The organism is Kitasatospora sp. NPDC127035, assembly GCF_042726075.1.
Lineage (GTDB): Bacteria > Actinomycetota > Actinomycetes > Streptomycetales > Streptomycetaceae > Kitasatospora.
Map to the genome: position 1 here is coordinate 22,258 of NZ_JBHXDN010000027.1, position 88,570 is coordinate 110,827.

The window sequence follows — 88,570 nt, forward strand, 5'->3', positions numbered from 1 at the left end:
GGGGGGGGGGGGGGGGGGGGGGGGGGGGGGGGGGGGGGGGGGGGGGGGGGGCCGGCCCGGGCCCCCGCCCCGGGCCCCCGCCGGCCTCAGCCGATGACGGCGGTCTCGCGCCAGAGGTCGAGCAGCGACCGGTCCCCGGAACGGGCCACGCGCCCGGCATCGGCGGGCAGCCGGTTCCAGAGCAGCAGGTAGAGGTCACGGGCCGGGCCGGTGAGCGTCAGGTCGGCGGCCGGGGCGTCGTCGGCGAGTTCGACGGTCAGCGGTTCCCGGCTGACGGTCAGCAGCCAGGAGCCCGGCCCTTCGCCCCCGTCGCCGTCGGTCGCACGGACCAGTACCGTCCTGGGCCGGTCGCTCCGCACCCGACCGCGGCTGAGCGTCATGAACCCGCGCAGCAGCTCGTCGATCCCGTCCCGCGCGAGGGCCGGGCCGACCGCCGGGCCCTCGGTCCCGGCCGCGGCGTCCGCGTCGAAGCGGTGCACGGCGGTCTCGTGCGCCTGGCGGCGGGCCCAGAAGGCCAGCGGGCCGGTCGTCGGCAGGACGGTCCAGCAGTCCAGGTCGGCCGGGGCGGCGGCGAGCGTCGTCACCAGGGCGGAGTGGCCGGCCCGGAACCAGTCGACCAGCTCGGCGTCGTCCGGCTCCGGGCCCCAGGCGGCGCGTTCGCCGTCGGCGTCCATCCGGCTCCGGTGCCCGTCGCGGACGGTCGCCGTCGCCCAGCGGTGCACCTGGCCGGTGTGCAGCAGCAGATCGCGCAGCCGCCAGTCCGGACAGGTGGGGACGGGCGCGGAGAGGTCGGTGCCGGCGGCGGCGTCCGCGAGCAGGGTGCCCTCGCGGTGCAGCGCTTCGAGGTGTTCGGTGATCTCCATGGTCGGGGAGTCTCGCAGTACTGGCGGCTTTCGGACACGGCCGCCGGGACGGTCGGCCGGATTGGGCGGTCCGTCGGCGGCTTCCGGTGGGTGCCGGTGGGTGCCGGGGGACCGCGACCGGGCCGCACGGGTGCACCCTCGCGGCCGTCCTGCGGTGGCCGTGTGACCTTGGCCGCCTCGACGCCGGGGGCGTCGTACGGACCGGTAACGTGAGCGCATGCCGATCACGCGTTCCCTGTACACCGCGGCCCGGGCCGTCGGCCGGCGAGCCGCGGGCCGCGCCGTCCACCGGGGCTGGCAGTGGGTCCAGCGGGCCGGCGCGGTGTCCACCGAGAGCCCCGGGCCGTACCGGTTCGGCGAGCTGGGCGCCGGGACCAAGCTGACGTTCCCGCTCGGGGCCGTGTTCAACGAGCAGTGGATCACCATCGGCCCGTTCTCGATCATCGGTGAGCGGGTCACGATCAGTGCCGGCTTCCTGCCGGGGCTCGACCTCGGACCCGAGCCGATCGTCCGGATCGGCGGCGGCTGCGTGATCGGCCGGGACAGCCACATCGTCGGCCACGAGTCGATCGTGCTCGGCGACGACGTCTGGACCGGTCCGGGCGTCTACATATCCGACCAGGCGCACGAGTACCGGTCCACCGACCTGCCGATCGGCAAGCAGTGGCCGCGCAACGAGCCGGTCGAGATCGGTTCGGGCAGCTGGATCGGCACCGGCGCGGTGATCCTCCCCGGTGCCCGGTTGGGCCGCAACGTCGTCGTCGCGGCCGGCTCGGTGGTGCGGGGTGAGGTGCCGGACCACACGGTGGTGGCGGGTGCCCCGGCGAAGGTCGTCCGCCGCTGGACGGAGGCGGAGGGGTGGGAACCGCCGTTCCGCAGCGAGCCTCCCCGACCGCTGCCCGACGACGTGACCGCCGCGCAGCTGCGGGCGCTGGCGGGGTGGGACCTGCGGCTGCCCGGTGAGTCGGAGGGCTGAGACCGGGGGTGGGGGAAGGCGGCGGCCGGGAGCCGTGTCAGGTCGGTTCCTGGGCAGGCTCCGAGCGGCCTGAGTGATCCGAGCGACGAAGGAGGCCCGGAGGGGCCTGGCGGCCCTGGCGGCCCTGGTGGTCCTTGGGGTCCTTCGGGTCCGGGACGCTCGGGAGGTCGCCGCGGCCCGGTGGGCCGGTCGGAACGGCGCGGTGGCCGGTGTCGCGTTCCGCGTCGCGGGCGGCGATGGCGGCGGTGATGCGCGGCAGGTGGGCGGGCCGGGCCGGGTCCAGGCCGGTGAGGACGGCGATCCTGCGCAGCCGGTAGTCGACGGTGTTCGGGTGCAGATGGAGCACCTGTGCGGTGTGACGGCGGTTCAGGCCGCCGGACAGGTGGACGCGCAGGGTGGCGAGCAGTTCCCCGCCGTCCTCCAGCGGTGCGAGCAGCGCGGCGAGTCGGCCGCGGGCGTGGCTGGGCCGGCAGAGCTGGTACTCCAGCAGGAGGTCGTCCAGCCGGTGCAGCCCGGGCGGTCGGCCGACGGTCCGGGCCACCTGGAGCACCTCGTCGGCGAGTGCCGCCGCCGCAGGCACCCCGTCAGGCCCGGCGGCCGACCCGCCGGCCCGGACGGTGACGCCCGCCGCGCGTGCGGTGCGGTCCACCGTGTCGGCGAGCCGCTGCCAGACGGCCTCCGGTACGGCGTTCGGCGCTTGCTCCAACGGGACCAGGACCACCCCGCCGGTGACCGAGAGCGCCGACAGCGCCGACTGCCGGGTGGCGTGGTCGAGTTCGGTGCGCAGCCGGCGCAGTTTGCGGTGGCCGGCCACGGCCCGGTCGACGTCGGGAGACCGCTCGTCCGGATGGTCGGCGACGGCCAGGCAGAGCACGGCGTACGCGGACGGGAGGCGGAGGCCGGCGCGTCTCGCGGCCTCCACGGCGGGCGCGCCGTCCAGCAGTGCGGTGAGCAGGGCGTGCCGGGCGGTCTGCCGTTCGTCGGGGCCGGTGCGCCGCTCGTCCAGGTAGCCCGCCCCGGCCGCGGCGGTGGCCTGGCGGAGCTGGTCGAGCAGCAGCCGGTTGAGGACCAGCAGGTCGGCCGCGTCGCCGTCGCGGGCGTGCCGGGCGACCAGTTCCCAGCAGACCTCCAGGCCGAGGTGGTGGGCGAGCAGGACGGCGTCGAGCGGTACCCCCTCCTCGGCCCGCCGCGCCGCGGCCTCCCGGACGGCGGCGAACTCCGTTGCGGGGGCGGGAAGTCCGGTCCGGACGGCCTGGGCGAGCGCGCGGATCCGGCGCTCGGTGACCTGGACCAGTTCGCCGGTGACCTGCTCGCGGGGCAGCCGGCGGTAGGCCGGCACCCGGTCGAGCAGCGCGGCGACGACGGTCTCGACCAACTCCGGAACGGCGCCGAGCAGGCGCTGGTCGGCGGGGACGCCGCCGATCGCGGGGATCCGCCAATCGGTGGTGCGGGCGGGTGAATTGTGACCGGTCACAGGGATCACCGTCCAGGTCTGGGGGACACCCAAGGGCCAGGTCGGAGGGGCGACCGCATGATGGAGCCACTCGGGTTACCTGTTGGTAACAAACTTCCGCCGTGGAGGCAACAGTTGAGAACCCCACTTCTCCGCTTCGCCGCAAGACCGGTACACCGCAGGATCCTCGGTCCACTCGGCTCGGCCCTGCTGGCGGGCGTGCTGCTCGCCGGCGGGACGGCCGGGGCGGCTCGGGCGGCGGACGCGACCCCCACCGCGCCCGCCGCCGTCGCCTCCGCCGACCTCGCCCCGGCCGGTGAACTCCCGCCGGACGGCGACCCGGTGGCCTCGCCGCCCGGTGCCAACGACTGGAACTGCCGGCCGGGCGCGGCGCACCCGAACCCGGTCGTCCTGGTGCACGGCACCTTCGCGAACCGGTACGAGAACTGGCTCGCACTCTCGCCCCTGCTGAAGAGCAAGGGGTACTGCGTCTTCGCCCTCGACTACGGGTTGATCCCCGGCGTCACCTCGTCCGGCAGCGGGCTGCTGCTGCCGATCGGCGGACTCGGCCCGGTCGCGGAGTCGGCGGCCCAGCTCGGCCGCTTCGTCGACCTGGTGCGCGGTGCCACCGGCGCGGCGAAGGTCGACGTCGTGGGCCACTCGCAGGGCGGCATGCTGCCGAACTACTACCTGAAGTTCCTCGGGGGCGCGGCGAAGGTCGACAAGGTGATCGGGCTGGCGCCCTCCAACCACGGGACGACGCTCTCCGGGATCGCCAACCTGGCCCCGTACCTCCCCCGGGTCGCCGAGCTGATCTACACCGTCTGCGCCGCCTGCCGGGACCAGGTGGTGGGCTCGGACTTCAACCGGACCATGGCCTCGAAGCCGGACACCGTGCCGGGTGTCCGCTACACCGTGATCGCGACCGTGTACGACGAGGTCGTCACGCCGTACCGGACCCAGTTCCTGACCGGGCCGAACGTGAACAACGTGGTTCTGCAGGACCGTTGCCCGGTCTCCCCGGCCGAGCACGTGGCGATCGCCTTCTCGCCGACGGCGCTGCACCTGGTGACCAACGCCCTCGATCCGGGGCGCGCCACACCGGTGATCTGCGGCTGAGGCCCACGGAGGAGCGGTGGCCGGCGCGGTGGCCACCGACGCTGCGCAGGACGTCGGACCGGCCGACTTCCTGCGCAGCGGTGTGTCCGGGCTAGGCGGCGGACGGCCCGGCGGTGCGGAAGGTGACCACGGCGGTCACGCCCTCGGGTCGCAGGTCGTACGGACCGGCGGGTCCGAGGAGCGCGGCGTCGTAGCGGGTGAGGAGGGTGGAGCCGGCGGTCGCGGTGCCGGACAGGCAGACCAGCAGGACGGTGGCGCCGGCCGGGACGTCCACCGTGCGGGGCGCGTCCGCGAGCAGCAGGTCGGCGGTGACCCGGCCGCGCCGGGTCATCACGTTGAAGTCGACCAGCGGGCCGCCGAGCAGCCGGCAGTCGGTGGCCGCGTCGCCGGAGAAGGCGAACGGACGGAACGGGGCGTCGACGACGTGCTCGGCGCCGTCGACGGTCAGGGCCATGCCCTCGCCCTCGACGAGGGTGATCACCCGGTCGATGCCCGGGAAGGCGGAGAACGGACCGGCCGACGCGACGTCGGCGAGGCTGACCCGCCACCCGAACTCGTCCAGCCCGGAGCCTGCGGGGTGCCCGGCGACCTCCCTGGTCACCCCGCCGCCGTTCCGCCACGCCGTGGCGGGGCGCTCGGTGGCGTGCAGGAGCTGGACCGGTCCGTTGCTGCTCGTCATGGCGCGATCCTCGCACGGTGGGGGAGGGGCGGGACCCCGGGGGCGGTCCGCCGGGAGGCGGGCCCGGGCGCCGTCGGCCGCGGTGTCCACGCCGTCGTCGGCTCCGGGCCGGGCCGGGTGCGGGCGGGGGCGTGCGGGCGGGGGTGACGGGGCGGGCGGGTCAGCGGCGGCGGGCGGTGAGGGGGAGGACGGCCGCGACGGTGGCGGCGACCGCGACGCTGGTCAGGGCGACCGGGAGGCTGGTCGCGTCGGCCAGGAACCCGATGACGGGCGGGCCGACGAGCATGCCGCCGTAGCCGAGGGTGGACGCGAACGCCACCCCCTTCGGGCCGCCCTCGGCGCCGGCCCGGGCGATGGCGAGCGGGAATATGTTGGCCAGGCCGAGCCCGACCAGGACGAAGCCGGCTAGGGCGAGCGGCGCCGCCGGGGCGAGTGCGGCCAGCAGCATCCCGGCCGCCGCCGTGAGCCCGCCGAGGAACATCAGCCGGGTCTGGCCGAGCCGGACGGAGAGCCAGGTGCCGCCGACCCGGCCGGTCGTCATGGCGAGTGCGTAGGCCGCGTAGCCGGCTGCGGCCAGTCCGGCGCTCGCGTGGACGTCGTCGGTGAGGTGGAGGGTGGTCCAGTCGGCGACGGCGCCCTCGCCGTACGCGGTGCAGAGCGCGGTGAGGCCGAGCAGGAGGATGAGCAGCCGGGCGTGCGTCGGGTTGCCGTCGTTCCCGGCCCCGCTCCCGGTGCCGGTGCCGGTGCCGGTGCCGGTGGGAACGGTGAGGGGAGCTGCGGCGACGGGCGGCGCCGTGCGTGCGGCCGGGCTGCGGAGCAGCGCGACACCCGCGACCGCGGTGACGACCAGGCCCAGCAGACCACCGAGCGCGAGCGACCAGCCGGCGGTGATCGAACCGGCGAGCAGGCCGCCGGCGCCCGCGCCGAGCAGGCCGCCGAGGCTGTACCCGGCGTGGAAGCTGGGCATGACGGGGCGGCGGAGTTCGGCGACGATCTCGACGGCGGCGCTGTTCATGGCCACGTTGGCACCGCCGTAGCCGGCACCGAAGAGCAGCAGGACGCCGCCGAGCGTGGCCACCGAGTGGGTGTGGGCGGGCAGCGGGACGGCCAGGGCGAGCAGGGCGAGCGAGGCGACGGTGACCGGGCGCGAGCCGTAGCGCAGGCAGAGCCGCCCGACGATCGGCATGGTGGCGACGGCCCCGGCGGACACGCAGAGCAGGGCGAGTCCGAGGGCGCTGTGGGAGGCGTTGACCTGGCTGCGGACGTCCGGAATGCGGACGACCCAGGCGGCGAAGAGGAACCCGTCGACCGCGAAGAAGGCGGTGAGCGCGATCCGGGCGGTGCTCCAGAGGGCGCGGGCGGAGGGGTCGGCGGCGGCGGGGTCGTGGCCGGAGCTGTGGGGTTCGGACGCTTTGCTGCGAGACTGGACGGACGGCCGGTCGGCGGGGGCGGGGGGACGGATTTTGTTTCGGAGCGGCACAAAGTAACAATAGGCGCGTGCAGCTCACACCTTCAAGTCCCAAGCCCGGCTCCGGGGCCGACTCCGACGCGCAGCGCGACGCCCACCGCCGCGCGGCCCCCGACCGTGGACGGACGCTGCTCGGCCCGGCGCTCTCGCTCATCCACACCGGTCAGACCCCGACCCGCTCGGCGCTCACCCGCGCGCTGGACGTCACCCGGGCCACGGCCGGAGCCGTCACCGCCGAACTGGAGTCGCTCGGCCTGATCACGGTCGACTCCCGCCCGGCCGGCGGAGGACGGGGGCGCCCCTCGCACCGGCTCGCCATCGATCCCGCGGGCCCGGTGGTGGTCGCCGGACAGATCCACGCGGACGGGCTGAGCGTCACGCTGGCCGGACTCGGCGGGCTGCTCGACCCGCCGGTCCACCTCCCGCTGCCCGCCGCCACCGACCCGGTCCGGCTGCTGCGCGCGGTCGCCCAGGCGGGCGCCGAACTCGCCCGCGAGACCGACCGGCGCTGCCTCGGTGCCGCGCTCGCGCTGCCCAATCCGGTCACCGAACCGGACGGCACCGCGCTCGCCGCCCTGCACTTCGCCTGGCCCAGCGGCACCCCGGTCGCCGACCTGTACGACGTCGAGGTGGGCCGTGCCGACCACGGCCCGCGCGCGCTCGATCCGCTGCCCACCGCGATCGCCAACGACGCGAACCTCGCCGCCCTCGCCGAGTACCGGCACGGCGCCGGGCGGGGGGCCCGGCACCTGCTGCTGGTCACCTCCGGCCACCGGGGCGTCGGTGGCGCACTGGTCATCGACGGCCGGCTGCACACCGGCAGCGCCGGCCTCGCCTTGGAGGTCGGCCACCTCACCGTCGACCCGCAGGGGCGCCCCTGCCAGTGCGGCAACCGGGGCTGCCTCAACTCGGAGACCGACCCGGACGCGCTCTTCGCCGCCGCCGGGCTCACCCCCGACCGCGACCGCCCGCCGCTCGACCAGGCGCGCGAACTCTGCCGGCGCGCCGCCGACGACGAGCGCGCGCGGGCGGCCGTCGAGCACGTCATCGACCGGCTCGGTCTCGGGCTGGCCGGCGTCGCCAACATCCTCAACCCCGACCGGGTGGTGCTCAGCGGGCTCCACCGCGACCTCCTGGAGGCCGCGCCCGAGCGGCTGCGCGCGGTCGTCGCCGAGCGCAGCCTCTGGGGGCGCAGCGGGCGGGTGCCGATCGTCGGCGCCGAGCTCGCGCACAGCGCGCTGGCGGGGGCGGCCGAGCTGGGGTGGCTGCCGTACCTGGCGGACCCGCAGTCGGTGGTCCCGGGCTGAACGGGCTGAACGGGCAGGGCCGGGTGGTCCGGACGGGTCGGAACGGGAGGGCGGGACAGGCCGGGTCGGCCGGGCCGAACGGGCCGGGCCCGTTCGGCGTGGGGCGGGTGGGGCGCCCGGGGCGATAAGCGGAAGCTGGGGCTTCACATACGGTCACTTATCGTGACTCTCGTACACTCGTAGTGAGCATTCGAGGGGGACTTCGAAGGACTCGATCCACCCGCACGAGGAGAGTGGCCATGGGTACCCAGCCGATCGTCGAACCGGATCGCGCACCGAAGGCGGAGCCGGTCGTCGGGCCGGTCGTCGAGCCGACCGTCGACGTCGACCGTTCCGACGCGGAGTACCGGTCGTGGCTCAAGGAGGCGGTGCGCAAGGTCCAGGCGGACGCCAACCGCTCCGCCGACACCCACCTCCTCCGCTTCCCGCTCCCCGCCGAGTGGGGGATCGACCTCTACCTCAAGGACGAGTCCACCCACCCCACCGGCTCGCTCAAGCACCGGCTGGCCCGCTCGCTCTTCCTCTACGGGCTCTGCAACGGGTGGATCCGCCCCGGCAAGCCGGTGATCGAGGCCTCCAGCGGTTCCACCGCCGTCTCCGAGGCGTACTTCGCGCAGCTCGTCGGGGTGCCCTTCGTCGCGGTGATGGCCAAGTCCACCAGCCAGGCCAAGATCGACCTGATCGAGTTCCACGGCGGGGAGTGTCACCTGGTCGACCGCTCGGACGAGGTCTACGAGGCCTCCGCGCGGCTCGCCGAGGAGACCGGCGGCCACTACATGGACCAGTTCACCTACGCCGAGCGGGCCACCGACTGGCGCGGCAACAACAACATCGCCGAGTCGATCTTCGCCCAGCTGCGGCTGGAACCGCACCCCGAACCGGCCTGGATCGTCGCCACCGCCGGTACCGGCGGCACGTCGGCGACCATCGCCCGGTACGTCCACTACATGCAGTTCGACACCAGGATCTGCGTGGCCGACCCGGAGAACTCCTGCTTCTTCGACGGCTGGGTCCGACACGATCCGGACGCGGTCTGCGGAAGCGGCTCGCGGATCGAGGGGATAGGGCGCCCCCGGATGGAGCCGAGCTTCGTGCCCGGGGCGATCGACCGGATGATGAAGGTCCCGGACGCCGCCTCGATCGCCGCCGTGCGGGTGCTGGACGGCGTGCTCGGCCGGAAGGCGGGCGCGTCCACCGGGACCGGGCTGTGGAGCGCGCTGAGGATCGTCGCCGAGATGCGGGCGGCGGGGGAGCGCGGCAGCGTGGTCACCCTGATCTGCGACCCGGGCGACCGCTACCTCGACAAGTACTACGCGGACGAGTGGCTTGCCGGCGAGCGCATCGACATCGCCCCGCACCGGGCCGCGTTGGAGTCGTTCCTGGCCGGCGGCGCCTGGACGGGCTGAGGGCCGCGCCCCGGGCCGGGCCGCGCGCCCTGGATCAGACGGTGCGCCGGTGATCAGGCGGTGCGCCGGCGCTCGGTGAGGAACAGCGCGCCGGTCAGCGCGAACGTGCCGAGCGGCACCGGCTGACCATCCGGACCGCACGCGCCCTCGTCGAGGCCGAGGGCTGGGAGGCGGTGACGGTCAGCCGGCCCCGCGCAGGGAGGCCGTCGCGGCCCTGGCCGGCCCGGTCACGGAGGTCGCCGGCGCCCGGGACCCGGAGACCTTCACCGAAGTGGTCCGGACCGTCCTGACCGCCCGTCCGTCACCGCCCGTCCGTCACCGCCCGTCCGTCACCGCCCGTCCGTCACCGCCCGGCCGTGGGCAGGTCGTCGGGGACGAGAAGCTGGAGTTCCTCCGTCGACGGGTCGGCGAGCTGCGCGACGCGCATGGCGTGGCGCTCGACCATGGTCTCGAAGACCTGACGGGCGGTGCGGCCGTTGCCGAAGTTGGGGCCGCGTTCGATGGCCGCGAAGTGGTCGAGGAGGGCGCTCGCGGTGTCCTCCGTGAGGGCGTACTCGTGCTCGGCGCACTGGGCGCGGGCGATCTGGAGCAGCTCGTCCGCCGAGTAGTCGGGGAAGCTGACGGTCCGTGAGAAGCGGGACGAGACGCCGGGGTTGGCGGAGAGGAAGCGTTCCATCTCGCTCGTGTAGCCGGCCACGATGACCACCACTTCGTCCCGGTGGTCCTCCATCAGCTTCACCAGGGTGTCGATCGCCTCCCGGCCGAAGTCGCGGGCGCCGTCCTCGGGGGCCAGCGCGTAGGCCTCGTCGATGAAGAGGACTCCGCCGCGGGCCCGGTCGAAGGCGGCGGCGGTGCGGATCGCGGTGGAGCCGATGTGTTCGCCGACCAGGTCGACCCGGGCCACCTCGACCAGGTGACCGCGCTGCAGCACGCCGAGCGAGGCCAGGATCTCGCCGTAGAGCCGGGCCACCGTGGTCTTGCCGGTGCCGGGGGCTCCGGTGAAGGCGAGGTGGCGGCGGAGCGACGGCGCCTTCAGCCCGGCCTGCTGCCGTCTCCGGCCGACCGAGATCAGGTCGATCAGCGTCCGCACCTCCTGCTTGACCGTCGCCAGGCCCACCAGGCCGTCGAGTTCGGCGAGCGCCTCGTCGGCGGGGCGGCAGTCGGGGATCGGGCCGATCGCCGAGGAGGCCGGCAGGGCGGACGCCAACGGTACTGCGGCGGCCGTCAGTTGGGCGCTCCGCGGGGCCGGTACGTCGAGGGCCGTCGTGGGCGCCGCGACCACGTCGTCCGAGGTGCAGCCGTCCACCACCGGTCCCGGTTCGGAGAACTCGAAGCCGGCGCGTTCGTTCTGCTCGGCCCGGCACCTGGTCAGCACGGTGCGGCAGCCGTCGATGATGTGGAAGCCGAACCCCTTGCCGTGCGACACCCGGCAGTCCTCGAAGGTGCCCCGGCCCTGGGCCGAGACGTAGACGCCGGCGTCCGAGCCGGCCCGGACGGTGCAGTCGCGCAGCACCGGGTCGGCGCCCTTGGTGACGATCACGCCGGTCGCCACGTCGGAGATCTCGCAGCCGGTCATCAGACCCCCGCTGCCGTGGTCGCGGAACCAGAGCCCGGTGCCCGCCTCCTGGACCCGGCAGCCGGTGAGGTTGACCGTCGCACCGCCGCTGACCGAGACCGCCGAGCTGCGGATCCGGCTGAAGGAGCAGCCCTCGGCGACGGCGGCGGAGTCGCGGTCCAGCACGAAGAGCGCGTCCGGCAGGTCGTGCAGCGCGCAGTCGGTGAGCGTGAGCCGGGCACCGTCGCTCACCCAGAGGGCCGGGTACTCGCCGGTCGAACCGTGGATCTTGCACGACTCGGCGGTCGCCTCGGTGCCCTGGTCCCAGACCGAGAGCGCCCCGCGCCCGAAGTCGCGCACGGTGGAGTGCACGAGGCTCAGCCGGGCCCGGCCGCGCAGGTCGGCGCCGTTCTCGGGCAGGGTGTGCACCCGGCAGCCGGTCAGCACCAGCTCGGCCTCGCCGTCCAGGGTGAGCCCGTTGCCGGTGACCCGGTGGATGTCGCAGTCGACCAGCCGCCCGCCCGCCTGCGCCTCGGCCTGGACGCCGCTGCCCCGGATCTCGTAGATCTCGCAGCCGGTCAGCTCGGCCGCGCTGCCCGGGTCGGAGAGCAGGACGCCGGCGCCGGAGGCGTGGTGCACCCGGCACCGCTCCAGGGCGGCGGTGGCGCCGCCGAGCACGGCCAGCCCGGCCTGGCCCGCGGCGGACACCTCGCAGTCCTCGAAGGCGGCCGCGGTCCCCTCGCCGCGCAGCCGGAGGCCGAGCCCGGCCGGGTTGGCCACCACGCAGCTCTTCAGGGTCGGTCGGGCGCCCCCGGTGACCTCCACCCCGGCCGCCGACCGGGTCTCCACCCGGCAGCCGGTGAACGAGGGCGTGGCTGCCGGCCCGGTCACCAGCACCGCCGGGACGGAGCTGTCGCTGCCCTCGATCACCAGGTCGCGGACGGTCGCCGCAGCGGTGACGGTCAGCGGCACCCCGCCCGGCGGGTCGATCCGGACGGTGCCGGCGCCCTGGGCGGGGACGATCGTGACCGGCTTGTCCAGCACCACGTTCTCCCGGAACGTGCCCGGTCGCACGGTCACGGTGTCGCCCGGCTCGGCGGCGGCCAGGGCCTCCGCGAGCGTGTCGTACTCGCCGGCGCGGCGCCGCCAGCGGGATGCGCTGTCCTGAGTGACCCGGACCCTGTGCTCAGCCATGACGGTCTGTCGTCCCACCTTCATCGAGCCGGCGATCTACGGACCGGACGCGCGCGGATGCGACTCACCTTCGTGCGACGCAGACGGGAGCGGTGCACGCGGGTGTGCGGCCGTCCGCCCACCGTAGCGCGCCCGGGCGGATGCTCCCGCCCGCCCGCCGCCGCACGGCCCGGGGACCGTCGCGGGTTCACCACATGCTTCAACGAGCGCGCACACTTGCGGTTCCGGGACGCGGGTACGGGTGTCGGCCCGCCCGGCCGGGCGGGCGGCGCGGGTGCCGTGCGCCGCGAAGGGGAGTCGGCGCCGACGCCCGCGGCGGAGGGGGCGCGGGGGTCAGACCCGCTGGTCGGCCGGCCAGTGCGCGCCGTCCTCCAGCACCTCGACCTCGTCGCCGAGCCGGAGCGTACCGAGTACGTCGCCCGCCACGCCGGCCGGTCGCTCGGGGATCAGGTTCTGCCCGAACGCGGCCTTCTTCAGCAGCCGGTGGTGCCGGGCCAGGGTGCGCAGCGGCTCGGGGCCGCGCCGGTCGCCGCTCTCCTGGTCGGTGGTGGTGATCACGCACCGCCCGCACGGCTTGACCACCCGGAAGGTCAGCGCGCCGATCCGGATCCGGCGCCAGCCGTCCTCGGCCCACGGCTCGCCGCCGGAGACGATCACGTTGGGGCGGAACCGCTCCATCGGCAGTTCCTCGTGGCCCTCCGGGTGCTCGGCGGCGATCAGCGCGTTGAGCTCGGCCAGCGAGGTGGTGGTGGTGAGCAGCAGCGGGAAGCCGTCGGCCATCGAGACGGTGTCGCCGGGCGCGGAGAACGTCGGGTCGACCGGCCGGACCCGGGGGTCGTCCAGGTGCACCAGCCGGTAGTCGCCCACGTGCTCGGCGATCCACAGCTGGGCCTCCTTGGCGGCCTCGGCGGCGCGGAACCGGGTGCCCCAGACCTCCACGTCGGCGAGCGGGTCCCCGTCCGCGACGGCGGGGGCGGGGATCTCGGCGCGGCTGCCGCCGGCGACGGTCAGGACGAGCGTGCCGTCGGCGAGGAGCCCGGTGCGGACCTGGCCGAGAGCGGCGTCCTCGCGCTGGCTGACGAACCGGCCGGTGGCGTCGGTGAGCATCCAGCGCCGGTCGCCGGACAGGCCCCACGGTTCGACCCGGGCGCTGTCCGGGCTCAGTCGGTACATCGACTTGACGGGGTAGACGTGGAGTCCGGTGAGCTGCATTCCCCCATCCTGCCAGCACGGCCCGGGGCGGCGGCGGCCCCGTCGGGGGCTCGCCCGCGGCACTCCGAGCGGCTCCTCGGCCGGGCGGCCCCGCGCCGCCGGGCGACCTCTGCCCGGCGTCTCGCCGACGCCCGGTCCGGCCCGGTCCGGCCCGCGCCCGGTCTGCACCCGATCGGCGGGGGATCCGGCGCGCGGACTCCCGGGCGCGCGGGTCCGCGAACGCGCACGGACCGCCCGGTACGCCGGTGGGGCGGCGTTCCGGGCGGTCCGTGGATGACCCGTTTCTCCGTACGCCCGACGCCTTGGCCACGCCGGGTGGTGCTCAGGTGGTGCGGGTGCGGGCCGGGTGGGGTCCGGCCCGGGTGAGCTCAGCGGCTCCGGATGGGTTCAGTAGCCCTGCCCCTGCTGCTGGTAGCCGCCCTGCTGGAACTGGGCGGGCTCCCCGTAGGGGGCCGGGCGCTGCGGCTGCATCGGACGGACCGGTGCGACCGGGGTGACGGCCGGGCGGAGCTGCGCGCCGCCGAAGGACTGGTCGCCGTTGCCGTTGAAACCGGACCCGTTGAAGCCCTGGCCGGTGTAGCCCTGGCCGCCCGGAGTCGGTCCGCCGCCGAAGCCCTGCGGGCCGCCGAAGGACGGCGCCCCGCCCTGCGGCTGGCCGGCCTGGTGCTGCGGGCCGCCGGGGCCGCCGGCCGGCTGCGCACCGAAGGTCTGCTGGCCGTGGCCGCCGACGAAGGTGTTCTGGCCGCCGAAGCTCTGGCCGCCGGACGGCTGGTACCCACCGGTGGTCGCCTGGGAGAAGCCGGGTGCGGGAGCCTGCGGCCGCTGGCCGGGCAGGTACGGCTGGGGGCCGCCGTAACCGGGGACGGGCGGCTGGGGCGCGGCGGCGTACGCGGGCGCCGACTGCGCCGGGATGTACGTGGTCGCGGGGCCGCTGGCGGGTGCGCTGCTCGGGCCGGGGCCCAGGGCGAGGCGGGCCGGCGGCAGCGCGGGGAGGTTGCTGCCGGGGCTGTCGTACCCGGTGCCGTACCGGTTCTCGTAGGAAGGGGCGGTGAGGCCGGATCCGTAACCGGACGAGAGGGCCGGCGGCAGGGCGGCCGGCACGTTGATGGGCGCGATCTGCGGGACACCGCGCTCTGCGACGAGGCTGTCGTAGATGGGCGTGCCGGAGGAGAAGGACGGAGGGGGGTAGCCGACTCCGTCGTAGGAGCGGGGCGAGGTCATGGGGCATACGGTAAGCCCACAATGAGCCTGCTGAGGAGAGCGGGAGGCCGAGCAGTTCGAGTGTTTACACAAGCTTCGCCCGAACAAAAGTTTCGAAAGTGTGAAGAACGGACATTCTGGCGGCCGGTTTCGGCCACTCCCGGGAAAGCGTGCGGGGTCGAACGGTGGCCGGACGGTGTCGCCGAAGGGCCGTGCGGTGACCGGCCGGTAGCCGGGTCGGGACCGGTCGAAGAAAGTTCTGCGGGCAGGTTGTGCGCCGGCGCTTTCGAGCCCCCGCCGACGGCGCGACGGGGGCTCGTGAATGTTTCGGGGATAAAGTCCCGGTGAGCCCTCCCGGGAGCCCGGCGAGGCCTCCCGGGGCCGACCCGTCACCGGCCCCGTGGCCGAATCCGCCACCGGCCCCGGACACCGGCCCCGATGCCGGGGTCGGTGCTGGTCAGCGAGGTTGCGCCGGCTCCGGGACCAGCCCACGGGACCGGTCTCCGGGACCGGCTACGGCGCCGCCTGGGGGGCGGGCTGGTGCGCGGACTGGTGGACCGCCTGGGCGGGGAAGCCCGGCCGGCCGGCCACCTCGGAGGTGCAGAAGGAACAGCGCACCGCCGCCACCGGGATCCTGCTCAGGCACTCGGGGCAGTCCGCCTTGGGTGCCGGCGCCGCCTTGTCCCCGTCGAGCCGCGCCTGCAGGCGGCCGACCGGCACCACCACGACGAAGTAGATCACCGCCGCGACCAGTACGAAGCCGATCGCCGCGTTGACGAAGACGCCGTACGGGAACCGGGTGCCGGCCACGTCGAAGGTCTTCTGGGTGAAGTCGCCGACGGCGCCGGTCGCGACCCCGATCAACGGGGTGAGGAACGCCGTGACGAACCCGGTGACCACGGCCGTGAAGGCCGCGCCGATCACGATGCCGACCGCGAGGTCGACGACGTTTCCGCGCAGCAGGAAGCTGCGGAATCCCTTGAGCACCGGGTACTCCAAATCCGTACGGGAGAGGGTGAGATGGGACCGCGGGCCCCGGCCGGACATCCTGCCGACCGGGTGGCCCCGCGGTCCAGCCGCGTTCACCCGATGTGCGTAACCGGCCGCGGCCGGGTCAGGCTGCGCGCAGGCGCTCCGCGTACGGCTGGATCCGGGCCACGGCCTCGGCGACCCGGCGGACGGTGGGCGCGTCCATCTGGGACCACAGCGGTACGGTCAGCACCGAGTCGGCGAGCCGGTCGGTGAGCGGCAGCGCGTCGGCCTGGCCGAGGTGGGCGTAGGCGCGCTGGCGCTGGACCGGCGGGTGGAAGTAGCGGCGCGAGTCGATGCCCTCGGCCCGCAGCACGTCGGCGAGCCGGCGGGCGGTGAGGCCGAACTCGGCGGAGTCCAGGATGAGCGTGAGGTCCTTGAAGGTGGAGATGTCGCCGTCCTCCGGCAGGGCCAGCCGCAGCCCGGGCAGGCCGGCCGTCACGGCGGCGAACTCGCCCACCAGTGTGCCCCGGTGGGCCACCCGATCGGGCAGTCCGGCCAGCCAGTTGAGGCCGACGGCGGCGTGCAGCTCGCTCATCCGGGCGTTGAGGCCGGGGAACAGGGTGTCGTAGTCGCCCGGGTTGCCGTAGTCGCGGGCGGTGCGCAGCCGCCGGGCGAGGCCGGCGTCGTGGGTGGCGACCAGGCCGCCCTCGCCGGCCACCGCGACCTTGGTCGGGCTCATCGAGAACACCTCGGCGTAGCCGAAGTTGCCGATCGGCACGCCCTTGCGGCGGCTGCCGAAGCCGTGCGCCGAGTCGTACACCAGCGGGACCCCGGCGGCGTCGGCGACCTCCTGGAGCCGTTCGACCTGGCAGGGAGTGCCGTAGACGTGGGTCGCCATCAGCGCGGCCGGGCGGTCGGCGGCGGCCAGCCGGGCGGCGGCGTCCTCCGGGTCGAGGGTGATGTCCGACTCGCGGGCCTCGGCGAACACCGGGGTGCCGCCGGCCCAGTGGGCGGCGTGCGCGGTGGCGGAGAAGGTGAAGCCCGGCATGACCACGGGTCGGCCGCCGTCGACCCCGGCGGCCTGCAGCACCAGCATCAGGCCGGCGGTGCAGTTGGAGACCGCCACCACGTGCGGGACCTCCAGCAATCCGGCGGCGGTCTCCTCCAGTTCGGCGACGGTCCGGCCGTTGGTGAGCTGCCCGCTGTCCAGCACGGTGCCGAGCCGTTCCAGCAGCGCGGCGCGGTCGGGGACCTGGACCCGGGTGAGCGGCAGCCCGGCCGGGAAGGCGGGGGTGCCGCCGAGGGCGGCGGGCAGGGCAAGGGTGTCAGTGGTCATGGTGCGGGTGATCCCCCCTGGGACGGTGACTGCCCGGCGACGGCGACTGCTGCCGTCCGGACCGCTCGAACGGTTCGAACGGTGGGTGCGGTTCGTGCGGTCCGGCCGGTCCGGTGAGCGAGGCCGGTCCGGTGAGTGGGGCGGGCGGCGGCGTCGGCGGAGCGGACGTCCGCCGGGTGCCCCACTGGCCCGGCGCGACCCGCCACACCGGTGGCGGCCGGCGCTTCCTCACGGCCCCGCGCGTCGGCGCGGCGGCCGGGACGACCAGCAGGGCCAGCGCCATCGGCAGCACCTGGACGCGCTCCCGGGACAGGATGCCCATGTTGTTGATGGTCGAGAAGGCCCAGCAGAACAGCAGCGTGTACACGACGGCGAACGCCACGTACGAGCGCTGCACGAACAGCCGCGGGATCCGGCTCAGCCGCGGCCAGGCCCGGACGAACATGACCAGCAGGGCGAAGCACTCGACCGACTGGACCAGGTTCTGGATGTTGGACGCCTCGAACGGGAAGGGCCGGAACAGCACGCTGACCACGGCGACCGGCAGCCCCGCGGGGTTGAGACCGAACTCGGGCGAGGCGTCCTCGGGCGCGCTCGCGTTGATCATCGAGTTGCCCTGGCTGGTGCGCCGGGACGTCTCCGAGAGCACCTGGTTGACGGCGTCGCCGCCGGTGCCGTCGGTACCGAAGAAGGTGGAGACCTGCTGCAGCATCAGGACCGCCATCGCGCCCAGCACCACGGCGGTCAGGATGGTCCGCAACGGCCCCAGCGCGGTCACCTGGCGCGGTCGCCGGCGCAGCACGTACGCGACCATCAGCCCGGCTCCGGCGAGGGCCGTGACGTGTGGGCGGACCATCGCGGTGCCCAGCGAGCCGAGCACGATGCAGGCGAGGGCGCCGAACCGGCGGTCCAGCAGGCGCGCGGTGCCGTACGTGGTGAGGCCCAGGCAGAACATCATCCAGGCGTCCTTGCCGATGCTCGACGGCCAGAACAGCAGGGAGGGCAGGAAGAACACGAGCTTCGCGTACCTGCGGGTGTCCGCCTCGGGGAAGGCGATCTGCAGGGCCCGCCAGAACAGCAGCAGGCCCCAGAACCCGATCCAGGAGAAGACCAGGAAGCCGCCGATCAGCGACGGCCCGGTGATCGCGTAGACCACGCCGGTGACGATGATGATGAAGCCGGTGCCGGCCACCTTCATGCCCAGGTCGTAGTGGACGCCGGTGAGCAGGTCGGCCTGGTCGAGGTAGGCGGCGAGCTCGATGCCCTCCTGGTGGTACATCTTGGCGTCGGCGGCGCCGCCGTACAGCACGAAGGCCATCAGATAGCGGGGGAAGGCGCAGAGCAGCTTGGCGGTCATGGCCAGGAGCAGCAGCCGGAAGATGTTCCGTTCGGGATTGGCGGAGGCGACCCGGGCCAGGAGCGGCGTGCCGACGGCCATCAGCGCCGGCAGGACCAGCAGCGCGCCCCAGGTGTCGTACGAGGTGTGCGCCGAGGCCAGGACGAAGACCGTGACGTAGCCGGTGACCAGGGCTGCCGCGAGGGCGGACGGCCAGGGGACGCGGGTCAGGGCCGCTCGCGGGAGCCCGGGCCGGGGCCGGCCGCCCCGGGCGGGTGGTCGGGCGGCGCCGTGCGGGGAGGCCCTGGGCGGCGCGGACGTCCCTGACGCCCCCGGCGGACCGGGCATCAGAACACCTCCAGGTCACCGAGACCGAACCGCCAGTCCGCCAGCGTGAGCGGGGTGGGTCCGGTCGGGGTGCGGGCGGCCAGGGTCATACCGGTCCGGGGGGCGTGCAGGTAGCCGGCCCGCAGTGCGGCGCCGGCGGCTTCGGTGCCGGGGGAGAGGTGGGTGGCGACGTGGTCGCAGCCGGACTCGCGGGCGGCGGCGCGCAGCAGCCGGGCGGCGCTGTCCCGGTCACCGGGGCGGACCACCACGTCGGAGAGGGTGAACTCGGCCAGCGGTCCGCGCCGTCGGGGGCGGCCGAAGGCCAGCCCGGTGAGCTCGGCGCCGCGGTGGCAGGTGAGGACCCGGTAGTCCAGGCCGGGGGCCTCGCCGTAGCGCCAGCGCAGGAACTCCGGGGTGCGTCGGACGGCCAGGCGGTGGTCGGCGGCGTCGGCGGCGGCCCGTTCGCGGAGCAGTTCGGCCACGGGACCCGCCGCCCCGCCGCCCGCGGGGTCGGCGAACCAGTCGGCCGCGGTGGGCAGTCGGCAGGTCGGGCCGACGGGTCGGTCCGCCGCCCGACCGGCCGGGCGGCGGACCAGCGCAGCGCGTGCGCCGCGGGCGAAGGCGGCCGGCCGGACGGCCCGAACCGCGATCGGCACCCGGCCCAGCTCCTGCCAGCCCATCGTGCGGTAGCCGGGGAGGCTGTTGCCGTTGGGTGTGTTGAAGACCAGCTCGGTCTCGTCGGCGACCTGGTCGAGCAGGTCCGTGGTGAGCCGGCGGAAGATGCCCCGGCCCTGGAAGTCCGGGTGGGTGGCGGTGTCCACCGGGCGGACCGCGGCCACAGTGCGGCCGTCCCCCCGGTGCCACTGCCAGCGCAGGAAGAGCCGGACGCCGACGATCCGCCCGTCGGCGGTCTCGGCGAGCAGCCCGGGGCTCGCGCCGAACGGGTTGCGCCGGTGCTTCCAGGTGAAGAACTCCGCGGTGCGGGTGCCGGTCGGACCGCCCGCGAGGGACGCGGTCAGCAGGTCGAGCACGGCGGGGAGGTCGGACTCGGCGAGCGGGCGGAAGGCCGGCTCGGCGCGGGCGGGCAGGGCGCTCACGTCCGGACTCGCTCTCCCATCGGTGGTCGGGGGCACGGGCAGATTCGGTACTCCGGCGGGGGACGGGGGAGGTCAGCGCAGCAGGACCCGCGCGTACACCGCCTCCACGGCCCGCTGCGCGCCGGCCACGTCGAACCGCTTCGACCGTTCGCGCGCGGCCGCGCCGAGCCGGGTGCGCAGCTCGGGGTCGTCGGCGAGCCGGGCGAGGGCGTCGGCCAGGGCGGAGGGGTCGCCGGGCGGCACGAGGAACCCCTGGTCGCCGTCGTCCAGCACCTCGGGCATGCCGCCGACCCGGGTGACCACGGCCGGCAGACCGCTCGTCATGGCCTCCATCAGGGCGACCGGCAAACCCTCCTGGCGCGAACTCAGGGTGAACGCGTCGAAGGCGGGGAGCAGTTCGGGCACGTCGGCGCGCGATCCGGTGAAGAGGACGGCGTCCGTCAGGCCGAGTTCGGCGGCGAGGGCGCGGAGCCGGGCCTCCAGCGGCCCGGCGCCGATCAGCACCAGCCGGGCGTCCGGGCGGCGGCGGCGCAGCGCGGCGTGCGCGGCGAGCAGGGCGGCCTGGTCCTTCTTCGGGGTCAGGTTGCCGACCGTGCCGACCACGAACGCGTCGTCCGGGAGCCCGAGTCCGGCGCGGGCGGCGGCGCGGGCGGCCGGCCCCTCGGGGGCACCGGCGAGGTCCGGTCCGTGGTGCACCACGGTCACCCAGTCGCCGGGGCGGCGCCGGTCCGCCGGGATGGTCCGCTCGACGGCGTGCGAGACGGCGATCACCGCGTCGTTGCGCCGGTAGGTGAGGGCATTGGCCCAGCGGGTGGCCGTGCGGTAGCGGTCCCAGACGTTGTGCTCGGTGTGCACCAGGCGTGGCGCCGGCGCGACCGTGGGGGAGAGCAGCCGGGCGGCGGCGGCCGGGACGGGCATGTGGGTGTGGACCAGGCCGTATCGGCGGTCGGCGATCAGCCGGCGCAGCCGCAGCGGCCAGCGCGGGTCGGCCCGGCCGGGCGTGCCCGGGACGCCGCCGAGGCAGTGCACCGGGACGCCGGCCTCGGTGAGCGCCGGGGCGAGCGCGTCCTTCCACGGCAGGACGTAGGCGACCTCGATCCGGTAGCGCGAACGGTCGGCGTGGCGGGCGCAGTTGAGCAGCAGTTGTTCGGCGCCGCCGCGTCCGAGGCCCTTGGCCAGCCAGAGCACCCGGGTGGGCTCGTCCGTCGGGCCGTGCGCCGGCGCGTTCACCGCTCCTCCGCCTCGCGCAGCAGGGCCGGCTCGCCGTGGTCGCCGCCGCGGCCGCCGCCGTGGTCGCTTCCCGGGGCGCCGCTCCGTGGGCCGCGCCCGTTGACGCCGCGGCCGAGGCCGGGGCGGCCGGTGTGACCGTTGCCGTCGGGGCCGTCCGTGCCGCGGGCGCCGGTCCCCGGGCCGCGCTCCGGCGCGTGACCCGGCGTGTGGCCTGGCCCGTGACCCGGCGCGTTGCCGGGGCCGTGCGGGGAGTCGGGCGTCGACTCGTGCTCCGGTCCGGGTCCGCCGCCCGGGCCGGGCGCGCGTCGGGCCCAGCTCGGTGCGGCCCGCCCGTCCCCGCGTCCGCCCCCGCGCTCTCCCGACCGTTCACCGGGCCGCGCGCCGTGCCGCTCGGCCACCGGCCCGGCCGCCCGCGGCACCGCGGTCGGCTGCCCGCCCCGTCCGGCCGGCACGCCGGCACCGCCCCCGGTGCCGCGCCGCCGCCGTCCGGACGGCCGGCCGGACGTGCCGAGCAGCGCCACCCCGGCCACGGGGACACCGGTTCGGGAGAGCAACTCGGCCACCCGGTCGGCCTGTTCGGGTGTGACGTTGCCGCTCCGCACGGTGACCAGCACCGCGTCCGCGTGCTGCACCAGGTCGTACGCGTCGTTGGCGTGCAGCAGCGGGGAGGTGTCGACGAGGATGACGTCCGCGTGCCGGCGGGCCCGGCGCAGCACCTCGGCGGCGCGCAGCACCAGCGCGGCCGGGTACGCCGTGGTGTTCCCGCCGGTGATCAGCGAGACCCCTTCGACGTTGGTCGGCCGGATCAGGTCGTCCAGTTCGCCCAGCCGTTCGCCGCTGAGCAGCTGGGCCATGCCCGGTCCGTCGCCGACCCCGAGGTGGGCGTGCAGCTGGGGGTTGCGGAAGTCGCAGTCCAGGACCAGGACTCCGCGGCCGGTCTCGGCGAGGGCGGCGGCCAGGTTGGCGGTCGTGATGGTCCGGCCGTCGAGGCTGCTGCCGGAGGTGACCAGCACCACCGGCGCGGGCTCGGCGAGCCGCCGCGAGACGGTCTCCGCAGGATCCCGGTCGTCGCCGCCCGTCGGGCGGGCGAGGGAGTCGGGGCCGGTGAGCAGCAGGGTGGAGCGCAGGGAGCGGTAGGCCTCGGCGGCCGGGTCGGAGGGCCGGGCGCGGACCAGCGGTTCGCGCAGCCTCCGCAGGCGGCGGGAGAGTTGCGGCACCTCGCCGATCACCGGCAGGTTGAACGCCTCCTCGACGGCGTTGCGGGTGCGGAGCCTGGTGTCCATCCGGCTGAGCATCAGTGCGGCGACCACGCCGAGCGCGAGCCCGAGCGCCACCGCGAGGCCGAGCCGCACGCCCCGGCTGGGGGAGGAGAGCACGTTGCTCGCCCCCTGCCGGGCGTCGATGCTGCCCCACTGCTGGATGGCGTCGGTCTGGGCGGCGTTCTGCAGTTTGCTGATCGAGGTGAGGGTGGTGGTCAGCGAGGTGTTGGCGGCGGTCAGCTTGGGCTGGAGCTTGGGCTGGTCGGCGGCCGAGGACCGGGTGTACTGCTGCTGGATCTCGTTCAGCTGCCGCTGCTGCTCGTCCGCCTGCGCCTGGAGCTTCTTGATGGTCTCGGAGGAGCTGCGGGCCGACTCGTCGCTGTAGCCCTTGATGATCGCGGCCGAGTAGGCGGTGGCCAGGTCGGAGCAGGACTGCCGGGTCGGCCCGGTGGTGGCGATGGTCAGCATCTGGGCGCTGTCCGCGGTGACCGTCCGGCGGGCGATCACCGCGGCGGCGTCCGTGATGCCGAGCTGTCTGGCGGTGGCCGTGGCGACGTCGGCCCCCTGGGCGTAGGAGAGCACCTGGTCGGCCCGCACGGTGTCGCCGGCCCCCGCGACCGGCGTGATGGCGACCTTGCACTTCCATCTGGCGTTGTCCACCGCGTCGCCGGCGGGGGCCAGGAGCCAGCCGACGACGAGTGCGGCGAGCGTGCAACCGGCGAGCAGCCGCCAGTACCGCCGCAGGACGGTGAAGTGGTTTGCCGGTTCCACCGGTTGGATCCCCTCGCGTTCATGGTGCGGTGGTGCTGTTCAGCGCCCGTCCGGCTCCCGCAGGGGAGTACGGAGGGTGGGGGTACTGCCGGCACTGCCCGGGCCGCCGGAACGGACGGCTCCCGGCACGGTGGAATCCCTCGGACGATGTCGCAACCCGCCCCCCTGACGACTCGCGGACGGCGTCCCGACGACGCGCTCCCCGCAGACGCGGCCCGGCCCGGCGGTGTACCGACACCCACTGACCGCCGTCCCCGCCGGTCCCCCCGGCGATGCTTCCCGAGCCGCGACGTGCGGCGCAACCGCTTTGGCGATACTGGTCCGGGAGACCTTGTACAACGGGCCGCGACCGCCCGGATCCGGACAGACCGTACTCGGCCGGTCCGCCCGTCCCGAGCCTCCGGGCGAGCCGTCCGTCACCCGCAGGGCGGTCGGAGCGGTCCGGGCGGCCCGGCCCCCGGGCCGGGCCGGACCGCCTTCAGACCGTGCGCAGCCGCAGCGAGCGCTCGTAGAACCCGACCATCTGGGCCGACACCTGCTGCAGCGTGAACGAGGTCAGGAACCGCGCCCGCGCAGCCTTCGCCCGCACCCGCGCCGCGGCCCGGTCCTCCAGCGTGTCGATCAGCGCCTCCGCCAGCGCGGCGGGCCGCTCCGGCGCCACCAACCGCGCGTAGTCCTCCGAGCCGACGGTCTCGCGCAGCGCCGGGACGTCGGAGGCGACCAGCGGCACCCCGACACCCATCGCCTCCATCGCCGCGCTGCCCAGGCCCTCCCAGCGCGACGGCACCGCCAACGCGTCGGCCGCCGCCATCAGGTCGAACACGTCGTCCCGCGGCCCCAGGAACCGCACGCCGCGCGTCGCCCCGGCCAGTGCCAGCAGCCGGTCCGTCTCGCCGCCCTCGCTGCCGGCCAGCAGCAGCACCGCCTCCGGCTCCGAGCGCAGCACCGCGGGCCACGCCTCCAGCAGCACGTCCAGACCCTTCTGGTACTGCTGGCGGGCCGCGGCCAGCACCACCGGCACGTCCTGCGGCAGCTCCAGCGACGAACGCACCGCGGCCCGCCGGTCCGGCGTCACGATGCCCAGCCGCTCCGGGTCGCGCCCGCGCGGCACCACGTCGATCCGCTGCGACGGCACCCGCAGCCGGCGCGCCATCGCCCCGGCCACGTACCGGGTCAGCGCGTGGAACCGCCGGGTGCCCTGCGCGGTCGCCGCGTCCACCGCCTGGGCGGCCCGCACCTTCCACGGGCTCAGCCCGCGCGCGTTGCGGTGCTCGGGCCCGTACGCCGCGTTGACCAGGCTGGTCACCACCGGCGTGCGGGCGGTCAGCGCGGCGGCCCGGCCGAGCACGTCCGACTCGTACAGGGTGGTGTGCAGCAGATCGGGGCGGCGCTCGCGGACCAGCCGGTGCAGCGCGGCGACGGTCTGGCTCCGGGAGGGCCGCCCGACCCCGAAGACGTCGGCCCCGGCCGCGGTCAGCTCCGGCTGGAAGCCGCCGGTCGAGTCCTTGAGGTACGCGATGTCGAGGCGGACCCCGGCCCGCACCAACTGGGGTGCCATTGCCACCAGGCCCTGCTCGGCCCCACCGACCCGGCTCACGCTGTCGATCACATAGAGCACATGCACAGGCCAACCCCCGCCCTCCTGGGCGCGCCCGGTCTCCCGTGCCGGGACGACGCCCTGACTGCCGCTCAGCATCGCAGGTCGCGACCGGTACCCGCCAGCGATTCGGTCAGGACGGCCGCCCGCGGTCGGCCGCGGCCACCCGGGGGAGAGGGCGGCGCCACCGGCAGGGGGCGGCCGAAGGCGCCGGGCGGGGCGCGCGGATCCCCCACCGGGCGCACCACGGCGCCCGACCGGCGCCCGCCGGGAGTATCCGCGCCGAACAGCGGACCACCGCCGGGTTGCGCGAAGGGGTCGTCCCGCGCGGGGCCCTGTGCCAAGGTCTTTCCCATGCCCGAAGCGACACCGGTCAGGACGGCCGGAACCCGCCCCCGCATCCTGCACCTCATCACCGACCCTCGCCGCCGCGGTGCGCAGAACCTCGCCCGCGACCTCCACCGCGAACTCCGCCGCCGTGGCCAGGCCTCCGCGCTGCGCGCCCTCGCCCCGCACCCCGACGCCCACCCCGACGCCGCCGACACGCGGGCCACCGCCGTGCTCGGCCCCGGCCGGCTGCACCCCCGCACCCTCACCGCCCTGCGCGCCGCCGCCCGCACCGCGGACCTCGTCGTCGCACACGGCTCCTCCACCCTCCCCGCCTGCGCCCTCGCCCTGGCCGGTACCCGCACCCCCTTCGTCTACGTCTCCATCGGCGACCCCCGGCACTGGACGGCCGGTCCGGTGCGCCGGCTGCGCACCGGCGCCCTGCTGCACCGGGCCGCGGCCGTCACCGCGCTCGCCGACGAGGCCCGGGAGGTGCTGGTGGAACGGTTCGGGCTGTCCGCCGCGAGCGTGCGCACCATCCCCAACGCCCGGGCGGCCGACCGCTACCCGCCCGCCGACGGCGAGGCCGACCGGCGCGCGGCCCGGCAGTCCCTCGGCCTGCCGCCGGACGGCCTGCTGGTCGCCTGGCTCGGCGCGATCTCCCGGGAGAAGCGGCTGGACGTCGCCCTCGACGCCCTCGACCGGCTCCCCGACGTCCGCCTCGCCGTGGCCGGGGACGGCCCGCAGCGCGCCGCCCTGGAACGGCACCCGGCCGCCGCCCGGGCCCACTTCCTGGGGACCCTCCCGGATCCGGCTCCGCTCTACCGGGCCGCCGACGCCGTCCTGCTGTCGAGCGACAGCGAGGGCGTGCCCGGGGTGCTGATCGAGGCCGCGCTGGCCGGGCTGCCCGCCGTCGCCACCGACGTCGGCTGGGTCCGCTCGGTCGTCCGGGACGGTGCCACCGGCTCGCTGGTCGCCCCGGGCGACCCGGTCGCCCTGGCCGAGGCGCTGGCCAAGGTGCTGGCGGGCGACCGCGCCGGGCTCGGCGCCGCCGCCCGCGTCCACGCGCTGGCCCACTGCGAGCTGGACGTGGTCGCGGACGCCTGGCAGGAGCTCTTCACCGACGTGTGCGGACACGAAGGACGCGGCTGACGCGTCCCGGTACGCCGGGCCGGGTGCGCCGATCGGGCGAATCCCGGCCCGACGCACCGGGGCGACTGGCCGATGACGTTCCGTCACCGTCACACTGCCCCGTGTGAAGTCGATCCTGAGAACCACTCTGCTGCTCGCCGTCGCCACCGGGATCGCCGCGTGCCCCGTGCAGGCCGGCGCCGTCTCCCACCAGCCGCCCCGCGAGGGCGCCCAGTTCGTCCGTCTCGACCAGCCGCAGCCGGTGCGCGAGAGCGCCCGCACCGAGGCGGTCGAGTTCTTCTGGTACGACTGCGGTCACTCCCAGCAGCTCGAACAGCCTCTCCAGGCCTGGGTCGAGAAGCACCGGTCCGACGTCGACCTGCGCCGGGTGCCGGCCATCTGGCAGGGCAGTCGTGAGGAGGGTGCGCAGCGCGGTCACGCGCGCCTGTACTACACGCTGGAGCGGCTCGGCCTGGTCGAGCGGCTGCAGTCCTCCGCGTTCCGCGCGATCCACTCCGACGAGCAGGACCTCACCACCGAGGACCTCACCACCGACTGGGCCGCGCGCCAGGGCGTCGACGCGCAGCGGTTCCGCGAGGTGTACCGCTCGGAGGACGTCCAGCGGGCCGTGGACGAGGCCGTCGCGCTGTTCGTCCGGTACGGCATCAACGAGCTGCCCACCGTCGTGGTGCAGGGCGAGTACCGGACCTCCCCGACCAACGCCGGCGGCGTCGAGGCGATGCCGGGCATCCTCGACCACCTCGTCGCGCAGGACCAGCAGCGCCACCCCCGCACGATCCGGTTCTGACCCCGGCGTTGCCTCCCGAACCCCCGGGCGGGTCGGCCGATTTCGGCCGACCCGCCCTTTTCGGCCGCCCCCCGGGCCGCGATCCGATCACGTTCACCGAACCGACCCCCGTCGACCACACTCTGTGCCACAGTGGGGGCCGGGCCGCACCGGAGCGGTGTCAAGCACCGCCCTGACGAGCCCACTTCTCGATACCGCCGGTACCGGAGAGGGCAGATGTCCGTGGGGGGACAACGCACACAGCTCGTCGACGGGCCGGCCGGCCGGGCCGCGGACACCGAGGCGCACCCGCAGGCCGCCGAGGGGCCGCCGCCCGAACTGGTCTTCAAGCGCCGGCTCCGCCCGGCCCGGGTGGCCCGCGAGCTGTGGGGGGCCCGTGAGCTGGTCCGCGCGCTGGCCGAACGCGACCTGCGGGCCCGCTACAAGCAGGCGGTGCTCGGCTTCGCCTGGGCGGTGCTCACCCCGCTCGCGCTCTGCGCCATCTTCACGCTGGTCTTCCGCCGGGCCGTCGACGTCGACACCGAGGGCGCCGCGTACCCGCTGTTCGCCTACGTCGGCCTGATCGTCTGGCAGTTCTTCAGCAACACGATGAACCAGGGCGCGCTGAGCCTGGCCAACAACCTCAGCCTGCTGAACAAGGTGTACTGCCCGCGCGAGGTCTTCCCGCTCGCCACCATGCTGGTGGCCGGCGTCGACATGCTGATCGGCACCGCCGTCCTGGGGCTGCTCTTCCTGGTGTTCTGGACCGCGCCCGCGGCCACCCTCTTCTGGGTCCTGCCGCTGCTGCTCGTCCAGTTCGCCTTCACCTACGGCGTGGCGCTGGTCCTCTCGGTGGCCGTGGTCTACCTGCGCGACGTCCGGCACCTGCTGCCGATCATCACGCAGATGGGAGTGTTCGCCACCCCGGTCGCCTACCCGCTGGCGCAGATCCCGGAGCGACTCCAGGAGATCTACGTCGGCCTCAACCCGCTCGGTGCCGTGATCGAGGGCTACCGCAACGCCCTGCTGTACGGTCGGGCGCCGGACGCCACGCTGACCTCGATCGCCTCGGTCTCCTCGGTGGTGTTCCTGGTCGGCGGCTACCTGCTGTTCAAGAAGCTGGAGACGGGGATCGCCGATGTCGCCTAGCCCGACCGCCGCCGCCCGTGACCTCCCGCCGGGCACCATCCGCACCGCCCAGGTGTGGAAGCGCTTCAAGGCGGACCAGCAGCGGATGCTGCTGCGGGACAAGGTCGACTCCATGGCCCGCCGGCTGCGCGGGGAGAAGGGCGAGGACTGGCGCTGGGCGCTGCGCGACATCTCGATGCACATCGAGCCGGGCGACTCGGTCGGGCTGATCGGTTCCAACGGCTCGGGCAAGTCCACCCTGCTCAAGATGCTGACCCGGGTGATGTACCCGTACGGCGGGGTGATCGACGTGCGCGGGCGGATCGGCGCCCTGATCGAGATCCGGGCCGGCATCCACCCCGACCTGACGGGTCGGGAGAACATCTACCTGTTCGGCGCGCTGCTCGGCCTGCGGCGGCGGGAGGTGGCCACCCGGTTCGACGACATCGTCGAGTTCGCCCGGCTCGGGGGCGCCATCGACCGGCAGGTGAAGTTCTACTCCTCCGGCATGCAGATGCGCCTCGGCTTCGCCGTCGCCGCCTACCTGGAACCCCATGTCCTGCTGGTGGACGAGGTGCTGGCGGTCGGTGACGCGGTGTTCCAGCAGCGCTGCCTGGACCGCATGCGCGAGGTCGCCGAGCAGGGCACCACCATCGTCTTCGTCTCGCACGACCTGCCGGCGGTGGAGTCGATCTGCCGGCGCGGCATCTGGCTGGAGCAGGGCTCGATCCGGGTGGACGCCGGGATCAAGGAGGCGATGGCGGGCTACCGCGACTCGATCGAGGCGCAGTCCGAGGCCGGCGGCCGGACCGGGGAGCCGCTCCGACTGCTCGAGCACGGGGTGCGCGGCGAGGGCCGCGAGAGCCTCACCACCGACGAGCCGATGACCGTCGAGCTCACGCTGGGCGGCGACTACCGCGGCGACGCGACCCTGCACCTGGGCGTCAGCGAGGGCACCTCCAGCCCGATCTTCCAGATCAGCCACGAGATCCGGCTCACCGGCGGCGACCACCCGGTCTCCTGCGTGATACCCCGGCTGCCGCTGCCGCGCGGCCGGTACACGCTCTGGGCCGGCGTCTACAGCATCGGCAGGACCGACGGCGGGACGCTGATGAGCTGGCACTCGGTCGGCCAGTTCGACGTCTTCGGGCCGATGCTGGACTCGCCCCCGCGCGCCGTGGTCCTGGCCGCGCCGGTGTTCGTCCCGCACCGCTGGGAGGAGTGACGCGTGCGACCGGTCCGGGTGCTCGTCCACCTCAACAACCTGGCCCTGGGCGGTGCCCAGCTCAACGCGGTCGACATCGCCCGCACCCTGCGTGAACGGGGCCACGAGCCGGTGCTCTTCGCCCAGGGAGTGGCCGGCCCGGCGCCGCTGGTCGACATCGCCGCCGGGCACGGCCTGGACGTGGTCGTCGCCGGCGGGCCCGACACCCCGCACGCCGAGGTCCGCCGACGGCTCGGCCGGCTCGCCGCCGAGCACGGCAGCCAGCTGCTGCACGCCTGGGAGGTCCGGGCGGCCCGCAACGCGTACTTCGGGCCCGGCCGTTACGGCCGGCTGCCGGTGGTCACCACCTTCTACGGCATCCGGATGCTGCGGGGCCTGCCCCGGCACCAGCCGCTGGTGCTCGGCCTGGGCGCGCTGATGGGCGACGGCCGGGCCTTCGGCCACCGGGACGTCAGCCTGATCGAGCCGCCGGTCGACACCGTGACCGATGCGCCCGGTGCGGCGGACGGCGCCGCCTTCCGGCGTGAACACGGCATCCGGCAGGACGAGTTGCTGCTGGTCGTCGTCACCCGCCTGGTGCCCGCGCTGGAGAAGGACGCCGGCGCCGAACTCACCGTCGACGCCGTCCGGCTGCTGGACGACCCCCGGGTCCGGCTGGCCGTGGTGGGGGCCGGGCCGAGCCTGGAGCGGCTGCGCGCCCGCGCGGCCGAGGCCAACGAGGCGCTCGGCCGTGAAGCCGTCCTGGTCCCGGGCCAGTTGGCCGATCCCCGGCCGGCCTACCAGGCCGGGGACGTCGTCCTCGGGATGGGCGGTTCGGCGCTGCGCGGCCTGGCCTTCGGCAAGCCGGTGGTGGTGCACGGCGCGGCGGGCTACACCGCCGTGCACGAGCCGGGGCCGCTGGTCGAACCGCACGCCTCCCGCTGCATGTACGGCTTCGGTGACGGCTCGCGGGAGCCCGCCGCGCTGGCCGGGCAGCTGCGCGGGTTGCTCGACGACCCGGTCCGCCGGGCCGAACTCGGCGACTGGGGGCGGGAGTGGGTGGTCGGCCGGTTCTCGCTGGAGAGCGTCACCACCGCCTTCGAGGAGCTCTACGGGCGGGTGCTGGCGCGCCCCGGCGGTGCGGTCGGCTGGCTGAAGGACCTTGAGCAGATGGCCCGGTTCGAGTTCGCCAAGCCGGCCGGGCTCAGGCTGCTGCGCCGGTGACGGGGGGAACGGTGCGGCGGGGCGGCGGCGGGACGGCGGTGACGGGGGCGGTAGCGGAGGTGGAGGTGGGGCGGGGGTAGCCGTCCGGAGTGCGGGCAGGCATTTACCTAACTGGTTCAGCGGTGTTTAATGGTTAGCATGAGCGAGCTGACGATCCCGCACATCCACCACCGCCACGTCGACGTCGACGGTCTGCGCGTCTTCTACCGGGAGACCGGACCGGCCGACGCCCCCGTCCTCCTGCTGCTGCACGGCTTCCCGTCCGCCTCGCACCAGTTCCGCCGGCTGTTCGACGCGCTCGGCACCCGCTACCGGCTGATCGCCCCCGACTACCCGGGCTTCGGTCACAGCGAAAGCCCCGCCCCCGGCGCGTTCGACTACCGCTTCGACACCCTGGCCGACGTGGTCGAGGGCTTCTGCCGGACCCTCGGCCTCGACCGGTTCGCGCTCTACGTCTTCGACTTCGGCGCCCCGGTCGGCCTCCGGCTCGCCACCCGGCACCCCGAGTGGGTCACCGGCCTGGTCGTCCAGAACGGCAACGCCTACGAAGAGGGACTCTCCGACCAGGCGCGGGAGTTCATCGCCAACCGGCCCGGCGTCGAAGGGGCCGCCGAACGCGCCCGCGCCATTCTCACCCTGGAGATCACCCGCGCCCAGTACGAGGGCGGCACCGGTGACCCGGAGCTGGTCGCCCCCGACGGCTGGACGCTCGACCAGCACGCCCTCGACCTGCCCGGCCGCAAGGACATCCAGGTCGAACTCGCCCTCGACTACCACTCCAACGTCGCGCTCTACCCCGTCTGGCAGGAGTGGCTGCGCACGCACCGCCCGCCCACGCTGATCGTCTGGGGCCGCAACGACCTGTTCTTCACCGAGCCCGGCGCCCGCGCCTACCTGCGCGACCTGCCCGACGCCGAACTGCACGTCCTGGACACCGGGCACTTCGCGCTGGAGGAGAAGCTTCCGGAGATCGCCCCGCTGATCGACGACTTCCTCGCCCGTACCCAGAAGTAGCCGGAGGGGGTGCGGGCGGCCCGGGAGCCGCGCGTCGGGAGCCGGCCACCTGGATCCGGCCGCACCACCCCGCCCGCCGCACGACCCCTGCCGCCGCACCACCCCTGCCGCCGCACCCCGGACCCGGACCCGTGGCAGCCCGCCCGGGCGTCCGCGGGGACCGCTCAGCCCCGGCGCAGCAGCAGCGTCACGAAGCCGAGCGTCCCCCGGTAGCCGTGCAGCCACTCGGCGCGGTGCAGGTCGGCCGCGGCCCGGGCGGCCTCCGCGTCCGGATGGTCCGCATGGTCCAGCGCCCACTCGGCCAGCGCGCCCGTCCAGGAGAACTCGTAGTCGTCCCACTCCTGGCGGCTGCTCACGTACCCGAACACCGGTGTCCAGCCGTCCGCCGTCACCCGGTCGACGGTGGTCCCCAGGTCCGCGTAGTCGTCCCGGTCCGCACCCAGCCCGTCCAGCGCGGGCCGGTCCGGCTCACGCTCCCAGAACCCCTCGCCGACCAGCACCCGGCCGCCCGGCGCCAGGTGTTCCCGGGCGGCGTCCAGCGTCGGCAGCAGCCCGCCGAACGCATGCGTGGCACCGACGTTCAGCACCAGGTCGAACCCCGCGGGATCGGTGAACTCCCGGGCGTCCAGGTGGTGCAGGCCGAGCCGCCGCTGCACGCCGAGCGCCTCCGCCGTCTGCCGGGCGCGGGTCAGCGCCGCCGCGTCCAGATCCACCCCGACCGCCTCCCAGCCGGTCCGCGCGGTCAGCGTACGGATCAGCCAGCCGCCCTCGCCGCACCCCAGGTCGAGGGCCCGGCCGTGCTCGGTGCGCGCCGTCGCCCGCGCCAGCAGCCGGGCCACCGACTCGTCGGCGACCGGTGCGGCGATCGGGTGGTGGGCGTGCGCGAGGCGGGAGATCGTCCGACGGTCCATCCGGCCAGTCTGCCGCAGCCGCGCTCAGTACGTCCGGCCTTTCCAGGCGGCCCCCCTGCCCCGCCAGTGCTGCACCGCCGAGTCCACCGTCATCAGCAGGTAGAGCGCCGCCGTGAACGGCAGCAGCAGGGCAGCCGGCGCCGGCTGCCGGTAGTACCGGAGCATCGGCAGGAAGGTCCCCGTCATCAGCGCCCACGCCGCCCCGCCGACCGCCGCCACCGGCCACGCGCCGGTCACGAGACCGGCCACGCAGGCGAGGGGCGGCACCAGGTACACGAGCGCCAGACCGAGCACCGTGCCGAGCAGCAGCAGCGGCGAGTGCCGCAGCTGGGCGTACGCGCTGCGCGACACCATCCGCCACAGCTGCGCCAGCCGCGGGTAGGGCCGCACGCTGTCCACCTGCTCGGCCAGGCCCAGCCAGGTCCGTCCGCCGGACGCCTTCACCGCCCGCGCCAGCGACACGTCGTCGATCACCGCTCCCCGGATCGCCGCCACCCCGCCCGCCCGCTCCAGCGCCTCCCGCCGCACCAGCGAGCAGCCGCCCGCAGCCGCGGCCGTCCGGGAGCCGGGCCGGTTGCTCCACCGGAACGGGTAGAGCTGGGCGAAGAAGTACACGAACGCCGGCACGATCAGCCGCTCCCACCCCGTCTCCACCCGCAACCGGGCCATCTGCGAGACGAGGTCCAGCCGGTTGCTCTCGGCGGCGGCCACGAGCTCGGCCAGCGACTCCGGGCCGTGCGCGATGTCCGCGTCGGTCAGCAGCAGGTACTCGGCGTCCGGCCCGGCCAGGTCGACGCCGTGCCGCAGCGCCCACAGCTTGCCCGTCCACCCCGGCGGCAGCGGGGGAGGCGTGGTCACCGTCAGCTCCAGCCCCTCCGGCGCGGCCAGCCCGGCCGCGAGCCGGCCGGTGCCGTCCGTGCTGTGGTCGTCCACCAGGATCACCCGGGCCCGCCCCGGATACTTCTGCGCCAGCAGGCTCGGCAGGCTCACCGGCAGCACCTCGGCCTCGTCCCGGGCCGGCACCACCACCGCGACCTGCGGCCAGCGCGCGGGCGGACGGCGCGGCGGAAGCCGCACGTCGGTACGCCAGAAGAACCCGTGGCAGCCCGCCAGCCAGAGCCAGACCAGCAGGGAGAGCGCAGCGATCCACAGCAGGACGGTCACCCGCGCAGTCTGCCGCACCAGGGGCCCGGCGGGGGGCATCGACTAAAGTCTTGACCCGTGAAGATCGCACTGATGGACTCGGGAATCGGCCTGCTGGCCGCCGCCGCCGCGCTACGGACGCTGCGTCCGGACGCCGACCTGGTGCTCTCCTCCGACCCCGCCTCGATGCCCTGGGGCCCGCGTACGCCCGAGGAGGTGACCGCGCTCGCCCTCGGCTGCGCGCGGGCGGCCGCGGCGCACCGGCCGGACGTGCTGGTCGTCGCCTGCAACACCGCCTCGGTCCACGCGCTCGCCGCGCTCCGCGCCGAACTCGAACCCGGCCTCCCGGTCGTCGGTACCGTCCCGGCGATCAAGCCGGCCGCCGCCCTCGGCGGCCCGGTCGCCATCTGGGCGACCCCCGCCACCACCGGCAGTGCCTACCAGCGGAACCTGATCCGCGACTTCGCCGGGGCGGCGGCCGTCACCGAGGTCGCCTGCCCGGGCCTGGCCGACGCGATCGAGCACGGTGACGACGCGGCGATCACCTCCGCGATCGCCGCCGCGGCCGAGCGCACCCCCGCCGGCACGGCCGCGGTCGTCCTCGGCTGCACCCACTACGAGCTGGTCGCCGACCGGATCCGGGACGCCGTCGCCCCGACGGCCGCTCCGGGGCTCACCCTGCACGGCTCGGCCGAGCCCGTCGCCGCCCAGGCCCTGCGCCGCGTCGCCGACCCGACCCGTCAGGGCGCGGGCACCCTCACCGTCCTCCACGCGGGAGCCCCCGCCGTGCTCCCCGCCGCCGCCCTCGGCTACCCCAGGGCCCTCCTGCTCGGTTCCCTGACCGTCTGACCCCGCCGCGCCCGTGCGCAGGACGTCGGACGGGCCGACTTCCTGCGCGCCGGTGTGCGCACGTGACTCCTGGAGCGTTCGGGGCGTCCGGGGCTCCCGTGCTGCTCGGACGGGCCGTCCGGCCGCAGTCGCCGGGCGTGGGCCTACGGGTGTGGGCCGGCGTGGGCGTGGACCGCGGTGGGGTGGGCGGCGAGCTCTGCTCCAGCCGCGTGGTTCCCGGCGGGCACAGGAAGTCGGACGGGCCGACTTCCTGTGCGGGAGGGTGCGCGAGGGCGGGTGAGGGTGCGCGAGGGCGGGTGAGGGCGGGTGAGGGCGAACGGACGGGCGTCAGGCGGCCTGGCCGCGCCAGCGGCGGTAGGCCGGTTCGAGGCCGGACAGGATCGTGTCGAACCTGCGCGTACTCGTCGTGGAGTCCACCTGGAGGCGGCTGATCTGGAGCGGGTGGTTGGGGAGGCGGGGGCCGAGACGGTGGTCGGAGAGGAAACCGAGCCGGTAGCCGAGTTCCTGCAGGACGGTTTCGGCGCGCGGGTCGTGGCCGCCGTCCGGGTAGGCGAATGCGGTCGGCGGCTCGCCGAGCCAGCGGGTGAGGGCCTCGTGGGCGCCGGTGATCTCGGCCCGGACGGTGGCGTCGTCGCAGCGCCCGAGGCACGGGTGCCCCTGGGTGTGGTTGCCGATCGCGACGCCGCCCTCGCGGAGCGCGAGCAGGTCGGCGGGCGTGAGCTGGTCCTGGCCGGGCGGTCGGCGGTCGGCGCTGACCCGCAGTTCCTGGAGGCTGCGCCGGCGGTCCGGGTCCGGCATCGCCTTGAGCCGGCGGAGCAACTGGGAGGGGTGTCCGCAGTCGAGTGACCGGGCGCGCCCGCCGTGCCGGGCGAGGAAGTCGGCCTCGTGCCACCAGAACGGCTTCTCCGTCCCGATCAGTTCGGAGATCACGAAGGCGGCGGCCGGGATGCCGCGCTCGTGGAGGGCGGGCAGCGCGTGGGTGAGGACGCTGCGGTCGGCGTCGTCGAAGGTCACCAGCACGCTGCGGGCGGGCAGCGGACGCCGTTCGGCGACGGCCTGCTGCACGGCGGCCAGCGAGACGGGTGTGGCGAGTCTTCGCAGCCGGTCCAGCTGGTCGCCGAAGGAACGGGGGTCGGTCACGCCGTGGTAGGCCAGCACGGCGAGCCGCTGCGCGGCCCGGGCCCGGAACAGCGGCTGGACGGGCGCGAAGCGGAGCCACGCCCCGCGTGCGTCCGCCGGACAAGCGGCGTCGGCGCCCCGGGCCGGGCGCGGCACCGGGAGGGGTGCGGGCCGTGGCACGGGCCGCAGGCTCCGGCCCGCGGCCGGGCCGGTGAGCGACTGCCCGCCGAGCGGTTGGCCGGTGAACGCCTCACCCGCGAGCGCCTGGCCCGCGCGTGCCTGCCCGGCGACCGGCTGCCCGTCGGTCGGCGAGGTGGCGGCGGGCCCGGCGACCGGAACGGCCACGGGCGTCGGCACGGCTACGGGGCCTGTGGGTTTCCGCCCCACGGATGTCCGCCCGGTGGCCGGGGTGCCGGCCGGCGGCAGCGGTCGCAGGCCCGGGCGGGCCCTGACCGTGGCCGCGGTCCGGGCCATGGAACTGGAGGTCGATGTCGTGGACTGGGACTGCGGCACGGTTCCCCCTCGGTCGCCGATGCGGCGTGGCGGTACCGCCGGAGGACGGAGCCCGGCCTCCGACTCCAGGGCACGGCGGCTCCGCCCCCTGGGTATCTCCGGTCCACGGCGGGGACTCCCAACCCGCACCGCGGACGGCTCCTGGATCGCTCAATGTAATGGAGACAGGTACGGCGCGTTGATGGTTGTACCGGACAGTCCAGGTTTTTTCGGCGATCGGAAACCCGGCGGGAACGAGGCCGGAATGCACGCTCGGGGCGTGCCCCGGACGGTGCACCGGAGTGTGGGGGAACCGACCGGGGACAGCCGGAATGGGGAGCCGCTGCCGGGTGGGGGGAGCCGGCCGGCCGGCGCGCGTGATCGTCGCGCAGCGTGTCCGGGAAATGACGTCCTGCGTGCTGCCTCCGCCGCCGCACCGGGGTACCTTGGGCTCATGGCAGACGCGGAACGTGATCACGTCCACCCGCACGGCGCGACCCGGATGGACCGGTTCTGGCACGGAGGCGCGCTGGTCACCCACCAGGTGCCGCTGGCCCTGGTCGGCCTGGCCTGTCTCGCGCTGGGCATCGTGGTGGCCGTCGCGGTTCCGGACAGTGACGGTCCGGCGTGGGCGATGGCGGTGGCGGGCTGCCTCGCGGCCGGCGTCCTGCTGCTCGGCCGGATCGGGTTCGCGCTCTTCCGCCACCGTCGCCGCGCGACCATCTGATCTTCCCGGGAACGGGCCCGGACAAACCCGATCGCAGGGTGAACGCCCGATCGAGCCCAACCGGTCAGATCGGCCGGTTTCGGCCCATCTGTCAGCTCCTTCTCGCTTCTTTCACAATTCCAGGGCACCAGCCCCACAGTTCCCCCTACTGTGATTCTCGTCCGGGCCGCCGACCGGCCCGGGTGCGAGGCCATTTGCCGACGCCGGGGAGGGTGTCGCAGAGGGGGGAACGATGAGCGGCACCGCCGTGCCCGGAACGGCCCCGGCCACCGGGGGGATCCGGATCCAGGTGAAGCGCCAGCTGGCACGCCTGGTCGGAGCGAGCCCCGGCGAGGGGGCCACCGTCCTGATCTACCACCGCGTCGGCGGAGGCAGCCCGGACGAGCTGGACGTCACCACCGCGGAGTTCACGGCCCAGGCCGACCTGCTCGCCGAGCTGCCGCCCGGCCGGGTGGTGTCCCTGGACGAGGCGACCGACCGGATCGAGGCCGGGCGCCGCACCCCCGGCGCCGTCCTCACCTTCGACGACGGCTTCGCCGACGTGTACCAGAACGCCTGGCCGCTGCTTCGCGAGCGCCGCCTCCCGTTCACGATCTACCTGGCCAGCGGCCACGTCGGCGGCGAGATGCGCTGGGCGGGCTCGACGGCGAGGACCACCGGCGCCCCCGCCCTCAGCTGGGACCAGTTGCGCGAGATGACCGCCTCCGGACTCTGCACGGTCGCCAACCACACCCGCAGCCACGCCCGCCCCGAACTGCTCTCCACCGGCGAGCTCGACGCCTGCAACGACGACGTCGAGGAACACCTCGGCGTCCGCCCCCGGCACTACGCCTACACCTGGGGCGTGCCCGTCCCTCCCATGGAACCGGCCCTGCGGGCGCGGTTCCGGACCGCCGCGACCGGCGAGGTCGGCCGCAACGTACCCGGCGTCGACCCGGTCCGGCTGCGCCGGGTGCCCGTCCGCCGCACCGACCCCATCGACTTCTTCCGCGCCAAGCTCTACGGCCGGCTGATCCCCGAGCGCGCCTACGCCCGGATCGTCGCCACCGCCAAGGCGGTGGGCGCCCGTGCCTGAGGGCCTGCCCTTCCCGCGCCTGCGCGGCCCCGGTGGCCGCCCGCTGCGCGTCGCGCACCTCACCACCGTCGACATGAGCCTCCACCTCCTGCTCGCCACCGAGCTGAAGGTCGACCTGGAGGCCGGGTTCGCGACCTACGGGATCAGCGCGCCCGGCCCGTACGTCGCCGACCTGGAGGCGATCGGGGTGCGGCACGAGCCGCTGCACGCGCTCACCCGGGCCTGGCAGCCGCGCGCCGACGCCGCCGCCGCCCGCGAGCTGCTCGCCGTGCTGGACCGGATCCGCCCGGACGTGCTGCACACCCACAACCCGAAGACCGGTGTGCTCGGTCGCGTGCTGGGCCGGCTCGCCCGCGTCCCGGTGGTCGTCAACACCTGCCACGGGCTCTGGGCGCAGGCCCACGACCCGCTCGCCAAGCGGGCCTTCGTGCTCGGTGCCGAGTCCTTCGCGGCCCGTTTCTCGCACGCCGAGCTGTACCAGAACGGCGAGGACCGCCGTACGCTGGCCCGCGCCGTCCCGGCCCGCCGCTCGCGGGTGGTCGGCAACGGCGTCGACCTCACCCGGTTCGCCACCGACCCGGGTGACCGCGCCCGCATCCGGGGCCGACTGCGTGCCGAACTCGGCGTCGGACCGGACGAGTTGCTGGTCGGCGGGGTCGGCCGACGGGTCGCCGAGAAGGGCATCCGCGAGTACGCCGAGGCCGCCCGCGCGCTGGCCGGCAAGGCCCGGTTCGTCTGGATCGGACCGGACGACCCGGACAAGCCGGACGCCCTCGGCGCCGAGTCCGGGGTCGACTTCCCGGGCCCGCGCAGCGACATGCCCGCGGTCTACGCCGCCCTGGACGTCTTCGTGCTCCCCTCCTACCGGGAGGGGTTCTCCCGCTCCGCCATGGAGGCCGCCGCCGGCGGCCTGCCGATGGTGCTCAGCGACATCCGCGGCTGCCGCGAGATCGGCACCCACGACGAGCACCTGCTCCTCGCCCCGCCCGGGGACGCCCCGGCCCTCACCCACGCGCTGGACCGCCTCCTCACCGAGCCCGGCCTGCGCGACCGGCTCGGCGCCGCCGTCCGGCGCCGCGCCACGGAGCGCTTCGACCAGCGCGCCGTGGCAGCCGTCTCGCTGGAGACCTACGCGGCCGTCGCCCGCGCCAGGGGACTGCCCTGGACGGTCGGCTGAGCCGGCCCGCCCACCACACCGCATCAGGGGGAAGGACCGTCATGAAGCGAGGGGGGGACCTCGCGGTCACCGTCCTGGCCGGGATCGTCGCGATCCCGCTCGGCCTGGTGATCGCCCTGCTGATCCGCTGCACCACGGGCGGACCGGTGCTCTTCCGGCAGACCAGGACCGGGCTGCGCGGCGAGGAGTTCCAGATCCTCAAGTTCCGCACCATGCGGGACAGGCGGTTCCCCGAGGAGGAGGACGCGCCGCGGATCACCGGGCTCGGCGAGCTGCTCCGCAGGACCAGCCTGGACGAGCTGCCGCAGCTGTGGAACGTCGCACGCGGCGAGATGGGCGTGATCGGGCCCCGGCCCACGCTGCCCGAGCAGGTCGTCCACTACTCCCGCCGCCAGCGCGGCCGGCTCGACGTCCGCCCCGGCCTCACCGGCTGGGCGCAGGTCCAGGGCCGCAACTCGATCACCTGGCCCCAGCGGATCGAACTCGACCTCTGGTACGTGCAGCACCGATCGCTCCGGCTCGACGTGCGGATCCTCCTGCTCACCGTCAAGGTGCTGCTGCGCCCGGCCGGCATCACCGCGGCCGGCGGGGTCAACCCGGGGTTCCCGGCGCCCACCGAGCCTGCCGAGGCCGTCGCGCCCGCCGCGTCCGCGCCCGTCCCCGTCCCCACGCCCGCGTCCCTGCCCGGGTCCGCGCCGGTCCCCGTGCCCGCACCGCCCGCGCACCAGCCGTTCCCCGCCGGTATCGGCCTGCCCCGGCAGGCCACCGGCCCCCGGCAGGCGGTCGCCCAGCGACTGGCCCGGCCCGTCGTCACCGCCGTCGAGGAGGCGTCCTGACGCCGCGACCGGGCAGGACGGCCCGCATGCCTTCCGGCACCGCCCGGCCCGGGCTCTGGATCGCCGGCGCCGGGGGCGTCGGCCGCGAGGCGCTGGACACCGCGCTCGCGGCCGGCGTCCCGGTCGCGGGCTTCCTCGACGACCGCTCGCACGGCGCCACCGTCCGCGGACTGCCCGTCCGCCGGCCCGCCGACCTGGGACGCGGCGCGCCCTACCTGGTCGGCATCGCCGACCCGGCCGTCCGGCAGCGGCTCGCCGCCCTGCTCGACGGGCTGGGCGGCGAGCCGGTGACCCTGGTCCACCCCCGGGCGCTGGTCGCCCCCGAGACGGTACTCGGGCCGGGCTGCCTGGTGATGGGCGGCGCGTACGTCTCCAGCAGCGTCCGGCTCGGCGCGCACAGCCAGGTCCACTACAACGCCACCGTCGGCCACGACACCGTGTGCGGCGAGCGGGTGACGGTCTATCCGGGCGGGAACGTCTCGGGGTCGGTGCTGCTCGCCGACGCCGTCACCGTGGGCTCGAACGCCGTGGTGCTCCAGGGCCGCAGGGTCGGCACGGGCGCCTTCGTCGGCGCGGCGGCCGTGGTGACCAGGGACGTTCCCCCCGGCGAGGTGGTGGTCGGCTCCCCGGCCCGCCCGCTGCGGAGAACCGCGCCCTGAGGCCGGGACGGCCCGGATAGGCTACCGGGCATGGCCATTCCCGAGTTCCTCGCCGACCTGCGCGCCGTGGTCGGCACCCGCATGCTCTGGCTCAGCGCCGTCGTCGCGGTCGTGCTGGACGACGACGGCCGGGTGCTGCTCGTCCAGCGTGCCGACGACGGGCGGTGGACGCCGCCCGGCGGCATCCTCGACCCGGGGGAGCAGCCCGCCGACGGCGCGGTCCGCGAGTGCCTGGAGGAGAGCGGCGTGGTCGCCGTCCCCGAGCGGTTGGTCTCGGTCACCGTCTCGCCCGAGGTCACCTACCCCAACGGCGACCTGACGCGGTACCTGGAACTCGTCTTCCACTGCCGGCCGGTGGACGGCGAGGCGCGGATCAACGACGACGAGACGCTCGCGGTCGGCTGGTTCGGGCTGGACGAGCTGCCTCCGATGGAGGAGAAGGAGCTCGGGTGGATCCGCCACTCCCTGGCGGACCGCGCGGCGGCGGTCTTCACCTGGCAGGGCACCGAGCGCGTCTGACGCGGCGGCGGACCCCGAGCGGCGGGCGGCGGCTACAGCGTGCGGAACCAGGCCGCCGTCTGCTCCAGACCCTCGCGCAGCGGCACCGGGCGGACGTCCGGGAAGAGCTCGCGCAGCCGTGCGTTGTCGGCCTGCGAGTCCCGGACGTCACCGGCCCGCGGCTCGGTGTGCGCGACCTCGACCGGGTGGCCGAGCACCGACTCCAGCTCGCCGACCAGCTCCAGCAGCGAGGTGCGGGTGCCGAACGCGAGGTTCACCGGATCGGCGTGCACCACCCGGCGGACGACCGCGTCGCTGATCACCTGGGCGACCGTGCCGACGTAGGTGAAGTCCCGGCTCTGCCCGCCGTCCCCGTGCACGGTCAGCGGGCGTCCGGCCAGTGCGGCGTCCAGGAAGGCCGGCACCACGGCCGCGTAGGCGTGGCCGGCGGGCTGCAGCGGGCCGAACACGTTGAAGAACCGCAGCGGCAGCACGCCCAGCCCGTAGCAGTGGTGGTAGGCCGCGAGGTACGCCTCGGTGGCCAGCTTGCTGACCGCGTACGGGCTCATCGGCGCGGTCCGCATGGTCTCCCGCTTGGGCAGCTCGCGGTTGGCGCCGTAGACGGAGGAGGACGACGCGGCGGCCACGTACGGCCCGCCGGCCCGGCGGGCGGCCTCCAGGACCTCCAGGGTGCCGGTGGCGTTGGCGTGGTGGCTGGCCAGCGGGTCGGCCACCGAGCGCGGGACGGACGGCAGCGCGGCGAGGTGGACCACCGCGTCGGCGCCGGCGAGGGCCTCGTCCAGCAGCACGCGGTCCAGGACGGTGCCCTCGAAGAGGACCGCCCCCGTCCCGGCGAGGTTGCCCTTGTGACCGGTGGAGAGGTCGTCCACGACCCGCACCTGGCTCACCTCCGGCCGGTCCAGCAGGGCCCGGACCAGGTTGGCCCCGATGAATCCGGCTCCGCCTGTGACGACCACGCGCATGGCTGAGGTTCCCCCCTCCGACCACCGGGCCCGCTCGGCCGGTTCTGCGCCGATGGTAGCCGGGCGGTCACCGGCTGTGGGGTGGAACCCCGAGAACGGCCGGAACCGGCGGAGCGCCGAGAACGGCCGGAACCGGCCGGGCCCGGGAACCGCCTGAACCGGTGGATCCGCCGGTGGAACCGCCGGCGGATCCACCCGGGGCCGCACCGCTCGGGGCCGCCCGGGGCTGCTCGGGACCGGCCGGTCGGGGCGGCGCTCAGCCCTTGTGCTGGCGGTAGGCCTCCTCGGCCGCGTCCAGCACGGCCGCGAGGTCGCCCCCGGCCGTGGCGGTGGCCACCGCGGCCACCGAGCCCTCCACGAACGGGGCCTCGGCGAACCGGACGGGGAACGGCAGCCCGTGCTCGTCCGCGTCGGAGAGCAGCGCGCGGACGGTCGCGACCGCGCTCCCGAGGTCGGCCAGGATCACCACGCCGTGCCCCTGGTCGACCCGGCGGGTGGCGGCGGCCACCAGCACCGCGCTGATGCCGGGACCGTCGACGAGGTCCCCGCCGGTCGCGGCGACCGGCGCGGGCGAGTCGGAGTCGGCGAGCGAGAGCGCCATGGCGCGGACGGCGGCGGCCAGCTCCTGGCTGTGCGAGACCAGGACGATGCCCACCCGGCCGTGTGCGGGCGGGCGGCCCGGGGCCGGCCGGGGCAGCGGCGTGCGGCCGGGCGGGGTGCGGGGCGCCGGAGGGTGGGCCGAGGGAGCCTCGGAGATGGGGATGACATCGGCGCGGGTGCCGTCCCGGCGGCTCATCGGCTGCTCCTGGGGGAGTGTGGCGGGGCGGGGGCGGTGGGGGCGTTCCACACTCTGGCAGCTCGCCCGCCGCCCGTCCGTGCGGGACACGCCCTAGCACAGCCGGGGCGGTGGCGGGCCCGCTGACAGGCTGTCGGCCCCGGCCGGGGGAGTCCCGGGCATCCCGCTGACCGGGGCGGCGACCGTGACTAGGCTGGGCCCGTCCAGGCCGTCGGGAGGAGAGACCAGTGGTGGCAGCCAACAGCGGGACCGAGGTGGATGCGGTGGAGCCCGTGGAGCTCGGCGTGAACGGGAAGCCGAAGGTGGACTTCGCGGGGGCCACCTGGCTGTGCAGCAGCCAGGGTGTCGGGGACGTCCAGATCGCCTTCGTGGACGGCTACATCGGGATGCGGGACGGCCGCCAGGAGGACGGCCCGGTCCTGGTGTTCACACCGGCCGAGTGGCGGGCCTTCGTGCTCGGTGCGCGGGACGGCGAGTTCGACCTCACCTGAGGTCCGGGCGGTTCCGGCCGGCGGCCGGACCGGTCCGTCGGACCGGGCGCCGCGACCGGGTGTCCGGCCCCTTCGGGGGAGGTTCGGAGCGCGTCCGGTGCCGGCCCGGACCCCCGGGTCGGCACCAAGGTCTCTGCTGGTCATCTTTCTGATCACATTTGAGCGCGCGCCGTCATAATTTCTGTTGACTGTTAGACAAACGCAGCTCAGAGTATGAGCACAGACAGACGCCGTGCCCACCGCCCCCACGCGGCCAGACACGGCGCCTGCTGTGTAACCCGACAGCGCTGCCGGGCTTCCTCCCAGTCATCCCCTGCGCACCGGGGTGCGTCGGCCGGTCCCGGCCCCGAAGGGCCGGCAGTCGCCGGGAGGTGTGGCGCCGGAACCGAGAGCTACTCGGAGACCGGTGCCTGTGCTCGGGACCCGCACGCCCCCACGCGGCGGCGTCCCGAGCAGGTCCACGGGAGCGACGGGCCGGGGCCCCGCGGACCTTGCTTGTGTGCATGGAACTGTTGGCTTGTGTGCTGTGCTGTGTGCGACGACGAAGCTGGGTGCTCGGCACTTCGGCACGACGGTGTGCACAGTGAGGGATACGCGTGTAGGGCCGCGTTGCGACATGCCGTCCCCCCGAAGGGTGAAACCCAGAACGGCTGTCGTGCTGAACCGAACGTAGCCCGGACGGTTGCTCAGAGTCAACATTGGTCTCTGAGCGTGGATCTCCGTCCGGCGCCCCACCCACCCCGTGAGCGTGGTGTGCTTGGCACGTACGATGTTCCCATGTCTTTTCTCCGCCGTCGCTCCGGCCAGCCCACCGGCCCGGACTTCGACGTGCTCGCCATGGATCCGGGCGACTGGCCCGGTGACTTCGGTGCGGCCATGATGACCGGTCCCGACGGCTCCTGCCAGGGGATTTTCCTGCGCTACGACCTGTTCGGCGGCAGAGGACCGGCGATGTTCATCGGCAATCTCCCCGAGGGATCGCCGGCCCGGGACACCGGGGACAGCGTGCCCTTCGAGGTCCGGCAGCTGCTCGCGGCCCTGGAGGACGAGGAACCGGTCGAGTTCGTCTCGGCGGAGGACTTCCCGGTCCTGCTCGGGGACGACCTGCTCATCGTGAAGAAGGTCAAGGTCAGCGAGGGCCGGGTGTTCTGCTCCCAGTTCGGCCGGAGCGACGGAGTGCAGGTCACCATCGCCTCCTGGGACCGACCGATTTCGGACGACCTCTACCAGTTGCTCAAGCCGCTGCCCGCGGACATGTTCCAGCAGGGCTGATCGGTCGCCGGAACCCTGCCCCGGAGGGCAGGGTTCCGCTTCCCGTTCGGTGCACCGCCGGGTGGCCCGTTCCGGCCCACGGGCGCTGCTTGACGGTTTCGATCACGGCTTCGTACAGTCGCGAACATGTCGTGCCGTCTTCCGCTGCTGACCCGCCGCAGCTATCTCGACCTGCGGCGTACCGCCAGCGCTGCGTGTCCGGGCTACTGAGGGGGATTCGTCCCCGAGGCGGCGGGCGGCCGGCCGAGCGGTCGGCGCCGATCCGGGGGCGGGCGTTCCGCTGACCTCCGGGGCCGCCCACCGGTACCGCGCGCCAGTCCGGCGTGCCGCCCGCAGATGCCGAGCCCACGCTGCCGCCCGGAGGCACCAGCACCATGACCACCACCGCTGCCGACCAGTCACCCGCCGCCCAGTCGCCTGTCGCGGCCGCGCTCGCCGGACTGCCCCGGGTCGTCGATCTGCTGGCCGCGCGGGCCGAGGAGCACGACCGCGACGCCACCTTCCCGTACCAGGGCATCGAGGCGGTGCACGAGGCCGGGCTGCTCACGCTGACCGTCGACCGGCGGTACGGCGGCCCCGGCGGCACGCTCGCCGACACCGTCCGGGTGCTGGCCCAACTCGGCCGGGGGGACGCCTCGGTGGCCGTGGTCACCGCGTTCACCCTGCTCCAGCACGCCGAACAGGCGCGAGTGGCGGGCTGGCCGACGGCCGGCTACCGGCGGCTTCTCAACGAGTCCCGACGCGGCCCGGCGCTGGTCAACACCCTGCGCGTGGAGCCCGGCGGCCGGACCGGGGCGCCGCCCGCCACGATCGCCCGGCGGGACGGTGACGGCTGGCTGCTCAGCGGCCGGAAGACCTACTGCACCGGCGCCGAGGCGCTGGCGTGGATGGCGGTGACCGCGCGGACCGACGAACCGGTGCCCCGGATCGGCACCTTCCTGGTCCGCGGCGAGAGCGAGGGCCTGGAGATCGACCCGACCTGGGACCAGCTCGGCCTGCGCGCCAGCGCGAGCCACGACGTGGTCCTGGAGGAGGTGCATGTCCCGGCGGAACTCGCGCTGGGCCTCACCCCGCCGAAGGGTGGAACCGTGAAGGGCGGGGCCGCCGCTCCCGGAGCCGCCGCCGAGGCCGTACCGGCCGCCGAACTCGGCCGCGCCTGGCACGATCTGGCGCTCTCCGCGGTGGCCGTCGGGGTCGCCCGCTCCGCCCAGGACTGGCTGGTCCGCTTCCTGCACCAGCGGACTCCGGCCAATCTGACCGAGCCGCTCGGCAGTCTGCCCCGGTACCGTTCCGCGCTGGGGGAGATCGAGGCCCAGTTGATCGGCGCGGAGGAACTCGTCCACGGGTTGGCCCCGAGGGTGGACCGGGCCGAACCGGACGCGGTCGCCCGTACCGGGCCGGCCCATCTGCTGGCCTCCCGGGCCGCCATCTCGGCCGTCCAGCAGGCCGTTTCGCTCACCGGCAACCCGGGCCTGAGCCGGCGTCACCCGTTGGAGCGCTACCTGCGCGACGTGCTGAGCAGCCGGGTCCACCTGGCCCCGGACGAGGCCGTCCTGGAGGCCGCCGGCCGGGCGGCGCTGGAGCGCGGCGCCCGGCCCTGAGCAGGGGGACCGGCCCGCTCAGCGGGTGCCGACGGCCGCCCGGACCGCGCGGCGGGCCAGCGCGGCGTCGTCGTAGAGCCGCCGGATCATGATCCGCTGCTCCTCGCCGGCGCCCGGCACGTCGTAGAGCCGGATCTCCCGCATCAGCACGAGGACCAGGTTGACCAGGAACGCGTCCCGGGCCATCGTGCCGCCGCTCTGGGCGAGTTGGCTGATCTGGCGGCGGGCCGCGGTGTCCCCGGAGAGCACGCTCCACAGCACCGCCAGGTCGTACCCCGGCAGGTACCAGCCAGCCTGCTCCCAGTCGACCAGCACCGGACCGGAGGGCGCCAGCAGCATGTTGCTGAGCAGCGCGTCCCCGTGGCAGAGCTGGAGCGGGACGTGGCCGAGCCCGTGCAGGAGGCCGCGCAGGTCGCCGGCGTCCCGGTCGGTGAGCTGGCCCACCGAGTGGTACCGGGCGATCTCCAACTGGTAGTCCAGCCGTGGCTGGAACACGTCGGTCGGAGGCCGCCAGAGGTTGAGCGTCCGGACGGCGGTGAGCAGCGCCCGGACCTCGCCCGGGGTGGGCGCGTTGACCGGGTGGCGCTCGCGGGCGGCCGGACGGCCGGGAACGCGCTCCATGACGAGCACGCAGCGGTCGTGGTCGGCCGCCACCAGACGGGGCAGCCGCACCGGCGGTCGGTGCCGGACGAACGCCCGGTAGACCGCGACCTCGTGGTGGAAGTCGCTCACCAGCTGTTCGAAGTGCTCGCTCCGAACCGCCTGCGGGGCCAGGCACTTGGCCACCACCGGCGCGCGGCCGATGGTGCCCGCCACCAGGATGTGGCGGCTCCCCTCACGCAGCACCTGGCGAGGGGTGAACGCGGGGCATATCCGGGCGACACCGGCGAGCGCGGCCCGTACGGCGGGGGTCTGCAGCGCCGCGGGGTCGATCCGTTCCTGGACGCCGGACTGGCCGGGGCGGAGCGGCGGGCGCAGCATCCGGCCGTCGCCGGGGCGGGCGGCGGGGATCCGCGCGCCGGGCGCCCGGGTGCCGACGGGGAGGGCGGAATCCGGCGCCCGCAGGCCCAGCGCGGTCCGGGCGGCCTGGCCCCGCGGGTCCGCGGACCGGCCGTCGGCGCCGCGGGGGGCGGCGGGCCGGGTCGGCGGCACCTGCTTCGGTCCGGGACGGCCGGTGGCTGCGGTGGGGGGGCGCAGCGCCGCGCGGGTCGCGGTCGGCGTCGGGGAGGTCGCTGAGGAGTACATGGGGTGAGGGAGGTTCCTTCCTGTCCGTCTGCGGGTGAGCCCCGCCGGTGCGGGGAGGGCCGGTGCCGCGTGCTTCCTGGCGTGACGGCGGCCCTTGCTCGGTCCGGTGGGTGGTGCGCGGGCTCCGGGCACGGACGCCGGGGTCGGAACCCCGTGCTGCGGCGGTGGACCGGCCGTCCGCACCCTGGGGAATGCGGTCGGCCGGTACTGCCGTGGCCGTGCCCGGCGCCCCCGCGCCACCCGGCCGCGCCACCCCCTCGGGTGAGAACCGGGGACGTTCCGCGACCCGAAGGGGGGAACCCCTCCAGGGCCTGGAACACCGCCCGACCCGGGGGTCGGGGTGGCGCACCTCTACATCACACCCGAATGCCGGTGGTTGGTAATGTGGCGGGCCCTGGCGAAGCCTGGCGAATGCTCGCCTGGCACATGACGGAGCCTCTAGCCTCGAACCAGCCGAGGAACCTGGGGGCTTCACGTGAGCAGGGGACCCAACACCCGACTCGCCGATCTGTTCGTCCTGACCGGATGGTCGAAGGGCGAGCTCGCGCGGCTGGTCAATCGGCGCGGTGCCGCGATGGGACAGCAGCAGCTGTCCACCGACACCTCGCGGGTCCGGCGGTGGATCGAGCAGGGCGAGGTCCCGCGCGACCCGGTGCCGAGGGTGCTGGCAGCTGTGTTCACGGAGCGGCTCGGCCGTGTCGTCACCACTGAGGACCTCGGTCTGGAACGACACCGGCCCACCAGGAACGGAGCGGCGCAGTCCGCCATCTCGTCGTTATGGGAGCCGGATCGAACGGCCGCGGTCCTCACCGAGTTCACGGGAATGGACCTCATGCTGAACCGACGTGGATTGGTGGGCGCGGGTGCTGCGCTCACGGCCGGGGCGGTCGTCGCCGACTCCCTGAAGGGCTGGCTGGGCGGGGACGCGGTCGCGTACGCGGCCTCGGCGCCCGGCCCGAGACCGGTGGTCGCCCAGGGCGGCGCCCGCCCGGTGGTGGACCTGTACGACGCGGGCCCGGTGGGGCCCGGCGAGGTGGAGGCGCTGGAGCGCTCGGTCCAGGTGTTCCGGGCCTGGGACGCGGCCCGGGGCGGCGGCCTGCAGCGGAAGGCGGTGGTCGGCCAGCTCAACGAGGTGGGCGGCCTGCTGACGCACCGCCACGGCGCCGCCGTGGAGCAGCGGTTGTGGCTGGTCGCGGCCAACCTCGCGGTGCTGGCCGGCTGGATGTCGCACGACGTCGGCCTGGAGCCGACCGCGCAGAAGTACTTCCTGCTCGCCGCCGAGGCGGCGAAGGAGGCGGGCGACCGGCCGCGCGCGGGGGAGGCGATCTCCCGGGCGGCCCGGCAGATGGTCCACCTCGGGCGGGCCGACGACGCGATCGACCTGATGGCGGCGGCCAAGTCGGGCGGCGGTGGCCGGATGCTGCCCAGGACCCGGGCGATGCTGAACACCGTGGAGGCCTGGGCGCACGCCTCGATCGGGCACGCGCAGGCGACCCGGCGGCTCCTCGGGGAGGCCGAGGACCTCTTCGCCGAGGAGGTCACCGGTCCGCCGCCGTCCTGGATGCAGGTCTTCGACGAGGCGGAGCTGCGCGGGATGCAGGCGCTGGTGCTGCGGACGCTCGCCGAGCACGACGCGTCGGCCGCGGCGGACGCGCGCCGGCACGCCGAGCGGGTGATCGCGCTGCGCGAGGGTACGGGGCAGCTGCGTTCGGCGCTGTTCGACCGCATCACGCTGGCCTCGGTGCACTGGATCACGGGGGAGCCGGACGCGGCGGACTTCCAGGTGAAGATGGTGATGAACCTGATCGGCCAGAACTCCTCGCACCGGACCTGGGACCGGTTGCGGGAGATGTACCGGCTGACCGCGCGCTACCGGGGGGTCCCGGCGGTGGACGAGCTCAGGGCCGAGCTGGGGCGGGAGCTGCGGTCGGCGGACGCGACGAACCGGCCGCGGCCCGCCTGAGAGCCACGCCGTCCGAGAGCCGGCTGCTTCAGGGCCGACCCGGTTCGGAGCCGGGCCGGATCGGCTGAGGGGCCCGCTGCCCCGACGGTCGCGCGGTCCGAGGGGCGAGTTGTCCCGACGGTCGCGCTGTCCGACGATCGGTCCGCCCGTGGGTCGCCGTGTCGGGTGCCTGCCCGCCGGCCGCCGTCTGCCGGGCGGGGGAGCGGACCGGATCTTGCCCGACAGGCAAGCTCTAGGAGGAGTGCGCCCGGCGGAGCAGCATGCGCAGGGCGGTCACGGTGCCGTCGGTGCCGACCACGGGCTCGCCGGTGTACTCGACCGTGTCGTGCCCGCCGCCGGGGCGGCGGACCTGGAGGGTGCCGAAGGCGTGCCGTCCGTGGACCAGGGCGTCGGTCATCATCCGGCGCAGCTGGGGGCGGTCGGCCTCGTCCAGCCGGTCGGGCAGGCGGTCCAGGCTGAGCGGGCCGCGGCCCGGGTCGCAGCCGAGCAGCCGGTAGGCGTCGGCGGACCACCGGGCGTCGTCGGTGAGCAGGTCCCACTCGGCCGAGCCGACGGTGGCGGAGTCGGGCGGCGCCTGCGTGGTGCCGTCCACTCTCTCGCCCGCCGGGCCGTCGCCGCCCGGCTGGCCGTCCCCGTGCGCCGGGCCGTCCCCGCCGGGCGGGCCGCCGGCCGCAGTCCTCGCGCCGAGCGCTCCGGTCGCGGCCGTCACGGCGGCCGGCGTGGTGGCACCGGCGGCGCGGGGTGGGCGGGTGACGGTATTCGGCATGATCATGGCAAGTCCAATGGTCCCGAGGTGATGGGCGGGCCGGCCGGATGGTGAAGTCGACTGTCGCACAGCGGCATCACCCTCGTGGGCGATTTGGACAGAACGCAGGCAAATTTCCCCCGGCATATGCCAGTGCGCACAAAGGGTCGGTCGCCCTGTGTGCGGCGGGGTGCCCGAGGCGGTAACCTTCGGTGATTCCGGCGCCCGGGCGCCCACCGCAGTACCCACCAGAGACCCCGGCGACGGAAATCCCGTTGCCACTACGACCGCCGCAACGGATGCTGACCTCATGTTCGAGCCAGTGATAGCACCTAGTGCCAGCCTCCTCGGCCTCCTTCAGCGAGGTCGCGGTGACGGGCAGCTCCATGCGCTGGCCGCCGACCGCACCGAGGCCATCGCCGCGTTGGAGGAGTGCGTCACCAGGGATCCGAGAGCCGACTGGCAGGTCGAGAACCGCTCCCTCTACTACGCGCGCCTCTACATGGAACTGGAGGCGCCGCTCGACGGCATCGAGGACCACCTGCACTCACCGGAGGACCTCCTCGACGAGGACGAGTCCCGGACCGGCCTCGCGCTCTCCGTCCTGGGCCACCTCGCCGCGTACGGCCGGCGCGACGCGCTGCTGATGCTCCGCGAGTACGCCGCCACCGGCACCAACTGGGCCTGGGCCCTCGACGAGCTCGCGCTGCGCGACGACGACCGCGGCCTGCTGCTGCTCGGCACCGCCGTACTGGACCGCTTCGCGCCGGGCCCCGAGGGCGACGCCGAACTGCGGGAGACCATCCGGTCCGCCTACGAGCCCCGGCCCTGGCGGCTCTGGGCGGCGTACCACCCGCGGGTCGCGGCGGCCGGCGAGCAGTCCCCCTTCGACCTCTGGCAGCGCCAGCTGAACCGCAGCGGCGTCACCCCGGGCTGGTCCACCGCCGACGTGCTCGCCTGGGCCGACCAGGGCGAACTCGGCAGCCTGCGCGCCACCGCCTTCGCCGGCCGGCCGGACCGTACCGAGCCGGCCTACGACCTGCGGGACGGCCGTGACGCCACCGGCCCCGACGCCGTGGACCGCCGGGCCGCCGCCGCCGCCCGCTGCCTGACCGCCGTGGTCCGGCCCGAGGACCGCCCCGCCGTGCTGGAGGCCGCCCGCTCCGGACTGCCCGGCGCGCGCCGGGCCGCCCTGCGGCACCTGGTGGACCAGCGGGACCCGGCCGCGGCCGACCTGATCGAGGCGGCCGCCTCCGACGTGGACGACCGGTTGGTCCGGTTCGCCCTGGAGCTGATCGGCCGGATGCGCGGCCCGGAGGCGCTGGTGCACGCCCGCCGCTGGGCCGACCCGGCGACCGGCGGCGCCGACAGCGCCCTCGGCGAGGCCGCCGTCCAGCTGCTGGCCGACGCGGGCGAGCCCGCCGACGGCCCGCTGGTGGTGGCCGGGCTGCGCCGGTGGATCTCGGTCCGCGGAGTGGCCGGCGCCGGTGTCGGGCTCGGGACGCTGGTCGACGGTGCGGGGCGGCTGACCGTCGCCGCCGCCGTCCCGGTCCTGCGCCACATCTACGGGGAGTCCGCCTCCTCCGACCTGCGCGGCCGCGCCGCCCGGGCGCTCGCCGTGACCGACGTGCACTTCCCCGAGGGGCCGGCCGTCGAGTGCCTCTGGGACTGCGAGGAGTCCACCCGGGAGCTCGCCGCGAGGCACGTCGCCACCACCGGCGACGCCCGCGTGCTGGAGCGCCTGCGCCGTCTCGCCGCCGATCCGGCCGAGGAGGCCGAGGTCCATGCCGCCGTCCGGGGCAGGTTGACGGCCGCCCGGGAGCGGAGCCGGTAGGCGTCGGTGACGACGAGTTCGTCACGACCGGTTCGTCATGACGGAGCGGGCCGGTCCACCTGGTGAGGTGGACCGGCCCGCTCCGTCGTTCGTCGGTGGAACGCGGTTCTACCTGCGGCCGCGACCCTGCCGGTGGGAGGTCACTTGGCCACCACGCCGGCGTCGGGCGTCAGCGTACCGACGGACACCAGGACGATGATCAGGATCCCGAGCGCGATGCGGTAGACCACGAACGGCATGAAGCTGTTGTTCGAGATGTACTTCAGGAACCAGGAGATCGCCGCGTAGCCGACCACGAAGGCGATCGCGGTGGCCAGGATGGTCGGTCCCCAGGCCGGGGCCGGACCCTCGCCGATCTTGAACAGCTCCAGCACGCCGGAGGCCAGCACGGCCGGGATCGCCAGCAGGAACGAGTAGCGCGCCGCCGCCTCGCGGCTGTAGCCGAGCAGCAGGCCGGCGCTGATCGTGCCGCCGGAGCGGGACACGCCGGGGATGAGCGCGAGCGCCTGGGCCAGGCCGTAGCCGGCCGCGTGCGGGAGGGTCAGGTCGGTGATCGGCTTGGCGTGCCGGACGGCCCTGGTCCGGTCGGCGATCGCCAGGACGATGCCGAAGACGATCAGCGTGGTGCCGATGATCCGCAGGTCGCGCAGGTCCTTCTCGATGGTGTCCTGGAAGAGCTTGCCCAGGATGCCGATCGGCAGGGTGCCCATGATCACGAACCAGCCCATCCGGGCGTCCTGGTGCGAGCGGAGCGCCGGCCGGAACAGCGAGAGCGTCCAGGTCTTCACGATCGAGGCGATGTCGCGGCGGAAGTAGATCAGCACCGCGGTCTCGGTGCCGAGCTGCGTCACGGCGGTGAACGCAGCTCCCGGGTCCTGCCAGCCCAGCAGGGCGGGGAAGACCCGGAGGTGGGCGCTGGACGAGATCGGCAGGAACTCGGTGAGCCCCTGGATCAGGCCGAGGACGGCCCCGTGGAACCATTCGATCACCGGACACCCGCCAGGGGTATCCGTCGCTCGATGCGCATTCAGCGGTCCTTGTTGGTCGGTGCGGGAACGGGCCCCTGCGGTGTGCGGCCGGCGCATGCGAGTGGCACGGTCCGATGGCAGGCGAATCACCGGTCCCGCCCGGCGCTCGGGCCGCGCGCGGGCCCGGCGTGCGCCTGATGCTACGCCGTTCAGGTGACGGGCCGACGCTCGCCCCCGCCGCTGCGTGCAGCGCCCCGGCCGACCTCCGCCCGGGTCGACCTCCGCCGGGCGCCGCACGCGGCGGGCGGGCGTTCAGCCGGCGACAGGACGGGCCCGAACCCAGATCCGGTCCTCGGTGAGGTAGGACTCGACGGCCAGCCCGGCCTCGGCGAGGGCCCCCTCGAACTGCGCCGTGTCGAGCGGCCGGGAGAGGAAGGTCTGGGTCCACCGCGCGTCCGGGAACTCGTACTCGACGTGGACGGAGGCGACGCCGTCCCCGACCGGGGTGGCCGAGGCCACCCGCACCAGCCCGTCCGGGGGGAGCGGCCGCTCGCGGGGCACGTCGCGCTGCCAGTCCTCGCCCTCGCGCTGGAGCAGCACGCAGCCGTCCGCCGCGACGTGCCGCCGGCAGGTGTCCAGCAGTCCGCGGCGGACCGCCGGGTCGCCGGCGTGCACCAGGAACGACGCGAGCAGGACGACGTCGAACCGCTCGTCGAGGTCCAGCCGCTCGATCGTGCTGCGGACGGTCCGCGCTCCGTGCACCCGGGCCAGCATCTCGGCCGACTCGTCCACCGCCGTCACCCGGTACCCGAGGTCCAGCAGCGGATGCGTCATCCTGCCCGCGCCGCAGCCGAGTTCGAGGATGCTCGCGCCGGCCGGAACGGCGCTCCCGATCACCTCCGGCTCGCCGTTGGGCAGCAGTCGCCCGTACATCTCGACCGCGCAGCCGTCCGGCGTGATCGCCCCCGGGCCGGTCCCGTCGTATCCCGTGCGTCGTTCGTCAGCCATGCGATCCATCCGAACACGATCGGGCGGGGGCGGGAAGAGGGCGGGCCGATCCATGGTTGTCCTATACCCCTAGGGGGTATACATTCACCGGCGGAACCGGGAACGCAGAGCGACCGAGCACAGCGGAGGACGACATGACAGACCCCGCCCGACACGAGCATCCGCAGCACGTGGACCACGGGCACCACGGGCACCGCGACGGCCACCGGGTCGGCGAAGGCCGCCCGGGTCACACTGGAGAGATGGGCCACTCGGCACCTGCCGGCCACACGGGTCACGCGGGGCACGCGGGTCACGCGCACGGCGCCGGTGGCGCGAGCTGGCGGACCGCCGCCCGGGCCACCCTGCACTGCCTCACCGGTTGTGCGATCGGCGAGGTCCTCGGCATGGTGATCGGCACCGCGCTCGGCCTGCACAACGGCGCGACCGTGGCGCTCTCGGTCGCGCTGGCCTTCGTCTTCGGCTACGCGCTCACCATGCGCGGCGTGCTCGGGGCGGGCCTCGACGTCCGCGCCGCGGTGAAGGTCGCGCTGGCCGCCGACACCGTGTCGATCCTCGTCATGGAGCTGATCGACAACACCGTGATGATGACCGTCCCGGGTGCGATGGACGCGGGCCTCGGCGACGTCCTGTTCTGGCTCGCACTGGCCGGTGCGCTGCTCCTCGCCTTCGTGCTGACCGTCCCGGTCAACAAGTGGATGATCGGCCGGGGCCGTGGCCATGCGGTGGTCCACGCCCACCACGGGCACTGACGTGCGCCGACGGCGCTGACGGCGCTGCCGACGCCGCCCGGTCGAACGGCCGCGGCCCGAACCTCCTCCCGGGAGCAGGTGCGGGCCGCGGCCGTTCCGCGCGGTCGGCGGTCGGCGGTCGGCGGTCGGCGGTCGGCGCCGGGTCGGTCAGTGGGCCCGGTCGAGCTCCGCGAGGGTGGCGTGCAGCCAGTCCAGTTCGGCCGCGGTGGTGGCACGGGCGATCAGCAGCATCCCTCGGCGGAACGGGTCGTCGACCTCCTCGGCGCCGACCGGGCGGGTGCCGTCGTAGAAGAAGCTGGCCGGCTCGCCGAGGAAGGCCAGGCGGCGGCGGAGCACCGCGGCCTGCGCCGCCGGTTCGGCGTCGAGGTGGCGCAGGAACGCCAGGGTGGCGAACCAGCGGTTCTCGTCGCTGATGTCCAGCTCCTCCGGGGTGCGGAGCCGGTCGAGCAGGGCGGCCCGCCCGGCGTCGGTCAGCCGGAGCGTGTGCCGCGGGGCGGCCGCCGCGCCGGGCTCCGCGGTGCGTACGAGCAGGCCGTCGGCCTCCAGTCGCTTGATCGCCGGATAGAGCGTGCCGTCGCTGATCGGCCGCACGTGCCCGGTGAGGGCCGCCAGGTGCCGGCGCAGTTCGTAACCGTGCAGCGGCCGGTCGTGGAGGAACCCCAGGATCGCGAGTTTGAGCATGGGGCCACTCTCTCAGACACGGGCGCGGATATATCGGTGTCGCTATACCTCGACTCCGAGGTATGGTCTGTCTCGTCACGCCACAGAACCGAGCGAGGAGCACGATCGTGCGCGAAGCCACCGTCACCCCGAACGGCGACCGGATCCGCTGGGTCGAGGTCCCCGGCGCCGAACCCGCCCGCCTCTACCTGCACGGCCTCGGCTCCAGCTCGCCCGTCTACTTCGCCGCGGCGGCGGCCCACCCGCTGCTCACCGGCCGCCGCTCGCTCCTGCTCGACCTGCTCGGCTTCGGGATCAGCGACCGGCCCACCGACTTCGCGTACACGATGGAGGAGCACGCCGACGCGGTCGCCACGGCGGTCCGGGCGGCGGGCCTGACCCGGGTCGAGGTGGTCGGCCACAGCATGGGCGGCGCGGTCGCCGTGGTGCTGGCCCACCGGCACCCCGGGCTGGTCGCCAGCCTCGTCCTGGTCGACGCCGCCATCGACCCGGCCGCTCCCGTGCGGGGCCCCGGCAGCAGCGGCCTCGCCAGCTTCACCGAGGAGGAGTTCCTGGCCGGCGGCCACGAGCAGGTGGCCGAGTGGGCGGGCCCGTTCTGGTGGGCGACCATGCGGCTGGCCGGCCCCGAGGCGCTCCACCGCAGCGCCGTCCACCGCTCCCGGGGCACCGTCCCGACCGTCCGCGAGCTGCTGGTCGGACTCGATCTGCCGCGCACCTTCCTCCACCCGGCCGAGGACGGCGCCTACCCCGGAGCGGATCGACTCCGCGAGGCCGGGGTGGTGCTCGCGGCCGTCCCGGACTGCGGGCACAACATCATGCTCGATAATCCGGAGGGGTTCGCGGCCGTCGCCGCGGCCGGGCTGGCGCGCCGCACCTGAGCGCCCGGCCGTCCTCCGACCGAGGGAGTCGTCCGACATGGTGATCCGCGTCCCCGAGGCCCTGACCGCCTCGCTCGACGGTTTCCTCGGGGAGCCCGGCCGCAGCTGGGCGGCCGGGCTCCCCGCCCTCGCCGACGAGCTCATGGACCGCTGGTCGCTCCGCCCCGACGGGCCGGTCGCGCACGGTGCGGTCGGCCTCGTCCTCCCGGTCCGCCGCGCCGACGGCACCCGCGCCGCACTCAAGCTCCAGCCCGTGGACGAGGAGACGGCCGGCGAGCCCGTCGCCCTCCGCGCCTGGGGCGGGCGGGGCGCCGTCCGGCTGCTCGACCACGACCCGACGACCGGCTCGATGCTGCTGGAGCGCCTCGACCCGGCCCGCTCGTTGAGCGCCGAGCCCGACCACCTGGTCGCCGTCGGCGAGATCGCCGCACTGCTCGCTGAGCTGACGATCCATCAGGCGCCGCACGGCATGCGCACCCTGGCGGACGTCACCGACGCGATGCTGGCCGACGTCCCGGAGGCGCTCGCCGGACTCGCCGACCCGGCCGACCGCCGGTTGCTCGCCGACTGCGCCGCCGCCGTCCGCGAGGTCAGGTCCGAGCCCGGCGACCGGTTGCTCCACTGGGACCTCCACTACGACAACGTGCTCGCCCCGCCCGGGCCGGACGGCCGCGCGGCCTGGCTCGCCATCGACCCCAAGCCGCTCGCCGGCGATCCCGGCTTCGAGCTGCTCCCCGCCCTCGGGAACCGCTGGACCGACCTCACCGCCACCGGCGACCTGCCGCGTGCGCTGCGCCGCCGCTTCGACCTGATGACGGACCGCCTCGCGCTCGACCGCCCGCGCGCCGTCGGCTGGACGCTCGGCCGGGTCCTCCAGAACGTCCTGTGGGACGTCGAGGACGGCGAGGACGTCGTCGCCCCGGTCCAGCGGGCCGTCGCCGAGACGCTGTTGGCCCGGTAGTCCGGCAGCCCGGAAGGTCGGTGCCTCGGGACGCCGGACGGGCCGACCCGCCCTACCGCCGCGCGGGTCCGCCGGTCAGGCGGGCCGTGCGCTGCGGAACGAGTGCCGGTAGCTGGCGGGCGGGACCCCGACGACCCGCTTGAACTGACGCCGGAGCGTCGTCGCCGTGCCCATGCCGGTGGCGATGGCGATCGCCTCGACGCTCTCGTCGGTGGACTCCAACAACTCCTGTGCGCGGCGGACGCGTTGGGTCAGCAGCCACTGGATCGGGCTCTGTCCGAGTACGGACCGGAACTGCCGTCCGAGGTGGCGCGGGCTGGTGTTCGCCCGGCGGGCGAGGTCGGTCACCGTCAGCGGCTGGTCCAGCCGCTGCTGCACCCAGGCGAGCAGCTGGGAGAGCGTGTGGTCGCCCGAGGACTGGACCGGCGTGGCCACGAACTGGGCCTGGCCGCCGGGGCGGTGCGGCGGCATGACGAGGCGGCGGGCGACGGAGTTGGCGATCGCGGCGCCGTGGTCGAGGTGCACCAGGTGCAGGCAGAGGTCCACGGCGGCGGCCTTGCCGGCGGCCGTCAGTACGCTGCCGTTGTCCGTGTAGAGCACGTCCGGGTCAACCACCGCCAGCGGGTGACGGGCGCTCAACTCCGCGGCGTGTGCCCAGTGGGTGGTGGCGCGCCGGCCGTCCAGCAGGCCCGCGGCGCCGAGCACGAACGCCCCGGTGCACAGGGACGCGACCCGGGCGCCCGCCGCGTGGGCGGCGCGGACGGCCTCGACGACCTCGGCGGGTGGCGGCTCGTCGACGTCGGCGCACGCGGGCACGATCACCGTGTCGGCCTCGGCCAGCCGCTCCAGCCCGTGGTCGGGTTCGACCAGGAACGGGCCGACCCGCAGCGGGCCCGGCCCGCAGAGCAGGACGTCGTACCAGGCGTCCGCGGCCTCGCGCGGGGGATTGCCGAAGATCTCGTAGGCCACCGCGAGTTCGAAGTGCAGCAGGTGACCGGCGGCCAGCAGTGCGACAGTCGGCATGTCCGAAAGTGTACGGGCGATGTCGTTCCGGACCCTCACGCTCCGGACCTGCCGACGGTGAGACTTGGTCGGTCAGCACGTCGAGAGCGGGGGGAACCATGGGTACAGCGGGTGCGGTAGTGGTCTACGGGGCGACCGGGCACACCGGGCGCTTCGTCGTCGCCGAGCTGCGGAGGCGCGGTCTCACCACCGTCGCCTCCGGCCGGGACGCGGCCCGGCTGGAGGAACTCGCCGCCGAGTGGGGCGACGTGGCGGTGCGCCCGGCGACCGTCGACGACGCCGGCTCGCTGGACCGGGCGCTCGCGGGTGCGGCGGCGGTCGTCAACTGCGCCGGACCGTTCGCCGTGACGGCGGGCCCGTTGGTCGAGGCGGCGCTGCGCGCGGGGATCCCGTACGTCGACGTGGCGGCGGAGATCGAGGCGAACGTCCAGACGTTCGCCGAACACGCGGACGCGGCCCGGGAGGCGGGCGTCGCCGTGGTGCCGGCGATGGCGTTCTACGGCGGGCTGGGTGATCTGCTGGCGACCGCGGCGATGGGCGAGTGGACGACGGCGGACGCGGCGCACGTCGCGTACGGGCTGAACAGCTGGCACCCCACGCCGGGCACCCGGGTGGCCGGCCAGGTCTCCCACCAGCGGCGCGCCGGCCGCCGGGTGCGGTTCGCGGAGGGCGAGCTCCGGTACCACGACGACGAGGTGGTGGAGCAGGACTGGGACTTCCCGGCGCCGCTGGGCGAGCGACGGGTGATCGCCGAGTTCACCATGGCCGACGTCGTGACCCTGCCCAGCCACCTGGCGGTGCCGGAGGTCCGCACCTACATGACCGTCGAGGCCGCGAGGGACCTGGCGGCGGAGGCCACCCCGGCGCCTGAGGCGGTCGACGCCCTGGGACGGTCGGACCAGACCTTCGTCGTGGACGTCGTCGTCGCCGCGGGCGGCGTCGAGCGCCGCGCCACGGCACGCGGCCAGGACATCTACGCGATCACGGCGCCCCTGGCGGTGGAGGCCGTCCGGAGGATCCTCGCCGGGGAGACGCGGACGACGGGCGTGGCCTCGGCCGGTGCGATGTTCGACGCGGCGGACTTCCTCCGGGCCCTGAGCCCGTACCTGGCGGTCGAGCTCCCGCACTGACCGGCCACCCGGCCACCCGGCCACCTCACCCGGCCACGCCTACGGCCACCCGGCCACGGCCACGCGTTCCGCAGCGCCGGGCCGCCGCGCCGACCGGCCCGGCCGGGACCGGGCGCTACCGCCCCCGGTCCCGGCGCCCCCGGACCACCGTGAAGCGGACCGGGGTGCCGGGCCGGGCCTGGGCGGCGGCGGCCAGATCGGCGGGCGGGACGACACCGACGACCGGGTACCCGCCGGTGGTCGGATGGTCGGCCAGGAAGACCACCGGGCAGCCGTCGGGCGGGACCTGTACGGCGCCCAGCACCATGCCCTCGCTCGCCAGTTCGTCGTCCCGCGCCCGGCGGACCGGCGGGCCCTCGGTCCGCAGCGCGATCCGGTTGCTGGCCGGGGCCACCCGGTAGGGGGCGCCGGCGAGCCGTGTCAGGGCCTGCGGGTCGAACCAGTCCGCGCGCGGGCCGGGCCTCAGCCGCAGCACCAGCGCGTCCGGCGGCGCGGGCAGCGGGACCAGCTCGGGCGCCGGCCGGTACGGCGGAGGCGGGCCGACCGGCAGCCGGTCGCCGGCGGCCAGCGGAGCCGGCCCTAGCCCGGACAGCAGGTCGGCCGACCGGCTGCCGAGGACCGGCGGGACGGCGATCCCGCCCGCCACCGCCAGGTAGGCGCGCACGCCGTGGGTCGCGGCGCCGACCTCGACCACCGCCCCGGCGGGTACGGCGACCGGCGCGCCCCAGGCGGCGGCCCGGCCGTCCACCCGGACCGGCGACGGTGCGCCGGTGACCGCGAGGACCAGCGGCCGGAGCGCGCGCAGCGCGACGCCGCCGAGCGTGGTCTCCAGGGCCGCAGCGCCGGGCTCGTTGCCGGCCAGCCGGTTGGCCGCGCGCAGCGCGGGCTCGTCCAGCGCGCCCGCCCGGGGCACGCCGAGGTGGGCGACACCGCGCCGTCCGAGGTCCTGCACCGTGGTGAGCGGTCCGGGCCGGAGCACCAGCAGCCCGTCGGCCGGGGTCACGCCGCACCGCCGGGGCGTCCGGCCCGGGCGCCGCGGCCACCGCTCGCCGGTGCCGCGCCGCCCGCCTCCGCGCCGCCGTGGGCGGTCGGCAGGCCGGGTCCGTCCGCCGGCGGGGTGAACAGACCGGGTCCGCCCGTCAGCGGGGTGAAGCGGACCCGCACCCCCGGCGCGAGGAGCGCCGCCGGCTCGCGGGCGGTGTCCCACAGCGGCAGCGGGGTGCGTCCGAGGAGCTGCCAGCCGCCGGGGGAGGAACGCGGGTAGACCCCGCTGTAGGGGCCGGCCAGGGCGACCGAGCCGGCCGGGACGGCGCTGCGCGGGGTGGCGCGGCGCGGTACCCCGTACCGGGGCGGCAGGCCGGTGAGGTAGCCGAAACCGGGGGCGAAGCCGCAGAACGCGACGACGTACTCGGGTTCGGTGTGGATCCGGACGGCGGCCTCCGGGGAGACGCCCCAGAGCGCGGCGACCTCGGCGAGGTCCTCGCCGTCGTACACGGTCGGCACCTCCACCAGCGGGCCGGTCGCGGTGTCGGCGGCCGTCGGGCGCGCGCTTCGCAGCAGGGCCGCCAGCGCGGGGACGTCGGCCACGCCGTCCAGCAGGACGGTCCGCGCGGCGGGGACGATCTCCTCGACCTCGGGCAGCTCGCCGGCGGCCTGCCGTTCGCGCAGCCACGCGTAGAGGGCGGTGGCACCGGCGGGGTCGGCCGGTTCGGCCAGCAGCGCCCGGTTGCCGACCGGACGGACCGCGATCGGCCGGTGTGCGGCCGGACCTCCCCCGTCGGGCACGGCCGCGGTCACGCGAAGGGCTCCACCCGGACGCCCGCGGAGGCGAGCGCGCCGCGGATGCGCCAGGCCAGCTGGGCAGCGCCGGGGGTGTCGCCGTGGACGCAGAGGGAGCGGGCCTCGACGGTGATCGGCTCGCCGCCGACGGCGTCCACCGAACCGTCCCGGGCGATGCCGACCGCGCGGGTGATCACCGTCGCGGGGTCGTGCACCACGGCGTCCGGCTCGCGGCGCGGGACGAGCGTGCCGGCCCAGGTGTAGGCGCGGTCGGCGAAGGCCTCGGCGACGACCGGCAGGCCGACGCCCTCGGCGACCGCCAGCAGCCGGGAGCCCGGCAGGCCGAGGACGGGCAGCGGGCCGTCGCAGACGGCCCCGGCCCGAAGGATGCCGGCGACCACGGCCTCGGCCTGTTCGGAGTCGGCGACCACCCGGTTGTAGAGGGCGCCGTGCGGCTTGACGTAGGAGACCCGGGAGCCGGCCGCGCGGGCGAAGACCTGGAGGGCGCCGATCTGGTAGGCGATCTCGTCGGCCAGTTCGTCGGGCGGGACGTCCATGGCGCGGCGGCCGAAGCCGGCGAGGTCGCGGTAGGAGACCTGGGCGCCGATCCGTACGCCGCGCTCGGCGGCCAGGGAGCAGACCCGGCGCATGGTGGACGGGTCACCGGCGTGGAAGCCGCAGGCGACGTTGGCGCTGGTGACGACGGAGAGCAGGGCCTCGTCGTCGGTCAGCGTCCAGCGTCCGAACCCCTCACCGAGGTCCGCATTGAGATCGATCACCGCGTCGGCCACGCCCGTCCCGCCTCCCAGCAGCTGTTGAGCCAGATGGTAGGGCCTGCGGGTGAGGGCAGGGTGACGCCCGCCCGGTCAGCCCACTGCCGGGGCCGGTCGGCTCTCCGCCCGCTCGACGAGGGGCCGCAGCGCGCGCAGCACGACCAGCAGCGGCACCACGCCCACGACCCCGAACGACATGTCGACAAGGCTCCAGTACGGGGGGATGCCGCGGAGCGGTCCGCAGACCAGGGCGAGGGGGATGATCCCGGCGCAGGCGAGGACCGCCCGACGGATCACCCAGACGTTGCGCACCGGGTCCTTCAGCGGGCCCAGGAAGGCCGCCGCGATCACCAGGTGGGCGAAGGCCGGCCCGTCGGTGCCGTAGGCGAGGAAGGGGTGGCGGGCGTTGGTCTCGGCGACGCCGTCGCGGACCTTCTCGATCCACTCCAGCAGGGCGGGGAACCGGTCGGTGACGGGGGCGCCGGGGCCGGCGGCCAGGTCGGCGAGCCACCGGGTCTCGCTCTCCAGGGGGAAGGCGGTCAGTCCGCTCGGCACCAGGCAGACCACGAAGACCCGCAGCCACCGCCGGACCCGTCGCAGGGCCGCCCGTTCGGCTGCGGTCCCAGCGTCTCCGGTCGCGTCGCTCATGGCGGAAACCCCCGTGTCGAGGCGGCAGGCCGGGCGGTTCCCGTCTGCACGGAAGTGACTCCAGACCTCGAATTGAACGTGTTCAACTCACCGGCGGGCCCGCCCGGAGCGCCGCCCACGGGCCCTGGTCGAGGGAGCTCCGCCCCCTCCCCCCGGGCCCGGAACCGCCGCCGAACGCAGCGGGGCCCGGCACCGCCGCGGGTGCCGGGCCCCGTCGGGGGTGCCGTCGTCAGGGCGTGTAGGTGAACCGGCCCGCGGTGACGGGCGCGCTCGTCCCGCCGGCCGTCGTCACCGTCACGTCGACCACGCCGGAGCCCGCCGGGGCGGTCGCCGAGCAGAGCGCCGGGCCGCAGGAGTAGCGGGTGGCCGGCACTCCGCCGAAGCGCACCGTGCCATTGGCCAGGCCGGCGCCCTGCACGTAGATCTGGGTGCCGCCGGCGGCCGGTCCGGTGCTGGTGGTCAGGCCGGTGACCGCCGGTGCGGCCGGCGCCGGCGGAGCGGCGCCGGTGTAGTCGAACGTGGTGGCCGCGGTCGCGGAGCCGCCGGGGGTGACCACGGTGACCGGCACGCTGCCCGAGCCGCCGGGCGCGGTCACGGCGCAGCCCGTCGCGGTGCAGCTGCCGGCCGCGACCGAGTCGCCGAACAGGACGAAGCCGTTGTCCAGGCCGGTCCCGGTCAGCGTGACGGGGGTGCCGCCGGTGCCCGGGCCGGTCGTGGTGCCGAGGGCGGCCACCGCGGGGGCGGCCTGGGTGGCCGGGGCCTGCGGGCCGCTGCCGAGCAGGTAGGAGGAGACGTTGTCCGACGGGTCGGCGTCGTTCCGGTTCGCGGCCGTCACCTTGATCGTCCCGGACGGCCTGGTGCCGTGGGAGGCGACGGTCACCTTCATGAACTCGCTGCGCCCCGGCGCGCGGTTCCCGGTGAAGTAGGCGTCGAGCCGGCGGCCGTCGGGCGAGACCGTCTGGGTGAAGGTGTAGTCCTGGAAGGAGGTGATCGTCGCGCCGTCGGTGGTCAGGCCGGGCGGCAGTTCGACGGTGAGGTGGGTGACGCCGGTGAGGTCGGCGGTGCCGGTGGACTTCCAGGTCACCGAGATGTTGGTGTGGTCGACCGGGAAGATCGGGTAGTTCCCGGCCTGCGTCACGGTCACGTTCTGGCCGGTGACCGCCGCCTTGGCGGCGGTGCCGGTGGTGGTCGCGGCGGTGGACACGGCGGCGCCGGTGGTGAGGGCGGCCACGGCGAGGGCGGCGGCGAGGCCGCCTCGTACCAGTCTGGTGATCATATGAGAAATCATGGCGGGGGCGGTTCGTTCGTGGGGCCGTTTCTCGAAAGCGGGTTCTATTCGCCCCCGGCTCGTCGGGAGCCGTTCTCCTCGCCGTTCCCTCCCCGGTGCCGCGCGCTCCCGTCCCGCACCGCCGTCCCGCACGTCCGCCCCGGCCGGTGGGCCGGCGGGACGTCCGTAAGGTCCGTTTCGGTCGATGTCGGCGCCTACCTCTAGTCTTGTCCACCGTGACCGTCATCGCTGACCAGCCCACCGAGCACGGCTCCCGGCCGCCCGCCGGGCCCGCCGTCGCCGCCGCGCGGCCCGCGCCCGGCCCCGCCGCCGACGAGGGCCTCGCCCGCCGGCTCAAGGCACTGGCCTGCACCGCGCCGCTGCACGACCTGGACAGCCGCAAGGTCATGCTCGCCGGCGAGTACGGCGGCTACGCGATGGCCGAGGTCGGGCTCGCCGCGATCGACCTGGTCACCCTCAACATGGACTTCGACACCGGGGCCGACCGCGAGATAGTGCTGGCCCGGCTGCTGCCCCGGGTCGCCGCCCAGGCACCCGCCCGGTCCGCCGCCGAGCACCAGCGCGTCGGCCGGTGGGTGCTGGAGTCGCTGATCAACGTCGGCAGCGTCGACCGCGGCTTCCGCGCCGTCTACGGCACCTTCGACGCCGAGGGCGCGTACGTCCGCCGCGACTACGACTTCAAGCTGATCGAGGAGGTCCCGGGCCCCGACGGCGGCGTCTACCTGCGGACCACCGACGAGGCGGTCAACGTCCTCGTCGGCGCGCTCGACACGGACGTCACCTCCGCCCAGATCGCCGCCGAGGTCAAGCTGGAGGTGCTGATCCGGCGCGGCCGCCTGGCCGACGCCCAGCTCGCCGCCGAGCAGGCCCGCTACCGCACGGTCCAGTACGCCGAGACGCTGCGCCGCGCCCTCGACGCCACCCGCCGCAACGTCCGCGCGGTCGACTGGATGCAGGCCGTCCCCGACCTCATCGACGAGGCCCTCGACCACATCGCCGACCGCTACCGGCACGAGAACGCGATTCTCACCAACATCCGCAAGGCCCGGGACGAGGCCGAGGACCAGGAGCACAAGCGCCGCGCCGCCGAGCTGGTCGACATCGTCAAGGACTGCATCCGCCGCCACACCCAGCTGCAGACCAGGCTGCTGGAGGCCGGGCCGCTGTTCCGCGCCGAACAGGACCGGCAGGCCTTCTCCGCCCCGCGCGCCCGCAGCGGCATCGACCTCTACGGGCAGCTGCTCGCCCCCGTGCTCCGGCTGCCGATAGAGCAGGCCGTCGGTCCCACCGGCGCGTTCTTCGCCCGCGGTACCGGTCTGCGCACCCCGGTCTCGGTCCGGGTCGCCGACCTGGTCGACCTGCTGCTCACCCCGCCGGTCGAGCGCGAGCACCTGGGCGCCGAGATGCCCGACCCGGACCTCGTCGCCACCCCGGACGACAGCCGGTTCTCCGAGGCCCAGCTGGAGGCCGCGCTGGAGCTGCTCGACCTGCCGGCCGACGCGCCCCGGCGGCTCTCCGGCCTGCTCGCCGAGGCCCGCGCGCAGGATCCGGAACTCCCCTACCTGGTCGCCCTGCTGGCCGTGCACGCGGCCAGCCCGCCGGTCGGCACCGCCTACCGGCAGGGGGAGGAGCGGCTGCTCTTCGCGGTCGACGACGGGACGGTGCTGCACGACCGGGAGTTCGGCGGCGCCGACCTCGTGGTCGGCAGCGCCCTGCTCGACGCGGCCGGCATGGCGGCCGACCGCAAGGAAGCCGGCTGATCCGCATGCCGACGCGCCACCGGACCACCCACCGGACGCCCACCCGCCGGACGCCTACCTGCCGGCCGACCGGACACCGGCCCCCCGCCGGGCCGGAAGCCCGCCCGGAAGCCGGGCCGGAAACCGGCCCGGTCGGACACCCCGCCGCCCGCCGGACCACCCGCCCGGCCGGCCGGCAGACCCCCCGAACCCCCAGCAACGCCCCCGAGGAGCACCGCCCGTGACGACCCACCACGACACGTCCTGGGCGCCCGAGACCGAGCCCGCCGCGCCCTCGCCGATCACCCCGGCCGACGTGGCCGACGCCGCCCGGCTGGTCTCCTTCGGCCTCCAGGCCAAGCTGCTCCCGGCCCGCGACGCCGAGTACACCGAACTGGTCCGCCGCTACCGCGAGGACCCGGCCTTCGCCCGCCTCGCCGACGCCGTCGCCACCGGCATGGGCCTGGTCGTCCTGGAGGTCTCGCCGCGCGCCGGCATGGCCGTCGCCGCCGCCGAGGAGTCCGTCTTCGCCGTCCGGATGGGCGACTACTCCCGGCGTGCCGCCTCCGAGTCCACCGACCGCTTCCTGCACGGCCTGGCCCACCTCGCCGTCGCCGCGATGGCCTTCCCCCGGCCCGAGGACCTCGCCGACGACGGCTACCTCGGCCGGATCACCGTCAACGGCGTCGACGCCTTCGTCCGCCAGGCCTGCCGCCGCCTGGAGGAACAGGCCACCGTGGACGGCGCCAACACCGACCCGCACAGCGACGCCCCCGGCCTGGAGGCCGCCTGGCGGGTCTGGGCCCGGCGCACCGCCACCGGCGCCACCAAGGACGCGCGCCGGCTGTCCGGCTCCACCATCGGCATCGTCGCCAAGGCCGTGCTGTTCCTGGTCGACTCCGGCTTCCTGCAGAAGGTCGCGGACGACGCCGGCGGCACCTACCGCACCACCGCCCGCTACCAGCTCCAGGTCCGCGACCTGGCCGGCAGCGCCGCGATGGCCGAACTGCTCGACCTCGGCGTCGTCCCGGTCTCCGACGGCACGGCCACCCTGCTGCCCCCGGACACCGGTGACGAGCTGGTCGCCGACGCCGGCCTCCCGTTCCACTCCCTCTGACACCCCCCACCCCCCGCCCGCTCCTCCGGCATCCGCCCCGACCCCTGTCGTCCGAACCAGCCCCCCATCCACCCGTCTCCTGGAGAACCGCCGCACATGTACGAGCTCAACCGGGTCCGCCTCTACTCGATCGGACCGGCCGGCGCCCGCTACGCCGACACGGTGCTCGACCTGCGCGGCGTGGGTGAGCCCGTCGCCGATCCGGCCCCCCAGCAGATCGGCCTGTTCGGCGAGGAGCCCGACGGTCCGGTCCGCCGCCCGGCGCCCGCCGGCGTGCTCTTCCTGGAGAACGGCGGCGGCAAGTCCGTCCTGCTCAAGCTGATCTTCTCGGTCATGCTCCCCGGTCACCGCAACACCCTCGGCGGCGCCAGCTCCGGCGTGCTCCGCAAGTTCCTGCTCGCCGACGACTGCGGCCACGTCGCCCTGGAGTGGCAGCACACCGTCACCGGCGAGCCGATCGTGGTCGGCAAGGTCAGCGAGTGGCGCGGACGCCAGGTCTCCTCGGACCCGCGCAAGTTCGCCGAGACCTGGTACTCCTTCCGCCCCGGCCCCGGCCTCACCCTGGACTCCCTCCCGGTCTCCGAGCGGGTCAGCCTGGCCGGCGACCAGAAGGCCCGTGGCCGCCGCCGCACCATGAAGGGGTTCCGCGACGCCCTCACCGAGGCAGGCAAGGCCCACCCGCACCTCGACCTGGTCTTCGAGGACGGCCACGACCGCTGGACCGAGCACCTCGGTGAACTCGGCCTCGACCCCGAACTCTTCCGCTACCAGCGCGAGATGAACGCCGACGAGGGCGAGGCGGCCGGCCTCTTCGCGGTCAAGCAGGACAAGGACTTCACCGACCTGCTGCTGCGCGCCGTCACCGACACCCGGGACACCGACGGCCTCGCCGACCTGGTCCACGGCTTCGCCGCCAAACTCGGCCTGCGTTCCGAACTCACCGCCGAACGCGACTTCACCGCCGGTTCGCTGGAGCTGCTGGAGCGCATCGCCGAGTCCACCACCGCCCGCGAGTCCGTCCGCGAGGCCCACCGCACGGCCGAGCGCCGCACCCGTCGGCTCGCCCACGCCCTGAGTTCCCGGGCCGCCGCCGAACGCGACCGCGCCCACGACCTGGCCGTGGAGGTGGCCGCCGCCGAGGGCGCCGTCACCGCCGCCGAGACCGACCGCACCCGGCACACCCTGATCGCCGCCGAACTCACCCACCGGCACGCCACGCTCGCCCTGGCCGCCGCCACCGCCGAGGCCGCCGCGCTGCGCCGCGAGCTCACCGACGCCCGCACCCTGCACTCCGCCTGGCAGGCCGCCGAGACGGTGCTCCGCCAGCGCGCCGCAGCCGACCGGGTGGCGCGGGTCGCCGCCGCGATCCGTGAGGCGGAGCTGGACGCCGCCCCCGCGCTGGCCGCCCGGGCCCGCGCCGCCACCGCGCTGGCCCGCGTCCTGGAGAGCGCCGCCGCCGCCGCCGAGCTGCGCGCCGACACCGAGGAGGAGCGCGCCGCCGAACTCCAGGCCGACGGCGCCAAGTCCCAGACCGACGCCACCGAGGCCGCCACCGCCGCGCAGAAGGCCCGCAGCGAGGCCGACCACCTGCGCCAGCGGCTCGCCGAGGTCGAGCGGGAGACCGAGGCCGCCGTCGAGGCCGGCTGGATCGACCCCGACACCGCGGAGCCGGACCCGGCCCGCGCCGCCCTGCACGCCGCCGACGTCGAGAAGTCCGCCGGCGACGCCCTCGCCCGGGCCCGTACCGCCGCCGAGGCCGCCGCCGCCCGGCTGCGCGAGGCCGCCGCCGCCACCGGCCGCGCCGAACTCGCCGACGCCCGCGCCACCGACGCCCGCAAGGCCGCCGTCCGGGCGCTCGCCACCGAGCAGCGCACCGCCGCCCTGCTCGCCACCGAGCCCCGCCTCGCCGATCTGCTCTCGCTCACGCCCGCTCCCACCGACTGGCACGAGGAGGGGACGGGAGCCGAGGAGGACGCCGGCTTCCTCACCCCCGCCGTCCTCGACCGCAACGCCGAGTACCTGCGCGAACTCCTCGACGAGACCATCGCCGCCGCCGAGCGCACCCTTTTCGACCTGCGCACCGCCGCCGCCGACGACTCCCGGATCCTCGCCGCCCTCGGCGACGGCGGCCTGCTGCCGCCCGGCCCGGACGTCCTGGCCACCGTCGAGTACCTCGCCGAGCACGGCATCCCCGCGCTGCCCGGCTGGCGCTACCTCGCCCAGTCCGTCGACCCGGCCGACCACGAGGCGATCCTCGCCGCCCGCCCCGAACTCGTCGACGGCGTCGTCATCACCGACCCCCACTCGCTCGACCGGGCCCGCGAGGCCCTGCAGTCCGCCGCGCTGCTGCCCCGCTCGACCGTCGCCGTCGGCGCCGCCGCCGCGCTGATCGCCCCGATCACCGACGAGCCGGCCTTCTTCCTGGTCCCGCCGAACCCGGCCATGCACGACGAGTCCGCCGCCGACGACGAGCGCCGCGAGCTGCGCGCCCGCGCCACCGCCCGCGAGGAGCACATCCGCGAACTCGCCGGCCGCCTCGGCGGCGACCGCGCGCTGGCCGCCCGGCTCGCCTCCTGGCACGCCAGCTGCCCGCCCGGCACCCTCGCCGAACTGGCCGCCGCCGCCGAGGCCGCCCGCGAGCACGCCGAGCACGCCGCCGCGGCCCTGGCCACCCTGCGGGCCGAGCACGACGAGGCCGAGACCGACCACGCCACCGCCGCCGTCGCCCACGAGGAGCACCGGGAGGCCGCCCAGCAGGCCCGGCGCCGCGCCGACGCCCTCTCCGGCCTCGCCTTCCGCCTGCGCGAGCGGGCCAACTGGAGCCGCCGCCAGCGCGAACTCGCCGAGGACGCCGCCGAGTGCGACCGCCGTCAGGCCGTCTGCGCCGAACGCGCCCGCACCTGCGACGAGGACCGGCGCGCCGCCCAGCGCGCCGCCGACGACGCCCGCCGGACCGCCCGCACCCTGCGGGCCGAACGCGCCGAGATCCCCGCCGCCGAGCAGGACGACGAGCCCGTCGAGGCGACGTCCGTCGCGCTCCCCGCACTCCGCGAGGCCTACCGGGCCGCGTCCCAGCTGTACGAGAAGGTCGGCGTCGGCGCCGACCTGCGCGCCGAGCAGGCCCGCGCCGAGGGCGACGAGGCCGCCGCCGCGACCGAGCTCGACCGCCTCACCAACAAGGTCCGCACCCGCGCCGAGGAACTGCTGGGCAGCCCCGACGGCGCCGACGGCCCGGCCCGTCAGGCCGCCGCCGCCCGGGCCGAGGAGCTGGTCGCCACCATCGAGACCCGCGCCGCCGTCGCCAGCGAGCAGCTCGGCCGGCTCCGCGGTGACGCCGAACGCTCCGCCCCCGTCGACGGCGAGGCGCACACCGAGCTGCCCGAGGATCTGGTCCCCGCCGACCCCGAGCACGCCCAGGTCCTGCTGCGGACCGCCACCGGCCGGCTCGCCGACCGCCGCGAGGCCCTGGACACCGCCCGCACCGTGCACGCCGACCTCCGGCGCACCTCCGACGCCGCCCAGGCCGCCGCCGCCGACTTCGACGAGCACGCCGGTCAGCTCCGCGACGGCCTGCGCGAGCACCAGGACGACGCGGACCGGCCGGTCGAGCCCTACCTGGGCTCGATCGTCGACGCCCGCGCCGCCGCCGCCGAGGCCCGCCGTGCCCTGCGCACCGCCGCCGGCGAGCTCTCCTCCGCCGAACTCGCCGTACGCGACGCCTCGGACACGCTGGTCCGGCACGCCAACGCGGCCCGCTTCGAGGCCGTCCGCACCCCGGCCCGCCAGCAGATCCGCGAACTGCCCGCCTCCGCCCTGCCCGACCACGCCGCCGCCTGGGCCGTCGCCTTCGCCCCCCGGCTGCGCGTGCTCACCGACGAACTCGCCCAGCTGGAGCGCAACCGAGGCTCGATCGTCGACCGCCTGCGCGGCCTGGTGGAGTCCTCGCTCACCACCCTGCGCGCCGCCCAGCGGCTCTCCCGGCTGCCCGAGGGCCTGGGGGAGTGGTCCGGCCAGGAGTTCCTCCGGATCCGCTTCGAGGACCCGGACCACGCCACCCTGGTCGAGCGGCTCGGCGAGGTCATCGACGAGGCCACCCGCGCCGCCGTCCGGAAGAACAGCGACCTGCGTCGCGACGGCATGTCCCTGCTGCTGCGCGGCGTCGCCGCCGCGATCGGCCCGCGAGGGGTCTCCGTCGAGATCCTCAAGCCCGACGCGGTGCTGCGGGCCGAACGGGTCGGCGTCGGCCAGATGTCCGACGTCTTCTCCGGCGGCCAGCTGCTCACCGCCGCCATCGCGCTGTACTGCACGATGGCCGCGCTGCGCGCCAACGACCGGGGCCAGTCCCAGCTGCGGCACGCCGGCACCCTGTTCCTCGACAACCCGATCGGCCGGGCCAACGCCACCTACCTGCTGGAGCTCCAGCGCGCCGTGGCCGACGCGCTCGGCGTCCAGCTGATCTACACCACCGGGTTGTTCGACACCACGGCGCTCGCCGAGTTCCCGCTGGTCATCCGGCTGCGCAACGACGCCGACCTGCGGGCGGGGCTGAAGTACATCTCGGTGGAGGAACACCTGCGGCCCGGCCTGCCGGCGCCGCAGGACCCGGACGGCCCGGCCGTCCACGGCGAGATCACCGCCACCCGGATGTTCAAGCGGCCGGCGGAGGCACCGGCCTCCTCGTGACCGTCGTACGGTGGGGCGCATGTTGACGATCGTTCACTTCAGCGACACCCACCTGGGCCAGGACCACCACGGGGACGGCGGTGCGCGGGCGCGGGGGCGGGCCGAGCGGGTGATGGCGTACCTCGACGCCCTGCCCGGCGCGCCGGACGCCGTCCTGGTCACCGGCGACCTCGCGGACCACGGCCTGCCCGCCGAGTACCGCGAGGTCGCCGAGGCGCTGGTCTCCCGCCACCCGGTGCTGTTCTGTCCCGGCAACCACGACATACGCGGGCCCTACCGGGAGGTGCTGCTCGGCGAGGGGCCCGCCGACGGCCCGGTCAACCGGCTGCACCGGCTGCCCGGCGCCGACGTGCTGATGCTGGACTCCTCCGTCCCGGGCCGGCACGACGGCCTGCTCGACGAGGAGACCCTCGGCTGGCTGGACCGCACGCTGGCCGAGGGGACGCCGGACCGCCCCGCGCTGGTGGCCTTCCACCACCCGCCGGTGGTGCTGCACCTGCCGTACGTGGACCCGATCCGGCAGTTCGGCGAGGAGCGGCTCGCCGAGGTGCTGGGCCGCCACCCCCGGGTCAGGGCGCTGCTCTGCGGTCACGCCCACACCGCGGCGGCCACCACCTTCGCCGGACTGCCGCTGCTGGTCGCGCCGGGCGTGGTCTCCACCGTCGCGCTGCCCTGCGAGGGCGGGGCCGAGATCACCTACGACCAGCCGCCGATGGTCGCCTTCCACGTGCTGGACGACACCGGACGGCTCACCACCCACTACCGGGTGGTCACCTCCGGCTGACGCGGCCCGTGGCTTGCCGGCGGGTGCGGGGGCGGGTACGCCGGCGGGTACGTCGCGGCGCGTGCCTGCGGCCGCGGCTGGCCGGCCGGCGGGGGAGCGGTTCCCGGCGGCCCCGGTCGCGGCGCCGGTCGTGGCCCCGCCGGAGCCCGGCTGCCGGCCATCGGCGAGGCGGAGTCCGGCCCGCGCATCCGCTGCGCGGCGACCTGACGCGAGATCAGGATCTCCAGGAGGCACCACATCGTGCCGAACACCCCGAGCCCCATCGCCATCAGGGCCGGTGTCATCAACCAGCTGTCGGCGTAGGAGGACAGCGCCGCGAGGACGATGCCGACCAGGGTGAAGGCGAGACAGAGCACCGCCCGGACGACGGTGGTCCGCACCTCGTCGGGCAGACGGCGGCGACGGCGTGCGGATGACATCGGGCGACCCCCAGGCGCGGTCACGGCGGCGTACGCGGGCGGACACGGGTGGAACCGGTCGGGGCGGGCAGGGTTCCGGAGTGACCGGCGGCCGGGAGCGCGCCCCTCTGCACCACTCTGCCCTGTCGTACCCGGACTATGCGCACGAATCCCCCGAACTGACACCAAATCGTGTGATCAGGGCCGGAGCGGCCGAAACCTCCGGGCGCTCAGCCCAGTTGACGACCGAGCTCCTCCAGCGCGCCCGTCACGATCGTCCGCATCGCCCGCTCGGCGTGTTCGGCGTCCCCCGCGCAGACCGCCTCCGCGACCTCGCGGTGCAGCCGGATCGCGTACGGCTCGGGCTGATGGGGCATCAGATGGTACTCGGTCCGGCCGGTGAGCACCGCCCCCACGGTGTCACCGAGGTGCGCGAACATCTCGTTGCGGGAGGCGCGCAGCACGGTGGCGTGGAAGTCGATGTCGTGCTGGAGGAAGGCGGCCAGGTCGGCGGCGCGCGCGGTCACCGTCAACTCGACGGCCAGGGAGCTGAGTCGGCGCCGCTCGTCGTCGGTGGCGTGGTGGGCGGCGAGGGCCGCCGCGGCCGGCTCCACGGCCAGCCGGAGCGAGCCGAGCGAGCGCAGCTGCGCGGGGCGGTCGGCGCCCGCCAGCCGCCAGCGGATCACCAGCGGATCGAAGACGTCCCAGTCCGACTTGGGCTGCACGGTGATCCCGACCCGGCGGCGGGAGGCCACCATGCGCATCCCCTCCAGGATCCGCACCGACTCGCGGACCACCGTCCGCGACACCCCGAACCGCTCCTCCAGCTCCTCGGCCCGCAGCACCGCGCCCTCGGGAACCTCCCCGGACGCGATGGCCGGCCCCAGCTCCGCGAGCAGTCGGCCGGGCAGCCCCTGGATCTCCATCCGCCCAGCCTAGACGCCCGCCCCCGGCCCGCACCCCCCGACCTGCACCCGGGGCCCTGACCTGCACCCGGGGCCCTGACCTGCGCCCCGGGTCCGGCCCGCGCCCCCGGTCCGGCTCGCGCCCCCGAACCCCGCGGTGCGCCCCGGCCGGGAACAAAAGTATGACGATTTGATTTCCGGCACTTGAATACGTCATATCTTTGAGAAACAGTGGCGGCCAGGCAACGAAGGAGCACCACCCATGGCTCTCAGCGTCGAGAACCACGACACCCCCGCAGCACCCCTCACGGTCGTCGTGATGGGCGTCTCGGGCGTCGGCAAGACCACCCTGGCCCGTCTGCTGGCCGACCGCCTCGGCCTCCCCTTCGCCGAGGCGGACGACTTCCACCCGCCCGCCAACATCGCCAAGATGTCGGCCGGCACCCCGCTGGACGACCGGGACCGGGCCCCCTGGCTGCGCGCCGTCGGCGCCTGGCTCAAGGAGCGCACCGAGGCCGGCACCGGCGGTGTGGTCACCTGCTCGGCGCTGAAGCACGGCTATCGCGACACCCTCCGCGAGGCCTGCCCGGACGCCTGGTTCCTGCACCTCAGCGGCGGTCACGAGCTGGTCGGGGACCGGCTCGCCCACCGCACCGGCCACTTCATGCCGACGTCGCTGCTCGACTCGCAGTACGCGGCCCTGGAACCCCTCGGTCCGGACGAGCGGGGCGCCGCCCTGGACGTCGGCCCGTCCCCCGAAGACCTCGTCGAGAAGGCCGTGGCGCTGCTGCGGCCCGTCAATGGAGACCTCGCGTGACCACCCTCCTCGCGGCCGCCGCACCGGCCCTGCCGCACACCGACAGCGACCTCAGGCTGTTGATCGCGGTGCTGCTCAGCATCGGCGCCATCGTGCTGCTGATCACCAGGTTCAAGCTGCACCCGTTCCTGGCCCTCACCCTCGGCTCGGGGCTGCTGGCGGCCGTCGCGGGCGCGCCGTTCGACAAGCTGCTCGGCAGCTTCTCCACGGGCTTCGGCGCCACCGTGGCGGGCGTCGGGCTGCTGATCGGCCTGGGCGCGATGCTCGGCAAGCTGCTCGCCGACTCGGGCGGGGCGAACATCATCGCCGACACCGTGCTGGCCCGCTCCGGCCCGAAGGCGCTGCCCTGGGCCATGGCGCTGATCGCGGCCGTGCTCGGTCTGCCGCTCTTCTTCGAGGTCGGTGTCGTCCTGCTGATCCCGATCGTGCTGCTGGTGGCGCGCCGGGGCAACGTCCCGCTGATGCGGATCGGCATCCCGGCCCTGGCCGGCCTCTCGGTCCTGCACGGCCTGGTGCCGCCGCACCCGGGCCCGCTGGTCGCCGTCGACGCGCTGAAGGCCGACCTCGGCATCACCCTGGCCCTCGGCCTGCTGATCGCCGTTCCGACGCTGATCGTCGCCGGCCCGCTGTTCGCGCGGGTCGCCGAGCGCTGGGTCGGCCCGCTGGAGATCCCGGAGAACACCGCCCCGGAGGGAGCCGTCGAACGGCCGGAGCGCACGCCGTCCTTCGGCGCCGTCCTGGCGACCATCCTGCTGCCGGTGGTGCTGATGCTCGGCAAGGCGCTGGCCGACGTCGTGGTCGACGACCCGAAGGCGCTGCCGCAGCGGGTGTTCGACTTCATCGGCTCGCCTCTGATCGCCCTGCTCGCCGCGACCCTGCTCGGCATGGTCACCCTCGGCCGGGCGGCCGGTTTCGACCGCGACCGGATCTCCGACACGGTCGGCAGGTCGCTCGGCCCGATCGCCGGCATCGTCTTCATCGTCGGTGCGGGCGGCGGCTTCAAGCAGACCCTGATCGACGTGGGCGTCGGCGACGCGGTGAGCGAGTGGTCGGCCAGGTGGCACATCTCGGCGCTGCTGCTCGGCTGGCTGATCGCCGTCCTGATCCGGCTCGCGACCGGCTCCGCGACGGTGGCCACCATCACCGCGGCCGGCATCGTCGCCCCGCTGGCCGCCGACATGTCCTCGACCCACGCGGCCCTGCTGGTCCTGGCGATCGGCGCCGGCTCGCTCTTCTTCTCGCACGTCAACGACGCCGGCTTCTGGCTGGTGAAGGAGTACTTCGGGATGAGCGTCGGCCAGACCCTGAAGTCCTGGTCGGTGATGGAGACGGTGATCTCGGTCGTCGCGATCGTGCTGATCATGCCGCTCAGCCTGATCATCTAGCCCCGGTAGCGGTACCCCGGGACGGCGGACGGACGGTCCGCGGAAACGACGGACGGGCGGGCGCTCCCCAGGGGGAGCGCCCGCCCGTCACGTTCGGGAGGTCACTTCAGCAGCGGCACGACGGAGGGCGGGCACCCCCAGCCCTGGGGTGCCCGCCCGGCACGGCTGCGCCGTGGCGCTACTTGCCCTGGCGCTTGCCCAGGAACGCCTCGACCTCGGTGCGGATCTCCGGGGTGTCCAGGCCGCGGACGGTCATCGTGGTGCGGCGGCGCAGCACGTCGTCCACGGTGTACGCCCACTCGCTGTCGGCCGCGTAGGCGACCTGTGCCCAGACGTCCGGCCCGTCCTCGTGGATCGGCCGGCCGAGCTCCGGGTTCTCGTCGATCATGCGGGCGATCTCGAAGGAGAGCGTGCCGTAGTGGCTCGCCAGGTGCTTGGCGACCAGCGGCTCCATCCGGGAGCCCGGCTCGCGGTCGATCAGCAGACGGTGCGCGACGGCGTTCGGCGCGCCGACGCCCGGCAGCGGGACGGTCGGGGCGATCGGGGACATGTCCTCGCCGAGGGAGGTGCCGGGCACGTGCGCCAGCTTCTCCAGCACCGTCCGGCCGATGTGCCGGTAGGTGGTCCACTTGCCGCCGGCGACCGACAGCATGCCGCCCCTGCCCTCGGTGACGACCGTCTCGCGCTTCGCCGCGGCGGTGTCGCCCGGGCCGCCGGGCAGCACCCGCAGGCCGGCGAAGGAGTAGGTGATCAGGTCGCGGTCGAGGTGCTCGTCGCGGATGGCGTGCGCGGCCTCGCCCATGATCTGGTCGATGTCCGCCTCGGTGGCCCGGACGTCCTGCGGGTCGCCCATGTACTCCTCGTCGGTGGTGCCGAGCAGGACGTGGTCCTCCCACGGGATGGCGAAGGAGACGCGGTACTTGTCGATCGGGATGGTCAGCGCGGCACGCCACGGGGCGCGGCGCTTGACGACGACGTGGGCGCCCTTGGAGAGGCGGATCGACGGCGCGGCGCCGACGTCCTCCATCTTTCGCAGGTGGTCCACCCACGGGCCGGTGGCGTTGAGCACCAGGCGGGCGTCGACGCCGAACTCGGTGCCGTCCAGGCGGTCCCGCAGCTCGGCGCCGGTGACCCGGCTGCCGGTGAAGCGCAGGCCGGTGACCTCGGCGTGGTTCAGCACGACCGCGCCGGCGTCGACGGCGGCGCGCACCGTCATCACCGCGACGCGCGAGTCGTTCATCTGGTGGTCGCCGTAGACGGCGACCGAGCGCAGGCCCTCGCTGCGCAGCGCGGGCACCTGCTGGGCGGCGTGCGCGGCGGTGGAGACCCGGCCCATGCCGTCGCGGAAGGCGGAGAGCGCGGAGTACAGGAAGACGCCGGCGCCGAGCTTGGGCGCGCTGTGCGGGCCGCCCTTGTAGACCGGCACGAAGAAGGTCAGCGGGTTGACCAGGTGCGGGGCGACGTCGGTGGCGAGCGCGCGGCGCTCCTTGTGGTTCTCGGCGACCAGCTTGACCGCGCCGGTCTGCAGGTAGCGCAGACCGCCGTGGACCAGCTTGGAGGAGGCGCTGGAGGTGGCGCCCGCGAAGTCGCCGGCGTCGACCATGGCGACCTTCAGACCGGCCTGGGAGGCCGTCCAGGCGACGGCGGTGCCGAGGATGCCGCCCCCGATCACCAGCAGGTCGTAGGTGGCCTTGCCCAGCAGCTCGCGGGTCTCGGCACGGGATGCGGTGTGGCCGGCGGAGCGCTCGGCGCCCAGGGTCGGGATGGTTGCCATGGTGTGTGTACGGCGCGCGGGTCGGGCTGCGCCGTTACTCCTCTCGGTGTGCGTACGGCCCCTGGGGAGAGGCCGGGTCGGCCCGGTGCGGCGGGCCGGTGAAACGGGAGCGGGCCGGCCGGGGCTGCTGCCCCGACCGGCTTCGCGATCAGTTGTTCTCGTCCTCCTCCACCCAGCCCATGGTGCGCTCGACGGCCTTGAGCCACTTCTTGTACTCGCGCTCCCGGGTGGCCTCGTCCATGCGCGGGGTCCACTCGGCGGCGCGGTGCCAGTTGGCCCGCAGGGTGTCGAGGTCGTTCCAGAAGCCGACCGCCAGACCGGCCGCGTAGGCGGCACCGAGGGCGGTGGTCTCGGCCACGTACGGGCGCTCGACCGGGGCGTCCAGGACGTCGGCGATGTTCTGCATGAGCAGGTTGTTGCTGGTCATGCCGCCGTCGACCTTGAGGGCCGTGAGCTCGACCCCGGAGTCCTTCTGCATGGCGTCGACGACCTCGCGGGTCTGCCAGGCGGTGGCCTCCAGGACGGCCCGGGCCAGGTGGCCCTTGGTGACGTACCGGGTGAGGCCGGCGATCACACCGCGGGCGTCGGAGCGCCAGTACGGGGCGAAGAGGCCGGAGAAGGCCGGTACGAAGTAGGCGCCGCCGTTGTCCTCGACGGTGTTGGCGAGGGTCTCGATCTCGGCGGCGGTCGAGATGATGCCGAGCTGGTCCCGCAGCCACTGGACGAGCGAGCCGGTGACGGCGATCGAGCCCTCCAGCGCGTAGACCGGCTTCTGGTCGCCGATCCGGTAGCCGACGGTGGTCAGCAGGCCGTGGTACGAGTTGACGATCTTCTCGCCGGTGTTCAGCAGGAGGAAGGTGCCGGTGCCGTAGGTCGACTTGGCCTCGCCCTCGTTGAAGCAGGTCTGGCCGAACAGCGCGGCCTGCTGGTCGCCGAGCGCCGCCGCGACCGGCACGCCGGCCAGGTCGCCGACGGCCTCGCCGTAGACCTCGGCGGAGGAGCGGATCTCCGGGAGGACGGCCATCGGCACGCCCATCGACTCGGCGATCTTCTCGTCCCAGGCCAGCGACTGGAGGTTCATCAGCATGGTGCGGCTGGCGTTGGTCACGTCGGTGACGTGCTTGCCGCCCTCGACACCACCGGTGAGGTTCCAGATGACCCAGGTGTCCATGGTGCCGAACAGGATGTCGCCGGCCTCGGCGCGCTCGCGCAGGCCCTCGACGTTGTCCAGCAGCCAGCGGATCTTCGGGCCGGCGAAGTAGCTGGCCAGCGGGAGGCCGGTCTCGCGGCGGAAGCGGTCCTGACCGACGTTGCGGCCCAGCTCGCGGCAGAGGGCCTCGGTCCGGGTGTCCTGCCACACGAGCGCGTTGTGGACCGGCTCGCCGGTGTGGCGGTCCCACAGGACGGTGGTCTCGCGCTGGTTGGTGATGCCGATCGCGCGGATGTCGTCCTTGGTCAGTCCGGCCTTCTCCAGCGCGCCGCGGACGACCGACTGCACCCGGGTCCAGATCTCGGCGGCGTCGTGCTCGACGTAGCCCGGCTGCGGGAAGATCTGCCGGTGCTCCTGCTGGTCGACGGAGACGATCCGGCCGTCCGCGCCGAAGATGATGCAACGGCTGGAGGTGGTGCCCTGGTCGATCGCGGCGATGTAGTTGCCAGTGCCAGTGGAGGTCATGAGGGTCCTCGGCTCGTTCAGCGGAATTCGGGGGTGGGTGGGCCTGACTCTCAGGTCAGTCCCCGTGCTCGGGCTGGGTGGAAACCCGGGGGCGTCAGAACGCCACGTGGTACAGGCCGCCGGCGAGCAGGCCGCCGATGACCGGGCCGACCACCGGGATCCAGGCGTAGGACCAGTCGGAGCCGCCCTTGTTCGGGATCGGCAGCAGCGCGTGGACGATGCGCGGACCCAGGTCGCGGACCGGGTTGATGGCGTACCCGGTCGGGCCGCCGAGCGACAGGCCGATGCCGACCACGGTGAAGGCGACGATCAGGATGCCGGTGCCGGAGAGGCCGAGGCCCTTGGTGAGGCCCTGGGTGAGGATGCCCAGGCAGAGCACGAAGGTGCCGATGATCTCGGTGAGCAGGTTCTGGACCGGGTTCCGGATCTCGGGGCCGGTCGAGAAGATACCGAGGGTGGGCTCCTGGTTGGCCTGGAACTGGCCGAGGTAGGTGAGCCACACGAAGACGGCGCCGATCATCGCGCCGAGCAGCTGGGAGCCGAGGTAGAGCGGGACCGTGCTCCAGTCGCCGCTGTCCACCGCGAGGGCCAGGGTGACCGCCGGGTTCAGGTGCGCGCCGGACTTCGGGGCCGACATGTAGGCGGCGATCATCACCGCGAAGCCCCAGCCGAAGGTGATCGCCAGCCAGCCGGCGTTGAGGGCCTTCGACTTCTTGAGCGTCACGGCGGCACAGACGCCGCCGCCGAGAAGTATCAGCGCTGCGGTGCCGAGGGTTTCGCCGACGAAGATGTCGCCGTTGGAGAACGCGGACACAAAGACTCCCTTGTCCATATGGCCCGGAGGTGCGGGTGGGGGCAGGGGCCGGGCGATCGGGGGGCGGGTGAGCGCTCTGTGGGATCGTTTCGCACGGCCATCGTTCGACAATGTCGACCGTCATGCGGAAGCTTCCTCCCCGGGTCGCCCTCACGTCAAGGCCGGGTTACGCAGCTGTGACCCTTTGCTCGGTCCGCTACCCGGCGTCACCGACTGGATAGTCGCAATTTTGGACAAAACGGTAAGGCGCGGACAGGCGACTCGCCTGTCCGCGCCTCAGCGTGAACGTCGTGCATCCGGGGCGGCGCCCCGGCACCCCGGGTCAGAACCGGCCGGCGCCCAGGTCCCGGGAGATCGCCCGCGCGGCGCTGCGCACCGACGCGACCAGCGACGGCTTCACGAAGCCGTCCTCGCAGACCCGCTCCACCGGGCCGTTGACGCAGACCGCGCCGACCGGGTTGCGCCGCCGGTCCTGGATCAGTGCGCCGATCGAGGCCACGCCCTCCCAGGTCTCCTCGACCGCGTCCGCCCAGCCGCGCTCGCGGGTCAGCGCCGCCTCGGCGTCCACGTCGGCCGCCGAGGTCAGCGTCCGCGCCGTGTACGGCTCGTACGGCCCGTCGCCCAGCTCGCCGCGCGCCACCGGGTCGTACGCCAGCAGGACCTTGCCCAGCGCGGTGGAGTGCAGCGGCTGCATCGAGCCGACCTCCAGCACCTGCCGGGTGTCGTCCGGCCGGAAGACGTGGTGCACGATCAGCACGCCCTGGTGGTGCAGGACGCCCAGGTAGACGGTCTCCCCGGCCGCCCTGGCCAGGTCGTCCGCCCACACCAGGGCCCGCGCGCGCAGCTCGTGCACGTCCAGGTAGCTCTGGCCGAGCCGCAGCAGCTCCGCGCCCAGCTGGTACTTGCCGCTCTCCGCGTCCTGCTCCACGAAACCCTCCTGCTGGAGGGTGCGCAGGATGCCGTGTGCCGTCCCCTTGGCCAGGTCCAGCGCCGTCGCGACCTCGGACAGGCCCAGGCGGCGCTCGCCGCCGGCCAGCAGGCGCATGATCGCGGCGGCCCGGGAGAGCGACTGGATCGGGCCGGGCATGTGTACCTCCGGGCTGACAGGCGGTCGACAATGTCGACCGCAGTGGTAACGGGCACGAGTCTGCCAGGCCGTGCCCGGTCCGTGCACCTTCCCCCTCGGTAACCCCCGCGCCTCCGACCCGTCCCGGGCGGCCCCGGGCCGTCCCGGATCGGTCCCGGCGCGCCCCGGCCGCGGGGCCGGCCCTCCGCCCGGCCTCAGGGCCGGACGCGGGCCACCTCGGCGGCCAGCTCCCGGATCTGCGCCGGTCCCACCCGGCAGCAGCCGCCCACCAGCCGCGCCCCGCCCGACAGCCAGCCGGCCACCCGCTCCGCCGCGAAGGTCGGACCGCCGGTCCAGTCCCGCGCCGCGGCGTCCCAGCCCTCGCCGCTGTTCGGGTACGCCACGACCGGCTTGCCGGTCACCCGCGCCGCCAGCGCCACCGCCCCGTCGACCTCCTGCGGCGCGCAGCAGTTCACCCCCACGGCCACCACCTCGTCCGCCTCCGCCGCCGGCGCGAACGCCTCCGCCAGCGGCTGCCCCGCCCGGGTGCGCCCGCCCGCCACGCTGAACGACAGCCAGACCGGCACCCCCAGGCCGCGCACCGCCCGCAGCAGGGCCCGGGCCTCGTCGGCGTCCGGCACCGTCTCCAGTGCCAGCACGTCCGGCCCGGCCGCCGCCAGGGCCTCCAGCCGGGGCCGGTGGAACGCCTCCAGCTCGGCCGTGCTCAGCCCGTACCGTCCCCGGTACTCCGAGCCGTCCGCGGTCACCGCGCCGTACGGCCCCACCGACGCCGCCACCCAGCGCCGCCGGCCGGGCAGGCCCCCGGCCGCCTCCCGGGCCGCCTCCCGGGCGAGCTCCACGCCGAGCGCCAGCAGCCGCGCCGCCCCGGCCCGGCCCACCCCGCGCCGGGCGAAGCCCTCGAAACTCGCCTGGTAGCTCGCCGTGATCGCGACCTCGGCCCCCGCCTCGAAGTACGCCCGGTGCACCGCCCGCACCGCCTCCGGCGCGTCCAGCAGCAGCCGGGCCGACCACAGCCCGTCCGCCAGGTCGTGGCCGGCCGCCGCCAACTGGTCGGACAGCCCGCCGTCCAGCACCAGGGGGCCGGCCGCCAGGGCCGTGGCGAAGTCCGACGGGGGAGTGCTGGGCACGACGGCCTCCTCGCGACGAAGCTCCTGGTCACACCCTAGAAGCAGAGCGGTCCCCGGATCCCCGGAAAATCATTTGCCGCAGAGGCAAAGGATCGCTACGTTGTGCTCATTCCGAGAAGGACGGGCACGCACCGTGAGTGGAGAGGAGCGCGCCGTGACCACCCCACCCGACACCCCGGGTCGCACGGCCGCCGAGCAGGAGTGGCTCGCCTCCTACGACCCCCGTGCGTACACCCCGGTCGCCGTCACGGTCGACGTCGTCGCCCTGACCCTGCGCCACGGCTGCCTGCACGTCCTGCTGGTCGAGCGGGCCCTGCCGCCCTACCAGGGCCGCTGGGCGCTGCCCGGCGGCTTCCTGCGCGCCGGCGAGGAGAGCCTCGACGAGGCCGCCGCCCGCGAGCTCGCCGAGGAGACCGGCCTGCACGGCACGGTCGAGGCCGCGGCCGCGCTCAGCCGGATCCACCTCGAACAGCTCGGTACCTACGGCGCCCCCGACCGCGACCCGCGCATGCACGTGGTCGGCGTCGCCTACCTGGCCTTCGCCCCCGATCTGCCCGACCCGCAGGCCGGTACGGACGCGGCACGAGCCGCCTGGCACCCCGTCACCGACCTGGACCTCCGGCCGCCCGGCCGGTCCGAGACCGCCGGTGCACCCGCCGACACCCACGGGGGTGGCGTCGGCAGGTGCACCGGCACCCACATCCGGGCGACGGAGACGGCCGGACCCGCACCGAGCGGTCCCGCCGACGCCGCCCTCGACGCCGCCCTCGATCCGGGCTACGCCTGCCGGGGCGGCGCCCGGCCGGGCGCCGCGGCCCCGATCGCGCTGGCCTTCGACCACGCCCGCATCCTCGCGGACGGACTCGACCGCGCCCGCGCCAAGATCGAGTACAGCCCGCTGGCCACCGCCTTCCTCCAGCACGACTTCACCATCCCCGAGCTGCGCGCCGTCTACGAGGCCGTCTGGGACGAGAAGCTCCACCCCGGCAACTTCCACCGCAAGGTGCTCTCCGTCCCCGGCTTCGTCGAAGGCACCGGCACCACCACCAAGCACGGCGGCGCCCGCGGCGGCCCGCGCGCCCGTACCTACCGCTCCGGCGACGCCCGCCTCCTCCACCCGGCCCTCCTCCGACCCGCCCGGGAGGAAGAGGCGGGGGAGCGGATCCACTGACCGGGCCCCGCCTCCGGCCGGCCCCCACTAGCATCCGGCCATGACGATTCACGAGGCCGGCACGGTGCGCCACCGCCCCAACTCCCACTGCCACTTCTGCGGCACCCTCTACCCGCCCGGTACCGACGGCTGGCCCCGCGTCTGCCCGCAGTGCACCGAGATCAGCTACCGCAATCCGCTCCCGGTCGTCGTCACCCTCCTCCCCGTCACCCAGGACGACACCGCCGCCGGCCTCATCGTCATCCGCCGCACCATCGAGCCCGGGTACGGCGAGCTCGCCCTCCCCGGCGGCTACGTCGACTACGGCGAGAGCTGGCAGCAGGCCTGCGTCCGCGAGCTCCGCGAGGAGACGGGCATCCTCGCCGACGCCGTCGACATCACCCTGGTCGCCACCGACTCCGACACCCACGGCGGCTTCCTCTGCCTCTTCGGCCTGCTCCCGGCCCGCCCGCTCACCGAACTCCCGGCCTCCGTGCCCACCGAGGAGACCGACGGCTGGCAGCTCTCCACCCCGGACACCCCGCTCGCCTTCCCCTTCCACACCCGCGTCTCCCGCTCCTGGTACGACGGGGAGTTCACCCGCCCCTGACCAGGGCCTGACCGCGCCGGGCAGACCCTGGCGCACCGGCCGATCACGTGGCAGGGTCTGCACCGACAGCCCCCAACCGGACGCGGGCCCTGCCACGAGCAGCCCCGTCCTTACCACCGGCCGGGAGACCACCACCGTGAGCACTCCACCCCAGGACCAGCCGCTCTGGCGCCCCACCCCCGCTCGCGCCGCCAGCACCGGGATCGTGGCCTTCCAGGCCTGGGCCGCCCAGCACCACGGCGCCCCGGCCGCACCGCTCGCTCCCACCGCCTCCGACGCCGAGGCCGCCGCCCGCTACGCCGCCCTGCACGCCTGGTCCGTCGAGGACCTCGACCGCTTCTGGACGGCCGTCACCCAGTGGTTCGACGTCCGGCTCACCACCGAGGCCGGCACCGACGAACCGCTCGGCGTCCTGGCCGACCCCGCCATGCCCGGCGCCCGCTGGTTCCCCGGCCGCAAACTCAACTACGCCGAGCACGCCCTCCGCCACGGCGAGGACCGGGCCAACGCCGACAAGCCGGCCGTCCTCCACCTCGACGAGACCACCGAACAGCCCGTCACCCTCACCTGGGCCGAACTCCGCCGCCAGGTCGGCTCCCTCGCCGCCGCCCTCCGCGCGCGCGGCGTCCGCCCCGGCGACCGCGTCGGCGCCTACCTGCCCAACATCCCGCAGGCCGCCGTCGCCCTCCTCGCCACCGCGGCCGTCGGCGCCGTCTGGACCAGCTGCGCCCCGGACTTCGGCGCCCGCAGCGTCCTCGACCGCCTCCAGCAGATCGAGCCCGTCGTCCTGTTCGCCGTCGACGGCTACCACTACGGCGGCAAGGACCACGACCGCACCGACGTCGTCGCCGAGCTCCGCCGCGAACTCCCCTCGCTGCGCACCGTCGTCCACGTCCCCCTGCTCGGAGCCCCCGCGCCCGAGGGCGCGCTGCACTGGGACGACCTGATCGCCGGCGACGCCGAGCCGGTCTTCGAGGCGGTCCCGTTCGACCACCCGCTCTGGGTCCTCTACTCCTCCGGCACCACCGGCCTGCCCAAGGCCATCGTCCAGAGCCAGGGCGGCATCCTCGTCGAGCACCTCAAGCAGGCCGGCCTCCACCTCGACCTCGGCCCCGAGGACCGCTTCCTCTGGTACACCTCCACCGGCTGGATGATGTGGAACTTCCTCGTCGCCGGCCTCCTCGTCGGCTCGACGATCGTCACCTACGACGGCAGCCCCGGACACCCCGACACCGGCGCCTTCTGGTCCGTCGCCGCCCGCACCGGCGCCACCGTCCTCGGCACCTCCGCGGCCTACGTCATCGCCGGCCGCAAGGCCGAACTCCGGCCCGGCCACGATCTCGACCTCTCCGCCGTCCGGTGCATCGGCACCACCGGATCCCCGCTGCCGCCGGACGGCTTCCGCTGGATCTACGACGAGGTCAAGGAGGACGTCTGGCTCGCCTCCGTCAGCGGCGGCACCGACGTCTGCTCCTGCTTCGTCGGCGGCGTCCCCACCCTCCCGGTGTACCTCGGCGAGATCCAGGCCCCGTGCCTCGGCGCCGCCGTCGAGTCCTGGGACGTCCAGGGGCACCCGCACACCGACGAGGTCGGCGAACTCGTCGTCACCAAGCCCATCCCGTCGATGCCCACCGGCTTCTGGAACGACCCCGAGGGCACCCGATACCACGACAGCTACTTCGACACGTACCCCGGAGTCTGGCGCCACGGCGACTGGATCACCGTCACCTCGCGCGGCACCGTGGTCATCCACGGCCGCTCCGACTCCACCCTCAACCGGCAGGGCGTCCGGATGGGCTCGTCCGACATCTACGAGGTCGTCGAGCGCCTCCCCGAGATCGCCGAGTCCCTGGTCATCGGCCTGGAGGAGCCCGACGGCGGCTACTGGATGCCGCTCTTCGTGGTCCTGGCCCCCGGCGCCGAACTCGACGACGCCCTCGTCGGCCGCATCCGCGTCGCGCTGCGGACCGAACTCTCCCCGCGCCACGTCCCCGACGAGGTCATCGCCGTCCGCGGCCTGCCGCACACCCTCACCGGCAAGCGCATCGAGGTCCCGGTCAAGCGCCTGCTCTCCGGCACCCCGCTCGACCAGGCCGTCAACCCCGGCTCCGTCGACAACCTCGACCACCTGCGCTTCTTCGAGCAGCTCCGCCGCGACCGCCGGGCCGGGTAGCCGGTACGCCGGCCCCCCGGCGCATCCCCGCCACCCTCCCGGACACGCCGAAGGGGCCCCTCCACCGCCACGGTGGAAGGGCCCCTTTTCGGAGGAACGCGCGGTCTCGACCGCCTGTCCGGCTACTCGCCGGACAGCACCTGCTGCGCCGCTGCCCGCGCCTCGTCGGCGCTGTCCGTCGCACGGGCGGCCTCGGCGGCCCGGCGGCACTGCGCCAGCGTGTACTTGCCCAGCGTGGTGCGCACGTAGGGGATCGACGCCGCGCCCATCGACAGGCTGGTCACCCCGAGACCGGTCAGCACCACGGCCAGCAGCGGGTCGGAGGCCGCCTCGCCACAGACGCCGCAGCTCTTGCCGGCCGCGGCGGCGGCCTCGGCGGAGAACGCGATCAGGTCCAGCAGCGCCGGCTGCCACGGGTCCTGCAGTCGGGCCAGCGCGCCGACCTGCCGGTCGGCGGCGAAGGCGTACTGGGCGAGGTCGTTGGTCCCCAGCGAGAGGAACTCGACCTCCTGGAGGATGGAACGCGCCCGCAGCGCCGCCGACGGGATCTCGACCATCGCGCCGAACTTGGCGTTGAGCCCCGCCTCACGACACGCGTCGGCGAAGTCCTTGGCGTCCTTGCGGTCGGCCACCATCGGGGCCATCACCTCAAGGTGCACCGGCAGGCCCTCGGCCGCCGTGGCCAGCGCACGCAGCTGGGTCTGCATGACCTCCGGGTGCTCCAGCAGCGTCCGCAGACCGCGCACACCGAGCGCGGGGTTCGGCTCGTCCGCCGGGGTCAGGAAGTCCAGCGGCTTGTCCGCGCCCGCGTCCAGCGCCCGTACCACGACCCGGCCCTCCGGGAACGCCTCCAGCACCTTGCGGTACGCCTCGACCTGCTTCTCCTCGCTGGGCGCCTTCGCCGAGTCGTCCAGGAAGAGGAACTCGGTCCGGAACAGGCCGACGCCCTCCGCGCCGGCCTCCAGCGCGGCCGGCAGGTCGGCGGGTCCACCGATGTTGGCGAGCAGCGGGACCTTGTGCCCGTCCAGGGTCTGGCCCGGACCGGAGGAGGCGGCCAGCGCGGCCTTGCGCTCGGCGGCGCTCCGGCGAAGCTCCTCCTGCTTCTCCTCGGTCGGCTCGACCAGCACGTTGCCCGAGCTGCCGTCGACGGCGACGACGGTGCCCTCGGCGACGTCGGCCGCTCCCGGGAGCGCGACCACGGCCGGCACACCCATGGCCCGCGCGAGGATGGCGCTGTGGCTGGTCGGCCCGCCCTCCTCGGTCACGAAGCCGAGCACCAGCGTCGGGTCGAGCAGCGCGGTGTCGGCCGGCGCCAGGTCCCGGGCGAACAGCACGTACGGCTCGTCGCTGTCCGGGACGCCCGGCATCGGCACGCCCAGCAGGCGCGCCACGATGCGGTTCCGCACGTCGTCGAGGTCGGCGACCCGGCCCGCGAGGTAGTCCCCGGCCGAGGCCAGCAGCGCGCGGTAGGCGGCGAACGCGTCGTAGACACCGCGCTCGGCACTGCTGCCGACGGTGATCCGGCGGGCGACGTCGGCCATCAGCTCCGGGTCCTGCGCCATCAGGGCCTGAGCCTCGAGGACGGCCTGCGCCTCGCCACCGGCCAGGTTGCCGCGGGCGATCAGGTCCGCGGCCACCGCCTCGACGGCCGCCTGGGCGCGGGCCTGCTCACGCGGGGCGTCCTCGGTGGGGATCTGGGTGGCCGGCGGCTCCAGCACCGCCGTACCCATGTGCCGCACCTGGCCGATCGCGACCCCGTGGCTGACACCCACGCCGCGCAGCGTCTTCTCCATGTATGTCTCCGCTGAGGGAAGCGGCCCCGCCGGGTACCGCTGTGTGCCGGGCCGCCCCGTCCGGTGCGGAGGGGCGGATCTGTCGGGAAGGTAGAGAGGGGTCAGCTCCAGTTGAACAGGGCGTCGCCGACGGCGACCTCCCCGTCCTCGCGGACGTCGCCCAGCGCGTCGGCCGAGGCCTCGAGCGCGACGATCGGCGAGATCGGCGACTTGCCGGCGGCCTCGACGGCGGCCGGGTCCCACTTGATGACGGCCTGGCCGCGGGTGACGGTGTCACCCTTGTTGACGAGGAGCTCGAAGCCCTCGCCGTTGAGCTGGACGGTGTCGATGCCCAGGTGGGTCAGCACGCCGTGGCCGTCCGCGTCCACGACGACGAACGCGTGCGGGTGCATGGATACGACCACGCCGTCCACCGGGGCGACGGCCTCGGTCGGGCGACGGACCGGGTCGATCGCGGTGCCCGGACCGACCATCGCGCCCGAGAAGACGGGGTCCGGCACGCCGGCGAGCCCGACGACCTTGCCGGTCAGCGGCGACATCACAGTGGTCATGGTTGAGCCTCCCAAGTGCGCAGTACAGGCGAGCGGCCGCGAACAGCGGCAGGATGATCGAGCGCAGTGATCGTCTGAAGCCTAAATCATGTCAACTTCGGACATCAGCTGACATTCCCAGGCGAAGTGACCTGCCTGTCCGCCCTCACCAGCCGGTCATCTTGCCGACCGCTGGTGGTCTAGTCCTCTTGGCCGATGCGCCGCACTCTACAGGCATCTTGGCGAATCGGGACCATTGCTGTATATGCTCGCGAGAGCAACAAATCACTCCTCCGACCGGGTGACGGCCGGCGCGGCCCGATTCGCGCTCCGGCGGACGACCCGCTATGGTTGGTCGAGTCGCCGCGAGACGACGGTTAACGCCAGGTTTCAGATACGAAAAGCGCCGGTTAAGAACTGGCAAACGGATCTGCTAGGCTGGAAACACGAAAGAACGAAGCGCCCGGAGGGCCGGTGTGAAAGCCGCCTGAAGGAAGTGTCCGTTCCTTGAGAACTCAACAGCGTGCCAAAA

General features: G+C 75.0%; 74 protein-coding genes. 35 read left to right on the forward strand and 39 right to left on the reverse strand.

All coding sequences use genetic code 11. The annotated features are described in order from the left end of the window. Positions 1–86 precede the first annotated feature (86 nt). Positions 87–863 (reverse strand): maleylpyruvate isomerase family mycothiol-dependent enzyme, encoded by a 777-nt coding sequence (locus ACFWIC_RS19855; protein WP_329949299.1) that lies wholly within the window; start codon positions 861–863, stop codon positions 87–89. Between the two features lie 217 nt (positions 864–1,080). Between ACFWIC_RS19855 and ACFWIC_RS19860 the strand changes: the two genes are divergently transcribed. After that, entirely contained in the window at positions 1,081–1,839 is a 759-nt protein-coding gene (locus tag ACFWIC_RS19860) for a DapH/DapD/GlmU-related protein (protein WP_329885268.1), read from the forward strand. 37 nt (positions 1,840–1,876) lie between these two features. Here the strand turns inward: ACFWIC_RS19860 and ACFWIC_RS19865 are convergent, their stop codons facing one another. Next, positions 1,877–3,313 carry a PucR family transcriptional regulator gene (locus ACFWIC_RS19865; protein ID WP_380519586.1) on the reverse strand — a complete coding sequence of 479 codons (1,437 nt, stop codon included), beginning with the start codon at positions 3,311–3,313 and terminating at the stop codon, positions 1,877–1,879. Between the two features lie 114 nt (positions 3,314–3,427). Here ACFWIC_RS19865 and ACFWIC_RS19870 point away from each other — a divergent pair, with 114 nt between their 5' ends. Then, positions 3,428–4,411 (forward strand): esterase/lipase family protein, encoded by a 984-nt coding sequence (locus tag ACFWIC_RS19870; protein ID WP_380519587.1) that lies wholly within the window; start codon positions 3,428–3,430, stop codon positions 4,409–4,411. Between the two features lie 91 nt (positions 4,412–4,502). On the opposite strand, the gene ACFWIC_RS19875 is transcribed toward ACFWIC_RS19870, so the two are convergent. Then, a complete protein-coding gene (locus tag ACFWIC_RS19875) occupies positions 4,503–5,090 on the reverse strand; it encodes a HutD family protein (protein ID WP_380519588.1) in 588 nt (195 codons plus the stop codon). A 160-nt stretch (positions 5,091–5,250) separates the two neighbouring features. Further along, the gene (locus tag ACFWIC_RS19880) at positions 5,251–6,570 is read right to left on the reverse strand and encodes an MFS transporter (RefSeq protein ID WP_380519589.1); all 1,320 of its coding nucleotides are present in this window, start codon (positions 6,568–6,570) and stop codon (positions 5,251–5,253) included. A gap of 116 nt (positions 6,571–6,686) precedes the next feature. On the opposite strand from ACFWIC_RS19880, the gene ACFWIC_RS19885 reads away from it, so the two are divergent. Beyond that, a complete protein-coding gene (locus tag ACFWIC_RS19885; protein WP_329885285.1) occupies positions 6,687–7,865 on the forward strand; it encodes an ROK family protein in 1,179 nt (392 codons plus the stop codon). Between the two features lie 239 nt (positions 7,866–8,104). Continuing rightward, positions 8,105–9,271, forward strand: coding sequence for a PLP-dependent cysteine synthase family protein (locus tag ACFWIC_RS19890; protein WP_355405869.1), 1,167 nt, complete (start codon positions 8,105–8,107; stop codon positions 9,269–9,271). A gap of 343 nt (positions 9,272–9,614) precedes the next feature. On the opposite strand, the gene ACFWIC_RS19895 is transcribed toward ACFWIC_RS19890, so the two are convergent. From ACFWIC_RS19895 to ACFWIC_RS19940, 10 genes are all read right to left on the reverse strand, one after another. Further along, positions 9,615–12,020, reverse strand: a complete 2,406-nt coding sequence (locus ACFWIC_RS19895; protein ID WP_329949295.1) for a right-handed parallel beta-helix repeat-containing protein — start codon at positions 12,018–12,020, stop codon at positions 9,615–9,617. A gap of 333 nt (positions 12,021–12,353) precedes the next feature. After that, on the reverse strand, positions 12,354–13,232 hold the full coding sequence (locus ACFWIC_RS19900) for an MOSC domain-containing protein (protein WP_380519590.1): 879 nt from the start codon (positions 13,230–13,232) through the stop codon (positions 12,354–12,356). Between the two features lie 387 nt (positions 13,233–13,619). Next, a complete protein-coding gene (locus ACFWIC_RS19905) occupies positions 13,620–14,453 on the reverse strand; it encodes a DUF6643 family protein (protein ID WP_380519591.1) in 834 nt (277 codons plus the stop codon). Between the two features lie 492 nt (positions 14,454–14,945). Then, on the reverse strand, positions 14,946–15,419 hold the full coding sequence (gene mscL, locus ACFWIC_RS19910) for a large conductance mechanosensitive channel protein MscL (RefSeq protein ID WP_380519592.1): 474 nt from the start codon (positions 15,417–15,419) through the stop codon (positions 14,946–14,948). A gap of 127 nt (positions 15,420–15,546) precedes the next feature. Beyond that, the gene (locus ACFWIC_RS19915) at positions 15,547–16,740 is read right to left on the reverse strand and encodes a DegT/DnrJ/EryC1/StrS family aminotransferase (RefSeq protein WP_380519593.1); all 1,194 of its coding nucleotides are present in this window, start codon (positions 16,738–16,740) and stop codon (positions 15,547–15,549) included. Beyond that, a complete protein-coding gene (locus ACFWIC_RS19920; RefSeq protein WP_380519594.1) occupies positions 16,730–18,424 on the reverse strand; it encodes a hypothetical protein in 1,695 nt (564 codons plus the stop codon). The genes ACFWIC_RS19915 and ACFWIC_RS19920 overlap by 11 nt, the downstream gene beginning before the upstream one ends. Continuing rightward, a complete protein-coding gene (locus tag ACFWIC_RS19925) occupies positions 18,424–19,500 on the reverse strand; it encodes a GNAT family N-acetyltransferase (protein WP_380361657.1) in 1,077 nt (358 codons plus the stop codon). Before ACFWIC_RS19925 ends, ACFWIC_RS19920 begins: the two co-directional genes overlap by 1 nt. A gap of 72 nt (positions 19,501–19,572) precedes the next feature. Then, complete coding sequence (locus ACFWIC_RS19930; protein WP_380519595.1) at positions 19,573–20,730, reverse strand: glycosyltransferase; 1,158 nt, start codon at positions 20,728–20,730, stop codon at positions 19,573–19,575. After that, positions 20,727–22,760, reverse strand: a complete 2,034-nt coding sequence (locus ACFWIC_RS19935) for a hypothetical protein (RefSeq protein WP_380519596.1) — start codon at positions 22,758–22,760, stop codon at positions 20,727–20,729. Before ACFWIC_RS19935 ends, ACFWIC_RS19930 begins: the two co-directional genes overlap by 4 nt. Positions 22,761–23,238: 478 nt before the next feature. Continuing rightward, positions 23,239–24,369: a glycosyltransferase family 4 protein gene (locus tag ACFWIC_RS19940; protein WP_380362260.1), complete on the reverse strand. Its 1,131-nt coding sequence runs from the start codon at positions 24,367–24,369 to the stop codon at positions 23,239–23,241. Between the two features lie 342 nt (positions 24,370–24,711). Here ACFWIC_RS19940 and ACFWIC_RS19945 point away from each other — a divergent pair, with 342 nt between their 5' ends. From ACFWIC_RS19945 to ACFWIC_RS19970, 6 genes are all read left to right on the forward strand, one after another. Further along, positions 24,712–25,836, forward strand: a complete 1,125-nt coding sequence (locus ACFWIC_RS19945) for a glycosyltransferase family 4 protein (protein ID WP_329949286.1) — start codon at positions 24,712–24,714, stop codon at positions 25,834–25,836. A gap of 103 nt (positions 25,837–25,939) precedes the next feature. Next, positions 25,940–26,623: a thiol:disulfide interchange protein DsbA/DsbL gene (locus tag ACFWIC_RS19950; RefSeq protein ID WP_329949285.1), complete on the forward strand. Its 684-nt coding sequence runs from the start codon at positions 25,940–25,942 to the stop codon at positions 26,621–26,623. Between the two features lie 216 nt (positions 26,624–26,839). Then, on the forward strand, positions 26,840–27,751 hold the full coding sequence (locus ACFWIC_RS19955; RefSeq protein WP_380519597.1) for an ABC transporter permease: 912 nt from the start codon (positions 26,840–26,842) through the stop codon (positions 27,749–27,751). Beyond that, the gene (locus tag ACFWIC_RS19960; RefSeq protein WP_380519598.1) at positions 27,741–28,955 is read left to right on the forward strand and encodes an ABC transporter ATP-binding protein; all 1,215 of its coding nucleotides are present in this window, start codon (positions 27,741–27,743) and stop codon (positions 28,953–28,955) included. Before ACFWIC_RS19955 ends, ACFWIC_RS19960 begins: the two co-directional genes overlap by 11 nt. A 3-nt stretch (positions 28,956–28,958) precedes the next feature. Beyond that, positions 28,959–30,158 (forward strand): glycosyltransferase, encoded by a 1,200-nt coding sequence (locus ACFWIC_RS19965; protein ID WP_329949283.1) that lies wholly within the window; start codon positions 28,959–28,961, stop codon positions 30,156–30,158. 138 nt (positions 30,159–30,296) lie between these two features. Further along, positions 30,297–31,172 carry an alpha/beta hydrolase gene (locus tag ACFWIC_RS19970; RefSeq protein ID WP_329885250.1) on the forward strand — a complete coding sequence of 292 codons (876 nt, stop codon included), beginning with the start codon at positions 30,297–30,299 and terminating at the stop codon, positions 31,170–31,172. Positions 31,173–31,336: 164 nt separating this feature from the next. Here ACFWIC_RS19970 and ACFWIC_RS19975 read toward each other — a convergent pair whose 3' ends face one another. Both ACFWIC_RS19975 and ACFWIC_RS19980 read right to left on the reverse strand, forming a co-directional pair. Next, positions 31,337–32,083, reverse strand: a complete 747-nt coding sequence (locus ACFWIC_RS19975; RefSeq protein WP_329885249.1) for a class I SAM-dependent methyltransferase — start codon at positions 32,081–32,083, stop codon at positions 31,337–31,339. Positions 32,084–32,107: 24 nt separating this feature from the next. Continuing rightward, positions 32,108–33,238 carry a glycosyltransferase gene (locus ACFWIC_RS19980; RefSeq protein WP_380519618.1) on the reverse strand — a complete coding sequence of 377 codons (1,131 nt, stop codon included), beginning with the start codon at positions 33,236–33,238 and terminating at the stop codon, positions 32,108–32,110. Between the two features lie 66 nt (positions 33,239–33,304). Here ACFWIC_RS19980 and ACFWIC_RS19985 point away from each other — a divergent pair, with 66 nt between their 5' ends. Continuing rightward, positions 33,305–34,075: an aspartate/glutamate racemase family protein gene (locus tag ACFWIC_RS19985; protein WP_355402980.1), complete on the forward strand. Its 771-nt coding sequence runs from the start codon at positions 33,305–33,307 to the stop codon at positions 34,073–34,075. A gap of 327 nt (positions 34,076–34,402) precedes the next feature. Here the strand turns inward: ACFWIC_RS19985 and ACFWIC_RS19990 are convergent, their stop codons facing one another. Beyond that, entirely contained in the window at positions 34,403–35,551 is a 1,149-nt protein-coding gene (locus tag ACFWIC_RS19990) for a polysaccharide deacetylase family protein (RefSeq protein WP_380362249.1), read from the reverse strand. Positions 35,552–36,140: 589 nt separating this feature from the next. Between ACFWIC_RS19990 and ACFWIC_RS19995 the strand changes: the two genes are divergently transcribed. From ACFWIC_RS19995 to ACFWIC_RS20020, 6 genes are all read left to right on the forward strand, one after another. After that, entirely contained in the window at positions 36,141–36,413 is a 273-nt protein-coding gene (locus ACFWIC_RS19995; protein ID WP_380519599.1) for a hypothetical protein, read from the forward strand. Between the two features lie 232 nt (positions 36,414–36,645). Then, complete coding sequence (locus ACFWIC_RS20000) at positions 36,646–37,488, forward strand: polysaccharide deacetylase family protein (RefSeq protein WP_329885244.1); 843 nt, start codon at positions 36,646–36,648, stop codon at positions 37,486–37,488. After that, positions 37,481–38,665, forward strand: coding sequence for a glycosyltransferase family 4 protein (locus ACFWIC_RS20005; RefSeq protein ID WP_329949279.1), 1,185 nt, complete (start codon positions 37,481–37,483; stop codon positions 38,663–38,665). The genes ACFWIC_RS20000 and ACFWIC_RS20005 overlap by 8 nt, the downstream gene beginning before the upstream one ends. A 41-nt stretch (positions 38,666–38,706) precedes the next feature. After that, the gene (locus tag ACFWIC_RS20010; RefSeq protein ID WP_380519600.1) at positions 38,707–39,501 is read left to right on the forward strand and encodes a sugar transferase; all 795 of its coding nucleotides are present in this window, start codon (positions 38,707–38,709) and stop codon (positions 39,499–39,501) included. A gap of 26 nt (positions 39,502–39,527) precedes the next feature. Continuing rightward, positions 39,528–40,160, forward strand: a complete 633-nt coding sequence (locus tag ACFWIC_RS20015) for a NeuD/PglB/VioB family sugar acetyltransferase (RefSeq protein ID WP_329949277.1) — start codon at positions 39,528–39,530, stop codon at positions 40,158–40,160. A gap of 30 nt (positions 40,161–40,190) precedes the next feature. Beyond that, complete coding sequence (locus tag ACFWIC_RS20020) at positions 40,191–40,679, forward strand: NUDIX domain-containing protein (protein ID WP_329885240.1); 489 nt, start codon at positions 40,191–40,193, stop codon at positions 40,677–40,679. A gap of 32 nt (positions 40,680–40,711) precedes the next feature. Here the strand turns inward: ACFWIC_RS20020 and ACFWIC_RS20025 are convergent, their stop codons facing one another. After that, the gene (locus ACFWIC_RS20025) at positions 40,712–41,641 is read right to left on the reverse strand and encodes an NAD-dependent epimerase/dehydratase family protein (RefSeq protein WP_380519601.1); all 930 of its coding nucleotides are present in this window, start codon (positions 41,639–41,641) and stop codon (positions 40,712–40,714) included. 256 nt (positions 41,642–41,897) lie between these two features. Next, on the reverse strand, positions 41,898–42,437 hold the full coding sequence (locus ACFWIC_RS20030) for a PTS-dependent dihydroxyacetone kinase phosphotransferase subunit DhaM (protein WP_380519602.1): 540 nt from the start codon (positions 42,435–42,437) through the stop codon (positions 41,898–41,900). A gap of 263 nt (positions 42,438–42,700) precedes the next feature. Between ACFWIC_RS20030 and ACFWIC_RS20035 the strand changes: the two genes are divergently transcribed. The 3 genes from ACFWIC_RS20035 (at position 42,701) to ACFWIC_RS20045 (ending at position 45,801) form a co-directional block, all read left to right on the forward strand. Continuing rightward, positions 42,701–42,928, forward strand: coding sequence for a DUF397 domain-containing protein (locus ACFWIC_RS20035; RefSeq protein ID WP_380363265.1), 228 nt, complete (start codon positions 42,701–42,703; stop codon positions 42,926–42,928). 777 nt (positions 42,929–43,705) lie between these two features. Further along, positions 43,706–44,200: a hypothetical protein gene (locus tag ACFWIC_RS20040; RefSeq protein ID WP_329885237.1), complete on the forward strand. Its 495-nt coding sequence runs from the start codon at positions 43,706–43,708 to the stop codon at positions 44,198–44,200. A 374-nt stretch (positions 44,201–44,574) separates the two neighbouring features. Continuing rightward, positions 44,575–45,801, forward strand: coding sequence for an acyl-CoA dehydrogenase family protein (locus tag ACFWIC_RS20045; protein ID WP_380363262.1), 1,227 nt, complete (start codon positions 44,575–44,577; stop codon positions 45,799–45,801). 18 nt (positions 45,802–45,819) lie between these two features. Here the strand turns inward: ACFWIC_RS20045 and ACFWIC_RS20050 are convergent, their stop codons facing one another. Next, the gene (locus ACFWIC_RS20050) at positions 45,820–47,046 is read right to left on the reverse strand and encodes a phosphotransferase (RefSeq protein WP_355402967.1); all 1,227 of its coding nucleotides are present in this window, start codon (positions 47,044–47,046) and stop codon (positions 45,820–45,822) included. A 475-nt stretch (positions 47,047–47,521) separates the two neighbouring features. Between ACFWIC_RS20050 and ACFWIC_RS20055 the strand changes: the two genes are divergently transcribed. Beyond that, positions 47,522–49,009, forward strand: a complete 1,488-nt coding sequence (locus ACFWIC_RS20055; RefSeq protein ID WP_329949272.1) for a hypothetical protein — start codon at positions 47,522–47,524, stop codon at positions 49,007–49,009. Positions 49,010–49,241: 232 nt separating this feature from the next. Here the strand turns inward: ACFWIC_RS20055 and ACFWIC_RS20060 are convergent, their stop codons facing one another. Next, positions 49,242–49,781, reverse strand: coding sequence for a hypothetical protein (locus tag ACFWIC_RS20060; protein ID WP_329949271.1), 540 nt, complete (start codon positions 49,779–49,781; stop codon positions 49,242–49,244). Positions 49,782–50,064: 283 nt separating this feature from the next. Here ACFWIC_RS20060 and ACFWIC_RS20065 point away from each other — a divergent pair, with 283 nt between their 5' ends. After that, the gene (locus ACFWIC_RS20065; RefSeq protein WP_380519603.1) at positions 50,065–51,588 is read left to right on the forward strand and encodes a HEAT repeat domain-containing protein; all 1,524 of its coding nucleotides are present in this window, start codon (positions 50,065–50,067) and stop codon (positions 51,586–51,588) included. 140 nt (positions 51,589–51,728) lie between these two features. On the opposite strand, the gene ACFWIC_RS20070 is transcribed toward ACFWIC_RS20065, so the two are convergent. After that, on the reverse strand, positions 51,729–52,574 hold the full coding sequence (locus ACFWIC_RS20070) for an undecaprenyl-diphosphate phosphatase (protein WP_380359109.1): 846 nt from the start codon (positions 52,572–52,574) through the stop codon (positions 51,729–51,731). 294 nt (positions 52,575–52,868) lie between these two features. Then, positions 52,869–53,564 carry a class I SAM-dependent methyltransferase gene (locus ACFWIC_RS20075; RefSeq protein WP_380519604.1) on the reverse strand — a complete coding sequence of 232 codons (696 nt, stop codon included), beginning with the start codon at positions 53,562–53,564 and terminating at the stop codon, positions 52,869–52,871. Between the two features lie 242 nt (positions 53,565–53,806). On the opposite strand from ACFWIC_RS20075, the gene ACFWIC_RS20080 reads away from it, so the two are divergent. Then, positions 53,807–54,316, forward strand: a complete 510-nt coding sequence (locus tag ACFWIC_RS20080) for a DUF4396 domain-containing protein (RefSeq protein WP_380519605.1) — start codon at positions 53,807–53,809, stop codon at positions 54,314–54,316. A gap of 147 nt (positions 54,317–54,463) precedes the next feature. Here ACFWIC_RS20080 and ACFWIC_RS20085 read toward each other — a convergent pair whose 3' ends face one another. Further along, positions 54,464–54,997: a PadR family transcriptional regulator gene (locus ACFWIC_RS20085; RefSeq protein WP_329949266.1), complete on the reverse strand. Its 534-nt coding sequence runs from the start codon at positions 54,995–54,997 to the stop codon at positions 54,464–54,466. 107 nt (positions 54,998–55,104) lie between these two features. Between ACFWIC_RS20085 and ACFWIC_RS20090 the strand changes: the two genes are divergently transcribed. Both ACFWIC_RS20090 and ACFWIC_RS20095 read left to right on the forward strand, forming a co-directional pair. Further along, complete coding sequence (locus ACFWIC_RS20090; RefSeq protein ID WP_380359096.1) at positions 55,105–55,875, forward strand: alpha/beta fold hydrolase; 771 nt, start codon at positions 55,105–55,107, stop codon at positions 55,873–55,875. Between the two features lie 37 nt (positions 55,876–55,912). Continuing rightward, positions 55,913–56,836, forward strand: coding sequence for an aminoglycoside phosphotransferase family protein (locus ACFWIC_RS20095; protein ID WP_380519606.1), 924 nt, complete (start codon positions 55,913–55,915; stop codon positions 56,834–56,836). A 75-nt stretch (positions 56,837–56,911) separates the two neighbouring features. Here the strand turns inward: ACFWIC_RS20095 and ACFWIC_RS20100 are convergent, their stop codons facing one another. After that, positions 56,912–57,859: a helix-turn-helix domain-containing protein gene (locus ACFWIC_RS20100; RefSeq protein WP_380519607.1), complete on the reverse strand. Its 948-nt coding sequence runs from the start codon at positions 57,857–57,859 to the stop codon at positions 56,912–56,914. Positions 57,860–57,957: 98 nt separating this feature from the next. Between ACFWIC_RS20100 and ACFWIC_RS20105 the strand changes: the two genes are divergently transcribed. After that, positions 57,958–58,989, forward strand: coding sequence for a saccharopine dehydrogenase family protein (locus tag ACFWIC_RS20105; protein ID WP_380519608.1), 1,032 nt, complete (start codon positions 57,958–57,960; stop codon positions 58,987–58,989). A 115-nt stretch (positions 58,990–59,104) separates the two neighbouring features. Here the strand turns inward: ACFWIC_RS20105 and ACFWIC_RS20110 are convergent, their stop codons facing one another. The 5 genes from ACFWIC_RS20110 to ACFWIC_RS20130 form a co-directional block, all read right to left on the reverse strand. Further along, the gene (locus ACFWIC_RS20110) at positions 59,105–59,992 is read right to left on the reverse strand and encodes a biotin-dependent carboxyltransferase family protein (RefSeq protein ID WP_380519609.1); all 888 of its coding nucleotides are present in this window, start codon (positions 59,990–59,992) and stop codon (positions 59,105–59,107) included. Further along, entirely contained in the window at positions 59,989–60,774 is a 786-nt protein-coding gene (gene pxpB / locus ACFWIC_RS20115) for a 5-oxoprolinase subunit PxpB (RefSeq protein WP_380359106.1), read from the reverse strand. Before pxpB ends, ACFWIC_RS20110 begins: the two co-directional genes overlap by 4 nt. Before the next feature lie 8 nt (positions 60,775–60,782). Continuing rightward, positions 60,783–61,559 carry a 5-oxoprolinase subunit PxpA gene (locus tag ACFWIC_RS20120; protein WP_329885223.1) on the reverse strand — a complete coding sequence of 259 codons (777 nt, stop codon included), beginning with the start codon at positions 61,557–61,559 and terminating at the stop codon, positions 60,783–60,785. A gap of 75 nt (positions 61,560–61,634) precedes the next feature. Further along, complete coding sequence (locus ACFWIC_RS20125; protein ID WP_380519610.1) at positions 61,635–62,189, reverse strand: hypothetical protein; 555 nt, start codon at positions 62,187–62,189, stop codon at positions 61,635–61,637. 229 nt (positions 62,190–62,418) lie between these two features. Further along, positions 62,419–63,465 (reverse strand): IPT/TIG domain-containing protein, encoded by a 1,047-nt coding sequence (locus ACFWIC_RS20130; RefSeq protein ID WP_355402944.1) that lies wholly within the window; start codon positions 63,463–63,465, stop codon positions 62,419–62,421. 227 nt (positions 63,466–63,692) lie between these two features. On the opposite strand from ACFWIC_RS20130, the gene ACFWIC_RS20135 reads away from it, so the two are divergent. The 4 genes from ACFWIC_RS20135 (at position 63,693) to ACFWIC_RS20150 (ending at position 71,800) form a co-directional block, all read left to right on the forward strand. Further along, positions 63,693–65,237 carry a hypothetical protein gene (locus ACFWIC_RS20135; RefSeq protein WP_380359077.1) on the forward strand — a complete coding sequence of 515 codons (1,545 nt, stop codon included), beginning with the start codon at positions 63,693–63,695 and terminating at the stop codon, positions 65,235–65,237. 220 nt (positions 65,238–65,457) lie between these two features. Then, positions 65,458–66,333 (forward strand): hypothetical protein, encoded by an 876-nt coding sequence (locus tag ACFWIC_RS20140; protein ID WP_380519611.1) that lies wholly within the window; start codon positions 65,458–65,460, stop codon positions 66,331–66,333. A 96-nt stretch (positions 66,334–66,429) separates the two neighbouring features. Next, complete coding sequence (locus ACFWIC_RS20145; RefSeq protein WP_380519612.1) at positions 66,430–71,016, forward strand: hypothetical protein; 4,587 nt, start codon at positions 66,430–66,432, stop codon at positions 71,014–71,016. Between the two features lie 19 nt (positions 71,017–71,035). Further along, positions 71,036–71,800, forward strand: a complete 765-nt coding sequence (locus ACFWIC_RS20150; protein WP_380519613.1) for a metallophosphoesterase — start codon at positions 71,036–71,038, stop codon at positions 71,798–71,800. Here the strand turns inward: ACFWIC_RS20150 and ACFWIC_RS20155 are convergent. Next, positions 71,776–72,219 carry a hypothetical protein gene (locus tag ACFWIC_RS20155; RefSeq protein WP_380359068.1) on the reverse strand — a complete coding sequence of 148 codons (444 nt, stop codon included), beginning with the start codon at positions 72,217–72,219 and terminating at the stop codon, positions 71,776–71,778. The genes ACFWIC_RS20150 and ACFWIC_RS20155 overlap by 25 nt on opposite strands. A gap of 209 nt (positions 72,220–72,428) precedes the next feature. Further along, positions 72,429–73,124, reverse strand: coding sequence for an FCD domain-containing protein (locus ACFWIC_RS20160; RefSeq protein WP_329885216.1), 696 nt, complete (start codon positions 73,122–73,124; stop codon positions 72,429–72,431). Positions 73,125–73,365: 241 nt separating this feature from the next. Between ACFWIC_RS20160 and ACFWIC_RS20165 the strand changes: the two genes are divergently transcribed. After that, on the forward strand, positions 73,366–73,920 hold the full coding sequence (locus tag ACFWIC_RS20165; RefSeq protein ID WP_329949256.1) for a gluconokinase: 555 nt from the start codon (positions 73,366–73,368) through the stop codon (positions 73,918–73,920). Then, a complete protein-coding gene (locus ACFWIC_RS20170; protein WP_380519614.1) occupies positions 73,917–75,305 on the forward strand; it encodes a gluconate:H+ symporter in 1,389 nt (462 codons plus the stop codon). The genes ACFWIC_RS20165 and ACFWIC_RS20170 overlap by 4 nt, the downstream gene beginning before the upstream one ends. A 178-nt stretch (positions 75,306–75,483) precedes the next feature. Here the strand turns inward: ACFWIC_RS20170 and ACFWIC_RS20175 are convergent, their stop codons facing one another. The 5 genes from ACFWIC_RS20175 to mmuM form a co-directional block, all read right to left on the reverse strand. Further along, entirely contained in the window at positions 75,484–77,079 is a 1,596-nt protein-coding gene (locus tag ACFWIC_RS20175) for an FAD-dependent oxidoreductase (protein ID WP_380519615.1), read from the reverse strand. A 148-nt stretch (positions 77,080–77,227) separates the two neighbouring features. Next, positions 77,228–78,754: a glycerol kinase GlpK gene (glpK, locus tag ACFWIC_RS20180; protein ID WP_329885212.1), complete on the reverse strand. Its 1,527-nt coding sequence runs from the start codon at positions 78,752–78,754 to the stop codon at positions 77,228–77,230. A gap of 94 nt (positions 78,755–78,848) precedes the next feature. Then, entirely contained in the window at positions 78,849–79,586 is a 738-nt protein-coding gene (locus tag ACFWIC_RS20185; RefSeq protein WP_380359060.1) for an MIP/aquaporin family protein, read from the reverse strand. A gap of 304 nt (positions 79,587–79,890) precedes the next feature. Further along, positions 79,891–80,655, reverse strand: coding sequence for an IclR family transcriptional regulator (locus ACFWIC_RS20190; protein WP_380519616.1), 765 nt, complete (start codon positions 80,653–80,655; stop codon positions 79,891–79,893). A gap of 194 nt (positions 80,656–80,849) precedes the next feature. Further along, positions 80,850–81,782, reverse strand: coding sequence for a homocysteine S-methyltransferase (gene mmuM, locus ACFWIC_RS20195; RefSeq protein ID WP_380359057.1), 933 nt, complete (start codon positions 81,780–81,782; stop codon positions 80,850–80,852). Between the two features lie 154 nt (positions 81,783–81,936). Between mmuM and ACFWIC_RS20200 the strand changes: the two genes are divergently transcribed. From ACFWIC_RS20200 to ACFWIC_RS20210, 3 genes are all read left to right on the forward strand, one after another. Beyond that, positions 81,937–82,953, forward strand: coding sequence for an NUDIX domain-containing protein (locus tag ACFWIC_RS20200; RefSeq protein ID WP_329947559.1), 1,017 nt, complete (start codon positions 81,937–81,939; stop codon positions 82,951–82,953). Between the two features lie 40 nt (positions 82,954–82,993). Beyond that, on the forward strand, positions 82,994–83,542 hold the full coding sequence (locus ACFWIC_RS20205; RefSeq protein ID WP_355402929.1) for an NUDIX domain-containing protein: 549 nt from the start codon (positions 82,994–82,996) through the stop codon (positions 83,540–83,542). A 136-nt stretch (positions 83,543–83,678) separates the two neighbouring features. Then, positions 83,679–85,715: an acetoacetate--CoA ligase gene (locus ACFWIC_RS20210; RefSeq protein ID WP_380359051.1), complete on the forward strand. Its 2,037-nt coding sequence runs from the start codon at positions 83,679–83,681 to the stop codon at positions 85,713–85,715. Positions 85,716–85,837: 122 nt separating this feature from the next. On the opposite strand, the gene ptsP is transcribed toward ACFWIC_RS20210, so the two are convergent. Both ptsP and ACFWIC_RS20220 read right to left on the reverse strand, forming a co-directional pair. Continuing rightward, complete coding sequence (gene ptsP, locus ACFWIC_RS20215; protein WP_329885205.1) at positions 85,838–87,508, reverse strand: phosphoenolpyruvate--protein phosphotransferase; 1,671 nt, start codon at positions 87,506–87,508, stop codon at positions 85,838–85,840. A gap of 101 nt (positions 87,509–87,609) precedes the next feature. Then, entirely contained in the window at positions 87,610–88,059 is a 450-nt protein-coding gene (locus tag ACFWIC_RS20220; RefSeq protein ID WP_329885204.1) for a PTS glucose transporter subunit IIA, read from the reverse strand. Positions 88,060–88,570 lie beyond the last annotated feature (511 nt).

Excerpts from the sequence above, each read along its gene's own strand:
- ACFWIC_RS20150 (WP_380519613.1), top strand. The coding sequence starts at position 71,036 with ATGTTGACGATCGTTCACTTCAGCGACACCCACCTGGGCCAGGACCAC.
- ACFWIC_RS20040 (WP_329885237.1), top strand. The coding sequence starts at position 43,706 with ATGTCTTTTCTCCGCCGTCGCTCCGGCCAGCCCACCGGCCCGGACTTC.
- ptsP (WP_329885205.1), bottom strand. The coding sequence starts at position 87,508 with ATGGAGAAGACGCTGCGCGGCGTGGGTGTCAGCCACGGGGTCGCGATC.
- ACFWIC_RS19970 (WP_329885250.1), top strand. The coding sequence starts at position 30,297 with ATGAGCGAGCTGACGATCCCGCACATCCACCACCGCCACGTCGACGTC.
- ACFWIC_RS20085 (WP_329949266.1), bottom strand. The coding sequence starts at position 54,997 with ATGCTCAAACTCGCGATCCTGGGGTTCCTCCACGACCGGCCGCTGCAC.
- ACFWIC_RS19995 (WP_380519599.1), top strand. The coding sequence starts at position 36,141 with ATGGCAGACGCGGAACGTGATCACGTCCACCCGCACGGCGCGACCCGG.
- ACFWIC_RS20185 (WP_380359060.1), bottom strand. The coding sequence starts at position 79,586 with ATGGACAAGGGAGTCTTTGTGTCCGCGTTCTCCAACGGCGACATCTTC.
- ACFWIC_RS20045 (WP_380363262.1), top strand. The coding sequence starts at position 44,575 with ATGACCACCACCGCTGCCGACCAGTCACCCGCCGCCCAGTCGCCTGTC.
- ACFWIC_RS20190 (WP_380519616.1), bottom strand. The coding sequence starts at position 80,655 with ATGCCCGGCCCGATCCAGTCGCTCTCCCGGGCCGCCGCGATCATGCGC.
- ACFWIC_RS19960 (WP_380519598.1), top strand. The coding sequence starts at position 27,741 with ATGTCGCCTAGCCCGACCGCCGCCGCCCGTGACCTCCCGCCGGGCACC.
- ACFWIC_RS20060 (WP_329949271.1), bottom strand. The coding sequence starts at position 49,781 with ATGATCATGCCGAATACCGTCACCCGCCCACCCCGCGCCGCCGGTGCC.
- ACFWIC_RS20075 (WP_380519604.1), bottom strand. The coding sequence starts at position 53,564 with ATGGCTGACGAACGACGCACGGGATACGACGGGACCGGCCCGGGGGCG.
- ACFWIC_RS19860 (WP_329885268.1), top strand. The coding sequence starts at position 1,081 with ATGCCGATCACGCGTTCCCTGTACACCGCGGCCCGGGCCGTCGGCCGG.
- ACFWIC_RS20175 (WP_380519615.1), bottom strand. The coding sequence starts at position 77,079 with ATGGCAACCATCCCGACCCTGGGCGCCGAGCGCTCCGCCGGCCACACC.
- ACFWIC_RS20130 (WP_355402944.1), bottom strand. The coding sequence starts at position 63,465 with ATGATCACCAGACTGGTACGAGGCGGCCTCGCCGCCGCCCTCGCCGTG.
- ACFWIC_RS20000 (WP_329885244.1), top strand. The coding sequence starts at position 36,646 with ATGAGCGGCACCGCCGTGCCCGGAACGGCCCCGGCCACCGGGGGGATC.
- ACFWIC_RS20050 (WP_355402967.1), bottom strand. The coding sequence starts at position 47,046 with ATGTACTCCTCAGCGACCTCCCCGACGCCGACCGCGACCCGCGCGGCG.
- ACFWIC_RS20205 (WP_355402929.1), top strand. The coding sequence starts at position 82,994 with ATGACGATTCACGAGGCCGGCACGGTGCGCCACCGCCCCAACTCCCAC.
- ACFWIC_RS20025 (WP_380519601.1), bottom strand. The coding sequence starts at position 41,641 with ATGCGCGTGGTCGTCACAGGCGGAGCCGGATTCATCGGGGCCAACCTG.
- ACFWIC_RS19905 (WP_380519591.1), bottom strand. The coding sequence starts at position 14,453 with ATGACCTCGCCCCGCTCCTACGACGGAGTCGGCTACCCCCCTCCGTCC.
- ACFWIC_RS20155 (WP_380359068.1), bottom strand. The coding sequence starts at position 72,219 with ATGTCATCCGCACGCCGTCGCCGCCGTCTGCCCGACGAGGTGCGGACC.
- ACFWIC_RS20165 (WP_329949256.1), top strand. The coding sequence starts at position 73,366 with ATGGCTCTCAGCGTCGAGAACCACGACACCCCCGCAGCACCCCTCACG.
- ACFWIC_RS19945 (WP_329949286.1), top strand. The coding sequence starts at position 24,712 with ATGCCCGAAGCGACACCGGTCAGGACGGCCGGAACCCGCCCCCGCATC.
- ACFWIC_RS20145 (WP_380519612.1), top strand. The coding sequence starts at position 66,430 with ATGTACGAGCTCAACCGGGTCCGCCTCTACTCGATCGGACCGGCCGGC.
- ACFWIC_RS19920 (WP_380519594.1), bottom strand. The coding sequence starts at position 18,424 with ATGCCCGGTCCGCCGGGGGCGTCAGGGACGTCCGCGCCGCCCAGGGCC.
- ACFWIC_RS19900 (WP_380519590.1), bottom strand. The coding sequence starts at position 13,232 with ATGCAGCTCACCGGACTCCACGTCTACCCCGTCAAGTCGATGTACCGA.
- ACFWIC_RS19890 (WP_355405869.1), top strand. The coding sequence starts at position 8,105 with ATGGGTACCCAGCCGATCGTCGAACCGGATCGCGCACCGAAGGCGGAG.
- glpK (WP_329885212.1), bottom strand. The coding sequence starts at position 78,754 with ATGACCTCCACTGGCACTGGCAACTACATCGCCGCGATCGACCAGGGC.
- ACFWIC_RS20100 (WP_380519607.1), bottom strand. The coding sequence starts at position 57,859 with ATGCCGACTGTCGCACTGCTGGCCGCCGGTCACCTGCTGCACTTCGAA.
- ACFWIC_RS20065 (WP_380519603.1), top strand. The coding sequence starts at position 50,065 with ATGTTCGAGCCAGTGATAGCACCTAGTGCCAGCCTCCTCGGCCTCCTT.
- ACFWIC_RS20125 (WP_380519610.1), bottom strand. The coding sequence starts at position 62,189 with ATGAGCGACGCGACCGGAGACGCTGGGACCGCAGCCGAACGGGCGGCC.
- ACFWIC_RS20030 (WP_380519602.1), bottom strand. The coding sequence starts at position 42,437 with ATGAGCCGCCGGGACGGCACCCGCGCCGATGTCATCCCCATCTCCGAG.
- ACFWIC_RS20080 (WP_380519605.1), top strand. The coding sequence starts at position 53,807 with ATGGGCCACTCGGCACCTGCCGGCCACACGGGTCACGCGGGGCACGCG.
- ACFWIC_RS20020 (WP_329885240.1), top strand. The coding sequence starts at position 40,191 with ATGGCCATTCCCGAGTTCCTCGCCGACCTGCGCGCCGTGGTCGGCACC.
- ACFWIC_RS19915 (WP_380519593.1), bottom strand. The coding sequence starts at position 16,740 with ATGACCACTGACACCCTTGCCCTGCCCGCCGCCCTCGGCGGCACCCCC.
- ACFWIC_RS19895 (WP_329949295.1), bottom strand. The coding sequence starts at position 12,020 with ATGGCTGAGCACAGGGTCCGGGTCACTCAGGACAGCGCATCCCGCTGG.
- ACFWIC_RS20015 (WP_329949277.1), top strand. The coding sequence starts at position 39,528 with ATGCCTTCCGGCACCGCCCGGCCCGGGCTCTGGATCGCCGGCGCCGGG.
- ACFWIC_RS19855 (WP_329949299.1), bottom strand. The coding sequence starts at position 863 with ATGGAGATCACCGAACACCTCGAAGCGCTGCACCGCGAGGGCACCCTG.
- ACFWIC_RS20220 (WP_329885204.1), bottom strand. The coding sequence starts at position 88,059 with ATGACCACTGTGATGTCGCCGCTGACCGGCAAGGTCGTCGGGCTCGCC.
- ACFWIC_RS19975 (WP_329885249.1), bottom strand. The coding sequence starts at position 32,083 with ATGGACCGTCGGACGATCTCCCGCCTCGCGCACGCCCACCACCCGATC.
- ACFWIC_RS20095 (WP_380519606.1), top strand. The coding sequence starts at position 55,913 with ATGGTGATCCGCGTCCCCGAGGCCCTGACCGCCTCGCTCGACGGTTTC.
- ACFWIC_RS20105 (WP_380519608.1), top strand. The coding sequence starts at position 57,958 with ATGGGTACAGCGGGTGCGGTAGTGGTCTACGGGGCGACCGGGCACACC.
- ACFWIC_RS20010 (WP_380519600.1), top strand. The coding sequence starts at position 38,707 with ATGAAGCGAGGGGGGGACCTCGCGGTCACCGTCCTGGCCGGGATCGTC.
- ACFWIC_RS20160 (WP_329885216.1), bottom strand. The coding sequence starts at position 73,124 with ATGGAGATCCAGGGGCTGCCCGGCCGACTGCTCGCGGAGCTGGGGCCG.
- ACFWIC_RS19875 (WP_380519588.1), bottom strand. The coding sequence starts at position 5,090 with ATGACGAGCAGCAACGGACCGGTCCAGCTCCTGCACGCCACCGAGCGC.
- ACFWIC_RS19955 (WP_380519597.1), top strand. The coding sequence starts at position 26,840 with ATGTCCGTGGGGGGACAACGCACACAGCTCGTCGACGGGCCGGCCGGC.